The sequence below is a fragment of the Salegentibacter sp. T436 genome (assembly GCF_001932675.1).
GTDB classification, from domain to species: Bacteria; Bacteroidota; Bacteroidia; order Flavobacteriales; family Flavobacteriaceae; genus Salegentibacter; species Salegentibacter agarivorans.
This window is the reverse complement of record NZ_CP012872.1, coordinates 1,208,288-1,323,630: the sequence shown is the minus strand read 5'-3', so window position 1 is coordinate 1,323,630 and position 115,343 is coordinate 1,208,288. Positions and strand designations below refer to the sequence as shown.

The following is a 115,343-nucleotide window of genomic DNA, read 5'->3' as shown; positions in this document are numbered from 1 at the left end:
CTTCCTGGAAGCAGGTGCATCTTACGATAATTTTAGGGACTTTAATCCTTTCCAGGTGAATAGATCTGCCGGGGCAGGTTTAAGAATCTTTATGCCAGCCTTTGGTTTACTTGGTATTGACTTTGGTTACGGTTTTGATCCTATTGGAGGACAACCCGGGCCTAACGGTTGGGAAACGCATTTCATTATCGGACAGCAATTTTAATTTGGCACGATATTTTCTATATTCGATTTAAGTATGCTTAAAAGAACATTTTTATTCACACTTTTTATTTTTATTGGATTGGGGGCAAGCGCTCAAAAGCCAATAAATATAGGCTTTGTGGATATGGAATACATCCTTGAAAATGTTCCAGAATATCAGCAAGCTTCATCTCAATTAGACGAGCGAGTAAAAGAATGGCGAAACGAAATTGAGCAAAAGCGAAACGAAATTAGTGAAATGAAAACCAGGCTGCAAAATGAACGGGCGTTACTCACTCCCCAACTAATTGAAGAACGGGAAGAAGAGATCGCTTACCAGCAAGAGCAGGCTACAAATTACGAGCAGAAACGTTTTGGCCCGAAAGGTGATTACATGATTCAAAAGAGGCAATTAATAAAGCCAATCCAGGATCAGGTTTTTAACGCCCTGCAGGAAATAGGTGAAAACAGGGATTTCGATTTTATATTTGACCGTAATGCTGAATCGGGTATGTTATTTGCAAAAAAACGCTTTGATTTAAGTGACCAGGTTCTAAGAAGTATTAACAGAGCTTCTAACCGTAAACAAATTGAAACAAAACAGGAAGAACGAGAACTTGAGAGAGCTGAAGCGCGTACAGCAGAGGAAGATGAAGAATTAAGCCAACGCGAACAAGCTATTGAAGATCGTAAAAGCGAACGCGAAGCCTTAATAGAAGAACGCAGAAAAAAACAAGACTCTATTAAAGAAGCCAGACAAAAAGCTTTTGAAGAACGCCGGGAAAGAATTTTAAAGGAAAGAAAACAAAAAAGAGATTCTATAGAAGCGGCACGAAATAGAAAAGACACCATAAACTAAATAATTTTAAACCTTAATACTTAAACAATTAATATCAATTAAAATGAAACAATTCAGAACACTTTTTATAGCCCTTGCATTAACCATAGGAGCTACTGCATTTACAAACGCACAAAGCAAAGTTGCTCACATCGCAACCCAGGAGCTTGTAGAAACTATGCCTGCTTATAAAGATGCAATGTCTCAACTTGAGAAGTTAGAGAAAACTTACGATGCAGAGATTAAAGACATGCTTACTGAAGCTCAAAACACGATGCAACGTTACCAATCTGAAGCTGAAACAGTAACAGAAGAAGAAAATGCAAAAAGAGCAAGCGAACTTCAGGCAACTGAAAGAAGAATTCAGGAGCACAGCCAGAGAGCTCGTCAGGAACTTCAAAAGAAAGAAAACGATCTAATTAGACCGGTAATTGAAAAAGCTCGTGAAGCTATCCAAAAAGTAGCAAGAGAACAAGGATTTGATTATGTACTTGACTCTACTACAGGAACAGGAGTAATTCTTGCCGATGGTAAAGATCTTATGACAGATGTAAAAGCTGAATTGGGAATGTAATATTCACCCAATACATAAATAAAGATTAAAAACTGCGTCCTTTCCAGGCGCAGTTTTTATTTTTGTATCAATGAGCAATTTGCAACCCATAGGTATTTTTGATTCTGGTGTAGGGGGAACTTCCATTTGGAGAGAAATTCACGAGCTACTTCCCTTTGAAAAAACCATCTACCTCGCCGATAGTAAAAACGCTCCATACGGCGAAAAACCTATTGAAGATATTAAAAATTTAAGTCGAAAAAATACTGAAAAATTGCTGGAAATGGGCGCCAAAATTATTGTGGTTGCCTGCAACACCGCTACTACAAACGCCATTAAAGACCTTAGAAATGAATATGCATTTCCTTTTATAGGGATTGAACCGGCTATTAAACCCGCTGCACTAAATACCAAAACCAAAACTATAGGTATTTTGGCTACCCGTGGAACCTTAACCAGCACACTTTTCTCAAAAACATCAGATTTTTATGCCAGAAATATTAATGTGGTTGAAGTAGAAGGTCGCGGCCTGGTAGAACTTATTGAAGCAGGAGATTTAGATTCTCCCCAAATGAGAAGCCATTTACTCAGACTCCTGGAGCCGTTTTTAGTAAATAAAATAGATTACCTGGTGTTGGGTTGTAGTCACTATCCCTACCTTATTCCTATTTTAAAAGAATTAATGCCAAAAGATGTTATAATTATAGATTCGGGAGAAGCAGTGGCCAGACAAACAAAATCTATTCTTAACGAAAATAATTTATTAATAACGGAAGTGCCTTCTCAAAAACCTATCCCGGAATTTTTCAGCAATACCAATCCTAAAGTTCTGGAGAATTTAACTGAAGCTGAAAAAAATGGCTATAAAGTCTCTTACCTGGACTTTTAATTAATAGCGGGGCATTTACAATCCCAACGCCCTCTACTCTTTCCAAAATCGTAGCCAATGGTAATTTGATGAAAACCATTATTACTTAAAACCACCGAGTTAAACTGGTAGCTAAAAGTATAGCCAAACATAAAATTTTTGTAATCCAGGCCTACAAAAGGGGTAATATACCGCAGCTGCTGACTTTCAATTTCGTTACCATCCGTAGTATATTCGGCACCTTCAAAACTGTTTCTATAGGAAACCCCGCCCCATAGTTGCCCGAAATCAACTTCCCGATACACTTTCATATTTAAATCTATATTCATCTCGTTTGTAGCTTCCCGTAACTGATATAAAATTGAAGGCTCATAACTCCAATCATTATTATTATCAAAAACATAACCCGTAGAGAATAAATATTTACGCTGATTGCTGGGCACAGCATCAGAATAAAATAATTCACGTCTTACTGAAATTAAATTTTTTGCAGCCAGGTGTGCATAAAAATCTAAATAATAATAAGAGACTCCAATATCCATATTTCCGAAGATGTCAGAAACATTACTCCCACTTACAATAGGATCAAATTCGGTAAATCCACTTTGATCTAATCTATGCTGAACAATCCCGGCACTAATTCCAAAAGAAAGTTGATTCAGGTCCAGTTCACTTCTGGAAAAAAGTAAATGATAGGCTACGGTTCCATAAGCACCTATTTTAGAAAAATTCCCGTTTTGGTCGTTGAAAACAATTCCACCAATCCCAAGCTTATCTCCTACCCGGCCATTAACCGCAAGGGTTTGTAAGCTAGGTGCATTTTCTACGTCAAACCATTGCTGTCTGGCCGTAAGTCTAATTTGATTTCTATTAGCAGCACCGGCCATAGAAGGATGAAGAAGAAAAAGATTATCGGTTAAATAATCTGAGTATATAGGAATTACCTCCTGTGACTTCACCGACGAGCCGGTTAAAAAAACAAATAATATTAAGAAGATAAATTTAATAATTAAGCTAATTTGATTAGCTCTTAAAAAAACATTATAATCCCCACTAAATAAAGTTCTAATCCCCATAAGAAAGGTAAAGATATAGATTAACTAAGTTTTCTTTAGTACTTTTGCAAAAAAAATGATATGAGCAATTTCACCATAAATATACAAGCCACCAACAAACCGGGAATCATTAAATTTGAAACTAACAAATTTCTTACCCGGCACGAGAATCACGAGTTTAAAAATATTGATGAAGCATCCAAATCTCCTATAGCCCAGCAGTTATTTTATTTACCATTTGTAAAAACGGTTTATATCGCTCAAAATTTTATCGCGATAGAAAAATATGATATAGTGGAATGGGATGATGTACAGGAAGAAGTTGCCTCGCAAATAGAAGAATTTTTAAATAAAGGCGGTGTAGTTGTAAAAGAAGACACCAAGGACGCCAAGAATGTTCCGGTTACGGTTTATGCTGAAAGTACTCCCAACCCGGGCGTAATGAAGTTTGTAGCCAACAAAAAACTGGTTTTAAAAACTGCCGAGTTTAAAAATATTGATGAAGCTAAAGATGCGCCACTTGCGCAACAACTTTTTCATTTTCCATTTGTAAAAGCAGTATTTATAGATTCTAATTACGTTTCTATCCATAAGTATGATGTTGCACAATGGGAGGAAATCACCCTGGAGTTAAGAGAATTCATTACTAATTACCTACAGGATGGGAAAGAAGTTTTAAAAGCCGAAGCCTCGGTACCACAACAAACTGAAGCAGCGAGCCATCCGGCAAATCCAGAGGTAAGCCAGGAAATTAAAGATCTTGACGATACTTCTAAACAAGTTATCGCAATTCTTGATGAATATATTAAACCTGCGGTTGCCAGCGATGGTGGAAACATCCTTTTTGATTCTTATAATGCCGATAATAAAACCGTAAAAGTAATTCTTCAGGGAGCTTGTAGTGGTTGTCCTTCTTCTACAATGACGCTTAAAAGTGGAATTGAAACAATGCTAAGGGATATGCTACGCGGAAAAGTAGATTATGTAGAAGCAGTAAACGGATAATTCTTTAAACGTTAAAGCGTAGACTTCGCTTCCACATAAAATTCTCTGAATAACTGAATTAGATTAAGGGTAGACGAAATAAGGTCTTTAGACTCCAGTAAAAACCCAAAATAAAGTTTTGTGTTTTTAGGACTGCTTTCTGAAGTCCTTATTCGTGTGATCTGTTTCTCTATCATTTCTGAAACCATATCTAGCAACTGTTGCTTTTCAGCAAGAATATTGTCTAAGCGCTCAAAGTCGTGTTCATCAAAGGTGTATTTTATCTCTCCAAATAACTCCTGAAGTTTTCTATCAATCTTTTTCAAATCCCTAATCTGGTTAAATTTTAGGTTTTTGTGATTGTTATTTACGTGTTCAAAAGAGTTTCTGGTAATGTATCGGGTAGAGTTTACCATTTCCTGCAAATAATCCAGCAAATGAATATAAAATCGGCTTGCTTCAATTGAATCTTCGTCTAGCGATTTTATAAAGTAATAGATATTTCCTTTTAAATCATCTACTTCGCTTTCAAGCTCTCCAACTTTCTTATTATTCTTCTTTAGTTTTCCTAAATCGTGATAACCCAGGTTATCTACGGTTTTGGTATAGCGTTTACTAATCCCAGAAATTACCTGGGAGATATTTACAGAGCTTTCTGCAGTAATTTCGTTAATAGTAATTATATCGGTTCGTTTATACCTTTTCTGGCGCTTATCGGCTTTAGCTTTTTTAGCGTGAGAGAGTGTATTCTTAACGATAAAAAAAGCGGTTATAGAAACCAAGACGGCTATAGCAATTAAACCTCCATAATAAATTATTGCGGCAAAAATTGCAGCTCCTAAAAAAGCCACCAAAGCCGTAACAAACCAACCTCCAATTACATTTAAAACTCCCGCCACCCTGTAAACGGCACTTTCCTGGTTCCAGGCCCTATCGGCCAAAGAAGTACCCATGGCCACCATAAAGGTAACGTAAGTGGTAGAAAGCGGAAGTTGCCAATTAGTTCCCATGGAAATTAGAATACTGGCTACCACCAAATTCACCGAAGCCCTCACCAAATCGAATGCGGGTGGTGCTATTTCCCTGGGCTGATTTTTAGTCTTTGGAGTTTCAAACTGGTTATTTATCTGCTTTCTAACCTTCTGCGGAAGTACATCTGACACTGCAGCACCAAACATTATAGAATACCTAACAATGGTTCGGGATAAATAATTAGCTCCAAACGGTTCTGCCCCCTCATTTTGCCGGGAAAGCTTTACACCGGTATCTACCACGGCCCTTGCTTTTCCTGAAAACCACAAGGTAAGTACCATAACTCCCCCCGCAAAAATGAGGATTATCTCTGGTGTGGGAACGCTGCCGGCGAGATCACTCATTAATAATTGAGAAGCCGAAACTCCAGAAACGCTCCATATTTCGTAAGATTGCCAGGCTGCTATTGGCACCCCAATAAAATTCACCAAATCGTTTCCGGCGAAGGCCAGGGCCAGCGCAAACGTACCTACCATCACAATTATTTTAAGAATATTTACCCTAAAAAAACTAATAAGAATTTTAGAGAGCATAGTAAAACCAAGCAGACTAAAAATAATAATCTGTATTCGATTCTCATTTACATCGTCTACAAAGTGATCTGAAACAAAAGCCATACTGTTAAGGCCTTTTATGAGGATAAAATAGAAGATCGCGGCAAGAGAAACCCCTCCAAAAATAACCCCGGCAAACCTCAGTCTTTTTTCATATTTAAAAGAAAATACCAAACGTGAAAAATACTGCACTACAGCACCCGTAATAAAAGCAATAACTATGGCAATAAGAATTCCGAAAATAACTTCAGAAGCTTTTTCAACGTTTATAAAGTTTACCAGGTGCGAAATATCGTTAGTAGTGTTAAAAATTTTGATTAAGGCGACACTTACGGCTGCTCCTAATAATTCAAACATAATGGAAACCGTTGTAGATGTTGGCAAACCCATAGAATTGAAGAAATCCAACAGCAAAACATCAGTAATCATAACGGCCATAAATATGACCATGATCTCTTCAAAATAGAATTCTTGCGGAAGAAAAATTCCTTTTCTTGCTACCTCCATTAATCCACTGGAAAATATAGCGCCCACCGCCACACCAAGACTCGCAATAATAAGGATAGACCTAAGGGAAACCGCTTTAGAACCAATGGCAGAATTCAGGAAATTAATAGCATCGTTACTAACCCCAACCACCAAATCGGTGATGGCCAGAATAAATAAAATTCCCAGAATTATTAAATAAACATCCTGCATGCGAATAACTTCCTTTTAACCTGCAAAAATCAGTGATTTTTTCCTTATATCGTTTTTATGAAGGTTATTAAAACTTTAATTAATAATGTAAAGCTTAAATCATTCCGCAGAAATTTTAGAAGAAGTAGGCCCGTAATTTACTGGTAATAACCCCTATTTTTTAGTTTCAATTTAGTTTTCGAAGAAATTAAGGCTATCTTTAGTTAATTGAATACTAACATTTTAAAACCAATCTATTATGTCTATTGTAAAAGTTATTGAGATCCTGGCAAATTCTACCGAAAGCTGGGAAGATGCCACGAAGAAAGCAGTGAAGCACGCCGCGAAAACTGTGAAAAATATAAAATCGGTTTATGTTAAAGAGCAAAGCGCACTTGTGAATGGAGAAAACATTACCGAATTTAGGGTTAATGTAAAAATCTCTTTTGAAGTCAATTAATTTTAGCTCAAGAAATTAGCAAGGCTCTCTGGGATTCCAGGGAGCTTTTTCATTTTAAAAAATAACCATGACCACACCAAAATTCACCAATAGCCTAATAAACGAGACCAGTCCCTACCTTTTACAACACGCACATAATCCCGTAAACTGGGAGGCCTGGAATTCCCAAACTTTAAAAAAAGCGCGAGAAGAAGATAAATTATTGCTTATTAGCGTAGGCTATTCTGCCTGCCATTGGTGTCACGTGATGGAGCACGAAAGTTTTGAAGATGAAAGTGTAGCCGAAATTATGAACCAGCATTTTATAAATATAAAAGTTGACCGCGAAGAACGTCCAGATATAGACCAGGTTTATATGAATGCGGTACAGGTAATGACCGGTGCCGGCGGTTGGCCTATGAATATTGTTGCCCTCCCCGACGGCAGGCCAGTTTGGGGCGGAACGTATTTTAGAAAAGAGCAATGGAAAGACGCTTTAAAACAACTTTCAGGACTTTACCAAACCAAGCCGGGGGATATGAAAGCATATGCTTCACGGCTTGAAGAAGGGCTGCAACAATTGCAACTCATAGAAATTCCTGAAGAAGAAACGCCGTTCAGCAAAGATTTTCTAAATGAAATTCTTGAAAAATGGCAAAATGGCTTCGATAAAAAAAATGGTGGTTCCCGCGGGGCACCAAAATTTATGCTTCCGGTAAACCAGAAATTTTTATTGCGTAGCGGCGTGCAGTTAGAAAATAAAGCCGTTTTGGAACATACTCTTCACAGCCTTAATAAAATCTCTTATGGCGGCGTTTTTGACCACATAGGCGGTGGATTTTCGCGTTACTCGGTAGATGAGCGATGGCACGTACCTCATTTTGAAAAAATGCTCTATGATAATGCCCAACTGGTAAGTTTATATAGCAAAGCCTATTCATTCACTAAAGATAATTGGTATAAAGAAGTAGTTTTTAAAACCCTAAATTTTATAGAGGAAGAACTTACCGATACTACAGGCGCTTTTTACTCGGCTTTAGATGCCGATAGTGAAAATGAAAACGGAAATAAAACCGAAGGCGCTTATTACGTTTGGAAAAAAGAGAACTTACAGGAACTTTTAAAAGAAGATTTTCCAATTTTTGAAGCTTATTATAATATAAATTCTTCCGGAAAATGGGAGGAGAATAATTATGTTCTTATCAGGTCTAAAAATGATGAAACCATAGCTGATGAATTTGATCTCAGTTTATCTGAACTGGAATCTAAAAAAGAAAATTGGACTAAAATTTTAAAAAAAGAACGTGATAAAAGAACAAAACCGGGATTAGATGATAAAAGCCTAACGTCCTGGAACGCTTTAATGCTTACCGGCTACGTAGACGCTTACAAAGCTTTTGGTAACCAGGAATTCTTAGAAAAAGCTCTTAAAAATGCTGAGTTTCTTCAGGAATATCAGTTTAAAAAAGACTACAGGCTATGGCATAATTACAATAACGGAAAAAGTTCTATAAATGCTTATCTGGAAGATTATGTTTTTTGTACCGAGGCTTTTAAAAATTTATACGAAGTTACTTTTGATGAAAAATGGCTGGAAATTGCCGAAAAATTAACTGAGGTTTGTTTTGAAGATTTCCAAGATGAAAAAACCGGCTTATTCTATTTTACTTCTTCCAAAGATGAAGCGCTAATCACCAGAAATTATGAATTAAACGATAATGTAATGCCGGCTTCAAATTCCGTTATGGCTAAGAATTTATTTAAAATCTCTAAAATAACCGGAAACCGGGATTATTACAATTTAGCTGAAAAAATGCTTAAAACCGTTCAACCCCAAATAGAGACCCAGCCGCAATCCTACGCCAACTGGCTGAATTTAATGCTTAATTTCACTGGAAATTTTTATGAAGTCGCAATTACTAGCAAAAATGCACTGGGAATAAGAAAAGAACTTCAGGAAGAATACTTTCCGCATACTGTGTTTGCAGGAAGCCTCCGTGAATCAGAAGTAGAACTTTTAAAATCGAGATTTAAAAATAATAAAGATTTAATTTACATATGCAGTGATGGTAAATGCGATCTTCCTTTAAACTCCGTAGTAGAATCTATTAAAAAAATTAAACAATTTTAACAAAAATTAAACAATAAAGGTTCTGATAAATAAAATATTTATAGTCAATTTGTTGCTTGAAAAATAATTGATATAATGGATAAATTAAACGATTGGGGCGCCATCGCGAAAGAATACGCAGAAAAATTAATAGATTATCTGCCAACGTTATTAGGAGCACTTGCGCTGCTTATTATTGGGCTTTGGGTAATTGGTCTTATTGTTAAATACTTAGACAAATTATTTAAAAAGAAAAATTTTGATGAAACCTTAGAAATCTTCACTATAAATGCTGTAAAGTGGGGACTTCGCATCATTCTTTTTGTACTTTTTATTACCCAATTAGGTGTAGAAAGCGCATCTTTGGTTGCCGCAATTGGTGCGGCCGGTTTAGCCATTGGTCTTGCTATGCAGGGCTCGCTATCTAATCTCGCCGGCGGTGTACTTCTTATAATATTAAAACCCTTTAAAGTCGGTGACTGGATAGAAGTTCAAGGGGTTTCAGGTACTGTTGTAGAAATTTCCTTATTCTATACCAAATTAGACACTTTTGGAAATCAACGTGCAGTAATTCCAAACGGCGAATTAAGCAACGATAATATTATTAATTACAGTCATAATGGTACAAGAAGGGAAACCTTAAGTTTTGGAATTTCTTACGATGATGATTTGAAAAAGGCTAAGCAGGTACTTAGAGATCTTGTTGAAGAGCAGGAAGATGTGCTTAAAGACCCGCCACCACAAATTATTGTAGCTGAACTCGGTGCCGATTCTGTAAACTTTTCAGTTAGATATTTTGCCGAAAACAGTAAATTCTGGGATCTTCACTGGTATATGATTGAAGAAGGAAAAATTAGACTGGAAGAAGCCGGAATGACAATTCCTTATCCTCAGCGTGATGTTTACCTCTACGACCAAACTAAAATGAATGGTACGATAGAAAAGAAATCAGCACAAAAACAGGATAACAACAATTCGAATATCGCCGATTAGTTACCCGGCAATAAAGTCTTTTAAATAATAAGGTTCAAAATAAGCGACATCTTCGGTGTCGCTTATTTTGTATTTAGCTTCCGCCAAACTGCACATTTCCCGTGCAGAGGGTAATTTATCTGATATAAATTCAGCGTTAGCATGTTTACAAATCGCTTCAAACTTTTCTACACCGTTTCCTATAAATACCGTTTTATCTTTTTCGAGAAAATCAATAAAAGAATTTTCAGCTAAAACTTCAGCTTTGGTTTCTCTAATATTCTTCAAATTTTGATCAAAGACTGCTGAATAAACTTCCATTCTACGCGCATCTAACATCGGAATTATATATCCTTTCTCCAGTTTTACCTGCGCTGCTAAAGAAGCGAGCGTAGCGATAGAAATTAATGGAATATCTAATGAAAAACATAAGCCTTTGGCGGTAGAAACGCCAATTCTAAGTCCGGTGTAAGAACCCGGCCCTTTACTTACTGCTATGGCATCAAGATCTGTGACCGTTAAATTATTTTCTTTTAGAATTTCATCTATAAAAACGTGTAACTTCTCGGCGTGCGAATAATTGTTACTCATATCTTCTTTAAGCGCAAGTTGAACGCCATCTTTTGAAAGTGCCACAGAGCAGTTTGTAGTAGCGGTTTCTAAGCAAAGTATTAATGCCAAATCTTCAAATTTTTCTTATTCCTATTTATTAGTCACCTCAACATCATCACCTTCTTTCAGGCTTTTTGTCACGGTATTATAAGGGCCGGTTATTACCGTCTCCCCTTCCTCCAGGCCTTCGGTAATTTCGATATTACTATCGTCCTGGATTCCAGTGGTAACTTTTCTAAGTTCGGCTTTTTCTCCTTCTTTTAGAAAAACCGCCTCATATTTTTGATCTTGATTCTTACCTGCCGTGGTATCATTTTTAATCACGATAGCACTAATAGGCACTCCAATTATATTGTCTTTTCTATTGGTAATTATATCTACAGTAGCTGTCATCCCCGGTCTAAATGGAGAATAATTCTCATCTTTTCCCGCTAAAAGCTGTTTGTAAGATTGTTCTATTATACGAACTTTAACTTTAAAATTAGTTACCTGGTCTGTAGTAAGAGCAGCATCAGCCGAGTTAGAAATTTCAGTAACAATTCCGCTGAATTCTTTTCCTAAATAGGCATCAACTTCAACAATTGTAGAATCTCCTACCTGTACTTTTACAATATCATTCTCGTTTACATCTACTTCCACTTCCATATTGGTTAGATTGGCCACCCTAAGAATTTCGGTACCGGCCATTTGCTGGGTTCCAACAACTCTTTCACCAAGTTCGGCATCAAGTTTTGAAATGGTTCCGCTCATAGGCGCGTAAATATTGGTACGTCCAAGGTTATCTGTAGCTTCTTTTACCGTAGCCGCTGTACTTTGCATATTGTAATAAGCAGATTCTTTATTGGCCTGTGCTACTTCATATTCTGAAACGATCCTGTCCCATTCTGCTTTAGAAATTACACCCTTTTCAAACAAGCTTTTGTTTCGGTTATAGTTAGCTTCAGCTTGTTTTAAACTTGCCTGGGCTTGCGAATAATTTGCTCTTGAAGTTTCTAATCCTGCCTGGGCTCTATTTACGTTAGATTGGTAAATATCTGGATTTACCCTCACCAATAGATCACCTTTTTCTACCGCCTGACCTTCAACCACGGGAAGTTCTATTATTTCTCCTGAAACTTCTGAAGAAAGTTTTACTTCAATTTCCGGTTGAATTTTTCCCGTAGCCGAAACTGTTTCTATAATATCTATAGGTTCTATTTTGGTTATTTCTACTTCTTTAAAATTGCCAGATTTACCAAACCAACCGGCTTTTTTTCCTACTATAAGCAAGACAATAAGCGCGAGAGCAATTCCGATAATTATAAAAAGAGTCTTTTTCTTCATGGTTTAAAATTTAAGATCGGTCACCGGTACTCCAAAATATAATTCAAGTACTTTTAGTTTAAAAATGTAATCGTATTTAGTTCTTAGCACTTCACTTTGTGCATTTTCATATCTCAATTTTGCCTGGCTAAATTCAAAAGCATTAGAAATTCCCACATCAAAACGTTGTGTAGAATATTCAAAAGCCTGCTCTTGCGCGTTTGCTGCAACCAGGGCCGCTTCGTAAGCTTCAAAAGCTCCTTCGGCATCTACATAAGCCTGATAAACATTCGCTTCAAGATCTAATTCTGCCTGCTCCAATTCATATTCCGCACGCCTGGCATTTACCTGGCTTCTTCTTACCTGGTTCCTGGTGGCAAATCCGCTAAAAATTGGTACACTAACCTGAACCCCGTAAGTCATACCATCGTTGCGTTGTAATTGTTCAAAAAATGGCAGCGGGCTACCAATTGTAGTAAGCGTATTTGGTGCCACAACAATGTCACCGGTTTCTTCTACCACACCAATCTCGCGGGTAGGATCGTTAGGATCTATTTCTGCACCCACTATTCTTCCCTGTCCAGATTCCCTGGTATTATAGTTAAAGAAAGCTCCTACACTTGGGTAGTAAGCTCCTTTGGCAATCTCTACGTCTTTTTGAGCAAGTTCACGGTTTGCTTCAGCAATTTTAATTTCAGAACGTTCTTCTTTAGCCTGTTCTACTATATCCTCTACTGGATTATCTAGAATTTCGGTTCCAAAAATATTATAATCTCTTTCTACGATATCAAAATTCTCATAATCTTTAAAAAGCAGGGTTTGAGCTAAACTTATAAGAGAAATTCTAATATTGTTTTGGGCCACAATTATTCGCTGTCTTTCATCGGCATTGGTAGCTTCAATTTCCAAAAGATCTCCCTGCGGTAAAGAACCGGCTTCTACGAGTTCCCTGGTTCTTTCCATTTGTTCCTGGGTAACTTCATTTTGCATTCTAAGAATTTCCAGGTTTTGCTTGTTAAAAAGCACCTGTAAATAAGAATCTGCTACAAACAACGTAATATCATCTTTCATCCTGTCTAGCGCATACTGGCTGGCAAGTTCAGATATCTTTGAACGTTGCAATTGTTTAAAGTTTCTTAGCCCATCAAAAAGGTTTAGACTTGCAGTTACTCCTGCAGAAAAGTTTCTGGTGGTTTGCGTTTGTAAAACTCCAGTAGTTACGTTTTGGGTAAGACCCGTATTCCAGGAATTTGTTGCAGATGCATTTATATTAGGCAGAAAATTACCAATTGCGTCTCTTCTACCAAGATCTGTCAACTCCACATCGAGTTCGCTTTGTTTTACTGAAATATTATTTTCCAGGGCATAATTAACACACTCCTGGAGGGTCCACTTTTTGCCTTCCTGTGCTTTTACCACTAAAGCAGAAAATAAAAATATGATTAGTAAGCTGTATTTTTTCATAATAGGAATTGTAGTTGATGAGTCTATGAAATTCTAAACTTGTTACATTTTGAATTAAAAATCTAATTACCGGCAAACTCCGGACTAGGTTTTACAATATTCCAAACCTTAATTTTATCGTCTTTAGAAATGCCATTTATTACCTGAACCTGAATACCATCACTTATTCCTAATTCCAAATCCCGTCTTTCAAATTCCTGGTCTCCGGTTTGTACTTCTACAAAAGGCTTCTGGCTGTCTGGGTCAAATTGAACAAGTGCTTCTTTAATTGCTAAAACCTCGTCTGCCCGGTCTAAAATAATAGAGGCATTTGCACTTAAACCGGCACGAATAAAGGTAGTATCGGCTTTATCTAAAGTTCCTTTTATTTCAAACTGAATGGCTCCGTTTTCGTCTACACCTTTTGGTGCTATATAATCTAAAATGGCATTAAAAGTTTTATTTTCTATAGCACCCACAGTTACTTCAAGCGGTAAATCTTCTTTAATTTTCCCCACTTCACTTTCATCAACTTTTCCTTCAAAAATCATTTCGTTAACATCGGCAAGCGTGGCTAAGGTAGTACCATCGTTAAAGTTGTTACTTTCAATAACCTGGTTTCCTACTTTAACCGGAACATCCAGCACCATTCCATCTACAGTAGATCTTATAAGCGTGTTGGCTGCACTACCAATACCGCTTGTGGTACCGGTTTGAACAATTTCAAAATTCTGCTCGGCAGAGCGGAAGTTTTGCTGCATCCTTTTAAAATTAGCTTCAGCATTATCAAAATCGTTTTGAGAAATCACCCCTTTTTCAAACAAAGATTTCTGTCTTTCAAAGGTTTTCTTTTCATTTTCTAAATTGATCCTCGCTGTAGCTACGGCATCTTTCGCACTTTGTAATGAATTTACATTGGGGATCACCCTAATTTTGGCAATAAGGTCACCCGCCTTCACTTTCTCCCCGGCCTCAATATATATTTCATCTATAATTCCTGAAATATTCGGCTTTATTAGCACTTCTTCTTTCGGAACAATATTTCCCGTTGCCACCGTTTTCTTCACGATGGTTTCCATTGAAGCCTGCTCGGTTTCATAAACCGTAGGATCTTCCTGATTTTTTTGAAACAAATAGTATAACGCCCCTACAAAAACCACGGCGATCAATACTAAAATTGAGATGGTAACTGTTTTTTTCATTTTTTGATTGAATTTGTATTCTTTATTTTTTTCTAGTTATTCGGTTCTAAGAGCATCTACAGGCTTGATCTTAATTGCGTTTTGCGCCGGAATAAGCCCGGCCAGCAAGCCAGAGCAAATTAAAATCATTAAAGCAGTAAGTACCACTCCCAGATCTACACTTGGATTGGCAAACATCATTTCTGAAGTATCCATACCGCTTAAGGCATAATTTATTGCGGCAATAATTCCGGTGGCAAAAATAATCCCTGCCATTCCTGAAATTATGGTAAGAAAAATAGATTCCATTAAAATTTGCCCCCTAATAGACCAGGGTGTGGCGCCAAGTGCACGCCTAACCCCAATCTCGTTGGTTCTTTCTTTTACTACAATGAGCATAATATTGCTAATTCCAATTATCCCTGATAGCAGTACTAAAATCCCTACAAAATAAGCCACTGCTTTTAAGGCTATAAACAAACCGTTTATTTTGTTGAATTCTTCGTATAAATCAAAATTACCTACGGCTCTATCATCTTCAGGATGAATAGAATGCCTGCTCTTTATGAGATCTAAAACGCTGGATTTTAAGCTGGTAATAGAATTTTCATCTTCGGCAGTGATCGCCATCCAACCTACGGTATCTCCCATATTAAAAGCCTGGGAAAAAGCCGTAAAGGGCACATAAATTTCTTTCTGTGCTTCTTCTGAATTTCCACCTCCGCCACCTTTCTTTTTGTATGTGCCAATTACCATAAAATTTACACCATTAATTTTGAGATAAGTTCCCAGGACTTCTTCCTCCTTTTCGTACAATTCGCGCCTTACCCCTTCACCAATTATGGCAACTTTACGCTTTTCCTGAATATCCAGATAATTAATAAACCTTCCAGAAGTAACATCCATAGGCTCCTGCTGAATGATTTCGGGATAATCTCCATACACGTTAAAGGCACCGGTTTGTAAACCGCGAACCACATTGTTATTTCCACCAAAGCCCCCTAACTGGTTCCTGGGAGATATAAACCTAAGTCCAGGTACATTTTCCCGCAAGGCTTCAACATCAGAAGTTTTAAAATTATAGCGCCTGCCTTTGGGAAGGCCTTTATAAGGTTTAGAAGCCGTTTGTGTCCACATAAACATAGTATTGGTAGCTATACCTCCAAAACCTTGTTTTACGCCATTTTCAAACCCTTTACCGGCAGCCAGTAAAATAACCAGGATGAAAATTCCCCACATTACCCCAAAAGCCGTAAGTAAAGTTCTAAACCAGTTAGCACTTAAGGCTTCAATTATCTCGTTCCATTTATCCCTGCTAAACATATTATTCGTCTCTTAATGCTACAATAGGTCTAATTCTCGCGGCTCTCCAAGCAGGGAAAAATCCGGCGATTGCACCGGCCAAAACCAGGATAAAAACGGTAGTAAGGGCTACATTGAAATTAACCGAAGGATTGGAAATATACTGGGTTTCTATAAGCGGACCCACAAACTCCAATAGTAACAAACTGGCAATTAAACCTATAAACCCAGCAATTGCGGTTACAAAAATAGATTCGTGAAGTACCATTCCAACTATAGAAAGTGGCTCGGCGCCGAGTGCTTTTCTAATTCCAATTTCCCTGGTTCTTTCTTTTACAATTATGAGCATAATATTACTTACACCAACAATTCCGGCTATAATAGTACAAATACCAACTCCCCAGAAAAAGAATTTTATCATATCCATAAGATCGAAGAAACGCTTGGCATTTTCCAGAGAGTTATTAATGCTAATGGCACTTTCATCGTCTGGCGCTATGGTGTGGGTTTCTTTTAACTGATTTTCTATAGCTTCAGAAAAACGAGTAGAAGCGGCCAGGGCTGCTTCAAAGTTTTCTGCAGGCTCTAAGGTAAAAGCCATATTTGCAATATTATTACCGCCTCCAAAAACACGTTGTGCGGTAGAAAGTGGCATAAAAACCCTACTTTCTTCTCTTTCCCCACCCGGATCGGTAAAAACACCTATTACTTTAAAATTTACTCCTGAAATTTGAACATACTCACCAATGGGATCTTTTTTGTCTTTAAAAAGATCGTTGCGTACTTTATTACCAACAACTACAACTTTTTCGAAATTTTGATGGTCTTTAAAATTTACAAATCTTCCTTCCACCATCCCACTGTTTTCCAGAAACTGATAATCTGGATAAACACCTTCTACACGATAGGAACCAGATTCTTTTCCAAAATTCACTATTCCATTCCAAATTCTGTAGATAGAAGATCTATATTCTAAATCGTCCTGATATTTAACAGCAGTGTAATTGAAGTCTTCATTTTTCATCTGAATTCTTCTCCCGGGATTCAGGCCTTTATATTCTTTAGAAGTCACCCCGGTATAGACATACATTATATTGGCGGCATCTCTTTCAAACTCTTGCGCAATACCATTACGCATCCCTTCGCCAATTCCAAGAAGAACTACCAAAATAAAGATACCCGAAGCCACTGAAAGCCCGGTTAGAAACGTTCGTAATTTATTTTTACGAATTGTTTCAAAAATTTCTTCCCAACGTTCAAGATCAAACATTTTGTAGCGCTCTAACCTGGTTAACGGGGGTGTCCTGTATAATTCTACCGTCTTTTAAATTGACGATTCTTTTGGTCATTGCTGCAATATCGGGTTCGTGTGTTACAACAAGTATGGTGCGGCCTTCATCGTTAATTTCCTGAATTAAATTCATCACCTCGTAAGAGGTTTTTGAATCTAAGGCGCCCGTAGGTTCATCGGCTAAAAGTACTTTTGGATCGCTGGCAAGTGCTCGTGCAATTGCTACACGCTGCTTTTGCCCTCCAGAAAGTTCATTGGGTAAGTGCCCTGCCCAATCTGCAAGACCTACCTTTTCAAGGTAACTCATTGCCTTATCTATACGTTCACCACGTTTAATTCCCTGGTAATACAGCGGAAGCGCAACATTATCCAGAGCGTTTTTATAAGAAATAAGGTTGAAGGATTGAAATATGAAACCCAAAAATTTGTTACGGTACCGGGCCGCTATTTTTTCGTTTAGATTTTTTATAGGAACGCCATCTAAAGTGTAAGAGCCTCCATCGGCTTCATCTAGCATTCCTAAAATATTAAGTAAAGTAGATTTCCCAGACCCTGAAGATCCCATGATAGAAACGAGTTCCCCTTCAGCAACGCTAAAATTAATTCCTTTTAAAACGTGTAGTGAATTACTACCCATTTTATAGGATTTATGAAGATCTTTAATTTCTATCATCGTAGTGAAAAATTACAGGTTGTTAACTTTTAACTAAAAGTGTCACCCATAAGACTCTACGAAAAGGGAAATGTTACATATAATTGAAGAAAATATTTTAAAAGCTGCTTATGCCTTTCCAGACTTCTTAGCTTTTTTTCGGGAACGATATATAAAATATCCCAGGCCACCCACCAACAAATAAGGAAAAGCCATTAGGTAAAGAATCCCGTTATTAATACCTTCAGCAGCACTGGTATCGGTATCGCTTTCTAAAACTGCGCGGCACATAGAACATTGTGCTTCAGCTAATTCAGGAAGTAGCAGCAAAAAGAAAAAGATAAATAAAAACCTGATTTTCATAGCAGTAATTTCTAAATGCAAATTTAATAAATTTTACTATTAAGCTCTCTTTGCAGTTGTTAAGACTTAAACTACTTCAGAAGAAAAATTAATAATACGGAAACATAAAAATATAAACCAAAACCCCTGTAATTGCAACATAAGACCAGATTGGAAAGGTCCAGCGGGCAATTTTTGCGTGTTTATCATATTCGCCGGTTAAGCCGCGATACATGGTAAAAAGTACCAGGGGAACAATAATTGCTGAAAGTACTATATGCGTAATTAAAATAAAGAAATAAACAGGACGTAAAATTCCTTCTCCGCCATAAGGCACGGGATCGTTACTAATTTTAGAGATCACATAACTCACCAGAAATATGGCTGAAAGTACAAATGCGGTGATCATCACATTTCTATGCAGTTTATATTCCTTAATACTCATAAAGAAGTAGCCAAGCATTAGTAAAACAGCCGTAGAACCATTTAAAACCGCGTGAAAAAACGGGAAAGTTCCTGTTTGTGCGCCAAAAATATTATAACGCTCTGGGAGGTACATAAGAATAAGTACCAAAACCGGCACAAGTATTGATAATGCAATTATTACCGGCACCGCAATTTTATCGCTTTTTGTTAGTGCTTTTCTCACAGTAGTTTTTTAATATCTTCAATTAAAATATCAATTTGCGGTTCTTCTTCACCTTCTACAACCGATTTATTTCTTTCTACAGATCCTCGATAATAAATTATTGGGTTTCCAAAATTATCTAAACGTGATCTAATATAACCTTCTTTATCAACAAGCGCAAAAAGGCCCTGGTGAGCAAAACCACCGGGAACTTCACTATTTTCACCGGCATAAATATTATATCCGCCATTTGCCAGCCCGTAAATGGAATCTTTTTCTCCGGTTAATAGATTCCAGTTGGGATGATCTATTCCATAATTTTCAGCATAAGCATTTAAAACTTCTGGTGTATCATGTTTTGGATCTATTGAAAATGAAGCAATTCCAAAATCTTCTTCATTTTTAAATTCTTCCTGAACTTCTACCAGGTTTTGATTCATAATTGGGCAAATTGTAGGGCAGGTTGTAAAAAAGAATTCGGCTACATATACCTTCCCACGGTAATCTTTACTACTAACCGTGTCACCATCCTGGTTTATTAATTGAAATTCTGGGGCTTTTTTCTTTCTTCCGTTTATTTCGATATAAGAAAGTGCCTTATCGGTATTCAATTTTTTGTCGGCTCCTTTAATATTTAATCGGTCAGATTTTACTACTTCATCGCTACTAATCGTTTCAACTATTTTTGGAATAACAATTATTCCGAAAATTAAAATGATAAGCGAAAGCCCTATATAAGAATACTTTTTTTTCATGCTAATTGTTTTTTCTTTCGGCGTTGTTCTTTTTTAAAGCCAGCCTGTATTCAGCAAGAATAACTTTTACATCGTCGTTCATTTTATCACTCAATTCTGCCACCGAACGGGAGTCATACCCATAAACCTTTCCAAAATCTTCATCTTCATCACGCCCTCTTAAATTAAGGTCTTTATCTACAATAAAAACGTAAGGCGTATAAGTATTATTAAGCTGGTGTGGAGTGTTGAAACTTTCAAACACCTCTTCTACCTGTGCTGAAGTTCCAAAAATGAATTCCCATTTTTCAGTTTCAGAAATACCGCTAAATTCTTCTTTAAATTTTTCAGCTTCTTCCCTGGCTTCTTGTGGTAATACCACTACGAACTGAAAATCTTTGAATTCGTAATATTTTTCAAGTATTTTCTGGTCAAGATTAAATGTGTTTCCCTTTAGGTTATCGAGATCTTTCCCAAAAAAAGCTACAATGCTAATTTTATCTTCTAAACTAATAGGCTCCCCATCAAGACTTTCAAATTTAGAAACATCTTTAACTTCCGGAGTTAACACAGGTAATTTTGCGAAATTATTTTGACCTGAAGCAAAAAACATATAAGCAATAATAGGCAATGCAAAAAGCACTAAAAGCACTAAAAACTTTTTCATAATCGGGTCTATAGAAGTGAGTGCAAAAATAAAAAGACGGTATCACAAAACCGCCTTTCTCTAAACTTTTAACTTTTAAGCCAGATTAAAAATCCCAGGCTACGTGATTAGATTTAAACACCTCATAAATATAGTCACCTTCTGTTAGAAGAATAAAAATAAGGTAACTTATAAGAAAAACTGAGGTCCAAACAATTGCTCTTCGCAATCCTTTAGTTTCGCCTTCAAGGTGCATAAAAGACCAGGCAATATAATAAGCTTTATAAATTGTAAGAATTATAAATATCCAGTTAAGAAGAGACATACTTAAAAAAGAAGTTCTTGTAAGAAATTCTGGTTTAAAAATCCCTAAAACAACTTCTATAAGTGTAACGATAGATAGGATTACAAATACCGTCCAGATCTTCTTTGTATTAGATTCGTGATGATGTGCTGTACCGTGTGCCATTTTTAATATTTTCTAAAATTATACCAGGTAAAAGAATGTGAAAACAAATACCCAAACTAAATCTACAAAGTGCCAGTAAAGACCAACTTTCTCTACCATTTCGTAATTTTTTCTTCGCTCGTAAGTACCAAGAAGTACATTAAAGAAAATTACGATATTAATAAGTACCCCAGTAAAAACGTGAAAACCGTGGAAACCGGTAATAAAGAAGAAAAAATCTCCAAATAATGGCGGGCCGTATTCATTACGGGTAAGGTTAGCACCTTCTACCACTCCTGCGGCTTCATTATCTAATTTAGCAATAGATTCTTCACGAGAAAGGATGGTTTTTTCACCCTCTTCGGTCATTATTTGTGTTCTTATTAAAAGGTCTGGATTTGCAGCAAAACCAGCTTTTATTTCTTCTATAGAATAAGATGGCATAGCTTTTTCAGATTCAAACCATACTCCATTTTTAGATTCGTGCTCCACCCTATCTGAAGCTGCTGGGATAGCAATATCTGCCAGTGCTACCCTATGACCGTCGCCATCAATAAACTGAAGAACGTTACCTCCATTAGTGTAAACCGCGCCATAAGTTCCATTGATAAAATTTTTCCATTCCCAGGCTTGAGAACCAAGGAAAATAATTCCCCCAATAATAGTAAGGAACATATAAAAAGTAACTTTGGCTTTATTTAACTGGTGGCCGGCATCTACTGCCAACACCATGGTTACCGAAGAAAAAATAAGGATAAAAGTCATTAATGCCACATAATACATTGGCGCATCTACACCGTGTAAGAATGGAAAGTGATTAAAAACTTCGTCGGCAATTGGCCACGAATCCATAAATTTAAAGCGGGAAAACCCATAAGCTGCAAGAAAACCAGAGAAGGTAAGTGCATCGGAAACGATGAAAAACCACATCATCATTTTGCCATAACTGGACTTTAAAGGCTCATTACCACCACCCCAGGTTTTACCTTCGGTGCCTGTTCTAACAACAGTAGCTTCCATAGAAGAGTATTTAAATTTTAAGTATTGCGCAAAAATACGCAATTTTATTATCTAAAGAAATATAAAAACACAAACAGGTAAATCCACATAAGATCAACAAAATGCCAAAAAGTCGCACCTAACTCAATTCCAAGCATTTGACCTTTTTTATAACGTTGTTTAAAATGGTTATAAATTACTACCAAAAGCGTGATAATGCCCGCCAACAGGTGAGCCATATGCACTAGAACCAGTACGTAAATAAAGGAAGTTGTAATACTACTTTCACTACCGGTAAAGTAGTAACCTTCGGCTATAATTTCAGTAAATCCATTAAATTGAAGCGCCACAAATAAGACCGCAAGAACCAGTGTACCAATAAGTAAGGCGGAGGCGTTTCTTCGGTTTCCGGTTAAAATACTTTGTTTTGCTAACATAAACATGAGGCTGCTTAAAACTATAACAAGAGTACTCCACATGAATGCATTTGGAAGATCAAATTCTGTTAACCAGTCTGGCCTTGTTTTACTTACTACATAAGCACTGGTGAGCCCACCAAAGGTCATAATCATACTAATTATCCCAAACCAGAGCATCATCTTCTTTGCCCTATCGTATTTGTGCTTTTCGGCACCTTGAGTTAAATCCATTCTCTTATAAATTTATCAAAAACATATACTATTTGAAGTAGCGTAATATAAGATACGCTTGCAAACATCAATTTCTTAGCGGCCTGCGCCGTCTTTTCCTTATACAATTTTAAAGCATAATACAGCATTCCCAGGCCAAGTAGAAGAATGAGCCCGCCAGCTACCGGCGATAGAAAAAGTTTACCTGTAACTCCAAAAACAGGAATTAAAGAAACTAAAATGGTCCATACCGTATAAAGAATTACCTGTATGGCCGTTCCCTTATCGCGCTTTCCGGTAGGTAGCATAAAAAAACCTCCTTTTTTATAATCGTCAAACAACCACCAACCTATTGCCCAAAAATGAGGAAACTGCCAGAAAAATTGTATCATAAATAAAGTTCCGGGCTCTATACTAAAATCTCCTGTGGCCGCTACCCAACCTAACATAAAAGGAATTGCTCCCGGAATTGCACCTACAAAAACTGATAACGGGGTTTTAGTCTTAAGTGGAGTATAAACACTTACATATAAAAATATACTAATTGCCCCAAACATAGCCGTCTTGGGGTTTATAATGTATAAAACGATAAGCCCGGCGATGGTAAAAATACTTGCGATTAAAAACGCTGTACTTACCGACATTCTACCATCGGGAATAGGTCGGTTTTTGGTGCGATCCATAAGTGCATCAAGATCCCGCTCTATAATTTGGTTATAAGCATTTGAAGCGCCCACCATAAAGTAACCACCAATGGCAAGTAAAAAAACAGTAACAAAGTCTATGCTATCTGCACCCAAAAAATAACCTGCAACCGAAGAAAAAACCACGCTTACGGCAAGCCGCACCTTGGTAATTTCTTTAAAGTCTGTTAGGATAGAAGCCGAGGAAGTATGTACACCGGTGCTGCTCAAAAATAGGTTTTTTCAATTGGCGCAAAGATACTCCTTAATTGGGTTTTGGCAAGGGTGCAAAAATGTTAATTTTCAGCACTTAAGAAAATGAAAAAATATTGAATAAAACTACTTAAAATACTATAGTAATTTAGCAATTTATTTAATAATCGTAATACCAGTTAAAAATATCGGTACGTAAACCAAAATTTATCCAGGAAGTTGTATTCTCATAATTTTGATGCGTTTTTACATCGGGGTTAAAAGAGCGATAAATAAAACTACCGTAAAGCTTTAAATTTGTTGCCGGGTTTACAATATAACCTGCTTCAATATTCGAAAAGAAAGAAGTTGTAGTATTTCCCTGGCCAATTTTCACACCGACATCAAAAGGCCGCTGGCGCTCGCTGGTATAGATGTCTCCTCCATAGGCAGCCTGGTTTGTTGCCATATTATAATCAAAACCTCTATTGCCGTAAATTACTTTGGCACTTCCATACCATCTATCATTTTTATAGCGGGCAATAGCTAAAATCTCCCTGAAATTAGAGCCCCACAAGTGAGCCATAGACTGGTTATTATGCCCATAATTTAAAACCCCTGTGTTATGCGAATAAGTGTAAGGCCGTACCTGGTTATATTCTGCCTGTAGAAATAACCCGGGAATTTTAAAAGCATCAAAATATTTCACTCCCAATTGATACCCAAGTTTGTTTTTCCAGCTTTGATTCCCACCAAAAACATCAGAAGTAGAGAATTCATCTATAATCATTTGACCATAGATATTAATTTCATCTGAAAATTTATATTTTGAAGTAAGGCCAATAATTGCATTGCCGCCACGTGCCCCGGTAGAAAATTCTATAGCCCGATAAAAAATTACCGGGTTCAAATAATTTAAATCGAAGCCCCGGTTATTATCATTTTCCCAAACCACAGATTCAAATAAACCAATATTAAGCCTTTTGGTTACATTATAACTCAAGTAATGGTTGGCCATATATTTTGTTCTAAAGGAACCATTTTCTGTAACTGCCGGTCTCACATCACGCAAAGACATCCAGGTATTGGTATATTTTAACTTCCAAAACGTGGTGTTGAGTTTAAAATAAGGATATGGTGAAGCATTATCACTCATTAAAAGGGAGCGATAACCGTCTCCAATAAAGTTTTTGCCGTGGCCAAATTGAAGATTAAAAAACTTATTGGGTGTGTAAGACAAATACCCTTCAGCTACAGGATAATCATAACCTTCGTCCATAAAAGGTTTTGCAATTCCCCTGCCGGGTATTATAGCAGGATCGCCACCATCTGGCCTAATAGATTCGGCAAACCTATTGTAATAATCGACAAACCTGCCCTGATTTTCGTAAGCTACCGTATAAAAATTAAACTTTTTCCCTAAACCACCCTGAAAAATAAGAGCACGGGTGTTATTATACGTAAAATCGAAGTCTGTTTGCTGAAAATCTTTTCCTAACTGAAGATCTAAAGCAAAATCCAGGGTAAACCAATAATCTTTGGTTTGATATTGCACCAAATGCTCATTCCATAACTTTTTGCCAAACCAGGAATCTGCATCCCGCAGCATTTTATTTTCTTCAGCTTTAAAATTATAATATTTAGAAACTTCAGAAAAAAGCAAAGGCTTTGAAGCCGAGTGAGTATTCACTCCTATTTTATTGAATTCAGCATCAAAACGGCTGTAGTATTCATGCGATAAAGGAATATTTATCTGACTTTCATACCGAGGGCGCGTAAATTCTTCCGATTGAATTTGATCATATTCATTAGTCAGATCATCTTCTTGAGGTTGCTGAAAATTGATTTCTGAAATATCAGGTTCAACCTGGGAGGTAGTAGAAAAATCTTCAGTATTTAATTCCAACGGAATTTTTACAGGCATTTTAAACTGGACAAAAATTGGCCTGGAATTATAAGTAGCCGGCTTAATTTGAGGCAACAAATTAAAAACACGCTGCATTTCTTCCTTTAATTCTGCATAAGCTGCATCTGTATAAACAACATTAAAATTTCCGGTTTTATCAACTTCAAAAATAACAATGATTTCTCCCCTATAATTTTCTCGTATTACCTCTAAAGGAACTTCGTAATTATTCAGAACAAATTTGGTAAGGGTATTTTTAAAGCAGGTTTCTTTATTAGCAAAATCTACATTGGTACATTGAAGAAATTCAGGAAAACGCTGGCTATTATCCTGGGCCTGAGATTTTAAAATAATCGCACTTAGCAAGAAAAGAAGAAACAGGTAGTTCTTCATACTTAAAGTAGGGAAAGATTGGTTACACCTTCGAAATATACATTTTTTTAGATAGAGTAAACCAGCTTAAAATAAAAAATCCCGGGACAAGCCCGGGATTTAAATTTATACTAAATAAATGTCTTAGTCCTGAATTTGGAATACAATTGGTAAAGAGTACATAACCCCTACTGCCTTACCACGTTGTTTACCCGGTTGCATACTAGGCAATTTATTAATTACCCTTGCTGCTTCACGCTCTAACCTTGGGTGGGGCGCTCTGGATTGAACATTGGTAATATTTCCTTTTTCATCTATCTTAAACTGAACAATTACCCTGTTTACACCAGAAAGGCCAAGTTCTGCACCAAGATCTGTATCGAACTCACGGTTTACAAACTGACTAATCTTTTGGCTCATACATTGCTTACGCTCTTCGTTGTTATTTAGGTTTTCACAACCCGGGAAGATTGGCACATCTTCAATTACAGCGAAGGGAACATCTGCAACCTCTTCTTCTACGGGTGCTTCAACAACCTCTTCTACCTCAACAATTTCATCCATATTGGTTTCAGTAGACTCAATTTCGTCTTCTTCTACCTCTTCCTCATCCTCTACAACTTCAATAACCTCTGGTGCCGGAGGTGGAGGTGGAGGAGGTGGAGGTGTATTCTGCATCTCTGTAATTGGGATTTCTTCATCGTCTAAATCGTCCATATTTAACTGGCCGGTATCAATGGCTTCCTTGTCATAAGTCTTCCATTCAATTGCCCTCCAGGTAATTAATAGAACAACAATAAGCCCCAATTGCAGAAAAAATACACTTCTTCTGGTTAAATCGGCTTTTGGATTTTTCTTTGGTTCCATAATAGGTTATTGATTAATAAGGATTGCTAAATTAAATATTTTTTCTAAAAAATTAAATTAATCTTACTATTTAACCTTTTTAGACTCTTTTCAAAGAGAAGAAAGATAATAACAGCAAGCAAAATTCCAGCAGTATTCGCCAAAATATCATACCAATCTGGTTCTCTATAACTGGTAAGTACACCCTGTAAAACCTCAATTAACATACCAAACAGTATAGAGAGGCCGGCTATTTTAAATAGGTCACCTTTATAAGTAGCTTGAGGTCTATTTTTTTGCATAAAATATACCTTCCACAATGCTACAAGTCCAAAATAGGCCCCAAGATGTAAAAGTTTATCTGTAGGATTAAAACTCCCCACACTAATTTTACCGAGTTTCACTAAAGAAGAAACCGTTAGTAATATAGTATAAAGGCTCGCTACAAATAAAGTTATTTTAGCTACCAAGAACTTCTTTGTAGGCATCTGCACTTAAAAGATCTTCCAGCTGAGATTCATCAGAAAATTTAATTTTAATCATCCAACCTTCTCCGTAAGGATCTGAATTTACTTTTTCCGGCTCATCTTCAAGGCTCTCGTTAAATTTAATAATTTCGCCAGAAAGAGGCAAATAAAGGTCTGAAACTGTTTTTACAGCTTCAACTGTTCCAAAAACCTCTTCTCTTTCAAGGGTTTCGTCTACGGTTTCTACTTCTACATAAACGATATCACCTAATTCGCCCTGGGCAAAATCTGTAATACCAATTGTAGCCGTATCACCTTCTACCTTAATCCATTCGTGGTCTTTGGTGTACTTTAAATCTTGTGGAATATTCATTAGTTCTATTTTATATTAGAGCAAAGTTAATTTTTTAAAGCAATACTTCAAACAAGCCTCAATTAATTTCCAAAATTATATCTAAGTGTAATACCCGATCTTATGGTTGTTTGCGGAAATGCAGTAGATACTGCATATTCAGAGAAATTATGTTCGTAATAAAATATTGCCGTTAGATTACTGGAAATTGCATAATCTGTTGTAAAATTAATACGCCATATATCCTGGCCGGCAATTACCTGGCTGGTTTCTAAATCTAAATACCTTATAATACTCTTATTTCTTCTAAAGGAAACATCTGCTTTAAAATTAAGATCGCTGCTTAGAATACGATTGGTGCCTCCAAGGCCGGTGGCAATCCTTAAATCGCTAATTCTATAACCCGCACCTAAAATATATTCGTTTCCGGTGGTTTCAGTCAATAAATTATTATCAAAACTCAGGGAAAGCATTCGGTCTTTTCTTACTTCTGCTAAAAGCTGAATAGCATTTTTCGTTTCCAGGTCTAATCGGAAAAGCGGCGTAAATAATTCAGTTAAAACAATATTAGAATACAGCATTGGGTTTTTAAAATCCCCGGCTTGGTTGGTTTCAAATTCATTCTCGGGATCGTAATCCAGGTTTGTTTGAAATTGATTAATGGTATAGTTAGACTGGTAGCCATGATTGATGGAAATTCTTCTGAATTTATCTTTAAACCAACCAATTCGCATTAAACCGGTATACTTCATATTCCAGTTTGGCAAAGGCATATCTCTAAAAGCTCCCAGCTTAATATCTTCGGGATCTTTCCCTGCATAGGCCGAAACAAAAGCCGGTAATAAAACGGCCTGGTTTGTTTTTCCTATTCCTACCGGATAACCGTCTTCATCTACATTATTGGGATCTAAACCTCTCTCCTGAGCAATACGGCGAGCAATATTTAGGCGATTTTCCCTAAAGTTTTCAAAAGTTTCAGAAGATTGCTCATCTGACTGATTAAAGGCGGTTTTTATTAGAATAGTAGAAATATTAAAATTCCCATAATTATAAGGCGTCAAAGAAATATATTCCATGGTAGTAGGATTTACCCTATAATTCTCTGAGAAATTTTCTGAATAATTCCTATTTGCGCTAATATCTACAGTAAGATCTGGAACAATATCCAGCGAAGCCTGAACGTCTAATTGCTCGTTTTTAAGTGTAGAATACTGTTGGTTAAAATTTTGGAATAAGGTTAACCAACCTCTTCTGGCAGCGGTATACCTAACTTCATCCTGCCAACCAAAAGTAAAGGCTGTACTGGGCTGCAAGGTGCCCATAAACCCCACGCTGGGAGTATAACCGGGAAGAAAAGTCCCTTCATTTTCGCGATAGTTTACCTGCAGTCTACTTAAAATAGTTACAAAATCTACAAACGTATTAAAGCTCTTGCTAGTTTTCTCAACCACTTGGGTATTTTGGGTTCGCTCTGCATCTCGTGGACTTCCATCTAATGTAGGCACCCCGGCGCTTCGTTGCTTTATAGTTTGGCCTCCACGCCCTTCTTTCTTTTCCAGCCCCAGGTAAGAATACAGGCTCTCCATATCTAAACTTGCATTTATTTGGTGAGAACTTGAATTCTGAACACTATTTCCAATATCTGGAATTCCTTCCAGGTTTTCGTAAATCCTGGAACCGCGTTGCCATTGGAAATCGCCTGTATAAGAATACGTAGCATTTATAAATTCTAGCACAGGAATTTTATCAAAAGGAAGATCGTAATTAACCTGCAGATTTTGATAATGCAAATCTGGTGTGCCTATACTGAAAAAATTATCCCAAACCCCAATCGTATTGTTGGCAAAACCGTCTTCATCTATATAATTTCTTACTATTCGATTATTGGAAGCGTTGAAGCTGAAATTTAGAGAATTAGTAAGATTATAATTTACACCATATTCCCAGTTAAACATATAGTTTCGCTGGTAAAGTGTTGGAATTCCCAAATCATCGTCTGAGAGTTCCAGGGATCTAAATTTTTGTTCGTTGTATTGTCTTAAAATCGTAGAACTCGCATTTATATTAGAAGGCAGTAAATTCACATTAAAATCTCTTACCAGGGAATAATAATCGCTGCTATCTAAAGCCGAAATATTTTTGAAAGGTTCTACCTGTCTGGGTTCAAAATTAAACTCGTAGGTTGCCCCGGCTCTTACATTTTGGTTTAAAGACTCTTCAATTTCAAAATCCCGATGATCTACCTGATTATAAGAAGTTGTAAAAGCAAAATTCTCTATATCATAAGGCATGGGTTTTGCCTCGCCAGTGCGTTCCTTCCGCAAGCCTATAATATTTACACTTTGCCGTTTTGTATAAGACTGCGATTGTTTTTTTACCCTATCTCTTTCTACAGGATCTACAATATCGGCAAGTCTTGTTTCCAGTTCTAAATCAAGAAATTCCTGGTCGTATTTTGGTGTAATTAACTCCTCGCCCCTACTATAATTAAACGGAATTTTCACACCCCATTTTTCTGGAAGTAACTGGCCGGCATTTATATTGGTCACCACATCATATTGTTGTGAATTTTCCCGGCTCCGCTGATTTGGCCCCTGTTCTATTGTTCCAAACCCCACGGTACTTTTTCTACCGGTAGCGGCAACCGTAGCAAAATCAGAAAAATTGGTGTCCATATTAACTATTGTTGCCCAACCGCCTTCATTATCAAGATCTGAAAGTCTTAATTCGTTAAACCAAACCTCTCCACATAAATCCTGAACCCCATTGGTGGGAGTTCCATTTTTTAAACCTAACATTAATACTCTTACATTTCCAAAACTGGGGTTTCCTTTTATCCCAAGGCGTAATTGATCCATTTCATAGGAGTCTTCTTCGTCAATTAATTTCAGGTTTTCGGTAAAGAAATTTAATTCTCCAGAATTTAAAGAAGGATCTCCTAAAACACCCGTTTTTACGCGTTGAAGTAGTTCCAACGGAAGATTCATTCGGTTAACTTCCGGCCAGATATCTTCAGCAGTCATCGCGCCAAAAGCCGTGGGACTTAATGGAATTTCAATTTGATAATAATTATCGGTAAAATCGGTTCCCATTCTTACAAAAGCTACCAACTGTCCCTCTTTTAAAGGAGTTTGGTTGGGTAGCGATTCAGCGTGTAAAAACATTTCAAGGTTTTTATACTGCCGCATATCTATCTGGAAATTTTTGTAAACCGCCCTCGCATCCTGTGGTTCCAGATCACAAACCCTAAGAGAAAGTGATTGCTCGTTTTGCCTTATATTGGTATTATTTTCAAAAAGCTCTTCTCTAATTACGCCCGGAGGTAAAACATAAGGCACCGGTTGCCTATTTTCGTTTTCCTCAATATTTACTGCTGAAACTTCAAAAAGAGTGTTTTGATTTTCCGGAAGAATATTTCTATCTCTTAAACCGCGATTATACCTTCGGTAGTCGCCTCTCACCAATTCCATAGTTCCAAAGCGCAATAAAGTTTCTTCTTCAAAGCCACTAAGAAACATTCTCATAAAACGAATAGATCTATAATCGGCTATACCTCCTTTAGCATCTGTAGGCTCGTAAATTGGAATTTTAAACTGAAGCCAGCGCACCGGGAGTTCATTCCCATTTCTAAGCGTGGTGGTAAGTTCTTTCTCGTCCGTTATATATTGATTATTTTCTACGCCCATCCCAGGGAAGAAAGGTATTTTATATTCAAAATAACTATCTATAGTGTTCATTGTATTATCCCGGTTCACATCTTCAGTAGTTGGCAATGTGGTATTTCCCCTATTGGTATCGCCAACTTCTGGCGGCGAGTTGCCATCTGGCCCGTTATAATTCCGGTAGCGATTAACTATATCGCCATCGGTATTTAGAAAATAATCGTAATTATCTGCCGCAGGATCGGGTAAATTGCTGAATTCAGGAAATTTTAATGATTCTTGCGCATCTGATAGACCGTCATAACCCACATCCTGGTTGGTTCGCTCTTCCCCTTCAGAATCAAAAGCATAAATTAAGGATTGGTCTGCAGGGACTTTGGCAACCTGCGTTTCTATGGTATTTTCTGCGCCACCACTAGCGGGCAAACCGTTTTCATATTGTTTACGACCATCTTTCAGAACATCTTCAGAAATATTCCCTAAATTAAAATTGATAGTTCCCGCTGAATTTCCCCTATTTTCAGAATAAATATAAGGGTCCATTACCCAAAATTCTATAAACTCTACATTGCTTTGTTCAAAATTGGTAGTATTTATTCCGCGCATTATTCCTCCAAAACTTTCCGAAGGATTGGGCAGGGATCCATTTGTGGCTGCAGGGTTAAAATTATAAGGCCCACGTTCTTCAGGAAAATAAGCTACATCCATAGTGTACACCACCTGGGGCTGTCCTTGCACTACATCGGTATTCGGAAAAATTTCGCTCAAGGCAACTCTTCTTGTTGCGTAGGTAGAAATATCGTTATCTGTAATCCCATTGGGGCGGTTACTGCTATAAAAAATAGGATCTATAGTATACCAGGCCAATTTCGCCCTTTTATCACCCACCTTTATATCGCCATTGGCGCGTTCCCCACCATACCCAAGCGGAACACTACTTAATTCCCAACTTAATGGAGCACTAATATCTATTGTAGTTTGCGCTGCTTCAAAATCGTCTATATAGGTGGTTGCTTTTCCCTGAAAATCGTTAATTGCCGGTGCCCCAGGTTGTAAATAGGCAAATTCTCCAGTTACCGAAAAGTTAGAAGGTACATCGGTATCTATGTTGGGCAACTTATTTACCAGCCTTGTAAACAAAGGAACCTCGGTAGAATAATTCACATTAAAACCGAAAATTGAATTATTTATGGGCTCGTAACTGTAATTTGCTTTTTGGGTTAGCGGGCGTTCCTTGAGGTTTAGGAAAGTAGCACCAACCAGGAAATTTTCATTAAACTGATGTTCTACATTTATCCCTGTAAAACGTTTGGTTTGCTGCCCAAACAAGGCATTATTTTCGGTATTTACCTGGATTGGAATATCTGAAGCTAACAAAGCTTCGTCTATAATTTGAACTCTTCCCAATTCATAATTCACTACATAATCTACACCTTCCTGCAACAACCTACCCCCGGCAGTTACGGTAACAGATCCCGGCGGAAGGTTAAAGCCAATAGGAATCCCTTCAACTTCGCCCGATTTATATCTCCCTTTTAACTGAAATTTATTCTTATCGGCATCTTCCTGTTCTGCCTGTGTTCTCGTGGTTCGATATAAAGACCTAAAAACATATTTTTGTTGATTGGCATTCCAGGTTTCGGGATTATTATAATCTTCGGTTCCGGTATTGGGGGAGTTATCAAGTTTTTCAAATAAATGCCGCCCAAAGGGTTCTACCGAAGTAAAAATTATATTTCCATTTTGTGGATCTATTGTTAGACCAGGCACATAATCAAAGAAACCATCTCCACCATTTATAGGGTCGTTATTGTTATTTAATTTATCGAGGTTAAAAACCCTAAGCAATGGGGCTTCCCTAACATCTTCAGGCAATGGTACCGAGCCATCACCAGCAGGTTTTATATAATTTAGTGGCTGCGGATCTGTATATAAAATATTCATTCTAAAATCTTCCCGCTCTAATTGATAAGCGCCAAGACTATAAATATTTTTCATCATTAAATCCCAAACAGGCTCATCTACATTTGTAATAGTGCTTTTTAGCATTTTAACCACCAGGTTCTGGTTTATGCGCTGGTTTGTTACCGGCTCATTGGGATCTTGTGTTGGGTTTTGAGCAGGATTATTGTCTCCTGTTGCATTCACGCCATCGTTGGCGAATTCTCCAACCTGGTAAACTTCACCGTTTACCGTATACTGAAAGGCGATGGCTAAAATTTCATCATTGCTTAATCGCTGGTTTAAGGAAATATAACCAAGTTGGGTGTTCAAACTATATTCGTTGGGCTGCAATTGTCTTGCATTCTCCAATTTTACATAATCCAGCCCTTCTGAAACCTGAACTCCGCCAAAACCATTATCTACCGTTGCCACATCTCTAATTGCGGACGTAAGCACAGATTCTGCCGAACCATTTATACCAAATGGATTAAAATCGTTATTCTCGTTATCTGGAAAACTTCCTCCTGGCTGATTAAAAAACCCTGCTGGAATGTTATCTAAACCTATATTTCCCGGTAAATTAGTTTCTCCCAAATCCTGGATAGCGACAATATTCCTCGTATCGGTTAGGTTTTGAACATTATTGGTTCTATTGGTTACCCAAACCTGCACCCTTTTAATCTGAATATTGGTATTTATAAAAGGATAATTTTTAAGCGCCTCATCATAGTTGTCTCTAAAATAATGAGAAAGAAAAAAGTGACGATCCTGGTCGTAATCCAGTGCAAACTTTTCAAATTCTTCTACAGTAGATCCACCTTCCACATTTACCGTTCTTCGTTCTGATTTCTGTTCAGAAAACACACCGGTAATTCGGGTTTTTCCAAATTGTAATTCGGTTTTAAATCCGAACAAACTTTGTGCGCCCTGCATTAGCGCATTATTGAGCGGCATATTTACATTTCCTACTTCAATTTTTCTTACAATATCATCTTCGGTAGGCGTGTATTCTAACTTTAATTGATTTTGAAAATCAAATGTAGATTCTGTATCGTAATTGGCGGTGATTTGTAAGCGTTCCCCTATTTGCCCAAGCAGGCTTAAACTAATTCGCTGATCGAAATCGAAAGTGAGGTTTTGCCTGTTCCTTGGAGAAAAAGCCGGGTTATCCTGTTTGGTGTAAAGCAAACCCAAATCCATCTCTACCGTTCCCTGCGGAACAATATTAATTTCTGAGCCACCAAAAATGCTTTCAAAAAAACTATTATTTACGTAAAAATCTGGCAATAAATCTCGCTGAATTTCCGCTGCTCCTTCTTTTCGCCCGGCCTGCGCATCAATTTTCTGCTTAAAATAATTGCGCATTTCTTCATCTAAGACCAGGTTTTCGTATTCTTCAGGAGTTAAAATTAAAGGGATAGAAAGATCTAAATCTCCCAACTGCTCCCGATAAATATACCGGTCTAAAATAGGATCGTATTCGTAGAAAGAAGAGATTAATTCAGAATCAGGCAGCGTTATTTCACCCAAAGTATACCCGGTTTCGGTGGTATCCTGAGGGGTTTCCTGTGCAGTGGAACTCAATGAAATTATCAATGACAACAACAAGCTGAGCTTAACCGAAGTTGACAATTTCCAGTAATTGTGCCTCAATTCTTTACAAATTTTTAAGAGCCATTTTTATAATAGATTCTACGGTAGGGCTGTTAGAATCTTTCATTATCTTATCTACTACCCTTGTAGCCTGCTTTCTTGCGAAGCCGAGAGTCTCTAATGCAGATAACGCTTCTTCTTTTATAGTATTGTCCTGAGGAACAAAAACTTCGTCTTCCCCATAGACTTTCAATATTTTATCTTTTAGGTCCAAAATTACGCGCTGTGCGGTTTTAGCACCAATTCCTTTTACACTTTGTATGGTGGGAACATCGCCATTTGCAATAGCATCTTTAACCTGGTTGGGTTCTAAAGAAGATAACATTGTCCTGGCCGTACTGGTACCCACACCCGAAACCGAAATTAGCAGCCTAAAAATATCCCTTTCAGACTTTTGATAAAAACCATAAAGCGTATGGGAATCTTCCTTAACGTGTAAATGGGTATAAATACTTATATTTTCTGAATCTGGTATGAGAGAAAAAGTATGAAGAGAAATATTGACCATGTACCCCACGCCGTTGCAAGCGATTACTATGTAGGTAGGATTCTTCTCTATTAATTGCCCCTTAAGATGATGAATCATAAAATTTTAAACTTAACGAGCCAAATGTAGTAAATAAAAGTTAAGCCCGAAATCTTTGCTTCGGGCTTAACTACTGTATATGCAACTTATTTTACTCGATAAGCGAATTTAAAAATCCTTCGGACTTACCTCAAAATTGAAATAATTCAACTTATGTACAAATTTGTAAACTTACTTCTTTTGTTTTTTTTCTTTTTCCTGTGCATCAACTACAGTTACAGCAGTCATATTCACAATTTCTTCTACACTTGCGCCAAGCTGAAGAATATGAACTGGCCTACGCATTCCCATCATAATCGGGCCAATAGAATCTACCTTGTTAAGTTCTTTAATTAGCTTATAAGTACTGTTGGCTGAATCAAGATTAGGATAAATTAAAGTATTTACTTTTTTTCCCGCTAATTTTGAAAATGGGAACTTATTTTGAAGCATTTCACGGTTAAGCGCAAAATCGGCCTGCAACTCTCCATCTACATTTAATTCAGGATGATTACGGTGTAAATAAGAAACAGCTTCTTTCACTTTTGTAGCACGCGGATCTTTAGATGAACCAAAATTGGCATAAGACATCATAGCAACTACCGGTTCTAAACCAAATAATTGCACAGTTCTCGCCGTCATTTGGGCAATTTTAGCAAGATCTTTTGCCGGCGGATCTATATTAATAGAAGTATCACTTATAAAAAGAGGACCTCTAGACGTATTCATAAGGTTGGTGGCGGCTACACGGGTAACTCCCGGAGCCATACCAATAAGTTCCAGCATAGGTTTTACTACTGCCGGGTAGGCCCTGGAATATCCTGAAAGCAAGCCATCGGCATCACCTTCGTTAACCATCATGGCGGCAAAATAATTACGTTCCCGCATTAGTTTTTCGGCATCATAAAGCGTTACACCGCTACGGTTTCTCGTCTTCCAATAAACCTGCGCGTAAGCTTTTCTATGCTCTTCTTCCTCATCAGATTTTGGATCTATAATAGCAACTTCTTCGTGGAAGTCTATTTCTGCCATTAATTCTTCAATAAGCTTTCGGCGGCCCAGTAAAATTGGAATAGCGATTCCTTCATCGTGCACAATTTGTGCTGCTTTAAGCACATCAAGATGATCAGCTTCAGCAAAAACAATTCGTTTAGGATTCATTTTTGCACGGTTTAGCAACAACCTTGTGATCTTGTTATCACTGCCCATTCTTTCAAGCAGTTCTTCTTCATACCTATCCCAATCCTGAATAGGTTGTCTCGCCACACCGCTTTCCATTGCAGCTCTGGCCACTGCCGGTGGCACTTTAGCAATTAAACGCGGATCAAATGGCTTTGGAATAATATAATCTGAACCAAAATTTAAACGGGTTTCTCCATAAGCGATGTTCACCTGCTCGGGTACGGGTTCCTTGGCCATTTCGGCTAAAGCTTTTACCGCGGCCATTTTCATTTCCTCGTTAATCTTTGTGGCCCTAACATCTAAGGCTCCCCTGAAAATAAACGGAAATCCAAGTACATTATTCACCTGGTTGGGGTGGTCACTTCTTCCCGTAGCCATAATAATATCCTTACGGGTATCCATTGCCAGTTGATAATCAATCTCGGGATTTGGATTGGCCATGGCAAAAACGATAGGGCGTTTCGCCATACTTTTTAGCATCTCTGGAGAAACAATATCGGCGATAGAAAGGCCAACAAATACATCGGCATCTTTCATGGCTTCCTCCAGGGTATCTATTTTCCTGGAAGTAGCAAACTCTATTTTTTCTTCAGACAGGTTTGGACGATCTTTTCTAATTACGCCCTTGCTATCTGTCATTATAATATTTTCAGCTTTTGCTCCAAAAGCTTTATAAAGTTTAGTACATGAAACCGCTGCCGCACCGGCACCGCTTATCACGATCTTCACTTTTTCCATCTTTTTCTTAGCAAGCTCCAGTGCATTTAGTAAAGCCGCAGCCGAAATGATGGCTGTCCCGTGCTGGTCGTCATGCATTACGGGAATATCCAGCTCAGCTTTTAATCGCTTTTCTATCTCAAAAGCTTCGGGAGCTTTAATATCTTCAAGGTTAATTCCGCCAAAAGTTGGAGCGATATTTTTAACCGTTTCAATGAATTTATCTACATCTTTAGTATCTACTTCAATATCAAAAACATCAATATCGGCAAAAATCTTAAAGAGCAAACCTTTACCCTCCATAACCGGCTTAGAGGCTTCTGGACCAATGTCTCCAAGACCTAAAACAGCGGTTCCATTAGAGATAACGGCAACAAGGTTTCCTTTGGTAGTATATTTATAAGCGTTTTCTTTATCTTTTTCTATCTCCAGGCAAGGTTCTGCCACCCCAGGGGAATATGCCAGGGAAAGATCTCTTTGTGTTGCATACTTTTTTTGTAGGTACTACCTCTATTTTCCCGGGCTTGGGTTTGGCATGGTAAACCAGTGCTTCTCTTCTTTTTCTAGGATTATTGCTCATAATTTAATTTTTCTACTTACTACAAAGGTAGCAAGCTTGGTTTCAATATTGAACTCTAGCGGAAAAAAGAAAACTTAAAATTCAGAAAATTGACGGATTATTTTATCTCCCGTATTTTAATGAAAATTTAATAAAAGAGGAGCTGTTTTAGCCTGAAAAGCTTATAAATTTTAATGATTCTTGCAGTTTACTGAGGTTAAAACTTTAATATTATTTGCTTATAAATTCAATATTTCGCTTTAACCCTTCAAATTTTGTTCTTTTCACAGCCGATTTTCTAAAGATCTCATTAAAAGTTTCTTTGGTAAGTTCTTCCCAGCCCTGTTTATCTTTTTCTAATAATTCTGGATGCGGATTAAGCAATGGTTCGTTGTGAGGTTTTGAAAAACGGTTCCACGGGCAAACATCCTGGCAAATATCGCAGCCAAACATCCAGTCTTCAAACTGGTTTTTATAGGAGTTAGGCAGTTCATCTTTTAGCTCTATCGTGAAATACGAGATACATTTACTCCCATCTACTTTGTAAGGTTCAACAATAGCATCGGTTGGGCAGGCGTCTATGCAGGCGGTACAGCTTCCGCAGTGATCGGTAACCGGAGTATCGTATTCCAACTCGAGATCTACAATCAATTCAGCTATAAAATAGAAAGAACCGGTTTGTTTGGAAAGTAAATTGGAGTGTTTTCCAATCCAGCCGAGTCCGCTTTTAGCAGCCCAAACTTTATCCATAACCGGCGCTGAATCTACAAAAGCCCGCCCATCAATCTCTCCAATTTCATCTTGCATAAACTGCAATAGTTGCTTCAGTTTATCTTTAATTACAAAATGATAATCCCGGCCATATGCGTATTTGCTAATTTTATAAGAATCGTTCCTCTGGGTTTCTTCAGGATAATAATTCAGCAAAAGTGAAATCACACTTTTAGAACCCTCTACGAGTTTTGTAGGATCCAAACGCTTATCAAAGTTATTCTCCATCCAGCGCATTTCGCCGTGACGATTTTTCTTGAGAAATTCTTCAAGGCGCGGCGCTTCCTTTTCAAGGAATTCTGCTTTAGAAATTCCACAAGATAAAAATCCGAGGCGTTCGGCTTCGGATTTTATCAACTTTGTGTAAGCTTCCTTCAGAGTATCCTTCATAGTTTTACAAAGATGCGATTTTTAAAACATTTGAAGGATTTAAAAACCAAGAGCTCTGGAAACAATAATATATCCTGGCTCTGAAAAAAATATGGAATATTTGCCTATGGTGTGTTTTCGGCTAGAGGAGCCATATGCTCATGGGTAATTTTCCAGCCATCACTGGTTTTAATAAAAAGTAAAGTTCCCTGCATCTTAAAATCATAAGCTTCTTCGCCCCTTTCAAATTTGAAATTGGCATGGAAAGTTACATTAGCTACGTCACCACCATATATATGGATTTCCAGATCTTCCCAATCCCACTTTTCAACTGCAGTAATGGTTCCAAGAAAATTTCGTTCGAATTCATCATTTTCTTCAGGCCCCTGTCTTTTTCCGCCATCCTGGAATTCGGTAAATTTTGGCCCGTAGGCGTGCATCGAGACTAATTTGTCAGTATCATTATTTCGTATGCTTTGCTCTATCTCCTCAAGAGCATACTTCACTTCCTCCTTTTCTTGCGCATATTCCTTACTCAGATCAGTTTGGCAGTAAGCCGAGCTGCATCCAAAAAGTAAGGCAATTAGAATAAACATTTTAGCTTTCATGACACTTAGTTTTAAGGTTACATTTTTTTCAAACACATTGATACTTAATGTACAACCATTTGATTTACAAAATAATAAGGGTTTACAGGGGTTTTTAAGATGTTTCCCGAGAGATCTCTCGGAACAATAGTTTTTTAGAAAACTTAAGGGCGCTCAGTAAGAATTAAAAGGAAATAATGATTGTTTATTGATCTAAAGTCAGGTCAATAATAAAGTAGATGGTTTTAGCGGAATATAAAATCAGGATCTTGATTGAAATTTTAGAATAGCATTTTTTGGTTTGAGCGTTATAAGTGGCTTAATATCGATCTCATCAAAACCAGGAACTATTTTATACTGGCTTACTAATTCGGTAACTGCAATGATCATCTCGAACATGGCAAAGTTATTACCTATACATTTCCTGGGGCCGGCGCCAAACGGGAAATACTGAGATGAATATTTTCTTCCTCCCTCAGCGAAGCGTTCCGGCTTAAAAGCATCGGGATCTTCCCATAAGTCAGGATGACGATGAACCTCATGAATGGAAAACAATAAATTAGATCCAGGCTGAAAATATTTTCCCTCGAATTCATCTTCTTCCAGGTTAACCCGATCTATAAAATATGCCGGCGGATATAGTCTCATAGACTCTTCAATCACCTGTTGGGTAATCTGGCATTTGATCACATAACTCATTAAGTCCAGATCCTGTTCCTTTAAAGAAGAAATTTCTTCATAGATCTTCTCCTGCCATTCCGGATTTAACGCCAGCAATTGAGCCGTAAAGGTTAGTGAGTTGGAAGTAGTCTCATGACCGGCAGTAAAAAGTATTAGAATCTCATCAATAAGTTGCTCCTCATCCATAAAATTCCCGTCATCATACTTTGCTTCCAGCAGCATATCTAGAAGATCATCATATTTTTCATTTGACTCTCTTCTTTCCTGAACAATCTTTCTTAGAATGTTCCGGGCTTCGGCAGTAAGTTTAAGATAACTATCAATCTTCCCGCTTGCTTTAAACCACCATCCCAAATAGGGCTGGCGTAGTTCCTTAACAAGCATTTTCTGGGTCTCTTCTGTAATATATTGCAACCTATTGATCTCTTCCTGATTCGCAGCACTGCTAAACAAAGATTTAACCACGGTTTGAAAAGCAAGATCATTATAAATAGGAAAAATATCCAGTTCTTCATTTACTGTAATCTTTTTATATTCCAATAATATTGCCTGCTTTATGGAATCAAGCAGATTAGCAAGTTGTTTTTTATGAAATGCAGGCTGAATTAGCTTTCGTTGTTTTTTCCAGTGTTCGCCTTCTGAAGTAAGCAATCCTTTTCCAACATATTTAACCAGATCTTTAGTCTGGATCTCAGACTTCACGAAGTTCTTCTGATTCTTTTGAAGTACATATTCCACCAGTCCCGCATCCCTGGAAAATATTACTGATTTATTAAATCCAATATTTAACCGAAATGTATCTCCTTTCTTCTGAAAATTATTATGGTGAAAAGGCAGAGGATTCTTTAAAATATTGGCGGAATGCTTTAGGAATTTCAGTAAAGATACTTCAGGTATTTTGCCATCTTCAGTCATAAATTACTGATTAAAAAGTCCGCCCTGAATATCTCCTTTTACCCTGCCCAAATGTTTGTAAGCAGCTTCGGTAACTTCCCTCCCTCTTGGGGTTCTATAAATAAATCCCTGTTGGATAAGAAAAGGTTCGTAAACCTCTTCAATAGTTTCAGCACTTTCGCTTACCGCGGTAGATAAAGTAGTTAAACCAACCGGGCCACCTTTAAATTTATCAATAATGGTTTCCAGGATCTTATTATCCATTTCATCCAGACCGTGGGCATCTACATTTAAAGCTTTTAGACCGTATTTAGCGATTTCCATATCAATCTTTCCATTGCCTTTAATTTGGGCAAAATCCCGAACACGACGAAGTAATGCATTCGCAATTCGAGGTGTTCCGCGGCTTCTCCCTGCAATCTCTATAGCAGCATCAAGGCAAATAGGCACACGAAGAATTTCTGAACTACGTTGAACAATATCTGAAAGCAATTCTGTTGAATAATATTGTAAGCGACTGGAAATACCAAAACGCGCCCGCATAGGCGCTGTTAGCAAGCCAGAGCGTGTGGTGGCTCCTATTAGGGTAAATGGGTTTAGATTAATTTGAACCGTCCTGGCGTTAGGTCCAGATTCAATCATAATATCTATTCGGTAATCTTCCATTGCTGAATAAAGATATTCTTCAACAACCGGACTTAACCTATGAATTTCGTCTATAAAAAGAATATCGCGTTCTTCAAGGTTTGTGAGTAATCCCGCAAGGTCACCCGGTTTATCCAAAACGGGACCTGAAGTAACTTTAATTCCTACCTCCAATTCATTAGCCAAAATATGCGCTAAAGTAGTTTTCCCCAAGCCGGGAGGACCGTGAAAAAGGGTATGGTCTAAAGCTTCACCGCGTTGGTTTGCAGCTTCCACAAAAACCTTAAGGTTATCCAGAACCTGATCCTGGCCGGCAAAATCATCAAAACTTAAGGGGCGCAATGCCCTTTCGATATCAAATTCTTCAGGAGAAAAATTCTCTCCGCTGGGATCCAGGTTTTCATTCATAAATCAGCAAAATTAAAGATAAGCTAGTTTAACAAAGATAAGTAAAATAGCGCGGGCCAAATTTAAAAGAACTTAAGTTATAAATTCAATTAAAATGTATTTACAAAACCTATAAAAAGTAAAAAACCTCTCCGTTGACGAAGAGGTTTTAAAATTTATTTTATTCAGTTTTAATGATTCAATTCTTCTTCGTGATCCTGAAGCGGAACATTCTGCGGAACAAAATCCTGACCAGGAAGTACGTAATCTGTACCCTCAAGATTCATCTTACTATAATCGTAAGACCAACGGTATACTGAAGGAATTGCACCAGGCCAATTTCCGTGAATATGCTCTACCGGAGTAGTCCATTCTAAAGTAGTTGAATTCCAAGGGTTCTGAGTAGCTTTTTGTCCGAAGAAAATTGAACTAAAGAAGTTATATAGGAATACAACCTGAACACCCGCTGTAATAAGGGCGAAAACAGTGATAATCACGTTAACATCGGCAAGGTCATCAAAGTATGGAAATGCCGTGTTTGTATAATATCGTCTTGGTAAACCTGCAAGACCTATAAAGTGCATTGGGAAAAATACCCCGTAAGCACCCACTGCGGTTATCCAGAAGTGAACATAACCAAGGTTCTTGTTCATCATGCGGCCAAACATCTTAGGGAACCAGTGGTAAACCCCGGCTAAAAGACCGTAGATGGCAGAGATACCCATTACCAGGTGGAAGTGGGCAATTACAAAATATGTATCGTGAACGTTAATATCTAATGTTGAATCTCCAAGGATAATTCCTGTAAGACCACCGGTGATGAATGTTGAAACAAAACCGATTGAAAACAGCATCGCCGGGTTCATTTGCAGGTTACCTTTCCAGAGCGTAGTGATCCAGTTAAAGGCTTTTACTGCAGAAGGAATTGCGATTAATAAGGTTGTAAATGTAAATACAGAACCTAAGAATGGATTCATCCCTGAAACGAACATATGGTGACCCCATACGATTGTAGAAAGGAATGCAATTGCTAAAATTGAAGCAACCATCGCACGATAACCAAAAATTGGTTTACGAGAGTTTGTTGCTAAAACTTCTGAAACAATACCCATTGCAGGTAGAATTACAATATAAACTTCGGGGTGACCTAAGAACCAGAACAAGTGTTCAAATAAAACCGGAGAACCTCCCTGGTGGCTTAACACTTCTCCTTCAAGATAAATATCACTAAGGAAGAAGGAAGTTCCAAAACTTCTATCCATTATAAGTAATAGTGCTGCCGAAAGTAATACCGGGAAGGAAACCACACCAATAATAGCGGTAACAAAAAATGCCCAAATGGTAAGTGGAAGTCTCATCATAGACATTCCTTTGGTTCTAAGATTAAGAACAGTAACAATATAGTTAAGAGAACCTAAAAGTGATGATGCAATAAAGATAGCCATAGAAATTAACCAAAGAGTCATTCCCATTCCTGAACCTCCAATAGCCTGAGGTAGTGCACTAAGCGGCGGATAAATTGTCCACCCGGCAGATGCAGGACCAGATTCTATAAATAATGAACTAAGCATAATCACACAAGAGATAAAAAACAACCAGTATGAAAGCATGTTCATAAAGCCAGAGGCCATATCCCGTGCGCCAATTTGAAGCGGAATTAATAAGTTACTAAACGTACCACTTAAACCGGCAGTTAGTACAAAGAATACCATAATAGTACCGTGAATGGTTACCAAAGCAAGGTAAATAGAAGGAGTCATTACTCCGTCTGGAGCCCATTTATCTCCCAGTAGCCATTCAAAAAGCATAAAAGATTCTTCTGGCCAGGCTAATTGCATACGGAAAAGTACGGACATCATAATCCCTACAATTCCCATTAATATACCTGTAATAAGATATTGCTTGGCAATCATCTTATGATCTGTACTAAATATATATTTAGTAATAAAAGTTTGTTTATGATGATGTCCGTGATCGTCGTGGTGATCGTGAGCCGGTGCTGTTGCTATTGCTGACATATCTAAATTATATTCTTTTTAGTTCTGTTATTCTTGTGATTCCAAAGTTGAAGCAAACGTATCCTGTTTACTCAACCATTCGTTATAATCTTTCTCGCTTTCAACAATAATCTTCATCTGCATATTGTAGTGCGCGTCACCACAAATCTTGTTACAAAGCAGGAAGTAATCAAATTCGTAGGAATCTAATGGCGCTTCTCCTTCTGCCATTAAAGCCTCGCTGTTATCTTTTCTAATTTCATTAATGGTTTTTACTTTATCTACCATATACTCTGAATTCCTCATTTCTTCAGTAGTAATATCTGGAGTAAAAGCAAACTGGGTAACCATACCGGGTACTACGTTCATTTGAGCTCTAAAGTGAGGAAAATAAGCAGAGTGTAATACATCCTGAGATCTAAATTTAAACAATACTTCCTTTCCTACTGGGAGGTGAAGCTCTGTTGTAATCTTATCATCATCTGCATAAGGATCATTCTCATTTAATCCTACAGTGTTTATCCCTTCAATAAAACGCACGTTAGCTTCCCCTAAAGTATTATCTTCTCCAGCGTACCGGGCTTGCCAGCTAAACTGCTTGGCATAGATTTCAACAACAATGGGATCATTATCTTCACTAATATTCATAATATCACTCCAGGTAAATAATCCATAGATTATTAAACCTGCAAGAGTAATTACCGGAATAATAGTCCAGATAAATTCAAGTTTATCGTTATCGGCGAAAAAGAGTGCTCTTTTCCCTTTTTTCCCCTGATATTTATAAGCGAACCAGTGTAGCAAGGCCTGGGTAATAACCTGCACCACCATAATAAGTCCGATGGAAATAAACATTAAAGTATCTACCTGGTTTCCATGTTCTGAAGCAGCTTCTGGAAGGTATAATTTACTCCAATGCCAAAAGCTATAAGCCATACCTACATAGATAAAGATCATAAACCAAAGCATTAGTTTGGCTTGTTGTCTATTATCGTTGTCGTTAGCTATTTCAGAACTCTCGGCTCCCGGCCCCTGAGACATCTGAAAAATCTTAGACATTTGCCAACCGGTAACGGCCAAAAGGGCTAATACTATTATTACTAAAAATACGGTCATTTTATAAGTTCTTCTTTAAACAATCAAATCTTTTATTAATAGTGGAAATGTTCACTTTCCTTTATAAATGGGTTGCGCTTAGCAAGTAACGGAGCTTTAGTTAGCGCGCTAAAGACCACAAAAGTAAACAATCCTCCAAAGAAAAGTACTGCACTTATCTCAGGAATTCCAATAAACCATGATTCTCCCACAGTTGCCGGCATTACCATATTAAATACATCAAGATAATGACCTATAAGTATAACGATACCCGTCATTACCACAAACCAGTTTACTCTCTTATAATCACTATTCATTAATACAAGCAATGGGAATAGGAAGTTTAACACTACCATACCAAAGAATGGTAACCCATAATTTTCAATTCTACTAATAAAGTAAACTACTTCTTCTGGAATATTTGAATACCAAATAAGCATAAATTGTGAGAACCAAAGGTAAGTCCAGAAAATACTTATACCGAACATATATTTGGCCAAATCGTGTATATGGCTATTATTAACAAATGGTAAATAACCTCTTGATTTTAGATAAATACTTACTAAAGCAATTACAGTAATACCTGAAACAAACATACTTGAGAATACATACCATCCAAATAAAGTACTAAACCAGTGCGGATCTAAACTCATAATCCAGTCCCAGCTCATAATAGATTCTGAAATAAGGAAGAATACTAAAAATCCTGCTGCAAGTTTAAAGTTCTTTTTAAAGTAATAGTTATCTGTTGCCTCATCCAATCTTCTTGAGTTTCTTACTAAGAAATGTCTAAATAGGAACCAACCGGCTAAAAATATGGCTGCTCTTATTAAGAAGAACGGTACATTTAAATATGCTGTTTTATTTTGAATAATCTCATCGTGCGCTACAACTTCAGGATCCATCCATACAAATAAATGGTTCAAATGAAAACCGGAAAGCGCTAAAAGTACAAACATGATGATCCCGCCGGGAACAATGTAAGCCGAAATGGCTTCCATAACCCTAAATAAAACCGGAGACCAACCTGACTGCGAAGCATATTGTAAAGCATAAAAAGCTAAAACACCTAAAGAGATCATAAAGAAAAAGAATGCTGCTACATAAATTGCCGCCCAGGGCTTATTCTGCAACTGGTGTAATTTATGCTCAAGATGTTCGGTATCATGAGCGCCTGCTTCTGCAGCGTGATCACCCTCTGCATTTCTACCAGGCTCATCATCTAATAACATCCCGTGTTCTGCTTCAGCGAAGTTAGCTTCCCCTTCTTCAGCATGAGATGTTTCACCGTGATGCTCTTCTGCAGCCATCATTTCCCTAACATCATCCAAATTTGATGGCGCCTGTAAAAACCCAATCACGAGCCCAATGGCACCAACAATCATAAAAATAATTGCTGTTAATTTTAATTTACTGGATAGCGTGTACATATTTATAGATCTAAATGCTTTATTCTTAATTATTGTTTTGCTCGTCAGCGCCGGTTACAGCTCCTTCTCCCTGTACCTCTTCAGCATTTTCCTGAGCTCTTTCTACTTCTACTGGGTTTGCTTCGGCAATAGAGGCTTCTTTTACTTCTTCAAAAGGAATTTCTTCACCACCTTCTAACTCGTTTTTAAGATTCATCACATAATGCGTAATCTTCCAACGTTCTTCTTCACTGGTTTGCGCGGCATAAGAACCCATGGTATTTAATCCGTAGTAGATTACGTGGTAAACACTACCTTCGGTAATAGCTCGCCCGGCATCATCGTAAGCTGGAACCCCAAGTATTTTCTCCCTTTCGGCAAGAATACCCTGGCCATCACCGTTGTCACCGTGACAAACTGCACAATATATGGTATATAATTGTTTTCCTTCATTGAGGTTATCTTCTGTATAAGGTAACGGATTATTAAGGTTGGCTTTGGCATTTGCCATTCCATCTGGGGTATTTTCATAATCGTAAGGCATCCATCCTCTAGGAATAGAACCTTCTACAGGAAGTTTTGCCTCCTGTCCATTTTGAAAAATATCATATTCTCCATACGCCTCATAACCTATAGGCTCATACATATCTGGCATAAACTGGTAATTAGGCTTGTCGCTATCTGCACAAGACATTACAAAGCCCCCAACCAGGAACAATATTATCGCTTTATAGAACAAATTTCTCATTCTGGCTATTTATTATCTATTAATTTAATTTCAGCGGCACCGGTATCGTAAAGGAATTTGGTTAACTCATCTACGTTATGATTTGCTGCATCTATTTCCATCAAGAACATATCATCGGTTGTTCTAACGTCGGGATTTTCAGCTTGTTTAAATGGCCACAATTTACTTCTCATATAAAAAGTAATTACCATAAGGTGAGCTGCAAAAAACACGGTAAGCTCAAACATAATTGGCACAAAGGCCGGCATATTTTCAATAAAACTGAAACTTGGCTTCCCTCCAATATCCTGGGGCCAGTCTTCAATCATTATAAAATTCATCATTGCAACTGCAACTACAAACCCTACTACACCGTATAGAAAAGATGTTATAGCAAGTCTTGTTGGCGCAAGGCCCATAGCTTTATCCAAACCGTGAACAGGCATTGGAGTATAAATTTCACCAATATGATAACGGGCCTCTCTTACCTGCTTTACAGCTTGCAAAAGCAGGTCGTCATCATTATAAATAGCGTGTATAACTTTTGATGCCATCTTAATTACTTATTTTTTAGTTCAGTTGCCTGTGCTACCCAATCTTCACGTTGTGCTGAATTAGGGAAGTTCTCTATTACTTCATCAAGCAATTCAAAATCATCCTGGGTAAGTTTACTTACCTGAACATAGGTATAAAGACCTACCTGATGTAAACGCTGTTCAAGGAAAGGACCTACTGCCTTAAGTTTTTGTAGTTCGTCTGCCGTTTGATTCTCAGGATTAAATGAACCTGTTCTTTCTAACATTTCGTCTATTCTATCCTTCTGAACTTCAGACAGCGTTAATGCATCTGCATTTACCGTTTCATTATGCCCATCATTATCGCCTTCTTTATAAGCATCTTCATCATCCATTTTTTTATCAACCTTATTAGCGATATTCTGTTTAGGCTCACCTACATTTACAGGAGTATAATGTTTAACATCATCTCCATGCTCGGCTCTAAGCTTTTTGTATTTAGATCCAGATGATTTAAGTATAGTTTTTACTTCCGCTTGCGCAATTACAGGGAACGATCTCGCATATAAAAGGAACAATACAAAGAAGAATCCTAAGGTTCCAATAAAAATACCAATATCTACAAAGGTTGGCGAAAACATTGACCAGGAAGATGGAAGGTAATCACGGTGAAGTGAAGTTACAATAATCACAAAACGCTCAAACCACATCCCGATGTTTACCACGATAGAGATAAAGAACGAGAACATAATACTGGTACGTAGTTTCTTAAACCACATAAACTGTGGCGAAAATACGTTGCACGTCATCATTGCCCAATAAGCCCAGGCATAAGGTCCTGTTGCCCGGTTAAGGAACGCATATTGTTCATACTCCACTCCAGAGTACCACGCAATAACAAGCTCGGTAATATAAGCAACACCAACAATAGAACCGGTGATCATAATTACTATGTTCATCAATTCAATATGCTGTATGGTAATATAATGCTCAAGATTAGAAACCTTTCTCATAATAATAAGAAGGGTGTTTACCATTGCAAAACCAGAAAATACCGCTCCTGCAACAAAGTAAGGAGGGAAAATTGTGGTGTGCCATCCCGGAATAACCGATGTAGCAAAGTCAAAAGATACAATAGTGTGTACTGAAAGTACTAATGGAGTTGCCAATCCGGCAAGTACCAAAGAAACTTCCTCAAAACGTTGCCAGTCTTTTGCACGCCCACTCCAACCGAAACTTAAAATTCCGTAGATCTTTTTATTAAAAGGAGTAATTGCCCGGTCACGAATCATCGCAAAATCTGGAAGTAAACCTGTCCACCAGAACACAAGCGAAACCGAAAGATAAGTTGAAATAGCAAATACATCCCAAAGGAGTGGCGAGTTAAAGTTAACCCATAACGAACCAAATTGGTTAGGAATAGGAAGTACCCAATAAGCCAACCAGGGACGACCCATGTGAATTAAAGGAAACAAACCAGCCTGCATTACAGAGAAAATTGTCATCGCCTCTGCAGAGCGGTTAATTGCCATTCTCCATTTTTGCCTGAATAATAAAAGTACAGCCGAAATTAGCGTCCCGGCGTGACCAATACCTACCCACCAAACGAAGTTGGTAATATCCCAGGCCCAGCCTACAGTTTTATTAAGCCCCCAGGTACCAATACCTGTGGAAATAGTGTAAATTATACAACCTACACCCCAAAGAAAGGCAACAAGGGCAATTGAAAAGACAATCCACCAGGATTTATTCGCCCTTCCTTCTACCGGCGCAGCAACATCCACGGTAACGTCGTGGTAGCTTTTATCCCCGGTAACTAAAGGCTTTCGTATAGGTGCTTCGTAATGAGACATATCCTTTTTTAATTGATTTCTTTATTAATTTATTAAGCTTCTGTTGTATTCCTAACTTTTGTTTGGTACATCACATTAGGTTTAGTACCCACATATTCCAATAAGTGATACATTCTATCATCTTCTTTTCTATCGCGAATTACTGCTCCTTCTTTGTTAATATCACCAAAGGTCATAGCGCCTTTATCACAAGCAGCAGAACAAGCAGTTTGGAATTCACCATCTTCAATTTCTCTTCCTTCACGCTTGGCATCAAGAATTGTTTTCTGTGTTTTTTGAATACACATAGAACATTTTTCCATAACCCCTCTAGAACGTACTGTTACATCAGGATTAATAACCATTCTTCCAAGGTCATTATTCATATGGTAATCAAACTCTTCGTTTTGAGCGTAATTAAACCAGTTGAAACGACGTACTTTATAAGGACAGTTGTTTGCACAATATCTTGTACCTACACAACGGTTATAGATCATTTGGTTTTGTCCCTGTCTTCCGTGAGAAGTTGCAGCAACAGGACACACAGTCTCACAAGGAGCGTGGTTACAGTGTTGACACATTACAGGTTGGAATACTACCTGCGGATTATCTGCCGGCTCTTCCAATTCCCCAAATTCAGAAAGAGAACTTCCTAAACCAGAGATATTTTCTTTTTTATCAAGATCGTTTATAAAAGTATCTTCAGAAGAATAATACCTGTCAATACGCAACCAGTGCATATCACGAGATCTTCTAACTTCACTTTTACCTACAACCGGAACATTATTTTCGGCGTGGCAGGCAATAACACAGGCACCACAACCGGTACAGGCATTAAGATCTATTGAAAGATTAAAATGATGACCAATACTACGATCAAAACCATCCCACATATCAACCTCAGGAGAAGTTACCGGTTTTTCAACGTGATCTAAAGAAACATTTGGAACAGAATTCCATTCGCTAACATTTCTTGTATTGAAAATTTCCAGGGTGGTTTCTTTTATAATATCTCCACGTCCCATTAAAGTATTGTGAAGCTGCACACAGGCAAATTCGTGCATTCCGGAAACTTTTTCAATAGTTACCGACTGCACAGCATTTAAATTCTTATATAGAGGATAAGCGTTTACACCTACCTGCATTTCTTTTTGCAATCCTTCTTTCTTACCGTAACCAAGCGCAAGTCCTACTGAACCTTTAGCCTGTCCAGGTTGAATAATTACAGGAACATTATTAACGGTTGTGCCATCTACAGTTACGTTAACATAGCTTCCGTTTAAACCTCCATTAGAATCATTATCATTTTCTAAACCTAAAGCTTCAGCATCAGATTTAGAAACCGTTAGATAATTATCCCAGGATGCCCTGGTTAGAGGGTCTGGCATTTCCTGCAACCACGGGTTGTTAGCCTGTTGACCATCACCCATAGATGGTTTTGTATAAAGCGTTAACTCCATACCTTCACCTTCTGCAGAACGTGCCAATTCACTGGCTGCCGTGGTCACATTTACAGACCCGGAACCTTCAGCAGTTCCCACATTTACAGGCGAATTTGCTTCAAAAACACCATCGTGAAGGGCAGTATTCCATGAAGAAATATTACCACTCCAGGTTTCTTTTATATAATCGTGATAAGATTGATTATTATCTGTCCACTTCAACAAACAATCCTGAAATTGCCTGGTATCAAACAATGGTCTAATTGCAGGTTGCATTAAACTAAAGTTTGAAGTAGTATATTGAATATCACCCCAACTCTCTAAATAATGAGGAGTCGCAGCTACATATTTACAAAGTTTAGCAGTTTCATCTGGGCTCATACTAAAGGCAAGAGAAACTTCTACATTTGCAAGAGCTTCAGCGAATTCTTTTCCGTTTGGCAACGAATAAGCAGGATTTATCCCGGCCATTAAAACTGCACCAACAGATCCAGATTTCATATCTTCCACAGCTTGCATTACTGCCTGAGAATTACCCTGGCGAATCATTCTTGCATTAGCGGTATCCATAACACCACTCACAAGAGCTTCATTAATAGCAAGTACTAAAGCCTGTGCATTATCATCAGGAATTCCAGAAACCACAACAGCTCCACTTCCAGCCTTTCTTAATTGGCGAGCCGCTTTCACAACCACATCGTCAATTTTAGCAGGTAAATTGCTGGTAGAAGATCCACCTGCAACATATCCATAAAGCGCAGCTAAAACAGCTTTTTGCTGAGATGGTGTTACAGGAATACGTTTATCAGCGTTTGCACCACTTAAGCTCATATTAGATTCAAACTGAATATGACGTGACATTTTACCTTCTTTCGGCACACGGCCTTTAGCATAGCCCGCATCATAACCACCACCTTGCCAGTCCCCAAGAAAATCGGCTCCAACAGAAACTATGGTTTCAGCTTTAGAAAAGTCGTAATTTGGTAACGCACGTTGCCCAAATTTAGACTGGAATGCATTTAAAGCAGCATCTTCAGAAACCGTATCGTAAACAACGTGACGAACATTTGGATACTTTTCTGAAAACTCATTGATCAATTTTGTAGTTGAAGGGCTGGCAAAAGTTTGTGTCATTAAAACAATATCACCAGAAACATTATTAAGGGCATTTCCAACCTCACGGTCAAACTCTTCCCAGGAAACATTTCTTCCTTCAATCATTGGGCGTTTCACCCTATTAGCGTCATACATTGACAATACCGAAGCATGAACACGAGAGTTAACCCCGCTTTTAGACTTCGACAATTCATTATTTTCAATCTTAATAGGTCTTCCTTCCCTGGTTTTTACCAGTACACTGGCAAAATCAAAACCATCGGCAATTGTAGAGGCATAGTAGTTAGCCACCCCGGGAACAATACGCTCTGGCTGTACCACGTAAGGAATAGACTTAATCACAGGACCTTCACAGGCAGCCAATGAGGCCGCTGCTGTACTAAACCCAACATATTTTAAGAAATCCCTTCTTGAAGTTTTTGAACTTTCAAGAGAATCTTTATCCCCAAGAAATTCATTAACCGGAATCTCTTCAGCAAATTCTTTTTGTTGGAGCGTCTCAACAACAGAGCTGTTTTCATTTAGCTCTTCAACACTTTTCCAGTATTTTTTGTTTGATGACATATATATCTAGATATTAACTTCTTTATTAACCCCGAACACCCGGGAAAAAATTTTTAGTAATGGCATTTGGCACATTCAAGACCACCCATTTGAGCTACTGTAAGCTCTTCTACACCATACTTTTTAGACAATTCTTCGTGAATTTTCTCATAGTATTCATTTCCTTCCATTCTAACTTTGGTATCACGGTGGCAATTAATACACCATCCCATAGTTAAAGGAGCGTCTTGATAAACCACTTCCATCTCTTCGATTGGGCCGTGACATTTTTGACATTGCACCCCAGCAACCGATACGTGTTGAGAGTGATTAAAGTATGCGAAATCTGGAAGATTATGAATACGAACCCATTTTACAGGTTTTTCCTCACCAGTATAATCCTGTTCTGCCGGATCCCAACCTACAGCATCATAAAGTTTTGCAATTTCACCGTCATAAAATTCTTTTGAATATTCAGCTGTAGCAGTTTCTGGAGCTACTTCTGAAATTGATTTGTGACAATTCATACATACATTAAGCGATGGGATACCCGCCTGCTTAGATGTTCTGGCTGAAGAGTGACAGTATTTACAATCTATCTGGTTATCACCAGCGTGAATTCTATGTGAATAATGTATTGGCTGAATTGGTTCATAACCCTGATCTACCCCAACCTGCATAAAGAAGCCGTAGGCAAACCAACCAATTACCAGCAAGCCAAAAACAGCACTTACTAAAACAAGGAATTGATTTTCAACGAAAGATTTCCAAATTGGTTTTCTTTTAGGTTTTTCAGGAACTACAACACCACTTGCCTGAGCAAAATTTCTAAGTGTTTTGTTTACAAGGAATAATACCGCAAGCAGCATTACCAGAACGAACACCAGAATTGCCAGAATAACATTTACCGATACACCCCCGCCAGAAGAATCTCCTCCACCTGCCTGCCCACCGGTTTGCGCCGCTTGAGGTTCTGGTTTTGGTTGTTCTACATAAGCAAGAATATCATCAATATCAGCATCTGATAATTGAGGAAAAGCCGGCATTGCGGTTTGATTATACTCTTCGTAGATCGCAACGGCCTGGTCATCTCCAGACGAAATTAAATCCTGGCTGTTTTTAATCCAGCGGTACAACCAATCCATATCTCTCTTCTCGGTAACGCCGTGAAGAGCAGGACCAATACCCGCAGAATATGGTTTGTGACAGGCAGCACAAAGTGAATTAAACAGAGATTTTCCATTCGCAGGATCCCCGAGATCTGACGCAGCAGCTGCATCAGCTTCTGAAGATTCACCCGATGATTCATCGGTTTGCTCCTGGCCTTCCCCTGCGGCATCCTGAGAGGCCTCCTCCTGTGCAATTCCCAAAACGCTAAATGAGATAAAAAATGCTACACTTAAGAGCAATAGTCGCGAAGTTGAGTGGCGGTATTTCACCTTTTTCATATTATAAGTTGAATTAACGTCTTAACTTTGGTACGGTTTTTAAAGCCTTAAGCCTTAGTAATATTAACACTTTGTACCCTTAAATTCGGCAACAAAAGTAATACTTATAGTCGATTTTAGGAATGTTAGATAAGTGTTAATCGGTAATTTATATCAGTTCTAAATAATAAAACCAGGCTTGTTTAAGTTATTAAATTATACTTTTGCCTTAAATAAATAACTATGAGAAAATTAAGCATAAACAAAATACTCTTAAGTTGTTTTCTTTCAGGATTTTCTTTACTGAATTTAACAGCTCAGGAAGGCCAGATAAATATAAGTGAAGACGATAAGCTCTCTAAACTTTTGGAGTTAAAATCTGAAATGAGCGAGAATAATGAAATTGGAGACCGCTATAAGATTCAACTTTTCTACGGAAATAATGGAGAAGCAAACGAGGTAATAAAAGATTACCGAAGCAAATTTGAATACCCTTCACTAATCGCTTACGAAGCGCCTAATTATAAGGTTTGGGTTGGTAACTTCAGGAATCGTTTGGAAGCCGACAGGGCGCTTTTAAAAATAAAAGAAAGCTTCCCTTCTGCTTTTATTCCAAAACCCAGACGCAGATAATTCTTCAGCAAAAAATTAATTTAAATAGACTTTTAATTTATTTTAAATAAAACCATAAAAAAAGCGGCCCTATAGCCGCTTTTTTCTATTTAAGAGTAAACTTAATTATTTAAGTTTCTTTTTCACTTCTACTTCACGGAATGATTCTATAACATCCCCTTCTTTAATATCGTTGTAATTCTTAACCTGGATACCACAATCGTAACCTTTGGCTACTTCTTTAACATCGTCTTTAAAACGTTTTAAAGAAGCAAGTTCGCCGGTATACACCACTACTCCTTCACGAATTAAACGTATTCCAGAACTTCTGTAGATTTTACCGGAAGTAACCATACAACCTGCAATAGTTCCTACTTTAGAAATCTTAAAGGTTTCTCTAATCTCTGCAGTACCAGTGATCTCTTCTTTAAGCTCTGGAGAAAGCATTCCTTCCATCGCATCTTTAAGATCGTTGATTGCATCGTATATAATCGAGTAAGTTCTGATATCAATTTCTTCTTTATCGGCTACCTGTCTTGCATTTCCAGCAGGACGTACGTTAAATCCAATAATTACCGCATCTGACGCCGAGGCAAGTAACACATCACTTTCGGTAATAGCACCTACTCCTTTATGAATAATATTTACCTGAATTTCTTCAGTAGATAATTTAAGGAAGCTATCGGTTAAGGCTTCTACAGAACCATCCACATCACCTTTAAGGATAATATTAAGCTCTTTAAAGTCACCTAAAGCAATTCTACGTCCAATTTCATCAAGGGTAATATGACGCTGAGTTCTAACACTCTGCTCACGTTGCAACTGAGTTCGTTTAGCAGCGATATCTTTAGCTTCACGCTCATCTGTCATCACTTTAAACTTATCACCCGCTTGCGGCGCACCATCAAGTCCAAGAATAGAAACCGGCGTTGCTGGTCCTGCTTCTTTAACCTCGTGTCCACGTTCATCGTGCATCGCTTTCACCTTACCGCTATGGCGACCTGCTAATACATAGTCTCCAATTTTTAAGGTTCCCGCCTGCACAATAATGGTAGCTACATAACCTCTACCTTTATCAAGGAAAGCCTCTACTACGGTACCTGTTGCAGTTTTAGACGGATTAGCTTTTAATTCAAGAATTTCAGATTCCAGCAAAACTTTCTCAAGAAGTTCTTCAACTCCCATTCCTGTTTTAGCTGATATATCGTGCGACTGAACCTTACCACCCCAGTCTTCAACAAGCAAGTTCATCCCTGCCAGTTTTTCTTTAATTTTCTCTGGATTCGCCGTTGGCAAATCAGATTTATTGATAGCAAAGACGATAGGAACACCGGCAGCCTGGGCGTGAGAAATAGCCTCTTTGGTTTGCGGCATTACATCATCATCTGCAGCGATTACAATAATCGCGATATCTGTTATCTGTGCACCACGGGCACGCATCGCCGTAAAGGCTTCGTGACCAGGAGTATCCAGGAAGGTCATTTTTTGACCGTTTTTAAGCTCTACACCGTAGGCTCCAATATGCTGTGTAATACCCCCGCTTTCCCCGGCAATAACATTTTCTTTACGAATATAATCCAGCAAAGAAGTTTTACCGTGGTCTACGTGACCCATTACAGTTACAATTGGCGCTCTTTCTTCAAGATCTTCAGGATTTTCAGGAACTTCTTCTACTGTTTCCTCAATATCTGCAGTTACAAAGTCTACTTCGTACCCAAATTCATCTGCAACAATAGAAAGTGTTTCAGCATCTAAACGCTGATTCATCGTTACCATCATTCCAAGAGACATACAGGCCGAAATTACTTTCGTTACCGGCACATCCATCATCGTAGCAACTTCACTTACGGTTACAAACTCTGTAACCTTAAGGATTTTACTATCTGTTTCCTGCTGTGCAAGATCGTCTTCTGAACGTTGACGGTGTTGATCTCTTTTATCTCTTCTATATTTAGCTCCTTTACCTTTACCAGATTTACCCTGAAGTTTTTCAAGGGTTTCTCTAACCTGCTTTTGAACTTCTTCTTCGCTAGGCTCTTCTTTAGTAATAGGTTTAGCTCTTTTTCTAGGGGCTCCTTTCTTACCACCACCCTGATTTGAAGCTCCAGGCTTCACATCTTTACTAATTCTACGACGACGCTTTTTACGCTTTTCTTTCTCCTTCTTCTCCTCGGCAGCTTTCTTTTCGTCTTTCTTCTTTTCCGGTTTTTTAAATTGAGAAAGGTCAATTTTCTTTCCGGTAAAGTTAGGGCCGTTAAGTTTGGTATAATTAGTTTTATGAGTCATTGACTCAGCCTCTTTAGGCTCTTCTTCTTTTTCTGAATGAGTTTCCTCTTTTTTAGAAACTTCTTCGGGCTTTTTCTCCTCTTTAGAAGGTGCTTCTTCTATAGGTTTTTGAGGTTCAGGCTTTTCTATTTCGGCTTCAGGCTTTTTAGCTTCCTCTGGCTGCTTAGATTCGGCTGGCGCTGGTTTCTCCTCTTCTTTTTCGGCTTTTTTCTCTGGTTTTTTATCCAGGTCTATTTTACCTACTTTTTTAGGACCGGCTAATTTAGCTCTGGCAGTAACTGCCTCTTCTTTGCGCTTCTCGTCCTCTTTCTTCTCCTCGGCTTTGCGCTTTTCTTCGAGCTCTCTTTCTCTTGCTAAACGCAATTCTTCCTTCTCCTTTCTTTTTTCCTCACCAACTTCTTTAGACTCGACTTTCTTAGACTTATCGGTCTCAAATTCATCAGAAAGCACCTGATAAACTTCGGATGAGATTTTGGTAGTAGGACGCGCCTCAATATCGTGACCCTTAGAATTTAAAAATTCTACAGCCCGGTCTAACGAAATATTGAATTCACGTAATACTTTGTTTAGTCGCATTGTTTTTGCTTCAGCCATAAATTGCCCTCTAAATTAACCTCTTTTAATTATTATATATTCAATGAGTTTTTTACTACTCTTCAAATTCTTCTCTTAAAACCTTCACTACTTCGCGAATGGTTTCTTCTTCTAAATCGGTAAGTCTAATAAGGTCTTCCAATTCCTGTTCCAAAACACTTTTTGCAGTGTCCAGCCCAACTCTTGAAAATTCCTTAATTACCCAATCTTCAATTTCATCAGAGAATTCCTTCAATTCTACATCTTCTTCAACTCCTTCTCTGAAAACGTCTATTTCGTAACCGGTTAACTGCCCGGCAAGCCTAATATTATGACCTCCACGGCCAATGGCTTTAGAAACTTCTTCCGGCTTCAGCATAACCTCGGCCGTTTTATTTTCTTCATCTAATTTAATAGATGTAATTTTTGCAGGACTCAGGGCCCTGGTAATATATAACTGGTCGTTATTGGTGAAATTGATCACATCTATATTCTCATTCCCCAATTCGCGTACAATACTATGAATTCTGGAACCTTTCATACCTACACAGGCACCAACAGGATCAATTCTATCATCATAAGTATCTACCGCTACTTTAGCCTTTTCACCAGGAACACGAACCACATTTTGAATGGTAATTAATCCATCAAAAACTTCAGGAATCTCCTGTTCAAATAGTTTTTCAAGGAATACCGGAGCCGTACGTGAAAGTATAATTGTGGGCTTATTGCCTTTAAGCTCTACACTTTCTATAATTCCTTTTACGTTATCTCCTTTTCTGAAAAAATCTGAAGGAATCTGGCGATCTTTTGGTAATACGATCTCATTTCCTTCGTCGTCTAACAAAATAATGGCTCTATGCCTAATATGATGAACTTCTGCGGTGTAAATTTCGCCTTCAAGCTCTTTAAAGTGCTTGAAAATATTGGTGTTATCGTGTTCGTGAATTTTTGAAATAAGATTTTGTCTTAAAGCTAAAATTGCACGGCGCCCCAAATCTACAAGTTTTACTTCTTCTGATACATCTTCACCCACTTCAAAATCGGGCTCAATTTTCCTGGCTTCAGTAAGGGAAATTTCCTGGTTAGGATCTTCTACCTCACCATCGGCCACTACAACCCGGTTTCTCCAAATCTCTAAATCCCCTTTATCTGGGTTTACAATAATATCAAAATTATCGTCTTCACCATATTTCTTCTTTAACGCACTTCTAAACACATCTTCAAGGATGGCCATAAGCGTTACACGATCTATCAATTTGTCATCTTTAAACTCTGAAAATGACTCAATCAAGGCGATATTTTCCATATCAATTTGAGGTTAAAATGTTATCATAACTTTAGCGTCTGTAATCTCAGAATATGGCAATACCGCTTCTTTTTCTACGGTATGCTTTCCTTTTCCTACCGGTTTTGGCTCCCTGGCTTTCCAGTTAAGCTTAATCCCGTCCTGATCTACATGGGTTAAAGTTGCTTCAATTTTTTCGTTATTGGTAGTCACCTGTAGTTTTCTACCCAGGTTTTTCCTGTATTGCCGTTCCAGGTGTAAAGGCTCAGAAACTCCAGCCGAACTAACTTCCAAAGAAAAATCTTCTTCTTCCCTGTCTAGATTGTGTTCAATCTTGCGACTTACCGCAATACAATCGTTAACAGAAACCCCATTATCACCATCTATCACAACAGATATCTTGTTGTCGTTGGTAATGTTTAGGTCTATTAAAAATAGTGAATTATTTTCCTGGAAAGCTTCCTTCAACAAATTTTCTACTTTATCCTGCAACATAGCTTATAAAAAGAGGGGACTTTATGTCCCCTCGCTGTACTTTTTTAGTTTCAACGCTGCAAATATAATAATAATTTCAGAGAAAGAAAACCAGACTTTAAATGAAATTTTATTCTTAACTTTAATAAAGCAATCATTATTAATCTTTTAGAGGAATTAATGAAAAAGATACTCGTTCCTACCGACTTTTCTGATACCGCCGAACACGCACTAAAAATTGCGGCGCAATTAGCCAAAAAACATAATAGTGAGATCTATCTTCTACATATGTTAGAGCTCCCCATGCAGCTTATAGATCCTGTGGCCGGCGGCAATAGCCAAAATTTACCGGAATCTATTTTCTTTATGAAACTGGCTCACCAGCGGTTTGCAAAACTTATGCAAAGACCTTTTTTAAAAGATATTAAAGTTCACGAAACCGTAATGTTTCACCAGGCTTTTGACGGAATTATGGAAGTTAGCGAGGATTATGATTGTGATATAATTATTATGGGTTCTCACGGCGCAAGCGGTTTTAAAGAAATGTTTATTGGTAGTAATACCGAAAAAGTGGTGCGTTCTTCCAATATACCGGTACTTGTAATTAAAAATGAACACGGGAATTTTGAAGTTGAAAATTTTATTTTTGCCACAGATGCCGATGGCAGCAACAAACATACGCTAGAGAAAGCTTACAACTTTGCGCAATTAATAGAAGCAAAATTCCATTTACTTTTTATAAACACCCCTAATAACTTTATTACCAGCACCGAAGTACGGGAGCGTATAGAAAATTTTGTCTCAGGTTTTAATATACACGATTACAAAATGCATATTTACAATGATGTGAGTGTAGAAAAGGGAATTTTAAATTTCGCTATGAAACAGAAAAAAGCTTTAATTGGCATTAGCACCCATGGACGCAAAGGTCTGGCTCATTTTTTTAACGGTAGTATTAGTGAAGATTTAGTAAATCACGCCAACATGCCGGTTGTTACCTTTAAAATTTAAAGAAAGGATTTTAAAGCACCGTTTCTAACATTTTTCCAGAGGTAATTCCAGAAAGATTTATTTTGGGTTCGTTGGGTTTTTATGCCTTCCTGCTCTTTTTCTTCTGAAGTGGCATCGTTATTTACAATTAGATTGGCTAATGCCGAAAGAAACTTATTCTCTTCTTCCCCGTCATTTTGCAGCACTTCTACTTTAAAATCTCTGTACACCAGTTTCATATCTCCGGTAGAATTCTGATTGTTCCCCGTAAAATTAAATTGTATATCTCTAATTCCACCTTCAGCTTTCACGTTTAAGGCCGGCTCCATAAACTGGTTAATCCCTTCGCTGGAAATCCTATCCATTTGCCCGGAAATTGAGAATACATCAGCTCTATTTGAGATATCAAAATTCCAGTTTACATTTAATTTGGCCTCCCCCTGAAACTGAGTTTGCACATCAATATCTGTTCTGGGGAAATCTTCAGCATCCATATTTACATTACTAATATTATAAATACTGGCATTAAGATTTTTAAAGGTTACTTTCCCGGGCCCTCTCTTTGGATTCACCAACTCCTGGTACTGTATTGCCAGGTTATTAACCTTAAGCGTATCTAGTTTTAGCTTAAAAGGCAGTTCTCTAATCATTTTACTATACATAGGCTTTTGCCGGGGATCGTCTTTCACTTGCTTATCCCGGTATATCTTAATATCGCCATTTGTTATTGTAGTAGTACTACTTTCCAGGCTAAGGGAATCGTTCTTAAAACTCCAGTTAAAAGATTCTAAAGTTAATTCTCCCAGGATCAAATTAAACCTGTCTTTTTCATAAGGAATATGTTTCTGAAATTCCTGCTTATCATATAAAGGTTTCATTTCAATATTGCTGAAAATAAGAGAGTTTTCATTCATTTCCATCTTTTCAACATACATATCATGCAAATCGTTGAGATTGAAAAATAAACTATCTGAAATCATTTCGAGATCCTCGTAATTAGAAGGTAGTGCACTTTTTAAAGATTCCCGATTTACACTTACTTGTTTTAAATTTAGGGAAGGGATATTTGCAAAAAGTTGCTTTTTAACCGAATCGTTTTTAGCCATTTTAAAATTGCCATCAACCACCTCAACCGATTTGATTAAAAGGTCTATTTCAGCCGAATTTCCTTTTTCTGAAGTGTCTTTTTCTTTTTCAGCTTCAGTATATATTGTCACTTCAGGTTTAGTAAATTTTAAGGTATTTATTTCAATATTTTTATTGTTTATATATTCCAAAATATCAATCCCGTCTATCTTAATTTCTTCCGCATTAATTTGCATTCCGTTCTTATTATAAACGGGATTACTTATTGATGCACTTCTGCCAAGGAGGCTTGCATTAAGATCTTCATATTTAAATTCGGCCTTTTTAAGATTTTCTTCCAGGGCGGTTTCCATTTTATTTTCAATAAAAATATTGCCTCCAATTATAGCAATAGCCAAAACAATAAGAATAACAATAAAACTCAGGAATAATTTAGATTTTTTCTTCAAACTCGCATTTTTTATGACCGAAATTTACAATTTCAAAACACTTAGCCTCACTGTTTAAGAGTTTTTAACTTAAAAATTTAACCCCAAAGTTTTCTTTGCGTTAAATTTTAGCAAAAGCCTATAAGTATCAAATTTTCAATGGTTTTTGATTGTATATTTGCCCCGTAACCTAATAGAAATTATGATTTTTAAGCTTAGTATAAAAATAGTATTTATTGCCGTAGAAATTTTTCTTGCGGTGTATAGTTTTGCGCTAAGCGACAGCCTTCTTATTAAGTTTCTATTTTTTGCAGTTACTGCAGTAATTGTGGCATTTTCTGTAACTAAAATAACTAATAAATTACTACCTATAGATAAAGACTATATTTCTTCGGAAGAAGAATCTGAAGAAAATTAAGAGTCAAAGTTTTAAAAGAGTAAAATCCGGAAGATTCATTCTTTCGGATTTTTTTATATTTTGCCCTTACGTATGAAGTTAATTTGCATTTCAGACACTCATAATAAGCACGAACAAATTCCTATTCCCGGGGGAGATATTTTAATTCACGCGGGAGATATTACCGAAGGAGGGACTAAAAGGGAAGTGGTAGATTTTCTAAAATGGTTTTCTTCACAGCCACATGAACACAAAATTTTTATTGCCGGCAATCACGATTTCTTTTTCGAAAAATCCAGCAAAGAAGAAATTCAGGAAATTATCCCTGAAAACGTTCATTATTTAAAGGAAAGTGAAATTACAATTAACAGTATTAAATTTTGGGGCTCCCCGGTAACCCCCGGTGATGGCACCTGGGCTTTTAACCAACCACAATCCCAGGAAATAGATGCTCACTGGGAAAAAATTCCTGCAGATACTAACGTACTAATATCTCACACCCCACCATATAAAATTAAAGACGTTTTAAATAATGGAAGGTCTATTGGTTGCGCTTCGCTATTTAAAACCATAGAAAATCGAAAAATTAAGTTTCATATTTTTGGCCACGTGCACGATTCTTATGGAATTACTACTGTAGGAGGAACAAAATATGTAAATGCGTCCTGTTTAGATAATAAATACCGATATCTTCACCCGCCACTAGAAATAGCGATTAATTAGATACAAAAAACTTCGTTTCATCGCTATAAGGGAAACCCCTTAAACTTACTGTAGTACTTTTCTCTCACATAAATGGCTTCTAAGTTTAAAAAAAATACAAAAAGTTTATTTAGTCGTTAAATATTTGCTAATCATAGGATTATTAGAACTTTTTTAACAGAGAAAAGGAAATCATGGTGTAATTTAGCGAACGCTAACACCTAATACCAACACCTATGAATAATAATACTAACCCAAATACCACATTAGATGAGGTAAAAAACCTGATTTCTTACAGTATTTATAATTTTGATTCTGAAGAGAATTCAAATTATAATCTTATGCATCGTGCTATTATCAAAAAATATTTTGATGCAAAAAATGTAAAAATTAATTACAAGGAACAAACGGTAGATTTAAAAATACCGGTTGGAAAACGTAAGTACACAGGAATTACTTTTGAATGCCAGGACTTAGAACGTTTTCTAAAATCCTGTCTAAAAAAAGACGAAAAAAGCATGGATTTCTATCAGGAAATCCTGAACCACTACAACATTTACCACGCTGCTTAAAATTTTAAGCCCTTTAAGACTAAAGCCATACGCCCTACCGTATGGCTTTTTTATTATTTTATTTTTAATTATTTCAATACTACTGTTTCAACATAAATTAGTTAATTTTGAAGCTTTAACCCTGGAATTAAAAATACACGCTTTATACCTTATCGCTTACTATGAGTAAAAAACAGCAACCCACAGATCATAAAAAATACTTCATTTTTGAAAAGAAGAATTACCAGTTTATGTTTATAGGGCTGGCGGTAATAGCTTTAGGTTTTATTCTAATGGCCGGTGGTGGCAGTGAGGATCCCAATTCTTTTAATCCAGATATTTATAATTTTCAGCGTATTCGTCTTGCTCCAACTTTAGTACTTCTTGGTTTCGCAATAGAAGTTTATGCCATTTTATTAAATCCCAAAAAGTAACCTACATTGAACGAATTAGATGCTGCCATTCTGGGGATAATCCAGGGGTTAACCGAATTTTTACCTGTTTCTTCCAGTGGCCACCTGGAACTTGGCAAAGCCCTGCTGGGCGATAATAGCATACCCAGTGAATCCCTACTTTTTACAGTTATTCTCCACGCTGCAACGGCATTGAGTACCATTGTGGTTTTTAGAAAAGATGTAGCAGAAATTTTTAAAGGCCTGTTTCAATTTAAATGGAACGATGAATTTAAATTTTCATTCAAGATTATTCTTTCCATGATTCCTGCTGCGATTATTGGGGTTTTCTTCGAAGAGCAATTAGAAAGTCTGTTTGGCGGCAATATTATTTTTGTAGGCTTTATGCTTATTGTTACTGCCTTACTATTGTGGTTGGCCGATAAAGCCAAAAATACCGATAAACCTGTAAGTTACAGCAATGCTTTTGTTATTGGAGTAGCCCAGGCAATCGCAATTTTACCCGGAATTTCCCGTAGTGGCGCTACAATCTCTACTTCGGTATTATTGGGAAACGATAAAACCAAAGCGGCAAGATTTTCATTTTTAATGGTTGTTCCTTTAATTTTAGGAAAAATAGCCAAAGATCTTTTAGATGGCAACTTAATGGAAAGCACAACATCTTTCTCTATTTTAGCCATTGGTTTTATTGCCTCTTTTCTTGCCGGGCTCGCAGCTTGTACCTGGATGATTAGTATTGTAAAGAAGAGTAAGCTCTCTTATTTTGCCATATACTGTTTTATCGCAGGAATTGTTTCTATAGCGGTTGCTTATTATAATTAAATAAATTTTTCTTGGAATTACTTTTCTAAGGAGAAACCAAATAAACCTTTATGACCACAGAAATTGAAAAATTCACTCCGGAAGATTTTAAAACCGGCCAGATCCTGGTTTTTGATAAGCCATTGGAGTGGACATCATTTCAGTTGGTTAACAAGGTGCGTTGGTTAATTAGAAAAAGCTGCGGAATAAAAAAGATAAAAGTAGGCCACGCCGGTACTTTAGACCCCTTGGCTACCGGAGTTTTGGTAATATGCACTGGGAAATTCACCAAAAAGATTCCCGAGCTGCAAGGAACCGAAAAAGAATATACTGGAACTTTTACCCTGGGTGCCACAACCCCTTCTTACGATATGGAAACTGAAGTAGATAAAACCTACGACACTGCACATATTGCTGATGAAGATTTAGATGGCGCCGCGCTTCAGCTTACAGGAGAAATTGAACAAACCCCGCCGGTATTTTCTGCTTTAAAAAAAGATGGGAAACGCCTTTATGAATACGCCAGGAAAGGAGAAGACGTGAAATTAGAGAGCAGGCCGGTTACCATCCACAAATTTGAAGTAGATGCCCCACGGTTTCCCGAAGTAGATTTTAGAATAGTTTGCAGTAAAGGCACCTATATAAGAAGTATGGCTAACGATTTTGGAATTGCGCTTGGTTCTGGTGCCTACCTCTCTTCTCTTAAACGAACGCGTGTAGGAGAATTCACTATAGAAGAAGCTTTAGACCTTCAATCTTTTGAAAAATTATTACCTTCAGCATAAAATAGAACATTACACGTTTTATTTTATAGCATGGATTTTTTCGATAAACATAAAGCCCTTATAATAACCGTACTTTTTTGTTCGGTTTTAATTCTTGGCCTTTATAATTTTAACCTTTCCCAAAAACAAAAGTACCAACAAGAAATGTTGGTAGATCTAGAAGAATATACACAAACTGAGGAGGAAGAAGAAATTCCGGAAGAAGAAGCAGAACCGCAAAATTCTAATAATTCTCCCGAAACACATAGAGCTTTTAATGAAAACCAGGAAGCGCGGGAAGAAAATTTCAACAGAGAATTAGATGAAATCTTAGAACAGAATAGTGCGCAACAGGAAAAAAGTTCAGAAAACGAAACGGAAAGTTCTACTAAGGGTACTTTCGCTACCGGAAGTAAATCTGAAACAAAAAAACGATCTGATGGCGATGCTTCTTCCAAAGATATTTCTACCCAATCGGGAAGTTTAAGAAATAGTTCCATCTCATTTTCGCTGCGCGGAAGAAATGCAATCTCTATTCCTAATCCCATTTATACCTGCGACAGGGCCGGAAAAATTGTAGTGAATATCACTGTAAACGCTGAAGGTCGTGTAATTGATACCGGAATTAATAAAGCAAGTTCAACTTCAGATAACGAATGCCTGATAGAAAACGCATTAGAATATGCCGCCAATGCCGTATTCTCCCAATTGGTGGGAAGAAACGAACAACCCGGCACTATTACCTACAATTTTAAACCTTAATTAAAATGACGAAATTACAACGCTGTGGCTGGTGTGAAGGCGATGCACTTTACGAAGCATACCACGATAATGAATGGGGCGTTCCTGTTTATGATGATGAAACCATCTTTGAATTTCTAATCCTGGAAACATTTCAAGCCGGTTTAAGCTGGATTACCGTGTTGCGAAAACGAGAAAATTTCAGAAAAGCTTTTGATGATTTTGACTACAAAAAAATCGCTAAATATTCTGAAAAAAAAATTCAGGAATTATTGGAAAATCCGGGGATTATCAGGAATAAATTAAAAGTGAGAGCTACAGTAACCAACGCTCAAAATTTTATAAAAATTCAGGAAGAATATGGGAGTTTCAGCAAGTATATCTGGAGTTTTGTAGAGGGTGAACCAATTCAGAACGCAATAGAAGATTACAAAAAAGCTCCTGCAACTACCGCTATTAGTGATAAATTAAGCAAAGATTTAAAGAAAAAGGGATTTAAGTTTGTAGGTTCTACCGTAATGTATGCTCATATGCAGGCTACCGGTATGGTAAATGATCACGAAGTAACTTGTTTTAGGTATAAAGAAGTTAAAAAACTCTCTTGAGATTAATCTTCAAGAGGAATTTCTAAATATTTAAGAAATCTCTTTCTCGGGATTTCTTCAGCGCCAAGGCTTTCTAAGTGTTTGGTGTAAACCTGACAATCTATGAGTTTAACACCTTCATCTTTTAACTGATTAACCAGGGTTATAAAACCGTATTTAGAAGCATTACTAACCCTGGCAAACATACTTTCACCGCAAAACACCTGTTGTTCTTTAAGATAAATTCCGTAAAGTCCGCCCACCAATTCATCACCCTGCCAAACCTCTACAGAGCGGGCAAGATTAAATTCATGTAATTCTCTATAACTTTTAATTATCTCGGGAGTTATCCAGGTTCCATGTTGGCCTTCCCTCCTGATCTCTGCGCAAGCTTCTATAACTCGTTCAAAATCTTGGTCAAAAGTTACTTTAAAAGCTTCTTTTTTAAATAGTTTCTTCATACTCTTAGAAACTCTTAATTTCTCGGGAAAAAGCACCATCCTGGGGTCGGGACTCCACCAAAGTAGAGGTTGTGAATCGTCATACCAGGGAAAAATTCCGTGGTTATATGCATAAATTAAACGTGGAATACTCAAATCTCCCCCAATAGCCAATAGTCCCTGTTCATCGGCTTCAGAAATAGGAGGAAATTTTTCGTTATGTTGTAAATAATGCAATTATCAGGGATTTTAGATGAATAAGAAAAGTACAAAAAGAAAAAGCTTAGCCCTCTTAATAGGATGCTAAGCTTTTTATAATATGAAACGAAATTATTTCTAAATCCCGCAAAAGAATTTTTTAGAAAGGAAGATCGTCGTAATCTTCTTCGTTTAAGTTGTTGGCAGGTTCAAAATTATCTGGTGGCGGAACATTTTGCCCACCTGCCGGCTGGTCTGCCTGTAGATTTTCTATTCTCCAACCCTGGATAGAGTTAAAATATTTGGTTTCTCCCTGCGGACTTACCCATTCTCTACCTCTAAGGTTAATTCCAATTTTTACCGGTTGGCCTACCTGAAAGTTATTAAGCAAATCTGTTTTATCCTGAACAAATTCTATCATAATATGTTGTGGATATTGCTCCTCTGTAGTCACCACTACTTCTCTCTTTCTAAACCCATTATTTCCAAAGGTCTTGGTTTCACCAATTAACTTAATCTTGCCTTGTACTTCCATTTTAATCTGTTTTTGCTAATAATAATTTCCAGGCAGCATCGGTATTGTTCTTCTCTAAAAACAATTGTGCCCGGGTATGAATATCTGTTTTGTTATTTAGTTTTACTAATTCAGCTAAATCTTTATTTTTAGCTATAAAACCTGCAACTTCTTCATCTTTTGGCAGCGCTTCAACATTCCCCAATTTACCAAGATCATTACCGGTTAAAGTTTTACTTTTCCTAATTTCTTCAGGAATGGCATCTATACCAATTCCTAAGCTTGAAAGCGGCTTTGGCACCTCGAACATTCCCATATTGGCACGGGTATACCAATTACCGCCCATTCTGGCCACCTGGTCTATTTTATGTTGATCTATAAATCCGTCATCATCTAAAATGCTTTCATTAATATGCATTTTAAGGACTTCGCAAATCACAAGATTCCCGGCACCGCCTTCCTGGCCGGTTTCAATAACCTGCTTCACTTTACATTCAAATTGTACCGGAGATTCCGCTACCCGAAATGGTTTTACAAGATCAGATTTTAGCATTGTAAAGCCTGCTTTTTCAAACTCATTTACACCTTCGGCATATTCGGTACTGGAAAGTGACATTTGCTGAACAATATCGTAGTTTACAATATTGATAACCACCTCATCAATATTCTTAACATTGGTGTAGGTATGCTTTACCGTATTATCCCTGCCTCTTCTCGCCGGGGAGAAAATTAAGGTAGGAGGATTAGATCCAAAAACATTAAAAAAGCTGAAAGGCGATAAATTTGATCGGCCTTTAGTATCTATTGTACTGGCAAAAGCGATAGGCCTGGGACCAATAGCACCAAGCAAATAGCGATGAAGCTTGCCTGTGCTCACCTCTTTAGGATCTATTGTAAGCATACTTGTTTTTTGGCAAAGGTAACGAAACCAATAGGGAATGAAAAGCCGGGACACGCAATAAAATTCGTTTAAAAACGCTTATCTTTAAATCCTTTAAAGCTCAGAAGCCTGTATGAACTTCACAGACGAACGCACTTTTAATCGCTGGTTTATTATTATCTCGTGTTTTATAGTAGTAGGCCTGGTTTTATGGAATACTACCATCTTTTTTCAGCGTTTAAAACAAGATGAACGAGCTAAAATGAATATTTGGGCGAAAGCGCAGGAAGCTTTAGACCGGGACCCGCCACCGGCCGATGCCGATCTTGATCTTATTCTTGAAATTTTAAATAACAATACCACAATTCCCATAATCCATACCGATACCGATGGAGATATTGCCTACACTACTAATATTGATCCCGATAAATTAGAAAATGAGAAACAAGCGCAACGACTTCTTGAAAATTTAAAGGAAGAAAATGCTCCTATTATTATAAACCTGGGAAATGGAGAGCAACAGTATATTTACTACGGCAATTCCCCGGTTTTAAACAGTCTTAAGTATTATCCTGTTGGGCTGGTTCTTATAGGTTTTCTTTTTATTGGGGTAGTTTATTTTTTCTATACCACAACGAAAAACAGCGAACAGAATAAGCTCTGGGCCGGGATGGCGAAAGAAACTGCACATCAAATTGGCACTCCCTTATCTTCGCTTATTGGCTGGACCGAAATCCTGAAACAGGAAAATGTAAAAGAATCCTACATTATTGAAATGGAAAAAGACATTGACCGTCTTGAAACCATCACTGAACGTTTTTCTAAAATAGGTTCGTCTCCAATTCTGGAAAAAACAAATATAATTGAAGCAACTCAAAACAGCTTCGATTATTTAAAAACAAGAAGCTCACGGCTTATTGAATTCTCCATTGACGTCCCTAAAGGATATATCCCGGTAATGTTAAATTCCCAACTTTACAGCTGGACCATAGAAAACCTGGTTAAAAATGCCATAGATGCAATGCGCGGAAAAGGGAAATTGCATATTCAAATTAAAGAGGAACAGAAATGGGCGCATATCTTTATAAAAGATACGGGAAAAGGGCTTGATAAAAATAAATTTAAACTCGTTTTTGAACCCGGGCATACCACAAAAAAAAGAGGCTGGGGCCTTGGCTTATCTTTAGCAAAACGAATTATTGAAGGCTATCACCACGGGAGAATAAAAGTAGAAGAAAGCGAAATAAACAAAGGCACAACTTTTAAAATTTCCCTCAGGAAAGTTTAGAATTTAGAAAGTTGTGTTCTTAAATCTTCAGGAATTCGGAAGGTATTATCTTTTTCAAAATCATAGCAAACCACTACATCTTTACCTTCAGCGCAAACTTCATTAATGTCATTTAGAATAAGATGTTTTAAACCGAAACTGGAATTTTTTATAAAATCTATCCTGGTTTTTACTATAGCTTTCCCGGGGTAATACAGCGACTTTTTAAAATCGCAATGTGTAGAAACCAACATAGTTCCCATATTGGTATTCTCATACATCTCGTAAATACCTGAAGCTTCCCAAAAATTTATTCGACCCGACTGCATATAGCGCATAAACGAGATATTATTTACGTGCTTATACATATCTAAATCGCTCCAATCTATTCTAAGCTCGAGTTTTAAATTATACGTTTCGCTTTCCATTAAAGATTAACGTGAATAGATTCTGCCAGTTTTTTAAATTCCTCTTCTTCCATTTTTACGCTTTTAGAAAAATCCATATCGCTCATAGAATTTAACGGGATAAGATGTACGTGAACATGCGGAACTTCAAGCCCAACAACGGCCATTCCCACGCGCTTGCACTCTACCGTTTTCTCTAAAGCGATGGCTACTTTGCGGGAAAAACGCATTAATTCCTGGTACATCTCTTCTTCCAAATCAAAGATCTTATTCACTTCTTTCTTCGGAATACATAAAGTATGTCCCTTTGCATTTGGATTAACATCTAGAAAAGCTAAAAACTGACTATCTTCTGCGATTTTGAAAGCAGGCACTTCTCCCCTTACTATTTTAGTGAATAAACTGGCCATAATATTTTTGAATTGGTTAGTATATAAATATAAAATCCTTTTCACAGAACCTTAGTTAAAGGTATTGGAAAAGGATTTCACAAACTGTTAAATACCGGAAACTTATTCTCTCCAGATCTCTAAAATTTCAAATTTCATCTTACCGCTGGGTACATCTATTTCCGCTGTATCCCCCACTTCTTTACCGAGTAATCCCTTTCCTATAGGAGAATCTACCGAGATCTTACCCGTTTTTAAATCGGCTTCACTCTGTGCTACCAGCTTATATTTTACTTCGGCCCCACTTGTTTGGTTTTTTATTTTCACGTGGGAATGTACCAACACTTTAGAAGTATCTAATTGAGATTCATCTATAACTCTTGCATTGGCCACCACTTCTTCTAATTTTGAGATCTTCATTTCTAAGAGACCCTGAGCCTCTTTGGCAGCATCATATTCTGCATTCTCACTTAAATCTCCTTTATCACGGGCTTCGGCAATAGCTTCTGAAGCTTTAGGCCGTTCTACATCACGTAGCTGATTAAGTTCATCCCTCAACTTTTTTAATCCCTCTTCAGTATAATAAGATACTTTGCTCATAACTTCATCGTTTATATAAATAGAAAAAATCCCATAGCACGACGGGATTTGTTTAACAAATATAATAAATTTACGCCTTGAAAACAATAATAATATTTAGCGAAAAAATTGCCGATATCATGAAAAAACCTCTTTTTTTCCTTCTATTTTCAGTAATTTTTAGCGCTTGCTCCACCAATGATGACAATGACTTTAATAACCCGAACCTAATAGATTTGAATTTTAGACTTCAACTAAACCTGGATTTTCCTGAATATAATGATCTTCAATTTCCTGGGAATAGCTTTACTACCTACAACGAAGGCATAAAGGGTGTGGTGGTTTATAATATAAATAATTCACAATACACTGCTTTTGAATTAAGCGACCCCAATCATCCGCCGAATAATTGTTCTGCAATGACGGTTGAAGGGATTATTGCTACCTGTAACTGTGAAGATGCAAATTCTTATAATATAATTACTGGTGAATTAATGGAAGGCGAAGGAGAATACTCTATGAAACCTTACCGAATTGAGCGCCGTAGTAATACTATTGAGGTTTATAATTAAAAACCTCCCCCCTCCTGGGAATAGGACGAGAGAGGCGACAAACAAATTAAAATTTCAAAGTAATTCCGGCTAAAAAGTTTGTGGTGGCCTGCGGATAATAGCCCGCACCATCTAAGGTTTGTAAACCTGTAGTAGTATCTGGATTTTCTACATTAAAAGTGTAATAGTAACCGTTGGATACATATTCTTCTCCCAAGATATTATTTACCAAACCTGTAAAAACAACTTCTTTAAAGAAAGGTGCATTTCGCCAGGTATACTGAATATTAAAATCGTTCACAAAATAAGCGTCCAGCTTAGAGTTTTCGGCTTCAATATTACTCATATATTGCTCTCCTACATATTTTGAAAGCATGCTCAATTCTAATCCTTCTGCGGGTAAGTAAGTAATTCGGTTTCCTCCTACTATAGAAGGAGAGAAGGAAATTTCTGTATTTCCAAAATCAACTAATTCTCCATTCCAGGTAGAAACAAAATCTATATTTTTATTTCGGCTTAAAGCCAGGTTGGGTCTAATAAATATTTTATCTGAAAGCCTAATAACGGCATCTATTTCCAAACCTAAACGATAACTATTTCCGCTATTTTCACGAATAAAAGCGCCAACATCATCAATACCACCAGTAAGTACTAATTGGTTTTGATAATCCATATAATAAAGGTTGGTGTTTAGTTGAACCGATGGTGTATTATGGCGCCACCCTAATTCAAAATCGTTTAATTCTTCGTGTTCAGGTTCGCCGTTTTCGTAGTCGCTGCGGCGTGGTTCCCTATTAGCACGGGCATAAGAAAAATAGAACTGATTTTGATCATTTAAAGCATAGGTTAATCCGGCTTTAGGATTAAAGAAGTTAAATGAATCATCTACCAGAAATTCAGTTCCTTCAGATAACATTCCTACGGTTTCATAATCTATCGTTCTTACCTGAAGGTCTAAATAAGCCGCCAGTTTTTCTGAAACTGCATAAGTTGCTTTTCCGTAGAGATTAAAATCGGTTTTAGTTCCTGTATTTTCGTAATAAGGCTCATAGGGATCGTTATTCCTGGCAAATCGCGTGTAAATCACATCTCCAAAATGATCTCCAATATATCGGTTCCAGCCACCTCCAACAATCACATCCCAATCCTGATCCTGATAATTCAAGCTGAAAACGCTTCCGTAGAAATGATTATCCAGCCATTTGGTTCCAACAAGATCTGAGGTGGTTACTTCTTCACCATCAGCCTGGAAATTCTCCAGCCCAAATTCATTTAAAGTAGCGTCTTCTTTATATTCTTCATAATAACCGCGCCCGTAAGTATAATGAAAAGCAAGGTTAGAAGACCAGTTCTTGTTATACTCCTGATTCCACAATAACTGATAATGATCCTGCTTGTAATTATCGGTTTGATTATCGTAAAATTTAGTATTTCCTTCATCATCGGTATAAACCCCGGCGGGATTGTATGTTCTATCATTTTCGAGAGTTTCAGCATCAATTCCGTACCAGGCCTGGTAAGTTCTTTCACTTCCGCCAAAAGTAATGGCTTTTACTAAGGTGTTTTCGTCTACATAAGTTCCTTGCAGAAAATAAGACTTTAAATCACTACTGGCGCGATCTATATAGCCGTCACTTTTTATTTGAGAAGCTCGACCTGCAAATTCCCAATGATCGTCTATAAGCCCTGTACTGAATTTCACGGTGTGCTTGTGCGTATTAAAAGAACCGTAACTATTGGCAATTTCTGCATTTGCTTCTTCGCTATAACCATCGGTTAAAATATTAAGGCTGGCACCAAAAGCTCCTGCGCCATTTGTAGAAGTACCTACACCACGTTGCAGTTGCAGATTTTCTACAGAAGAGGCAAAGTCTCCAAGGTTTACCCAAAAAGTTCCAAGACTTTCGGCATCATTATAGGGAATTCCATTTATAGTAACATTTGTACTGGTGGGGCCGCTACCTCTAACCCTAATCCCGGTATAACCAACGCCTGCTCCCGCATCACTAGTAGTAACCACGTTTGGCATATAATTCATTAACACCGGAATATCCTGACCCAGGTTTCTATCTTCAATTTCTTCGTTAGTAAGATTACTGTAGGTAATTGGCGATTTCGCACTTACCCGCACCGAAGAAAGAAAAACTTCGTCCAAAACTTCCTGTACATCGCTAAGATCTACATCCAGGGTTTTATCCTGATCCAGTTTTACTTTTAAGGTTTTTTGGTTTCCATAGGAAAATACCAGGTTATACTCACCTTCTTCAAGCTCAAGGCTGTACCTGCCATTCTCATCGGTAGTGGTGCCATCGCCTGGTTCTACGGCATAAACTGCGACTCCTTCAACCGGAGTTTCGCCACGGGTAACTGTTCCCTGTAAAGTGTGAGTTTGAGCAACGGCTTGCAATGAAATTAAGCAGAGGCCGGTAAAAAATAATAAAGATTTCATTCGTAATAAATTATTTACGAATAAAAGGGGCTATTATTCTTTGGTTAAAATTAGATAAAAAAAAATCCTGAAATTGCCCACCGGTGTTATGGCATTTTCAGGAGTAACATACGTTTGCGCTACTTGCGCGTATCCCTTGGCAGCATTACCTGCCCAGGTTCTTTGGGTATGATCTCAGCCACACTTAAGTGGCACCCCTTTGAGATTTGCGGCAAATGTATAAAGCTTTTATGGAATTCCCATAATTTTGGAGCCAATAATTCAGCCCTATAAACCATTAGCTTAGCAAAGGACTTCAAATTTAAACAGGTACGAAAATTATAAGATCCAGGATTATGCTATTTTCATTTCGTTTAAATGGTGTAATTTTGGTTGTAACAGTTCTATGCGAAACACAAAGCAGTCAATAACTTATAAAGTGATTGGCGGATATCTTTTGATAGCCGCACTGGCAGCCCTTGCCGTATGGTTTGTATGGAAACAGGTGGTTGCTTTTAGTGAAGTTTCAGAAAATAACAGCAACAATAATGAGCAATTATTTCTGCTAAGTGATATTACTACCAGTCTTTTTGAAACCGAAAATTTAAGCAGGCAGCTTATTCAAACCGGAAATGAAGCCGATTTGGAAAAGTATCAACTTCAAATAGACAGTATTCAACTTGATATCCAAAATTTAAAAAACAGCTATGCTGATAATTCTATGAAAAATGAATTAGACAGTATTGCTGAATTGCTTTCAGACAAAACCTCCAACCTCCAGGAACTTTACAAATTAAGGGAGCAGCAACGTAACCAAAATTATTATTCGCAGGTTTTAAATGAACTTAGAAAAGTAGACCCTTCTTTTAACGATTACAATTACAGGCAACGTTTCTCCAACCTGGAACCGCACCAACGCAGGTTATTAATTAGGTTGCTGGAATATTCCCGAGAAGATAACGCTGAACAACTCACCAACCGCACCGCCGATTCTATTATTGGTTCGGTTAGAAATGTACTAAGCCAACTGGAGATTGCCAATAGGAGGTTTCAAAACACGGTAGACGAAAAGGAACAGCAATTCCTTGAAAACGATATGATTATTAACCAGCAGCTAAGACGTTTGCTGGGAAAAATTGAGCAGGAAGAACGGGAAGCATCTATACAACGCGCCAAAATCTCTCAAAATATGATTGAAGAAAGTTCGCAAATCTTCCTTATAGCAGGAATTGTGAGTTTCTTAATTATTTTACTGTCACTTATTTTTATAATTCAGGATATTACTAAAAGTCAGCAATACCGAAGAGAATTAGAAGAAGCCAAAGATTTTGCTGAAAGTTTGCTAAAGAAACGTGAGCAATTTATGGCTGCAATTACCCACGATTTACGCTCTCCACTAAACACACTTATTGGCTACACAGATCTAATTGAAAAATCTTCGCTAAATAGCAAGCAGTCGCATTATATGGATCAGGTGAAGAAATCCTCTAATTTTATTCTGCATTTAGTAAACGATTTATTGGATCTTTCTAAGCTGGAAGCAGGTAAAATGACTGTGGAAAAACTTCCTTTTAACCCCGCAAAACTTATAAGAGACACCGTTTATAACTCTTTACCGGCCACAAAGAATGAAAAGGTGGAGGTGATTTTTGAAGCTTCAGAAGAAACCGATACACAGGTGCTTAGTGATCCCTTTAGAATAAAACAAATTATCGCCAACCTCATCACTAATGCCTGTAAATTTACCCACGAAGGAGAAATAAGAGTAGGTATTCATCTTAAAAAAGAAATTGAAGATAGCTATTGTCTGATTATTTCGGTAAAAGACACCGGGATAGGAATTTCCAAAGAAAAACAGGATGAGATTTTTGAAGAATTTTCACAGGAAAATACGAAAATTGAAAAAGCATATGGCGGTACCGGCCTGGGACTTACTATCACAAAAAGTCTTACCGAATTACTAAAAGGCGATCTAAAGCTTGAAAGTGAGCAGGGACAAGGTAGTGAATTTACAGTTTTTATTCCGGTTAGAAAACTTCCTGGCGAGGCAACAACAACCGCAGAAGTATCAACAATTGTAGAAATGCCAGACCTGAGCGGTAAAACTGCCCTTATTGTTGATGATGAACCATCGCAGCTTTCTTTAACGCGGGAATTGCTAAAATCTATGGGAATGCAATGCGACAGTGCCCTAAACGGAAATGACGCACTGAAAAAACTGGAAAATAAAAACTATTCTTTGGTTTTAACCGATATTCAAATGCCAGAAATGGATGGTTTTGATCTTATTAAAAATATCAGGAAAAAATATAAAGTAAGTGAATTACCGGTGATAGCTTTATCTGGCAGGACCGATATTGATGCTGAAACTTATAAACTTGCCGGATTTAATAAAAGCCTTTTAAAACCTTATAAACCCGGAAAATTACAACAAAGTATTGCCGAAATTTTTAAACTTAACCTGAAGCAAAAAGTAAATAATAACCTCCAGAATTCTACGAAAAATACTTATGATTTGCAGGATATTTATGATTTTTCGGCTGGAGATCAAAAAGCAGTACAAACCATTTTAGAAGCTTTCATAGAAAGTTCCAGATCGCAAATTGAACTTATTGCCATTGCCAGGAAGAAAAATGATGCTAAAGAGGTAGCGCGCCTGGCGCATAAAATGGTGCCTATGTTAAAACAAATAAATGCCAGGCAGCAGGCAGGGCAATTTGAAAGACTGGAACAACAAGAAGTTTTTTCTGATGAAGAATTTCTACAGCTAAAAGCTAACATTTTAAATTTAATGGAAGAACTGGAGCAGGAGATTAAAGTTTAATATCGTATTGCTTTAGCTTATTATAAAGGGTTTTACGATCTATAGAAAGCAATCTTGCCGCCTTACTTTTATTACCACCAGCTTTCTCCAAAGCGTCTAAAATAAGCTGTTCTTCGTTCTTATTTTTAAATAAACCGTATTCAGTTTCTGTATTAGATTGGGAAGCAGTGGCTATTTCATGAGGCAATACTTTAAGAGGAATCATATCATCTTGCGTTAGCAGTACCGCACGTTTTACCATATTCTTTAACTCCCTTAGGTTTCCCGGCCAGTTATAGTTTTTAAAAGCTTCAATAGCACTTTCGGTAAAACCAATCACATTTTTTTCCAATTCAGCATTTGCTTCTTCCAAAAAATATTCAGCAAAAAGCATTAAATCTTCTTTGCGCTCTTTTAAAGCAGGAACTTTAATAGAGAATTCATTAAGACGGTGATAAAGATCTTCCCTAAACTCCCCTTCTTTCACCGCTTGCGCAAGATCTTCGTTAGTGGCCGTGATTACCCTTATATCTACCTGAATTTCATTATTACTTCCTACCGGTTTTATTTTTCTTTCCTGTAAAGCTCGTAGTAATTGCACCTGGAGTTCATAACTTAGGTTTCCAATTTCATCAAGAAAAAGAGTACCACCGTTTGCCGCTTCAAAATGCCCGGTTTTATCGTTTATAGCACCGGTAAAAGATCCTTTTAAATGACCAAAAAATTCACTGGACGCCAGTTCTCTAGGAATAGCACCACAATCTACAGCGATAAAAGGAGCATCAGCACGTTTACTTTGTTTATGGATACTTTTTGCAACCTGTTCTTTTCCGGTTCCACTTTCTCCCATAATTAAAACCGACATATTGGTTGGAGCAACTAATTCTATATAATCACTTAGTTTTAAAGCAGCTTCACTAACACCTTTCACAAAACTCGTCCCTTGCAAAGAATCTGTTCTTTGTGTTTTCTCAGGTCTTTTTTCAACAGTGGGTTGTACTTCTGTATGGGTTAAAGCATTTTTAATTGTTTGTAAAATAGATTCTGGTCTAAATGGTTTGGAAACATAATCGAAAGCACCATTTTTCATAGCTTCTACAGCCATGCTAATTTCAGCATAACTGGTCATAATAATAACCTGCGTACCGGCATTTTCTAACTTTACCTGTTTTAAGATATCAAGACCACTAGTGTCTGGCAATCTTACATCTGAAAGGATAAGGTTAAAAAAATTAGCTTTAAGTTTCTTAAAAGCTTCTAAGCCAGAAAAAACCAATTCAACCTCATAGTCGCGCTTGATTAAAAATGTTTTCAACATAGTCCCAAAAGGAACATCATCTTCAACTATAAGGATTTTTGTCATTGATCTCAATTTAAATCGTCTTGCAAATTTAACAATCTAAAATTCATTGGGTTTAAAATAAGCATAAAAAAAGAGACCTCGTTAAAGGTCTCTATCAATGACAATCTAAATTTTTATTAAAAAGTGTCATTGGGTGGTATCCATTTTCCAGACTACATTAAGTAAATCGTCATAAATCTTTCAGCTTAACTTAAACGGCTAAAAGTGTTAGTTAGCAGGTCCCAATGGTCCTAAAACCGTTCAAGTTTACATTCTACCCTAAATATACAGAATTTTCTACTTACTTTATGTTATTTTCTGGTGCCGAAGGAGTTGGTTTCTCTTAAATTCCAGCTAAAATTTCTTAAAAAAATTTCCGTTGGAAGTTTGTAGGGTAAATATATCCAACGGAAATTTAAGGTTAGTTAGCAAGTAGTTAATCTATTTCTCTTCTTTTTTGATCCAATTTCCCTCAGCATCGATGTAAGCTTTTTTCTTTTCACCATCTACATTAAGTGATAGTTTATATACTTTCTTACCCTCTTTTTCTTTTACCCAGGCTTCTTCAGCTACGGCTCCATTCATATCGGTCATTACCGCATCTTTAATTGCTTGCGGAAGAGCCAATACATCAACTTCTTTATAATCGTCTTTTGTTTCCTGAGCTTCTTCTACGCTCTCAATTTGTTCCATTTCTTCTGGCTCTTCTACCTGCGCTTGTGCATTTTGACTGAATAAGAACATTCCGGCTGCAGCCATTAAAGTTAATACTAGCTTTTTCATAATAATAAGGTTTTAAGTTTGTGGTTTAAATATGATAGGTATAAAGGAAGAATTATACCAAAGTCTTATAATATTAACTAACTATCTAACAATAAGCTTTTTACAAAATACGCAATAAATTAATTGGGAATTTGTTATGTAGAAAGCTGGGGTTTTTAAGAGAACATTATGTAGAAATGTAGAATTACTAATTTTATGAAACAAAAAAAGAGACCCTAAGGCCTCTTTTTCTCCGAAAATCTAAATTATACAACAGTATCTTAAGCTGCTATATTTAATATTAATTTAGCAATAATTACATATAAAAAATTGTACCAGTAAAATCCTACAATTTTAATCTATTGAAAATTAACATTTTAAAATTTTATTGTTTTTAGGTTTTCACAAAACCAGGGATATTCTTGTAGATTTTTTCTACACTTATGTAGAAAAAGGCCTCACTTATTTTAAAGGATCGTTTCTTCTAGCTTTCTTTTCAGCATTAATCTTTTTCGCTTTTAGGCGTTTTAACTTTGCAGCTTTGCTGGGTTTAGTTTTCTTTCTTGGTTTTGGTTTTTTAATATTCTCCCGAAGTAATTCAAAGAATTTTGCAATTACCAGCTCTTTGTTTTTATGCTGACTTCTACTTTCTTCACTATTGAGAATTAAAAGGTTCTCTTTGGTTAATCGAGTAGCCAGTTTTTTAATTAATCGCGCTTTCTCTTCTTCTAAAAGTCCTTCTGAAGCTTCTAAATCAAAATAAAGTTCAACTTTAGAAGAAGTTTTATTAACGTGCTGCCCGCCGGCACCAGAACTGCGCACGGCTTTAAAACTAAGTTCCCGTATTATTTGTTGCTCGTCCAAAACAAATTATTTGGCCTGATGAGAGGGTTTTAAAAGATCGGCTACTGTTTTTACCGGGTTAAAGGTCTCTACCGGAACTTCTACAAAAACCGTATTCCAGTAAGCCATACCGCCATTCCATAAGCCAGGGCGCTCCAGGGCTTTTAGAGGTTTGCCATCTTTGGTTTTATCTGCAATAAAACTCATATTTTCATCTACATAATTATTAAGATCAAAACTTTCTCCTTTATGGTTTTTAAGGCTACACGCTATATCTACCGGATTAAAATGTGTAGAATTATTTAGAATCTCTAATTGCTCTGAATTATTTTTATCTATTTGCGCACCTTCAATAATTTGAAGCGAGATCTCTCCATCTTCATTTTTAACTAAGAAAGGTCCGCCGCCGGGTTCACCTTCGTTTTTCACCATTCCGCAAACTCTTAATGGACGGTCTAATTTTTTACACAAATATTGCGTTTTTTCTTCCCCCGTAAATTTGTTAAAAGATGAAGTTACCTTTACAAACAGTTCATTCTCCAAAAATTCAGCAATCTCGTCTAATTTAGCTTCAGAATTATTCCCACCGTCAAGGTTTTGCATATATTCAAAAACCTGGTTTTGCAGCGCTATTAATTTACCACCCAGCATTTTTTTCATTTCTACCACTTTTGGCAAATTGGTATTAACGACCACGTTATCTATATTTTTAACAAAAATAAGATCGGCTTCTTGTTTATTCAGATTTTCTATTAATGCACCATGCCCGCCGGGTCTAAAGAAAATCCTGTTATCTTCATCTCTAAAGGGATTATTTTCTTTATCCACCGCAATCGTATCCGTTTTTGGATCCTGGTTAGAATAAGAAATTTCAAATTTAGTGTGATTAGCCTCTTCTACTCTTTCTTTAATGTTTTCAAATTCTTCTTCAAACTTCTCTTTATCACCTTCAGCTACAGTAAAATGTAGTTTTGTCACGCCGTTTACTGAAAGATATTTCGCTGCACTATGCAAATGCTCTTCAAAAGCCGTAGCGGTATAATCGTTATATTGGTGGAAAGGAACCAAACCTTTTGGCAAGTCGCTTAACCCAAGTCCATTTTCATACAACATGGTTTTCACCAAAATCAGATGTCGTTTGTCATTAGATTTTTCTGAAAAATCTGGGTGATTTTCTTTGGCTTTTTTGGAAGCGACTTTATAAAATGGAAGTTTATCCATTTTCTCAAAAAACAACTGAAGGTTTTTATCATCTTTACTGTCTAAATAATCTCGTAAGCTTGTTTTTTCAGGATCAAATTCATCTGCAAAATTGTGAAATGCCTTAAACATTCGTGTTGCCGCGCCAGAAGCGGGTACAAATTTTAAAAGGTCTAAATGCTCCTTTTTATCTTCAAATGTTTGAATATATTTTTTTTGATCTTCTACTGAATAGACAAAAATGCCATTTCCTACGGTCGCCGCCTGTTGAATATCTACTTTTATATTTCCTCTTTCAAATATCTGGATTTGTCTTTCAACCTCCTGGGTTGATAATCCTTTTTCCTCAATTTGCAAAATGTCTATTTCGCTAAACTCCACGTCTATTTATTTTTTAAAAGTTCGTCTATTTTCTTTACCGCAGTTTTAAAACGTTCCTCTAAATCTCCTTTTAGAATCACGTAAGGTTTTTTACTGTTTTTAAGAGCAGCTTCAAACCTTTTAAACATCCCAATACGGTCTTCTGGTTTATCCCGAAGGTCATCGGGCGTCCACGGTACGTCAATATACGTTAAAAAGTAGAGATCGTAAATGTTGTTTAACGCATGTTTAAGAAGTTGAGGATCGCAAAACCCTTCGTAATAGGCTTCAGAATAAACCTTTAGCTCTAAAAGATCGGTATCGCTAATTAGGAGTTTATTAGCCTTTTTAGTGAGTGTATTTTCACGATTCATTTGGCCTTCAGCAATGGGAATCATATCTTTTGGTTCGCAAACTCTTTGCTCATTATCCCATTTTTCCTGAAGATAATCCCGCATAAATTCTTCTACCCAAAGCGTGTTATAATGTTTTGCCAGCATCTCTGCCAGGGTGGTTTTTCCCGTAGATTCTGGTCCAAAAAGAACCACTTTTAAGACGGACGAAGGTCGTTGCGCAAGTTTTTCTGCCATGCTTTATAGCCGTATATAGCGATTATAGTAAAAACAAAATATTGAAGTGCCGTTAAAGTAAAACCTTTATAAAAATAGAGTGGTACAGAAATAACATCACCAATAATCCAGAAAATCCAGTTTTCAATCTTTCTATTGGCCATTTGCCACATTCCCACGAAAAAAATAGCGGTTGTAAACGTGTCTACATAGGCCGTCCAGTTGTTCCATTTATCAAAATACTCGTAAACAGCGAATACAAAAAGCAAGGTCGCAATAAAAATAAACAGACTTTGCCAATTCTCCTTTCTGGTAGTATTGGTTATGGGTGTATAATGTTCTTTATCTACTTTTCTTGTCCAAATATACCAACCATAAATGCTCATAGAAAAATAATAGGCGTTAATCATCATATCTCCCAGCAATTCCCATTGCCAGAGCAAATAAACAAATATCATGGTACTTATAATCCCAGTGGGATAAACCAGAATGTTATTTTGCTTGGAATAAATGACCGAAAGAAAGCCGAAAATTACCGCAATTACTTCCAGGATAATAAATAAAGTAGAATACCCGTAATACTGGTCAAAGAAAAAATCAAAAATCGGCTGCATAGTCGCTAAGATCAGATTTTACAATTTTTATATAGATAAGTCCGTTATCAATGGTTTCAAAAACATTTTTGATTTCTGAATTCAATAAATTCATCACCTCATCATACTCTCCATAAACCTGGGTACTTAACGGGTTTTCTTTTATTGCTAATCCTGAAGCCCTTAATTTTTTAATAAAAGCAATGATTTTTGGTTCAAAATCGTCCTGCAACGGACTTAAGGTTAATTCTACTGAAATTTTCATGATTGAAATTTTACCCACGAATATTTTACTGGACTTTCTGTGGAAGCCAAATTTAAAGATTTGAAATTAGTATTGTTGTGCCTTAAACTAACAATTTGTGAAGCTTTATTTTTTTGGACTACCACAAATTAGATTCTGAATAAATTCAGACTGACGTCTACTAATTTTCAAATTGTGTTCCCATAACGATCATATCAGCTCCAGCTTTATAGGCCTTTTTCTGTTGTTCTAAACTTCGAATTCCGCCACCTACTATCAAAGGAATATTTATTGCTTTATTTACTTCAGTAATAATTTCTTCGGAAACCGGAAAATCGGCACCACTTCCTGCTTCCAGGTAAATAAGATTTTTTCCTAGAAATTGACCGGCAAGTGCGGTATTTACAACTGAAGTAACTTCAGATTGCGGAATAGGCTTTGTACAGCTTACTCGCTGCACAGCGCATTCTTTCCCACCCTCAATTAGAATATAAGCCGTCGGAATAATTTCCAGTTTGCTATTCTTTAATTTTTCTACAGATTTTACCTGTTGCTCTATTAAGTACTCAGGGTTTCTTCCGGAAAGAAGGCTTAAAAAAAGCAATGCATCTGCTGTTTCTGTAATTTGTGAATAATCTCCTGGAAACAGAATAACCGGAAAATCGGTTTCAGCTTTAATCGCTTTTACGGTTTTTTCGGTTTTAAAATTTTCCACCGTACTACCGCCTACAAAAATATGTGTAGTTTGTTTTGGTAATTTTTCCAGGTATAATTTTGTTTCCGCTTCTATAAATTTATCGGGATCTATTAAAATGGCGAGTAGTTTTTTTCCATTAGTCGCAGCCTGGAAAATTTCAGCATAAAAATTCCGCATTAACTTTGGACTTTTTTCGAGCCTTCCCAACCATACACACAGGTAAAACCTTCAAATTCCAAAAAATTCATCTCGTAAAAAGACTCTTTTCCTTTAAAGTTCACTTTCGCGGTTGTTTCGGCGTCATCAAAATCAAAATCGGTCACATTTATGTGCTGTAAAAACCCTAGACCCGGTTCGGCATACATTTTATAAATAGATTCTTTAGCACCCCAAACAATAGTGAGTTTTCTTATTAAAGCCTCTTCGTTTGCAACGGTATGATATTCACTAAGCGGGGTGAATTTATTGGCAATTTTGAGAATTTTATCGCGGCGTTTTTCAATATCTATTCCCACCTTTTCATCACTTAAAATAATAGCCGTAAAATTAAAAGAATGGGTAATGGAGATATTCTTACCATTTTTTAAATGGGGTTTCCCTAAATCGTCATAAAATAAATCGTGATCTACATAGCCCGCTTCGGCCATTAAATGGCGAATACTCATAAAACCACGACGGTGAATTTCAGATTTCATTCCCTTTACGCGATTTTGGCAATGTTCGGTTAATTCTATCCCTTCGCTAAGTTCTTCAAAAGGTTCTTCTACCTTCCAAATGAAGACTTTAGTATGCGGGTTTACTGTTATTGTTTTGTAAAGTGGCATGTAGGTTTGTTATAGATTCCTTATTTTTGCGAGACAAAAAATTGCTAATATTCAAATATAATAATATGTCGACTAAAACAGTGCCGTATACCGCTTATAAAGTTAAGGATATTTCCCTGGCGGATTGGGGAAGAAAAGAGATAGAACTCGCCGAAGCTGAAATGCCGGGATTAATGTCCCTGCGTGAAGAATATAAAAATGAACAACCATTAAAGGGAGCCAGAATTGCCGGATGTCTTCACATGACCGTGCAAACTGCAGTACTTATTGAAACACTTATTTCTTTAGGGGCCGATGTAACCTGGAGCTCTTGTAATATTTTTTCTACACAAGATCACGCTGCAGCTGCAATTGCTGCCGCAGGAATTCCCGTTTACGCCTGGAAAGGAATGACCGAGGAAGAATTTAACTGGTGTATAGAACAAACCCTGTTTTTTGGTGAAGAGCGCGAGCCGTTGAATATGATCCTTGATGATGGTGGCGATCTTACCAATATGGTTTTTGATAAGTACCCGGAGCTTGCTGAGGGAATCCGCGGACTTTCAGAAGAAACCACTACAGGAGTTCACAGACTTTACGAAAGAATGAAAAACGGAACTTTGGTAATGCCGGCTATTAACGTGAACGATTCGGTTACCAAATCTAAGTTTGACAATAAATATGGATGTCGCGAAAGTGCTGTTGATGCTATTCGCCGGGCTACTGATGTAATGCTTGCCGGAAAACGCGTTGTAGTTTGTGGTTATGGAGATGTTGGTAAAGGTACTGCCGCTTCGTTTAAAGGTGCGGGATCCATTGTTACCGTTACGGAAATTGACCCAATTTGTGCGCTACAAGCTGCGATGGACGGGTTTGAAGTGAAAAAACTGGAAACTGTACTTCCTAAGGCTGATATTGTAATTACAACTACAGGAAATAAAGATATAGTTCGCGGAGAGCATTTTGAAGCGATGAAAGACAAAACCATCGTTTGTAACATCGGGCATTTTGATAATGAAATCGATGTTGCCTGGTTGAATAACAATCACGGGGATTCAAAAGACACTATAAAGCCTCAGGTAGATAAATATACTATCGCCGGGAAAGACATTATTCTTTTAGCGGAAGGGCGATTGGTGAATCTTGGTTGTGCTACAGGCCACCCAAGCTTTGTGATGAGTAACTCATTTACCAACCAAACTTTGGCACAAATTGAACTTTGGAAAAATTCTGATAAATACGAAAATGAAGTTTATATGCTACCTAAGCATTTAGACGAAAAGGTTGCCAAACTTCACCTTGAAAAAATTGGAGTAGAATTAACCGAACTTAAAGATTACCAGGCTAAATATATTGGCGTGGAAGTGCAAGGCCCATATAAGCCCGAGTATTATAGATATTAATTTAGTCATTTCCGCAAAGGCGGAAATCTATTTAAATTTATTTGAAAATTTTAGACCTCACAGATTTCCAAAATCTGTGAGGTCTTTTTATTTATTATACGTCATCCTGAACATGTTTCAGGATCTAAAAAATCATTTCTAATTACCACTCATAAACCATACAAAGAAAATAATAGCAATAAGCACCACAAGTGCAGCTAGCAAGACAAATACCCATTTCCCTACTTGAGGTTTTGTTCTTTTGGGTTTTGAAATATTATGAGACTGGCCCAAAAAACCACTTCTTTTAATGATTTCTGTAGCTTTTTCTCTATCGCTTTCCGCCACTTCAATTCTAAGTCCGTCGTCGCCAAGTGCACCAATATTGGTCGCATTATCGGTAGCTTCTCCGTAAGACCGGTAATCTAATTGTTCATCATCAAAAAGATTTTTAATAATAGAATGTTCATTTCGGTCAGAGGTGCGAAAAACGTCTATATATTTCATAACATATAACTTAAAGTCTAAATTAAAGATACAAAAAAACCCCTTCTGAATTTCAGAAGGGGTTTCGATATAATTCTAAGAATAAAATTCTTTATCTCCAATAAGAGTGTAAGACTTATGCTTCAAACGGTTCTATAGAAACGTAAGATTTATTATTCTTTGTTTTAGAAAACTTTACTACGCCGTCTACTTTAGCGTGTAATGTATGGTCTTTTCCTGCATATACATTCTCACCTGGATTATGTGCAGTACCTCTTTGTCTAACAATAATATTTCCGGCTACGGCTGCCTGACCGCCAAAAATTTTCACGCCTAAACGTTTCGATTCTGACTCTCTACCGTTCTTGGAACTACCGACTCCTTTTTTGTGTGCCATTTTACTTTAGTTTTAAGTAGATTAATATTTAACTTAAAGCTTCAATTAATTCAGCTTTCTTCATAGAAGAGTAGCCTTCAAGACCTTTCTCCTTCGCCATCTCTTTCAATTCAGCTACGGTGTATTGATTTAAATCTTCCGATTTACTATCAGTTTTGGCTTCTTTCTTAGGTGCTTCTTCTTTTTTAGTTGAAGCAGCTTTACTTCCACCTTTTACATCGATGCTTTCAATTACGATTTCGGTTAAAGATTGACGGTGACCGTTTTTCTTTTTGTAACCTTTACGTCTTTTCTTTTTGAAAACAATTACTTTGTCTCCTTTAAGGTGACGGGTGATTTTTGCTCCTACTAGAGCACCATCTATAGCCGGGGCGCCAAGGTTTATGCTGTCACCATCTCCGGTAAGAAGAACTTTGTCAAAAGAAACGCTGTCTCCTTCTTCTCCGCTTAGACGGTTAACAAACACCTTCTGGTCTTTTGCAACTTTAAATTGCTGCCCTGCTATCTCTACAATTGCATACATAGTGTTGTGATTAATTAATTTATGCTAAAAATTTACGCTTACTTTTTTCGCAAGCGGGTGCAAATATACTTCTAATTAATTAATTCACAAAGCCTAAAAAACTTTAATAAGTATGTTCCTGTCCTTCTTTAGTATTCCAGGAATCTTTAAATAACTGCATATAGGCTAAAGTAAGCACCAGGCTGGTTGCAAACCCCATAACCGCCACTACAAAAAGCACTATACCAATATCGGTTCCATAATCGGTGCGCCACATATTAATAAGGTTATTTAAAAAATCTGGGTTTAACTCTGTGGCATATAATGCAAAGAAGATAGTAAATAAAATAGTGGCATTAAAACCGGTAAGCAGGCTCGCCATAAAACCTTTTTGATATTTAAATTTTGAACCTTTGGAGCTTCTATATGCCTTTAAAGCCAGCCACATTCCGCCAGCCATAATTACCCCGTTAAATAAACTGAATAAAGGATAAATGTGTAAATTAAAGAGCGATAGGATTAAAAAATAGACAATAAGTCCTACTGCAATTATGAGACTGTATTTAATTGGAACACTAAAATTCTTCATAGCTTTTGGTTGGTGTTTTATTTATTAAACGAATTGCAGACCGGGGAACTTTTAACCCATTTACTAATTACAAGTTTGAAAAATGTTAGTCCCGGGCCCTGAAACCGCTTTACTTTAAAAGTAAATTTCTAAAAAAAGTGCCGGTTTTTAGCTTAATAGCTTGTTAATTTTGACACTATTCGCACAAATACATTAATTTCTTCATTATTCTGAAATTATGCTGTAACAAAATACGATATTCAAACACTAATACAATGCATTAATGAAAAATCTATTAAAAAATGATTAAAAACTTAAAGATGGCTGCCTTTGCATTAGTTTGTAGCGCAGCAGGAATTGCCCAGGAGGTAGAATTTACCGAGTACGACCTGGACAACGGATTACACGTAATTTTACATCAGGACAACACGGCTCCCGTGGCGACCGTTGGAGTAATGTACCACGTAGGTGCTAAGGACGAAGAAGAAGGCCGTTCTGGCTTTGCTCACTTTTTTGAACACCTTTTATTTGAAGGTACCGAGAATATTGAGCGTGGAAAATGGTTTGATATTGTAGCTGCAAATGGCGGTAGCAATAATGCCAACACCACGCAAGATCGTACTTATTATTACGAGACGTTCCCTTCTAACAACCTTGAATTAGGTTTATGGATGGAGTCTGAAAGAATGTTTCACCCGGTTATTAACGAGGTAGGCGTAGAAACTCAAAACGAGGTTGTAAAAGAAGAAAAGCGCTCTCGTATTGATAACGCTCCTTATGGAAAGATTATTTATTCCACAGGTATCAATAAATATGTTTTTGATAAGCACCCTTACAAAAACTCGGTTATTGGCACCATGGAAGATCTTGACGCAGCCGAGCTAGACGAATTTAAAGCTTTCTTCGATAAATATTATGGGCCAAACAACGCTACTTTAGTTGTTGCCGGTGATATAGAAATTGATGAAACTAAAGAAATGATCGAGAAGTATTTTGCTGAAATTCCTGAAGGAAAGGAAGTAGAAAGAGTTTCTGTTAAAGAAGAACCAATTACTGAAACTATTACAGCAACAGAATACGATAGTAACATTCAAATTCCGGCCAAATTATTTGTTTACCGCACGCCTTCTATGAAAGAAAAAGATGCTTATATACTTGATATGATCTCTTCAATTCTTACTGATGGGAGAAGCTCAAGAATGTACAAGAAAATGGTAGACGAAGAAAAAACCGCGCTACAGGTATTAGCATTCCCAAGATCTCAGGAAGATTACGGAACTTACGTTATGGGTGCTCTTGCTTTAGGAGAAACTCCACTAGATACTTTAGCTGCTTCTATGGATGAAGAAATCGATAAACTTCAAAACGAATTGATTTCAGAAAAAGAATATCAAAAACTTCAAAATAAATTTGAGAACCGTTTTGTAAATTCTAACAGTAGCATCCAGGGAATCGCTTCTTCATTGGCAACGTACAATGTACTTTATGGGGATACAGATCTTATTAACGAAGAGATTGAAATCTACAGAGACATCACCAGAGAAGATATTAAAAGAGTAGCTAACGAATATCTTAACGAAAACCAACGTTTAGAGTTAGATTACCTTCCAGAAAGCGAAAAGGAATAACATTAAAAAAATATAGAATGAAATTTAATATACTCACATTATTTATAGCTTGCTTTTTGACCACAGCGGCAATTGCGCAGGTAGACCGTTCTAAACAACCGGAACCGGGACCGGCCCCAAAGATTAACCTTGGGCAGCCAGATGAATTTACATTAGATAACGGATTAAAAGTTTTGGTAGTAGAAAACCACAAACTTCCAAGAGTTTCTGCGTCCTTAATTATAGACAATAAACCTCACGCCGAAGAAAAACCTGCTACTGCTGCTTTGGTTTCTTCTTTACTGGGTACGGGAACCGAGAATATGTCTAAAGACGATTTTAACGAAGAAATAGACTTTTTAGGAGCCAATGTTAATTTTGGATCAGAAAGCGTTTATGCTAGTTCGCTTTCTAAGTTTTTCCCAAGAGTTATGGAACTTATGGCTGAAGGAGCTTTAAAACCAAAATTCACCCCGGAAGAATTTGAAGCTGAAAAGAATAAACAAATTGAAAGCTTAAAATCTATTAATAAAGATGTAGGTTCTATCGCCAGCCGTGTAAGTGCTGCTTTAGCCTATGGAGCTAACCACCCTTACGGTGAGTTTGCCACGGTAGAAAACACTGAAAAAGTTTCTCTCGAAGACGTAAAAGGTTTTTACAATAATTACTTCAAACCTGCCAATGCTTACCTTGTTATAGTTGGTGATGTAAAGACTTCTGAAGTAAAAAAACTTGCCAAGAAAAATTTTGGAGACTGGAAAGCCGGTGCTCCAAAAGAGCAAGACTTACCTAAAGTAGCTAACGTGAATGAAACACAAATCAACTTGGTTGATATGCCAAACGCGGTACAGAGTGAGTTAAGACTTCAAAATACCATAGATTTAAAAATGGCAGATGAAGATTACTTCCCTGTATTGGTAGCAAACCAAATTCTTGGTGGTAGTTTTGGAAGTTACTTAAATATGAACCTTCGTGAAGACAAAGGTTATACTTACGGAGCCAGAACAAGCACAGGTGCAGACAAGTATGCTTCAAGATTTGTTGCACAGGCAAGCGTTAGAAACGCGGTAACCGATAGCGCAATTGTAGAATCTTTAAAAGAGATTAAAAGAATTAGAACCGAGCCTGTAGATGCTGAAATGTTGGAAAACGCTAAAAGCAAATTCGCCGGTGATTTCGTATTAAGATTAGAACAACCGTCTACCATCGCTAATTACGCGCTTAACATCAAGACAAACGATCTTTCAGATGATTTTTATGAAACTTTTCTTGAGAAAATAAATGCAGTTACTGCAGATGATATTCAACGTGTAGCTAACAAATATTATCAAACCGATAATATGAGAATTGTAGTTGCAGGTAAAGCTTCAGAAATTGCTGAAAACCTTGAAAAAGTTGAATTTAACGGAAAAACAATTCCGGTTAAATATTACAACAAACTTGGTGAGGAAGTTGAAAAACCACAAGCTAAAAAAGTTGACGCTTCAGTAACCGTAGAAAAAGTTTACGAAAATTATATTGAAGCTGTTGGCGGACGTGATGCTGTTGAAGAAGTAGAAAGTGTAGTTATGAAAGCTGAAGCTAGCGTACAGGGAATGGCGCTAAACCTAACCATGAAAAGAACTATGGATGGTAAACTAAACCAGGAAGTTTCTGTTGGCGGTAACGTTATGAGCAAACAGATTTTTGATGGTGAAGCTGGATTTGTAATGGCGCAAGGTCAAAAGATCCCTTACAACGAAGACCAAATTAAAACTGCTAAAATAGATGCTAATCCATTTCCGGAATTAAAGGTGGGTGACGCAACTTTAGAAGGAATTGAAACTGTTGAAGGTGTAGATGCTTATGTTGTTGCACTTAGCGACAATTACAAAGCTTACTACAACGTAGATAGTGGCTTAAAAATGCAAACTGTACAAACTGTATCTCAGGCTGGGCAAACAATGTCTATCCCTACAGGGTACAGCGATTATCAGGAAGTTGAAGGAGTAAAATTTCCTTTTAAAATGACTCAGGCTGCAGGCCCACAAACATTTGAATTTGATGTTACTGAGATCCTTGTTAACGAAGGTGTTTCAGCTGAAGATTTTGAAGAATAGTGATTTTTTATTAATGTTAGAGAGAACCGGCCAGCAATGGTCGGTTCTTTTATTTTAAAACCAAATCTATATTTTATGGAATTTGAAACCAACAAACATCTTTTACCATCTTATTTTAAGATTATCTCTTTTGTAATTGCCGGCTTAGCATTAATTTCTGCGATAATTAGTTTTAATGAAAACCTAGACCCCAACATATTGTTACCGCTTGGGAAATACTTGTTCCTGTTAGCGCTGGCATTTTTCTCATTTTCAAAAGAAAAAAATGAGAAAAAATCTTTTAATCAACTTAGGTTAAAATGTCTGATCCCGGCAATAATTTTCGCTAACATCTTCTTTCTTTTCGAAACTTTTATGGAGTTATTTAAATCGGTTGAGCATCGTGAATTTATGTCTGCCTTTGAGGTTTTATTGATCTTCCATGTCTATTATTTAGTTTCCTTTTACTATTACAAAAACAAGCAGAAGAAAGCACAAAAAACTGTTCAGGTTTAGATCAGGTAGCCTGTTTTCTATACTTAGAAAACACTTTTTTAGATCGGTTTACAATAAATACCCCTATTAAGATCACAAAAGCTGAAATTAACTGCCAGGTACTAAAAACCTCACCATCTAAAATTCCCCAACCTAAGGCTACTACTGGAATAGTATAGGTTACAGAAGTAGTAAAAACCGGGTCTGAGATCTGTACCAGCTTATTAAAAATTATCATGGCTACACCCGTCCCAATTATTCCTAAAATAGCAACATACCCTATAGATTCCTGAAGCACGATATTGGAAAGGTCTTTTTCAAAAAATCCTGAGAAATATAAAATTATCAGTGTTGGAATTAGCAGGACGGTAAAACTACCCGTCGCAATACCCACCGGACTAATACCGCTCATATGGGTTTTAAGAATATTTACATTCATTGCGTAACAGGAAGCCGCTATTATAACTAAAAGCGAATAAAGGTAATTCTGGTCTGGGTTAATACTGGCACCGCTTAAAATAAGTCCGGCAGTACCCAGGAGACCAATAGCCACCCCAATTATTTTATTTTGATTAAATACCGCTTTAAAAAACACTGCGCCAAAAATAAGCGTCATTAAAGGTGTTGTAGCATTCAGGATAGAAGCTACTGCGCTGTCAATTTCAGTTTCAGCGAAAGAAAAGAGATAAACCGGAAAGAAATTTCCCAGGAACCCCACCAGTAGTATCCATTTCCACTGGCTTTTTTTAATCTTCATTATAGATTTAAAACCAATAAGAATTAGAAAAACAGCGGCAAATATTATTCGGAAGGATCCAACTTCTATAGCCGATAATCCTACCAGCCCTTTTTTTATAAGAATAAAGGAACTTCCCCAAACAATAGATAACATAATGAGGTAGACCCATTTTAATTTCTCTAATGGCATAAATTCTCGATTTTAAGCTGCAAAAATCGTTATTCCTTTAGAGTTGAAAAGAAAAGAAGGGATTAATTTTCGTAGATTTTTTTAACCTGCCTGTTGCGCAGTGATTACTCTTCCCAGCGAAAAGTTTCAATCATATGCTTCATATCTTTTTTAAGATAATCTGCAGCGGGAATAATAGAGTCGTAATTTGGCCTTGTTCTAAAGTAAGCGGAAGCGGTTACAAAATGATTCACACTATCGGTAAGGTAAAATTGTGCCTGGGAAGCCGCATCGCCTGAAACTTCATAGAACATCCCGTAAACCTCCTGAATCTCATTAGTATATACATCACCTTCAATAGCATCAGCTTTTATAGTATGTTGTAGCGGTAACTTTTGCGCATCTGCCAGCAGCGAATCCAGGTTATTATTAATTTGCTGGTAAGTGATAAAAATGGTTCCGTTTAAATCTTTATATTCCAAATCTATCAAACACGGAATATTATTTCTGGAAGCCTTAATTTCTGCCAGGGTATTAATTTCAAAATTATAGGGACAATTAAGGTTTGCGGTTTCGTATTTAGCTTCAGGATAATTAAGCGCAAGAAATGCACGAGGCTTGGGTGTAGTGTCTTCTTCCCCGCAGCTAATAAAAGTTAAAACCAAAACAATTATCAAAAAACTCTTCATACCACACTTTATCTTCAACTAACCGGAGAAATATTCACTTTAATTTGTTTAAGGCGTTTATTGTCTAAAACTTCTACCGTAAAGCTATAATTAAGAAAATAAATTACATCATTTTTCTTCGGAAAACCACCTGAAATTTCCAGTAAAAAGCCCGCCAGGGTATCTGCCTCGCCTTTCCGCTCTTCAAAAGCCACAGGATCTTCAATTTTTATAATTCTATAGAAATCTTTCAGCGGCGTTTTACCTTCAAAAACATAGGTGTTTTCATCAAGTTTGGAATAGACCAAATCTTCGTCATCGAATTCATCGCTAATATCACCAACTATCTCTTCAATAATATCTTCCAAAGAGATAAGTCCGCTGGTACCTCCATATTCGTCTACTACAATCGCCAAATGATTCTTTTTGGTTTTAAAATCGTTCAGCAAATCGTCCAGCTTTTTATTTTCGGGAACAAAATAAGGCTCGCGCAACAAACTGGTCCATTCAAAAGAATTTTTATCAATATAGGGCAATAAATCTTTTACGTATAAAATACCTATTACATTATCTATATTCTCGCGATAAACCGGAATCCTGGAATAACCCCTGTCTATAATTTCGGGGATAATTTCTTTATAAGTCTGGCTTTCATTTAAGGCAAAAATATCCATCCGGGGGCGCATCACCTGTTTGGTATCGGTATTTCCAAAAGACACAATTCCCTGCAGGATTTTTTGTTCTTCCTGCGTGGTATCTTCTTCACTGGTAAGCTCCAGAGCCTGCGATAATTGATCTATACTTATAAAAGATCGTTGCTTGCCGAGACGGCTATGCATAAAAATAGTTACCGCGCGCATTGGCCCGCTTAAAGGGGTGAAAATAGTATCAAGAAAACTTAAGGGGCGTGCCATAAAATTTGAAAACAACACGTTATTTCTACTTGCATAAACTTTAGGCAGAATTTCACCAAAGAGGAGAATAATAAAAGTTATTACTCCAACCTCAATTAGAAACTTGAAATTAATGCCGTAAAGTACTGTATTCATCTCGCCAAAAAGCCTGTCTGCAATACTATCAAACAACAATACAATGGCTATATTTATAAAATTATTGGCAACCAGGATAGTAGCCAGCAACTTTTTGGGTTTATCTAAAAGATTAACCACAATTTGTTGAGATTTGCTGCGCTTCCCGTCTTCGGTAATTACATCGGCGGGTGTTAAGGAAAAGAAAGCAACTTCGGCACCAGAAATTAAGGCAGAACAAAGTAAAAGCAGCAATAAAACTACATAGCTAATTAGCTGCGTAAAATCAAAAGTGGCCCAAAACAAAAGTAAACTGGGAGGTTCTGAATCCAAATGACAGGGTTTTAATTAAACTTAAAAAGGCAAATCGTCTTCCTCTTCTTCTTTCGCCATAGATTGATTGGCAAAATTATCATTTTTAGGCGTGTTTTGTTGATTTTGAGACGGGGAATTTTGCTGTTGCATATTTCCGCCTCCTTCGCTCTCTCCCTTTGGAGTTAAAAAGGTAAATTCTGTACACTGTATTTCGGTAGTGTAACGGTCATTTCCCTGGTCGTCCTGCCATTTACGGGTTTTAATTCTACCTTCAATAAAAACTTTATCGCCTTTTTTAAGGTATTTCTCACAAATTTCGGCTGCTTTATTACGCACCACAATGTTGTGCCATTCGGTACTAGTAACGCGCTCGTTGGTTGTGCGGTTGGTATAAGTCTCGTTGGTAGCCAGCGGAAATCGCCCTATAGCGCCACCGCCTTCAAAATAATGCATTTTCACGTCGTCCCCCGTATGCCCAATTAGCATTACTTTGTTTAATGTACCTGTCATCTCTATTAATTATTTTTTGAGCCCAAAAAGGCTATTAATTTACACCCTAAAATACTGAAAAATTTATTGCTAAATAAAGCTAAACTCTATAAAACTTTAAACAATTTATAAGGAATAGGTTTCCAGTGCCGTTTCTTCAAGGAAATTAGCAATTAAAACCGGCACCGGATAATCTTTTACATTTTTTACAGGAATTCCCTCTTTCCCAACTTTTTCAGCCTTAACCCACCAAAAATGAGTATAAATATGTTGATGGGAAAGTTTATGAACCACCGGTTTTTTGTTGTGAAGTTCTAGTGATAATTTTTGTTCCCCAAGAATGTCTTGAATACTTTCCTCGGAAGGAAAATCGCCTTCGCTTACCGGTTCTTCAGTTTCTATTAAAGGAAATTCATACAAACCATTCCAAATTCCCTTTCCTGTTCTTTGCTGAAGTAGCGTTTTATTTTCTTCAGAAAAAACTACTAAATAATTAAAGTAGCGCTTCTTTACTTTGGCTTTTTTCAGTTTAACCGGTAATTCCTGAATTTTATTTTTCTCCACCGCCAAACAACCCGAAATTAAAGGACATGTTTCACAAAGCGGGTTTCTTGGTTTACATTGAAGCGCCCCGAATTCCATTAAAGCCTGGTTAAAACTGGAAGGATTTTTTTCATCTAACAATTCAGAAGCCAGGGCTTTAAATTCCTTAATTCCTGCCGAGGAATTTATAGGAGTTTCAATATCAAAAAAACGAGCTAAAACCCTGTAAACATTGCCATCTACCACCGCAACCGGTTCATTATAACAAATTGAAGCAATGGCAGCGGCGGTATAGTCACCTACACCCTTTAGTTTTTTGAGATCTTTATAAGAATCGGGAAACACACCATTTAGTTCTTCAGCAACATATTTAGCGGTTTCGTGAAGATTCCTTGCCCGGGAATAATATCCCAAACCTTGCCAGAGTTTCAGTACTTTTTCTTGCGGCGCTGCAGCAAGATCCAAAACACTGGGAAACGCGCTTTTAAAACGCTTATAATATGGTAAACCCTGCTCTATTCGCGTTTGTTGTAACATAATTTCACTGAGCCAAATATGATACGGATCGCTAGTTTTGCGCCAGGGCAATTCGCGCTTGTTTTTTAAATACCAATCAATCAACACTTTAGAAAATACCATATATAAAATAGACTTGGTGCAATATTAAAAGTTTATTCCGTTATTATTTAATGAATTAGGCTTGAAATATTGTAGATTTAATTCTTATATTTGCGCCCTTGAAAAAACAGAAATCCCAATTTATAATATTAAATAGCACGAAAATGACGAAAGCAGATATTGTAGCGAACATCTCAGAAAAATTAGGAATGGAAAAAGGTGATGTTCAGGCTACTATTGAAACCTTCATGGATGAGGTTAAAACTTCATTAGAAAGTGGAGACAACGTATATTTAAGAGGCTTTGGAAGCTTTGTTGTAAAAACAAGAGCCGAAAAAACCGGAAGAAATATCTCTAAAAACACTACTATTAAGATTCCCGCCCACAACATCCCGGCTTTTAAACCTGCCAAGATTTTTGTTGAAGGAGTTAAAACTAACGTTGAAGTTAAGTAAATTGAAACTGAAGCCCAGTTTCTTTATAAAATAAATTATTAATTAAAAAGTAACACTATGCCAAGTGGTAAAAAAAGAAAAAGACATAAGGTAGCTACGCACAAGCGTAAAAAAAGAAACAGAGCTAACCGCCACAAGAAAAAGTAGTTTTCATACTACTTTTTTTGTTTAAAACGTTCATTGAAATTGAAACCCTGCTTATTACCTAACGAGTTTTAGGGTTTCTTCAGGATTAAAAAACCTGTGATAAAATAATGTTTAATCCATCCCGACTTATTCGGGACAAAAATCTAATAGAGTGGACAAAGAATTAATTATACGGTCCGGAACCTCTGCTGTAGATTTTGCCTTACAAAAAGATGGAAAACTTATTGAACTCAACAAGGAAGAAGACAGCAACAAATTTAATGTTGGTGATATTTTTATTGCCAAAATTAGAAAAGCTGTACCAGGGTTAAATGCCGCATTTGTAAATGTTGGTTACGAGAAAGATGGATTTTTACACTATCACGATCTTGGTCCCCAGGTATCTTCCATGCTTAAGTTCATAAAACGTGTAAGCACAGGTAAATTAAAAGATTATTCCTTAAAGAATTTTACATTCGAAAAGGATATTGACAAAGACGGCGTTATTACAGACGTCTTAAAGTCAAATCAGTCGCTACTGGTTCAGGTTGTAAAAGAACCTATTTCTACCAAAGGCCCCAGAATAAGCTCAGAGCTTTCTATTGCGGGTCGTTATATTGTACTGGTCCCATTTTCTAATCGTATTTCAGTTTCACAAAAAATTGAAAGTAAAGAAGAAAAAGACCGGTTAAAAAGATTGGTAAAAAGCATTAAACCCAAAGGTTTTGGAATAATTGTAAGAACCGTAGCCGAAGGCAAAAAAGTAGCAGAACTGGATAGGGACCTTCAAAATTTGATGGATCGCTGGACAGGAATGTGCAAAAAGATGTATAAGCCACATCATCCCTCTAAAGTACTGGGAGAATTAAACAGGGCATCTTCCCTGTTAAGAGACATTTTTAATGACTCTTTTACTTCTATTACTGTAGACGACGAGACGCTTTACACACAAATTAAAGACTATGTGGGCGAAATCGCCCCAAGTAAAGAATCGATTGTTAAGTTATATCAATCTAATGTTCCAATTTTTGAAAAATACGGTATCGAAAGACAAATAAAAACTTCATTTGGGCGCACCGTCTCTATGAGCAAAGGCGCCTACCTGGTAATAGAACACACAGAAGCTATGCACGTTATAGACGTAAATAGTGGTAACCGTTCTAACAAATCCAGAAACCAGGAAGATACTGCATTAGAGGTGAACATGATTAGCGCCACAGAAATAGCCCGGCAATTAAGATTGCGTGATATGGGTGGCATAATCGTGGTAGACTTCATAGACATGGGAAAAGCCGAAAACCGCAAAACCCTGTTTGATCACCTTAGGAACGAAATGAGTGACGACCGTGCAAAACATAAAATTTTGCCACCGAGTAAATTCGGGTTGATACAAATTACAAGACAACGCGTAAGGCCGGAAATGAATATTAAAACCCGCGAGGAAAACCCTAACGGAACTGGTGAAATTGAAGCACCAATACTTTTAATAAACAAAATAAAAACCGACCTGGAAAAACTCATTAAGAAAGATCATAAAAAGATCACTTTGAGTGCGCATCCATTTATTGCAGCCTTTTTAACAAAAGGCTTTCCATCTCCCCGCTCGCAATGGTTTTTAGACCATAAGCGATGGGTGAAAATTTTACCAAGAGACGCTTACACGTATATGGAATATCATTTTCACGATAAAGAAGGAAATGAAATCCTTTAAAAAAAACGCCTTTCGTTAATTCGGAAGGCGTTTTTTTATGCCCAATCCTGAAATTTACATTTTGATATTTCCTACCTGAAAAAGTTTTAATTTTGAATCTTAATTCCCGAATTTTTAACTCTTGAAAGAATCTCAACAATCTTATACCGTAAAAGAAGCAACTATAAAACTGATGCAGTTCTGCGCATACCGAGACCGTTGCCATAAAGAAGTAGAAGAAAAACTGAGAGAAATGAATATGATTCCCGCCGCACAGGAGCAGATCATTATGGAATTAATGCAGGAAAACTTCTTAAATGAAGAAAGATTCGCCAGAAGTTTTGTGCGAGGGAAATTCAGGATAAAAAAATGGGGAAAAATAAAGATCAAACAAGAATTGAAGTTCAGGGAAATTTCTGCCCCAATAATTAAAATAGCACTTACCGAAATAGATGAGCAGAAATATATCGCTACGATTTACGAAGTGGCCGAAAAGAAATTAAAACTACTTAAAGAACCCGATAAATTTAAAAAGAAGCGCAAATTAGCCGATTTCCTGCTTCGAAAAGGCTACGAAAGTAATTTGGCCTATGAAGTGGTAAATGAGCACTTAGAATAGTTCTTATAGACCTCACTGGTGTTGAAAACCTGTGAGGTCTCAACTTACTTAAACCTTATTCTTCTTATGCGTGCGCTCAACTGCCTGTACATTTTTATAATCTATCCACTTTTGGCCTTTTAGCTTACGCATATAGTTATCAAAATTACGCATCACCACCAGGTTATAAACGGCTTTAGAAAAATTGGTAAGCGTTCTTGGCGTAGCCCTTAAACTCATAGAAAAACCTGGAGTTAAGTAGGTCATTTGGTGCCAGTAGCCTTCAGGCATATATAATGCTTCCCCATGTTTTAATTCGGTTACATAACCTTTCGCATTTTTTAATACCGGGAATTTTTCAAAATCGGGATTATTAAAATCAATATCTTCACGGGAAATAAGAGCGTGAGGCACTTTATATAGATATTTGGTCTGGGAAGGTGGATAAATTATACAACGTTTTTTTCCGTGGAAATGAAAATGAAGGATATTAGCAAAATCAATATCGTAATGCATAAAGACTTTAGAATTCTCTCCTCCAAAAAATAAAGTTGGCAACTGTTTTATAAATCTAAGCCCCAGATCTGGAAACCTGAAATCTTTGTGTAAAACCGGCACCTCCTTTAATAAATGATAAAGAAAAATACGGTAATTTGTAGGTTTTGATTTTAGCAGCTCTATATAATCTGCCATTTTCATTTCGGTATGTGGCTCGTTAAATTTTTGCTCAGACGTTATAGGACGATCGTCGTAAAGCGGAACCACTTTTTCACCAGCAACCTCGCTAATATAATCTAAATTCCATTTTTGGGTAGCCGGCCAATCGTCTACCAAATGTTCTATAACCACAGGTTTTTGTGGCCGTACATAATTTTCTAAAAATTCCTTTTTAGAAATAGTCTTAAGCCTTGGTATGGGTTCTAAATGTAAGCTTTCTTCTTTCTCCATCATTCAATTCCAGCACTTCTGTGCGTATTTTCAATCGCTTTTCTATTCTTATAATCTATCCAATCCTGGCCCTTAATCTTACGCATTAAATTATCGTAATTTCGGGTAATAATCAAATTTTTGAGTACTTCGGCAATTCGCCCCGGTTTTTGCGGCAAAGACCTTAACGTCATTGATAAGCTGGCAGTCTCATACTTTATAAAATGCCACCATTTACTGGGAATATATAAAGCCTCCCCGTGCTTTAGGGTTGTTTCAAAACCTTTTGCTTTGGCCAGTGCCGGATATTTCTCAAAATCTGGATTAGCCATATTTATTATCTCCATACTCACTATGGAGTGTGGTACATGATACAAAAATTTAGTTTCTGAAGGCGGATAAAGAATCACTCTTTTTTCGCCTACAAAATTGAAATGAAAATTATTAGCAAGATCCATATCATAATGCATCACCACACTACTGCCCTCACCCCCAACAAATAAAACTGGTAACTTTTTAAAGAATTTTACACCAAGATTGGGATACTTAAAATCATCTATTAACTCCGGACAATTTTGCAGTAGGTTAAAGAAAAACATCCTGAGGTCTGTAGGTCCTTTTTCAAGAATATCTATGTATTCCCGCATAGGAATTTTCTTTGCCGGGCCGTGAGAATTTTGTCTTCCTTTTGCCGGTTTCCCATCATAAAGCGGCACTACAACATCCCCGGCTTTTTCCCTAAAATAATCAAAATCCCATTTTTTTGTGGCTGGCCAGTCGGCAGAAAGCTCTTCAAAAACAACCGGTTTTTCGGGTATAAAATAGTCCTTCAAAAATTCTTCTTTTGAAAGCTTTTTAACCCGCGGTATGTCTTGCAGATTCAATTTCAAATCGAATTCTTTTTTAAGCCTTGGCTTTCGATTTTTGTTGCGCTTCTAAATTACGCTCAATCTTATGCCCAGGTCTAGACCATTTTGGTTTTTCACCTAAATTCTGATATTGAGATTCTTCAGCTGAAACACTTTTAGGCTGCTCCTTTTTCTCAAATGCTTTTTGCGGATTCAAACCTAAAGATCTAAATAATTCCATATCCTCATTTACATCAGGATTTGGTGTAGTAAGTAGTTTATCCCCGGCAAAGATCGAGTTTGCACCGGCAAAGAAACACATCGCCTGCCCTTCTCTACTCATTTGAGTTCTTCCGGCAGAAAGTCTTACCTGGGTTTCAGGCATTACAATTCTGGCGGTTGCGACCATTCTTACCATTTCCCAGATAGAAACCGGCTCCTGCTCTTCCATCGGCGTTCCTTCAACAGGCACCAAAGCATTAATTGGTACAGATTCCGGCTGCGGACTTAATGTAGATAAAGCTACAAGCATTCCTGCTCTGTCATCTACACTTTCTCCCATTCCTATAATTCCGCCGCTACAAACCGTAACATTGGTTTTTCTCACGTTACCGATGGTATCCAGTCTATCCTGGTAACCGCGGGTAGAAATTACCTCTTTATAATATTCTTCTGATGAATCTAAATTATGGTTATAAGCATACAAACCTGCTTCTGCAAGTCGCTGCGCCTGGTTTTCGGTAATCATTCCCAGGGTGCAACATACTTCCATATCAAGTTTATTAATGGTTCTCACCATTTCTAAAACCGAATCGAACTCTTTACCGTCTTTTACGTTTCTCCAGGCTGCACCCATACAAACCCGCGAACTTCCCGACTCTTTAGCACGTAGCGCCTGGGCTTTAACCTGGTTCACGCTCATAAGGTCGTTTCCTTCAACGTTGGTATGATAACGTGCCGCCTGTGGGCAATACCCACAATCTTCAGGGCAACCGCCGGTTTTAATAGAAAGTAAAGTTGAAACCTGAACGGTGTTAGGATCGTGATTTTTCCTATGCACAGTGGCCGCTTCGTAAAGCAACTCCATCAAAGGTTTATTATATATCTCGAGAATTTCTTCTTTTGTCCAGTTATGTCTTGTGGCCATAAAAAATAGATTTGAAATCAAAAATAAATAAAACTGCGCTTTAATAAGCCTTCAGCGAAGAAAGTTTTCAAAGCTTTCTTTAAAGTTATGATTTCCGACTTATTAATATAGAAACTGCGTTCCCGCCAAAACCTACAGCGTTTACCAATATATTTTCAAGTTTTGAAGGTGATTTACTAATTTCTGAAAAAGGCACCTCAATAAAATCCTGATGCTGAAGCATTAAAATCGCAAGTTCTAAATTTAAAATTCCCGAAGCTGCAAACGTATGTCCCAGTTTCCATTTATTACTAGTCATTGCGGGAGCATTTTTACCAAAAAGTGTTTTTATTGCGTTTACTTCAGAAAGATCTCCTTTTAAAGTTCCGGGCGCGTGCATCACTACCGCGTCAATTTCTGAAAGTTCTTTCTCGCCAATGGCCATTTTCATCGCCTTCTGTAAAGATTCCCCTTTTCCAGAAATTGAAACACTGTGCTTTAAGGTTTCTGTTGCGTAGCCAAATCCTGTAATTTTAGCAATTGCTTTTTCTGAATTTTCCTTCTGAAGCGCCAATATTCCTGAAGCTTCTCCAAGAATCATTGAATTTCTTTTTTTCTGCATATCCAAAGCGCGACACGGAAAATCAAGATCTTCTGAAGCATAAATTTTCATGGCTTTCATTTGGGCGATTGTAAAAGGGGTTAATGCAGCTTCACTCCCACCGGCAAGGAACTTATCGGCAAAACCGGCCTGCATCCAGGCAATAGCATTTACAACCGAGTGTAAACCGGTTGAGCAGGTTACACTATGAGAAAATTCCGGTCCCTCTGTTTGAAGATCTTGCGAAACCCAGGAAGAAATATTTCCTAAAGTGGTAGAAGGCGAAGCCTGCGTAGCGGCTTTTCCGGTTTCTATAAATTCTTTATGATATTTTTCAAACAATCCGGTAGCACCACGTGAGCTCCCAATATTGATACCAATATTTTTCTCGCTTTTCCACCCGGCTTCTTTTATAGCTTTTCTGGCTGAAAAAATTGCAAATAAAACCGAATCATCCAGTTTTCTATAATTGGGGTTTTCACTTTTAAGTGCTTCAATTTCAGCTTTGAGATTTTCTGGCAAAAAAGCCGCAAAAGCTTCGGTTTCATCAAACCGATGTTTGGAAATAAAATGTTTCGGATTTTTATAATTTTTCCATATTTCCGCAGGAGATTGACCAAGCGCAGAAACAGAACCAAGTGAAGATATAAATACCGGTGATTTCAAAAGCGATTAATTTTCAGCAAAAATAAGGTCTGTTGTTCCAACCACTAAATATTTTCAATAAAAAAAATGAATCAGAAATCCTGCAAGGTTTGAATAACCTTGTAGGTATATTATTATTTTTCAAACTTACGAGGTATAAAAAAACCTCGCAGGAAGGATAGTGGGATAAACCAGTTTAACGCTGATAATAAAGATTTAAAATAGAATCCATCTTTTTTTCGCCTAATAGGATCTTTTGTAATTCTAACTGAATTCCTTCAGAAACAAGATCTATAAGTGGCTGATAAACCTTTTCTACTTTTTGAATTGATTTTTGCAAAATCCCGTCCCATTCTTTGTGATAATTTACCAAATCGTCTGGATAAACCTTGGTTCTGGATGTATTTTCCTGAAAAGGTTTAAAAGCTTCATCAAGATTCAAGTATCCGTAATCGTCGGTCAGCTCTTCCCCAATGGCAATATCTCTAACCGCAATTTCAAATCCGTAGGCTGTAGAAAAGCAGTTAGAATTAAAACTATGGTTTACATATTTCGCCAAATCCCAACAAAGAACCAAATCGCCAAACCGATTGCGAAAAGCATATTTTTCCAGCATTTGCGCACTTTTAGGATGCAGTTTTTCTACGTGGGAATTATAAAAAACGTGATCTAAATCGTCCTGAACCCAGGTAATAGTGCCTTCGGGAATTTTTTTGGTAGCCACCACGCCATATCCCACCTGCTCATTTATAAAGCGCAGTTCTGTATCTGGATGCATCATAATCGCTAAATTTTAATTCTAATGTAAACAATTAAAGCTTTGCTTTTAAGACACTTATAAAAGTTTATTTCTAAAACTTTTCCAGAAGATCTTCGATAACAGAATAGATTTTATTCAATTCTAATTGAGTAATTGTAAACGGCGCCAAAATATAAATAGTATTTCCAAGCGGTCTTAGAAATACGCCATTATCCATAAAATGTTTAAAAAGCTGGTTTCTAAGGTTACCGTAGCGCTCCATTTTCACATTAAGATCAAAAGCATAAATAACGCCCAACTGCCGGCGATTGGTAACTTTTGGATGGTCTTTTATCTTTTCATCAAAAGCCTGATGTGATTTAATAACCGATTTGATTTGCCCTTGAATTTCTTCGGAAACCAATAATTCTATTCCAGCAATGGCCGCAGTACAAGCCGGTGGATTGGCAGAATACGTATGCCCGTGGAATAGGCCTTTAGAAATATCTTCGTCATAAAAAGCATCGTAGATTTTTTGCGAACAGGTGGTTAAACCCATTGGCAACAAGCCTGCGGTTAATGCCTTAGAAAGACACATTACATCGGGTTTGGTTTCCATATAATCTGAAGCAAAATATTTACCGGTTTTCCCAAATCCGGTCATTACTTCATCGGCCACGCAAACAATGTCATGCTCTTTGCAAACTTTCAGGATTTCATTCAAGCCAGCAGCATCGTGCATTTTCATTGCCGCCGCACCCTGCACTAAGGGCTCATATATAAATCCAGCAATATTGTTTTCTGAAATTAGTTCTTTCAGCCCCGAAATAACTTCTTCATTATTTTCTCCTAACGGAACCGGGATTCGTAAAACTTCAATAAAATGCTCTTCGAAAGCACCATTATAAACTGAAAGCCCCGAAACCGACATCGCGCCAAAGGTATCGCCGTGAAAACCTTCGTCAAAAGCCAGCATCACATTACGATTATTGCCCTGGTTATGATGATACTGCAAAGCCATTTTAATCCCAATCTCCGTGGCCGTAGAACCATTGTCATTAAAGAACAATTTCTGCTGATTTCCCGGCAAAATCTTTATTAGTTCTTCAGAAAGTTTTACCGCAGGTTCGTGGGTAAATCCGCTAAACACTACCTGATCTAAATTTTGCATTTGGGCCGCAACTTTTCCGGTAATATATTCATTGCAGTGCCCATACATTGCCGTGTACCAGGAAGCGATACCGTCTATATATTCACTGCCATCTTCGGCGTAAAGAATACTGCCCTTTGCTTTTACAATAGGTAAAGCTTCCGGGGAAATTTTATGCTGGGTTAAAGGGTGCCAAAGGTGTTTTTGATCTCGGGTAACTAAGTTCAAGCCCCTCCCCTCGGTCCCCTCCCCAAAAGGGAGGGGAAGGGAATCTTTATCTTTTTTAAAATCTGACATGTTATAATAGTAAAACCTCACAGATTTTAAAAACCTATGAGGTTTAATTTATTTCAATTTTTCTCTAAATAATTCAGCGTATTCTTTAATCACATTTTGATCAAAGTAAGGTTCCTGTTCTATTCTTCCCAGAACCTTTATACCGCCCATTTTTTCAATTATCGATTCAGTAGATTTATTTTCTTCGCCCGAAAAAATTATTCCGAAGCAATTTAAGTCGCGAGATTCTAAAGCTTCTATAGTTAATAAAGTATGATTGATACTTCCAAGATAATGACGAGAAACCAGGATAATGCGATCTTCCGGCTGCATTAAATCGGCTATAGTTTCTTTATCGCTAATTGGGACTAATAAACCTCCGGCGCCTTCAATAACCAAACTATTTTCGCCCTTTGGACGTTTTATTTTTTTTGAAGTAATTTTTACTTGATCAATTTCAGCCGCTGCATGCGGACTCATGGGTGTTTTTAGTGCAAAGCGATTTTTATGAAAAACAGTTTTATCGTTAGAAATTAGTCTTTCTACTTTATGGCTATCAGAATTATCAAGATCGCCGGCCTGGATAGGTTTCCAATAATCGGCTTCTAAGGCTTCTGTTAAGATTGCTGAAGCTACTGTTTTTCCAACTTCGGTCCCAATACCGGTAACAAAATAAGTATGTTTCATTTATTTATAAATTCTTCAATGCTGGTCATTTTAAAGTAAATTTCTCTTCACAATTTTCACAATGATAATCGTATTTGTAGTGAATTGGCAGGGCGAAGGTGAGAAATGAAAACAAAAAAGCAAAGAAAGAACGCACATCTTTAATATGCGTGTAAACTTTTACGCGAGTGCTGTCACAGTTGGGACAAACTACTCTTTCACCTTTGTCATCAAGGGAATAATCGTGAATTTCACTTAAAATCGCCCGGGCTCGTTCCTCATCGTCAGCATACACGTTCAATTTTATACCACCAATCGCCTGGCTTACCAGAGGATCGGTATCAATAAGAACCTGGTCTGCCAGGAATACCTCTATGCCTTCAGATTGTAATTTCCCTTTTACAATTTGTGCTTCAGAAGAATACTGAAACCTGGCTATGTTTACAAAAGTGCTCATATGCTTATATATTTTATCCCAAACCGGCAATTAATCACTGGCTTACCTAATCCTGTTACAGCCAATTTCTGGGTTCAGCATCATTCGGGCTTCATGGCAGTAATTTAGTGAGTTTTTTTAAAACCTCCCTGATTTCATTTTCAGAATTAAAGGAATGTAAACAAAACCGAAGGCGTTCACTCCCTTTTGGAACAGTAGGCGATAAAATGGGTTTTACTTCAAAACCTTCTTGTTTCAAAATTTTTGCTATATTTTTCACTTTTTCATTCCCCGGAATTATACAACTTTGAATTGCTGAAATACTCGGAATAAAATGTTTTTTAATCTCTAATTCCTCAATTTGATTCCTGAAAAAATGAATATTATTTTTTAGTTGCTGAATTTCTGAAATTTCGTTTATGAATTCCTGGTAAACCGAGAGAATTGTAGCAACCGAATGAGGCGGCAAAGCCGTTGTATAAATTAGGCTTCGGGAAAAATTTACCAGATAATTTTTTAAACCTTTACTTCCTAAAATAACCGCGCCGTGGCAACCGGGTGCTTTTCCAAAAGTATTTAAACGCGCGAAAACTTTATCCTGAATTCCTTCTTCCTGAACCAAACCTTCTCCATTTTCACCAAAAATACCCGTAGCGTGGGCTTCATCTACCACCAAAAAGGCTTTAAAATCTTCTGAAATTGCTGCTAACTCTCGTAGCGGCGCCAGATCTCCATCCATTGAAAACACAGATTCAGTTACAATATAAATTTCTGAATTTTCAGGTTGTGAAAGTTTATTCAGCCTGATTTTGAGATCTTCAATATTATTATGGCGGAATTTATAAGCTTTTGCATTACTCATTGAAATTCCATCTCTTATAGAAGCGTGAACTAGTTTATCATAAAAAATAAAATCCCCACGTTTAGGCACTGAACTGAAAAATCCAATATTAGCATCGTAGCCGGAATTAAAAATTAAAGCGGCTTCAGTTTTATGAAATTCGGCAAGGAAATTTTCGGCTAAATCATAAATTTTATGATTCCCAGAAAGCAACCTGGAACCGGTGGCTCCATTTCTTAAAAGATTATTCTGCTCTAAAATTTGATGCGCCCCATTATAGACTTTTGCAGAGGAAGCTAATCCTAAATAATCGTTTGAGGAAAAATCTATTAATTGAGCGTTCCTTTTTAAAGACCGCAAAGCATTTTCATCCTTTCTCTTCTCTAAACTTTTCGCTAATTTTAAAGGTAATTGCATAGTTCAAAATTACAACTTTAACGAACTAAAAAATATGGAACTGGCAGAATTTAGTCTTAGTATTGGTTTGGCAGCTGTGGCCGGACTTTTTATAGGTATAGAAAGGGAATTTACCGGCAAAAGCGCAGGTTTAAAAACCAATGCTCTTGTGGCCCTGGGTGCTTGTGTTTTTATTTTACTTTCTCTACAATTTCAGGGAGAAGAATTTGTAGATATTACCAGGGTTATTGGCCAGGTGGTCACCGGTATTGGTTTTATTGGTGCAGGAACCATTCTTCAGCACGGGAAAAATGTAAAGGGTTTAACTACTGCTGCTACTATTTGGTGTAGTGCCGCCGCTGGTGGGCTCGCTGCTTTACAAATGTATGCCGAACTACTTATAATTTGTATAACAATTGTTGTTATAAATCTAGTTTTTGGGTTTCTGGAAAAGAAACTTATAAGGGGAAAAAGAAAACATGATAATACTGAACACTAAACTACTTTACAATATCATCTTCGTTTCTTGTGTGATCTATGTTATTTTGCGGTGTATCGTCAATTTCACTTTTTAATACGTGAGAATTTCTCTGATATTTTCCTCTAAGATCGTCCATAACGGAGCCTTTCCAGAGTTTTACTCCCATAAAATAGGATGCCCTTCCAATTAAATGTGCACTTACGGGGGCGGTTAGAAATACAAAAAGAATAATTACAAGTGCACGGGAAGTGGTAGAAAGATCGTTAAAGAAAACGGCCGTTCCCACTAAAATAAGACCAACACCAAGCGTGGCCGCTTTAGTATTTACCGAAATCCTCATATAAGTATCGGGCATTCTTACGAGTCCTATTGCAGAAAGCAGTACGAACAAGGTTCCTAAAGTGATTAATATTACTATAATTATTGAACTCATTTCTTTCGGTTTCTTTTTTCCAGGTAATATGAGAAAGCCACGGTACTTAAAAAAGCAATTAAAGCCAGGATCATTGCAGTATCTAAAAATGTAGATCTTCCGTGAATAATACTGTAAACTCCAATAATTCCAATACCGGTAGTGATAAGCACATCCAGGGCAATAATTTTATCGGCAATACTGGGACCTTTAATAAATCGGTAAACTATTAGCAGCACCGAAAAGGCCAGGATTGGCAGAATAATATAATATAAATAATCTGTTAGCGTCATCTCAATATTTCCAAAATACGTTTTTCAAATCCGTTTTTAATACTATCGATAAATTCCTCTTTATCGGTTACATACATCGCATGTACATAAAGCACTTTTTTATCGTTAGAGACATCCAGGCTAAGGGTTCCTGGTGTAAGCGAGATCATATTCGCCAAAAATGTAATCCCCAGGTTGCTTTGTATGGTAAGCGGTACTTTTACAATTCCCGGTTTCATTCCATATTTTGGGGTTACAACTTCGTAAGCTACCTGTAGGTTTGCTTTAAATAATTCCCACAGGAAGAAGAAAAAGAAGGCTATCAATTTAGGAATAATAGTAAAATACCGGGCATCACTATTCCCTCTTGTTATCACCCACAGAATAAAGAAATTAAGAACAAAGCCAAAGATATAGTTCTGGAAAGTAAAATCTCCGGTTAGGGCTACCCATACAAAAGTGAGTAATAAATTAGATACAAACCTGCTCTTCATTATTCGGGTGTTTGTGTATTAAGTACTGCGTCTATATATTGTTGATTATCCATTAATTCTGATGCAATTCTAGCTGAAAGCGTTTGAATATGTTCTGCTCCAAAACCTACATATAAGGATACCAGACTTAAAAAAACTATAGGTACTATTATCTGAACTCTCTTTATATTTTTAATTGCATGAAAATACCTGAATTTTGGTCTAACAGGAATCTCTTGTGCCTCTTTCCAAAAAACTTCAGCCCAAAGTTTCGCGATTACAACCAAGGTAATAAAACTTGCAAAGATAATTGCGGCCAGGCTCCAATAACTTCCAGATTCAAAACTGGCAGTAATTAAAGATATTTTAGGCCAAAACCCCGATAAAGGCGGAATCCCAACCAATGAAAATAACGGGATAAACATCAATAAACTCAACTTGGGGTAATTGGCATAAAAACCACCTAAAGCTCGCATACTATTAGAACCTTTTATTCGGTATATAAGACCACTAATCATAAAAAGATTCGTTTTTACCACAATATCATGCACCAGGTAAAAAATTGCACCTGCAATAGCCACTTCGGTAAACATTCCCAAACCAATAATCATATAACCAATATGACAAATAATTAAATAGGAGAATACCTTCCTTATATTATTCTGAACCAGTGCGCCCAATGCCCCACTAAACAGAGTGAAAATAGCAAGCACCAATAGAATTTGATCTAAGAAAACATCATCTACAAAAATTAAGGTAAACACCCTAATTAAAGCATACACCCCAACTTTAGTAAGCAAGCCTCCAAAAATAGCTGAAACTGCTGAGGGCGGCGTATGATAGGAAGCCGGTAACCAAAAATATAAAGGAAAAATAGCCGATTTAATTCCGAAGCCAATTAGAAATAAAATAGCAGTTATTTCTACAAGAGCCCGGTTTTCTACTGCAGCCACTTTATTGGCAAGATCGGCCATATTTAAGCTTCCGGTTAAACCGTATAGCACCGCAATTGCCGTTAAAAAGATCATGGAAGCGAGGAAATTCAGCGTAAAATATTTTACCGCACCCTCTAATTGAGCTTTTTCCCCACCAATAGTAATTAAAACAAAAGAGCTTATAATAATAATTTCAAACCAAACATAAAGGTTAAAGATATCACCGGTTAAAAAAGCGCCGGTAAGTCCTAAAAGTAAGAAATGGAAAATGGGAAAATACCCAAATCTCAATCTATCACCAATAACTGAACCCGAGGAAAATATAGATACAGCCAAACCTGCAATGGAGGTAAGTAGCACCATAGTGGCAGAGAAAGTATCTGCAATAAAGGTAATTCCAAAAGGAGCTTCCCAACTCCCGGCCTGTACTGTTTGGGTACCATTATTCCAGATATATGCAAAAACAGTAATACTAACAGCAAGGTGCACAAGGCTTCCAAACATACTAATTATTCGCTGTGCATTTATCTTCCTCCAGAAAAACATGAGGATGATAGCCAATAGCATTTGCAGCAGTAAAGGATATAATATTATTTGTTGTGTCATGAATCTTCGTCTGTTGCGTTCATTTCGTCCAGATCATCGGTTTTCACTACTTTGTGTGCTCTTTTCACAAGAATAATTGCAAAAGATTGTAAACCGAAACTAATTACGATAGCGGTTAATATTAATGCCTGCGGAACAGGATCTGCATAGGCTTCTAAAAAAACCTTGGAATCTTCAGGAATAATTGGCGGTGCACCTTCTGTAATTCTTCCCAGCAGGAAAATTAGCAGGTTTGCCCCATTTCCTAACAAAATAATTCCGATAATGAGTTTTACCAAACTCCTGCGCAGAATCATATAAATACCTGCGGCATACAGAACCCCTATAATTATCGCTAAAAGAATTTCCATAAATTAAGCTGATTCTGAAATTGTAAATATTATTGTGAGGGTGACTCCAATTACCACCAGGTAAACTCCTATATCAAAAAATAAAGCTGAACCTACGTTCCCAATTACCGGGAAGGGCTCTGGGAACCAAAGTCCCGTCATAAAAGGATCGTCTAAACCAATTACCGGTGCCAAACCGCTTAAAAAAGCAAGACCCAAACCAACAGGCATTAAAAACCCGGGATGAAATCTTAAAAGACCTTTTGTATTATCAAGCCCGTTGGCAAAAGCGTGCAAAACAAAAGCAATCGCAGCTATAAGTCCGCCCACAAAACCACCGCCGGGCAAATAATGCCCACGTAATAAGATAAAAACAGAGAACACCAGCAGTAATGGCAAAAGATAATCGGAAGCTGTTCTTAATATTAAGGTTTTCATTTATATATATTTTAGAAAAAGACGGATTTTACCCCGACTTTAATGTTCTTTTATTGCGACCTGTCTGTACTTTTCAATCTCAATTTTAGCAATCCAAATACTCCAATAGCTGAGATAGACAATACCGCAATTTCCATAAGCGTATCTGTTCCCCTAAAATCTACCAGAATAACATTTACTACGTTCTTACCGTGAGCCAGGATATAGGCATTTTTCGCATAGAAATCACCAACTTCAGTATTTGTAGGTTCAGCAAGTACTTGCAACGCAAGTAAACATATTACCGTTCCTAAGGCCAGGGAGAGGATTCCGTCCCTAATTCGCATTTTATAATCTGAAAGTGTAAGGTATTTTGGCAATCTGTAAAGTACCAGCACAAACAATATAACTGTTAAGGTATCAATAGAAAATTGCGTCATCGCCAAATCTGGTGCACTGTAGAAAACAAAAATCAAACAAATAGCCAAACCAACAACTCCCATTGCAGCAACTGCAGCAAGTCGGGATTTTGTGAAAACGGTATAGAAAACTCCGGCAATTAATATAATTACCACCGCCAACTCGTAAGCGGTAACTTTAGAAAGCTGGGTATGATCTATCATTACCCTTGGGTTTCCAAACATAACGTAGCCTACTAAAACTACAAGAAACAACACAATGGTCGTTACATAATTTCTTAAATATCCATTTTGAAAAACATTAGTCCAGAATGCTGAAAATACACTGAAATAATGAGTTCCTTTTTCCATGATGCTTTTAGGAGAAATAAATTCAAATTTTCCAATTCTGGTTTCCAGTTTTGCGGAAGGTTTCAGGAAGAAATATAGCAAAACTCCAACAGCAATAGTAATTGCACTTAATAGCAAAACAGTATTGAAACCGTGCCATAGCGCAAGGTGATATTCTGAAGCATCTGCCCCTAAAGATGAAACCACCGGTTTTACCAGGGCCGATTCAATAAGCATAGGGAATATCCCAAAAACAATTCCTAGCACAGCAAGGATAATTGCCGGAGCCCACATTAGGAAATCAGGCGCTTTTACATCTTTATGCGCCTCGGGAAGTTTACCTACAAAAGGTTTAATTCCCGCAACAAAACCTGCCCAAAGCAATAATATTTTTGTTAGAACAATTGCAATTACGATTATTATTGTAAAAGTTTCAGCATGGGTACTGGCTTCGTAAGTAAGTTCTTTTCCCAGGAAACCTACCGATGGCGGAATTCCCGCACTGGAAATTGCTGCAAGAATACCGGCAATCGCTACCGGCATCATAATTTTTCTTAATCCACTTAATTTAGTAACATCCCGTGTACCGGTTTGGTGGTCTATTATTCCTGTAACCAGGAATAATGTAGCTTTATAAAGCGCGTGAACAATAATAAATACAGCAGCAGCAAGAAAAGCTGATTTTGTTCCTAAACCGATTAAGAATACCAAAATCCCCAGGGCCGAAATAGTAGAATATGCCAAAACACCTTTAAGATCGGTTCTAAAAAGTGCGTGAATTGCAGAGTAAACCATTGTAATTCCACCAACAATAATCAATGTTGTATTCCAGAATTCTGAATCTCCCAAAACCGGTGTAAAACGCATAAGAAGGTAAATGCCCGCTTTTACCATCGTGGCAGAGTGTAAATAAGTAGAAACCGGAGTTGGTGCTTTCATCGCACCGGGCAACCAGAAATGAAAAGGAAATTGCGCCGACTTGGTAAATGCAGCGACAAAAATAAAGATCACCGCCAGGATGTAATATTCACTGCCAGCAATAGCTTCTTTCATACTTAGCATTTCAGAAATGCTGTAAGTGCCGGTAATACTACCCAGCAACAAAGCTCCTGCTAATAAGAAAAACCCTCCAAAACCGGTAATTCCCAAAGCGGTTAAAGCTGATTTTCGGGAAGCCGGGTTGGTATTATTAAACCCGATTAAGAAAAATGAACTTATACTGGTTAATTCCCAAAAAACAAAAAGTGAGATAAGATTGTCTGAAAGCACCAAACCGAGCATGGCTGCCATAAACAAGCTCAGATATCCGTAGAAACGGTCAAGATATTTATGTCCTCTAAGGTACGATGCGGTATATGCAAAAACCAGGAAACCAATCCCGGTGATCATTAATGAAAACAGAAGGGAAAGCCCATCGAGCTTAAAACTAAGGTCTACTCCAAAAGCCGGAACCCACTGGTAAGTTTTAGAAATTATTTCTCCAGAACTTATCTGCGGAATAAAACTTGCAAAATATGCAAAAAGTCCACCCGGAATAAGTGCGGAAAGAACGGCTAATTTCCCCCTGAAGAACTTTCCTGCGAAAACCAGGAATATTGCGAATAAAAAACCTAAAAGTATTGCTGTTAGCATATATTTCCTCTCAAAAAGTCCGTTCCCCGCAAATATAAGAGATATTATTTAAGTTTTACAGTCAAAGCGGCGTTTAACCTCTATAAGGATTCCGATTTAATAGCTTCTTATTTTAAATCATTATAAAAACCCTGTTTCTCAGCAAATTTCTTAAAATGCTGAAATTAATTTATCATTTTTAATTTATAAAATTATTGTTTTTCGATAATTTAATGTAGGTTTGTTATTGTTAAACGATAATTGCAGAGGAATGAAATCTTCAGAATGGCTTAAAAACATTTTTAGTGTTGCTTATTATTTAATGATTATAGGTTGGATACTTTTATTTGGCTTTTTACTTTATGCAATCTTTATTAGTCCAGGCGATATCCTGGAAATATTACACGATGCTGAAGAATTTAAAATCAAATCTAAAAATGCACTATACTCCTCTTTAACATATGAATTATTATCAAGTGCAGTTTGGATCTATATTCTATATTTATTCAAGAATTTAATGAAAGAACTAATTTCCGGGCCATTATTCACGAAGCTTCAAATTGCAAGTTTTAAATTAATTGGGCAATTAATCATCTTAATAACTATTGTTGACGCAATATCAATATTTGTTTTCAAAGTAATATTTAATGGCCGTTTGGAGTTAAATTTTGATCTTTTCGATTTCTGGTTTGTAATAGGCATAGGCTTATTTCTAATATTCCTATCCCAAATTTTTAATCAAGCCAGAGTTATGAAAGAAGAAAACGAGTTAACCGTTTAGTTATGCCTATTATTATAAACCTGGATAAAATTCTGGAAGAACGCGGTATGAAAAGCAATGAACTTGCTGAAAAAATAGGGATTACCACCGCAAATCTATCTAT

The 115,343-nt window shown here is 37.1% G+C and carries 111 protein-coding genes and 1 pseudogene (2 of these 112 running past the window's edge); 31 read left to right on the top strand and 81 right to left on the bottom strand.

The features are described from left to right. The 4 genes from bamA to murI form a co-directional block, all read left to right on the top strand. Nucleotides 1-205 carry the 3' portion of an outer membrane protein assembly factor BamA gene (gene bamA / locus AO058_RS05865; RefSeq protein ID WP_177195695.1) on the top strand. Its footprint begins 2,414 nt before the window's first position, so 205 of the gene's 2,619 nt are visible here — the last part of the coding sequence; its start codon lies beyond the left edge, outside the window; its stop codon occupies nucleotides 203-205. Between the two features lie 33 nt (nucleotides 206-238). Next, nucleotides 239-1,042: an OmpH family outer membrane protein gene (locus AO058_RS05860; protein ID WP_075325680.1), complete on the top strand. Its 804-nt coding sequence runs from the start codon at nucleotides 239-241 to the stop codon at nucleotides 1,040-1,042. Between the two features lie 43 nt (nucleotides 1,043-1,085). Continuing rightward, nucleotides 1,086-1,595 (top strand): OmpH family outer membrane protein, encoded by a 510-nt coding sequence (locus AO058_RS05855; RefSeq protein WP_075325679.1) that lies wholly within the window; start codon nucleotides 1,086-1,088, stop codon nucleotides 1,593-1,595. A 70-nt stretch (nucleotides 1,596-1,665) separates the two neighbouring features. Beyond that, a complete protein-coding gene (gene murI, locus AO058_RS05850) occupies nucleotides 1,666-2,463 on the top strand; it encodes a glutamate racemase (RefSeq protein ID WP_075325678.1) in 798 nt (265 codons plus the stop codon). On the opposite strand, the gene AO058_RS05845 is transcribed toward murI, so the two are convergent. After that, the gene (locus tag AO058_RS05845; RefSeq protein ID WP_232228894.1) at nucleotides 2,460-3,401 is read right to left on the bottom strand and encodes a PorP/SprF family type IX secretion system membrane protein; all 942 of its coding nucleotides are present in this window, start codon (nucleotides 3,399-3,401) and stop codon (nucleotides 2,460-2,462) included. The two genes, murI and AO058_RS05845, sit on opposite strands and share 4 nt — an antisense overlap. A gap of 177 nt (nucleotides 3,402-3,578) precedes the next feature. Between AO058_RS05845 and AO058_RS05840 the strand changes: the two genes are divergently transcribed. Next, nucleotides 3,579-4,502 carry a NifU family protein gene (locus AO058_RS05840; RefSeq protein ID WP_075325677.1) on the top strand — a complete coding sequence of 308 codons (924 nt, stop codon included), beginning with the start codon at nucleotides 3,579-3,581 and terminating at the stop codon, nucleotides 4,500-4,502. An 11-nt stretch (nucleotides 4,503-4,513) separates the two neighbouring features. Here the strand turns inward: AO058_RS05840 and AO058_RS05835 are convergent, their stop codons facing one another. Further along, entirely contained in the window at nucleotides 4,514-6,766 is a 2,253-nt protein-coding gene (locus AO058_RS05835) for an inorganic phosphate transporter (protein WP_075325676.1), read from the bottom strand. 238 nt (nucleotides 6,767-7,004) lie between these two features. Here AO058_RS05835 and AO058_RS05830 point away from each other — a divergent pair, with 238 nt between their 5' ends. The 3 genes from AO058_RS05830 (at nucleotide 7,005) to AO058_RS05820 (ending at nucleotide 10,287) form a co-directional block, all read left to right on the top strand. Further along, on the top strand, nucleotides 7,005-7,205 hold the full coding sequence (locus AO058_RS05830; RefSeq protein ID WP_075325675.1) for a dodecin family protein: 201 nt from the start codon (nucleotides 7,005-7,007) through the stop codon (nucleotides 7,203-7,205). A 67-nt stretch (nucleotides 7,206-7,272) separates the two neighbouring features. After that, complete coding sequence (locus AO058_RS05825) at nucleotides 7,273-9,315, top strand: thioredoxin domain-containing protein (protein ID WP_075325674.1); 2,043 nt, start codon at nucleotides 7,273-7,275, stop codon at nucleotides 9,313-9,315. A 75-nt stretch (nucleotides 9,316-9,390) separates the two neighbouring features. Further along, a complete protein-coding gene (locus tag AO058_RS05820) occupies nucleotides 9,391-10,287 on the top strand; it encodes a mechanosensitive ion channel family protein (protein WP_075325673.1) in 897 nt (298 codons plus the stop codon). On the opposite strand, the gene tsaB is transcribed toward AO058_RS05820, so the two are convergent. From tsaB to AO058_RS05650, 34 genes and pseudogenes are all read right to left on the bottom strand, one after another. Next, nucleotides 10,288-10,947: a tRNA (adenosine(37)-N6)-threonylcarbamoyltransferase complex dimerization subunit type 1 TsaB gene (gene tsaB / locus AO058_RS05815; protein ID WP_075325672.1), complete on the bottom strand. Its 660-nt coding sequence runs from the start codon at nucleotides 10,945-10,947 to the stop codon at nucleotides 10,288-10,290. A gap of 21 nt (nucleotides 10,948-10,968) precedes the next feature. Next, entirely contained in the window at nucleotides 10,969-12,201 is a 1,233-nt protein-coding gene (locus AO058_RS05810; RefSeq protein WP_075325671.1) for an efflux RND transporter periplasmic adaptor subunit, read from the bottom strand. Nucleotides 12,202-12,204: 3 nt separating this feature from the next. After that, the gene (locus tag AO058_RS05805) at nucleotides 12,205-13,644 is read right to left on the bottom strand and encodes a TolC family protein (RefSeq protein ID WP_075325670.1); all 1,440 of its coding nucleotides are present in this window, start codon (nucleotides 13,642-13,644) and stop codon (nucleotides 12,205-12,207) included. Nucleotides 13,645-13,706: 62 nt separating this feature from the next. Beyond that, complete coding sequence (locus AO058_RS05800) at nucleotides 13,707-14,825, bottom strand: efflux RND transporter periplasmic adaptor subunit (RefSeq protein ID WP_075325669.1); 1,119 nt, start codon at nucleotides 14,823-14,825, stop codon at nucleotides 13,707-13,709. Between the two features lie 36 nt (nucleotides 14,826-14,861). Then, entirely contained in the window at nucleotides 14,862-16,127 is a 1,266-nt protein-coding gene (locus AO058_RS05795; protein ID WP_075325668.1) for an ABC transporter permease, read from the bottom strand. Between the two features lies 1 nt (nucleotide 16,128). Next, a complete protein-coding gene (locus tag AO058_RS05790; protein ID WP_075325667.1) occupies nucleotides 16,129-17,376 on the bottom strand; it encodes an ABC transporter permease in 1,248 nt (415 codons plus the stop codon). Beyond that, nucleotides 17,369-18,070: an ABC transporter ATP-binding protein gene (locus tag AO058_RS05785; protein ID WP_075325666.1), complete on the bottom strand. Its 702-nt coding sequence runs from the start codon at nucleotides 18,068-18,070 to the stop codon at nucleotides 17,369-17,371. The genes AO058_RS05790 and AO058_RS05785 overlap by 8 nt, the downstream gene beginning before the upstream one ends. 108 nt (nucleotides 18,071-18,178) lie before the next feature. Beyond that, on the bottom strand, nucleotides 18,179-18,412 hold the full coding sequence (locus tag AO058_RS05780) for a hypothetical protein (protein ID WP_075325665.1): 234 nt from the start codon (nucleotides 18,410-18,412) through the stop codon (nucleotides 18,179-18,181). Nucleotides 18,413-18,500: 88 nt separating this feature from the next. Further along, nucleotides 18,501-19,040 carry a DUF420 domain-containing protein gene (locus AO058_RS05775; RefSeq protein ID WP_075325664.1) on the bottom strand — a complete coding sequence of 180 codons (540 nt, stop codon included), beginning with the start codon at nucleotides 19,038-19,040 and terminating at the stop codon, nucleotides 18,501-18,503. Continuing rightward, nucleotides 19,037-19,774 carry an SCO family protein gene (locus AO058_RS05770; RefSeq protein WP_075325663.1) on the bottom strand — a complete coding sequence of 246 codons (738 nt, stop codon included), beginning with the start codon at nucleotides 19,772-19,774 and terminating at the stop codon, nucleotides 19,037-19,039. The genes AO058_RS05775 and AO058_RS05770 overlap by 4 nt, the downstream gene beginning before the upstream one ends. Before the next feature lies 1 nt (nucleotide 19,775). Further along, nucleotides 19,776-20,420 carry a hypothetical protein gene (locus AO058_RS05765; RefSeq protein ID WP_075325662.1) on the bottom strand — a complete coding sequence of 215 codons (645 nt, stop codon included), beginning with the start codon at nucleotides 20,418-20,420 and terminating at the stop codon, nucleotides 19,776-19,778. Between the two features lie 85 nt (nucleotides 20,421-20,505). After that, a complete protein-coding gene (locus tag AO058_RS05760) occupies nucleotides 20,506-20,868 on the bottom strand; it encodes a cytochrome C oxidase subunit IV family protein (protein WP_075325661.1) in 363 nt (120 codons plus the stop codon). An 18-nt stretch (nucleotides 20,869-20,886) separates the two neighbouring features. Beyond that, on the bottom strand, nucleotides 20,887-21,867 hold the full coding sequence (locus tag AO058_RS05755) for a cytochrome c oxidase subunit 3 (RefSeq protein ID WP_075325660.1): 981 nt from the start codon (nucleotides 21,865-21,867) through the stop codon (nucleotides 20,887-20,889). A 47-nt stretch (nucleotides 21,868-21,914) separates the two neighbouring features. Further along, nucleotides 21,915-22,496 carry a cytochrome c oxidase subunit 3 gene (locus AO058_RS05750; protein WP_075325659.1) on the bottom strand — a complete coding sequence of 194 codons (582 nt, stop codon included), beginning with the start codon at nucleotides 22,494-22,496 and terminating at the stop codon, nucleotides 21,915-21,917. Further along, the gene (gene cyoE / locus AO058_RS05745) at nucleotides 22,487-23,389 is read right to left on the bottom strand and encodes a heme o synthase (RefSeq protein WP_075325658.1); all 903 of its coding nucleotides are present in this window, start codon (nucleotides 23,387-23,389) and stop codon (nucleotides 22,487-22,489) included. The genes AO058_RS05750 and cyoE overlap by 10 nt, the downstream gene beginning before the upstream one ends. Before the next feature lie 142 nt (nucleotides 23,390-23,531). Then, the gene (locus tag AO058_RS05740; RefSeq protein WP_075325657.1) at nucleotides 23,532-25,649 is read right to left on the bottom strand and encodes a gliding motility protein RemB; all 2,118 of its coding nucleotides are present in this window, start codon (nucleotides 25,647-25,649) and stop codon (nucleotides 23,532-23,534) included. A gap of 123 nt (nucleotides 25,650-25,772) precedes the next feature. Further along, on the bottom strand, nucleotides 25,773-26,495 hold the full coding sequence (locus tag AO058_RS05735; protein WP_075325656.1) for an energy transducer TonB: 723 nt from the start codon (nucleotides 26,493-26,495) through the stop codon (nucleotides 25,773-25,775). Between the two features lie 44 nt (nucleotides 26,496-26,539). Continuing rightward, nucleotides 26,540-26,962, bottom strand: coding sequence for a VanZ family protein (locus tag AO058_RS05730; protein ID WP_198036138.1), 423 nt, complete (start codon nucleotides 26,960-26,962; stop codon nucleotides 26,540-26,542). Beyond that, nucleotides 26,934-27,314, bottom strand: coding sequence for a glycine cleavage system protein GcvH (gene gcvH / locus AO058_RS05725; RefSeq protein ID WP_075325655.1), 381 nt, complete (start codon nucleotides 27,312-27,314; stop codon nucleotides 26,934-26,936). Before gcvH ends, AO058_RS05730 begins: the two co-directional genes overlap by 29 nt. 62 nt (nucleotides 27,315-27,376) lie before the next feature. After that, nucleotides 27,377-34,492 carry a T9SS outer membrane translocon Sov/SprA gene (gene sprA / locus AO058_RS05720; RefSeq protein WP_232228912.1) on the bottom strand — a complete coding sequence of 2,372 codons (7,116 nt, stop codon included), beginning with the start codon at nucleotides 34,490-34,492 and terminating at the stop codon, nucleotides 27,377-27,379. Between the two features lie 64 nt (nucleotides 34,493-34,556). Continuing rightward, on the bottom strand, nucleotides 34,557-35,138 hold the full coding sequence (ruvA, locus tag AO058_RS05715) for a Holliday junction branch migration protein RuvA (RefSeq protein ID WP_075325653.1): 582 nt from the start codon (nucleotides 35,136-35,138) through the stop codon (nucleotides 34,557-34,559). 171 nt (nucleotides 35,139-35,309) lie between these two features. Continuing rightward, nucleotides 35,310-37,596: pseudogene (locus AO058_RS05710) on the bottom strand (NADP-dependent malic enzyme). A 210-nt stretch (nucleotides 37,597-37,806) separates the two neighbouring features. Beyond that, a complete protein-coding gene (queG, locus tag AO058_RS05705; RefSeq protein WP_075325652.1) occupies nucleotides 37,807-38,736 on the bottom strand; it encodes a tRNA epoxyqueuosine(34) reductase QueG in 930 nt (309 codons plus the stop codon). Between the two features lie 104 nt (nucleotides 38,737-38,840). Then, nucleotides 38,841-39,323, bottom strand: coding sequence for a nuclear transport factor 2 family protein (locus tag AO058_RS05700; protein WP_075325651.1), 483 nt, complete (start codon nucleotides 39,321-39,323; stop codon nucleotides 38,841-38,843). A 240-nt stretch (nucleotides 39,324-39,563) separates the two neighbouring features. Then, nucleotides 39,564-40,898: a cytochrome P450 gene (locus AO058_RS05695; protein ID WP_075325650.1), complete on the bottom strand. Its 1,335-nt coding sequence runs from the start codon at nucleotides 40,896-40,898 to the stop codon at nucleotides 39,564-39,566. A gap of 3 nt (nucleotides 40,899-40,901) precedes the next feature. Next, complete coding sequence (ruvB, locus tag AO058_RS05690; RefSeq protein WP_075325649.1) at nucleotides 40,902-41,930, bottom strand: Holliday junction branch migration DNA helicase RuvB; 1,029 nt, start codon at nucleotides 41,928-41,930, stop codon at nucleotides 40,902-40,904. 170 nt (nucleotides 41,931-42,100) lie between these two features. Continuing rightward, the gene (locus tag AO058_RS05685; RefSeq protein WP_075325648.1) at nucleotides 42,101-43,927 is read right to left on the bottom strand and encodes a cytochrome c oxidase subunit I; all 1,827 of its coding nucleotides are present in this window, start codon (nucleotides 43,925-43,927) and stop codon (nucleotides 42,101-42,103) included. Nucleotides 43,928-43,954: 27 nt separating this feature from the next. Continuing rightward, nucleotides 43,955-45,022 (bottom strand): cytochrome c oxidase subunit II, encoded by a 1,068-nt coding sequence (locus AO058_RS05680; protein ID WP_075325647.1) that lies wholly within the window; start codon nucleotides 45,020-45,022, stop codon nucleotides 43,955-43,957. A 35-nt stretch (nucleotides 45,023-45,057) separates the two neighbouring features. Continuing rightward, nucleotides 45,058-46,431, bottom strand: coding sequence for a quinol:cytochrome C oxidoreductase (locus AO058_RS05675; protein WP_075325646.1), 1,374 nt, complete (start codon nucleotides 46,429-46,431; stop codon nucleotides 45,058-45,060). Between the two features lie 25 nt (nucleotides 46,432-46,456). Continuing rightward, nucleotides 46,457-47,158 carry a c-type cytochrome gene (locus AO058_RS05670; RefSeq protein ID WP_075325645.1) on the bottom strand — a complete coding sequence of 234 codons (702 nt, stop codon included), beginning with the start codon at nucleotides 47,156-47,158 and terminating at the stop codon, nucleotides 46,457-46,459. Between the two features lie 5 nt (nucleotides 47,159-47,163). Beyond that, nucleotides 47,164-47,691, bottom strand: a complete 528-nt coding sequence (locus tag AO058_RS05665) for a DUF3341 domain-containing protein (RefSeq protein ID WP_075325644.1) — start codon at nucleotides 47,689-47,691, stop codon at nucleotides 47,164-47,166. 5 nt (nucleotides 47,692-47,696) lie between these two features. After that, complete coding sequence (gene nrfD, locus AO058_RS05660; RefSeq protein ID WP_075325643.1) at nucleotides 47,697-49,505, bottom strand: NrfD/PsrC family molybdoenzyme membrane anchor subunit; 1,809 nt, start codon at nucleotides 49,503-49,505, stop codon at nucleotides 47,697-47,699. A gap of 32 nt (nucleotides 49,506-49,537) precedes the next feature. Next, nucleotides 49,538-52,606: a TAT-variant-translocated molybdopterin oxidoreductase gene (locus AO058_RS05655; protein WP_075325642.1), complete on the bottom strand. Its 3,069-nt coding sequence runs from the start codon at nucleotides 52,604-52,606 to the stop codon at nucleotides 49,538-49,540. 53 nt (nucleotides 52,607-52,659) lie between these two features. Continuing rightward, nucleotides 52,660-54,033 carry a c-type cytochrome gene (locus AO058_RS05650; RefSeq protein WP_075325641.1) on the bottom strand — a complete coding sequence of 458 codons (1,374 nt, stop codon included), beginning with the start codon at nucleotides 54,031-54,033 and terminating at the stop codon, nucleotides 52,660-52,662. Between the two features lie 222 nt (nucleotides 54,034-54,255). Here AO058_RS05650 and AO058_RS05645 point away from each other — a divergent pair, with 222 nt between their 5' ends. After that, nucleotides 54,256-54,645: an SPOR domain-containing protein gene (locus tag AO058_RS05645; protein WP_075325640.1), complete on the top strand. Its 390-nt coding sequence runs from the start codon at nucleotides 54,256-54,258 to the stop codon at nucleotides 54,643-54,645. A 105-nt stretch (nucleotides 54,646-54,750) separates the two neighbouring features. On the opposite strand, the gene infB is transcribed toward AO058_RS05645, so the two are convergent. Genes infB through rimP form a run of 3 tightly spaced genes read right to left on the bottom strand, consistent with a single transcriptional unit; the run spans nucleotide 54,751 to nucleotide 59,266 of the window. Beyond that, the gene (gene infB, locus AO058_RS05640) at nucleotides 54,751-57,504 is read right to left on the bottom strand and encodes a translation initiation factor IF-2 (RefSeq protein ID WP_075325639.1); all 2,754 of its coding nucleotides are present in this window, start codon (nucleotides 57,502-57,504) and stop codon (nucleotides 54,751-54,753) included. A 55-nt stretch (nucleotides 57,505-57,559) separates the two neighbouring features. After that, a complete protein-coding gene (gene nusA / locus AO058_RS05635; protein WP_075325638.1) occupies nucleotides 57,560-58,792 on the bottom strand; it encodes a transcription termination factor NusA in 1,233 nt (410 codons plus the stop codon). A 12-nt stretch (nucleotides 58,793-58,804) separates the two neighbouring features. Further along, the gene (gene rimP, locus AO058_RS05630; protein WP_075325637.1) at nucleotides 58,805-59,266 is read right to left on the bottom strand and encodes a ribosome assembly cofactor RimP; all 462 of its coding nucleotides are present in this window, start codon (nucleotides 59,264-59,266) and stop codon (nucleotides 58,805-58,807) included. A gap of 159 nt (nucleotides 59,267-59,425) precedes the next feature. Between rimP and AO058_RS05625 the strand changes: the two genes are divergently transcribed. Next, nucleotides 59,426-60,256, top strand: coding sequence for a universal stress protein (locus AO058_RS05625; protein ID WP_075325636.1), 831 nt, complete (start codon nucleotides 59,426-59,428; stop codon nucleotides 60,254-60,256). Here the strand turns inward: AO058_RS05625 and AO058_RS05620 are convergent. Further along, a complete protein-coding gene (locus AO058_RS05620) occupies nucleotides 60,253-61,770 on the bottom strand; it encodes a hypothetical protein (RefSeq protein WP_075325635.1) in 1,518 nt (505 codons plus the stop codon). The two genes, AO058_RS05625 and AO058_RS05620, sit on opposite strands and share 4 nt — an antisense overlap. 181 nt (nucleotides 61,771-61,951) lie before the next feature. Here AO058_RS05620 and AO058_RS05615 point away from each other — a divergent pair, with 181 nt between their 5' ends. From AO058_RS05615 to AO058_RS05580, 8 genes are all read left to right on the top strand, one after another. Further along, nucleotides 61,952-62,167, top strand: a complete 216-nt coding sequence (locus AO058_RS05615; RefSeq protein ID WP_075325634.1) for a hypothetical protein — start codon at nucleotides 61,952-61,954, stop codon at nucleotides 62,165-62,167. Between the two features lie 72 nt (nucleotides 62,168-62,239). Next, entirely contained in the window at nucleotides 62,240-62,869 is a 630-nt protein-coding gene (locus tag AO058_RS05610; protein ID WP_075325633.1) for a metallophosphatase domain-containing protein, read from the top strand. Nucleotides 62,870-63,084: 215 nt separating this feature from the next. After that, complete coding sequence (locus tag AO058_RS05605; protein WP_075325632.1) at nucleotides 63,085-63,420, top strand: hypothetical protein; 336 nt, start codon at nucleotides 63,085-63,087, stop codon at nucleotides 63,418-63,420. Nucleotides 63,421-63,581: 161 nt separating this feature from the next. After that, nucleotides 63,582-63,833: a DUF3098 domain-containing protein gene (locus tag AO058_RS05600; protein WP_075325631.1), complete on the top strand. Its 252-nt coding sequence runs from the start codon at nucleotides 63,582-63,584 to the stop codon at nucleotides 63,831-63,833. A gap of 6 nt (nucleotides 63,834-63,839) precedes the next feature. Then, nucleotides 63,840-64,634 (top strand): undecaprenyl-diphosphate phosphatase, encoded by a 795-nt coding sequence (locus tag AO058_RS05595; protein ID WP_075325630.1) that lies wholly within the window; start codon nucleotides 63,840-63,842, stop codon nucleotides 64,632-64,634. 50 nt (nucleotides 64,635-64,684) lie between these two features. Beyond that, the gene (gene truB, locus AO058_RS05590) at nucleotides 64,685-65,398 is read left to right on the top strand and encodes a tRNA pseudouridine(55) synthase TruB (RefSeq protein ID WP_075325629.1); all 714 of its coding nucleotides are present in this window, start codon (nucleotides 64,685-64,687) and stop codon (nucleotides 65,396-65,398) included. Nucleotides 65,399-65,428: 30 nt separating this feature from the next. Further along, entirely contained in the window at nucleotides 65,429-66,139 is a 711-nt protein-coding gene (locus AO058_RS05585; RefSeq protein WP_075325628.1) for a hypothetical protein, read from the top strand. Nucleotides 66,140-66,144: 5 nt separating this feature from the next. Further along, nucleotides 66,145-66,723 (top strand): DNA-3-methyladenine glycosylase I, encoded by a 579-nt coding sequence (locus AO058_RS05580; protein WP_075325627.1) that lies wholly within the window; start codon nucleotides 66,145-66,147, stop codon nucleotides 66,721-66,723. A 2-nt stretch (nucleotides 66,724-66,725) separates the two neighbouring features. On the opposite strand, the gene aat is transcribed toward AO058_RS05580, so the two are convergent. From aat to AO058_RS05565, 3 genes are all read right to left on the bottom strand, one after another. Then, complete coding sequence (gene aat, locus AO058_RS05575) at nucleotides 66,726-67,379, bottom strand: leucyl/phenylalanyl-tRNA--protein transferase (protein WP_075325626.1); 654 nt, start codon at nucleotides 67,377-67,379, stop codon at nucleotides 66,726-66,728. 121 nt (nucleotides 67,380-67,500) lie between these two features. Next, nucleotides 67,501-67,875, bottom strand: a complete 375-nt coding sequence (locus tag AO058_RS05570; protein WP_075325625.1) for a DUF3127 domain-containing protein — start codon at nucleotides 67,873-67,875, stop codon at nucleotides 67,501-67,503. Nucleotide 67,876: 1 nt separating this feature from the next. Continuing rightward, a complete protein-coding gene (locus AO058_RS05565) occupies nucleotides 67,877-68,755 on the bottom strand; it encodes a flavin reductase family protein (RefSeq protein WP_075325624.1) in 879 nt (292 codons plus the stop codon). 112 nt (nucleotides 68,756-68,867) lie between these two features. Here AO058_RS05565 and AO058_RS05560 point away from each other — a divergent pair, with 112 nt between their 5' ends. Beyond that, entirely contained in the window at nucleotides 68,868-70,022 is a 1,155-nt protein-coding gene (locus AO058_RS05560) for a sensor histidine kinase (RefSeq protein WP_075325623.1), read from the top strand. Here the strand turns inward: AO058_RS05560 and AO058_RS05555 are convergent. From AO058_RS05555 to greA, 3 genes are all read right to left on the bottom strand, one after another. Then, entirely contained in the window at nucleotides 70,019-70,429 is a 411-nt protein-coding gene (locus tag AO058_RS05555; RefSeq protein ID WP_075325622.1) for an acyl-CoA thioesterase, read from the bottom strand. The two genes, AO058_RS05560 and AO058_RS05555, sit on opposite strands and share 4 nt — an antisense overlap. Next, nucleotides 70,429-70,818, bottom strand: coding sequence for an HIT family protein (locus AO058_RS05550; protein WP_075325621.1), 390 nt, complete (start codon nucleotides 70,816-70,818; stop codon nucleotides 70,429-70,431). Before AO058_RS05550 ends, AO058_RS05555 begins: the two co-directional genes overlap by 1 nt. A gap of 102 nt (nucleotides 70,819-70,920) precedes the next feature. After that, entirely contained in the window at nucleotides 70,921-71,397 is a 477-nt protein-coding gene (gene greA / locus AO058_RS05545) for a transcription elongation factor GreA (protein ID WP_075325620.1), read from the bottom strand. 119 nt (nucleotides 71,398-71,516) lie between these two features. Between greA and AO058_RS05540 the strand changes: the two genes are divergently transcribed. Beyond that, on the top strand, nucleotides 71,517-71,948 hold the full coding sequence (locus AO058_RS05540; RefSeq protein WP_075327891.1) for a hypothetical protein: 432 nt from the start codon (nucleotides 71,517-71,519) through the stop codon (nucleotides 71,946-71,948). Nucleotides 71,949-71,994: 46 nt separating this feature from the next. Here the strand turns inward: AO058_RS05540 and AO058_RS05535 are convergent, their stop codons facing one another. Further along, nucleotides 71,995-74,376 (bottom strand): TonB-dependent receptor, encoded by a 2,382-nt coding sequence (locus tag AO058_RS05535; protein ID WP_075325619.1) that lies wholly within the window; start codon nucleotides 74,374-74,376, stop codon nucleotides 71,995-71,997. Between the two features lie 385 nt (nucleotides 74,377-74,761). Between AO058_RS05535 and AO058_RS05530 the strand changes: the two genes are divergently transcribed. After that, complete coding sequence (locus AO058_RS05530) at nucleotides 74,762-77,179, top strand: hybrid sensor histidine kinase/response regulator (protein WP_075325618.1); 2,418 nt, start codon at nucleotides 74,762-74,764, stop codon at nucleotides 77,177-77,179. On the opposite strand, the gene AO058_RS05525 is transcribed toward AO058_RS05530, so the two are convergent. From AO058_RS05525 to AO058_RS05485, 9 genes are all read right to left on the bottom strand, one after another. After that, a complete protein-coding gene (locus AO058_RS05525; RefSeq protein ID WP_075325617.1) occupies nucleotides 77,169-78,521 on the bottom strand; it encodes a sigma-54-dependent transcriptional regulator in 1,353 nt (450 codons plus the stop codon). The genes AO058_RS05530 and AO058_RS05525 overlap by 11 nt on opposite strands. A 420-nt stretch (nucleotides 78,522-78,941) precedes the next feature. Continuing rightward, nucleotides 78,942-79,283, bottom strand: coding sequence for a hypothetical protein (locus AO058_RS05520; protein ID WP_075325616.1), 342 nt, complete (start codon nucleotides 79,281-79,283; stop codon nucleotides 78,942-78,944). Nucleotides 79,284-79,724: 441 nt separating this feature from the next. Next, nucleotides 79,725-80,126: an alternative ribosome rescue aminoacyl-tRNA hydrolase ArfB gene (arfB, locus tag AO058_RS05515; protein WP_075325615.1), complete on the bottom strand. Its 402-nt coding sequence runs from the start codon at nucleotides 80,124-80,126 to the stop codon at nucleotides 79,725-79,727. Nucleotides 80,127-80,132: 6 nt separating this feature from the next. Continuing rightward, nucleotides 80,133-81,686 (bottom strand): DUF4301 family protein, encoded by a 1,554-nt coding sequence (locus AO058_RS05510; RefSeq protein ID WP_075325614.1) that lies wholly within the window; start codon nucleotides 81,684-81,686, stop codon nucleotides 80,133-80,135. A 2-nt stretch (nucleotides 81,687-81,688) separates the two neighbouring features. Then, a complete protein-coding gene (locus AO058_RS05505; RefSeq protein WP_075325613.1) occupies nucleotides 81,689-82,255 on the bottom strand; it encodes an AAA family ATPase in 567 nt (188 codons plus the stop codon). Then, a complete protein-coding gene (gene pnuC / locus AO058_RS05500) occupies nucleotides 82,216-82,848 on the bottom strand; it encodes a nicotinamide riboside transporter PnuC (RefSeq protein ID WP_075325612.1) in 633 nt (210 codons plus the stop codon). Before pnuC ends, AO058_RS05505 begins: the two co-directional genes overlap by 40 nt. Further along, nucleotides 82,832-83,092, bottom strand: a complete 261-nt coding sequence (locus tag AO058_RS05495; RefSeq protein ID WP_075325611.1) for a thiamine-binding protein — start codon at nucleotides 83,090-83,092, stop codon at nucleotides 82,832-82,834. The genes pnuC and AO058_RS05495 overlap by 17 nt, the downstream gene beginning before the upstream one ends. A gap of 160 nt (nucleotides 83,093-83,252) precedes the next feature. Beyond that, nucleotides 83,253-83,945 carry a geranylgeranylglyceryl/heptaprenylglyceryl phosphate synthase gene (locus AO058_RS05490; protein ID WP_075327890.1) on the bottom strand — a complete coding sequence of 231 codons (693 nt, stop codon included), beginning with the start codon at nucleotides 83,943-83,945 and terminating at the stop codon, nucleotides 83,253-83,255. Further along, nucleotides 83,945-84,592 (bottom strand): 4'-phosphopantetheinyl transferase family protein, encoded by a 648-nt coding sequence (locus AO058_RS05485; RefSeq protein ID WP_075325610.1) that lies wholly within the window; start codon nucleotides 84,590-84,592, stop codon nucleotides 83,945-83,947. Before AO058_RS05485 ends, AO058_RS05490 begins: the two co-directional genes overlap by 1 nt. Before the next feature lie 65 nt (nucleotides 84,593-84,657). On the opposite strand from AO058_RS05485, the gene ahcY reads away from it, so the two are divergent. After that, on the top strand, nucleotides 84,658-85,974 hold the full coding sequence (ahcY, locus tag AO058_RS05480) for an adenosylhomocysteinase (protein WP_075325609.1): 1,317 nt from the start codon (nucleotides 84,658-84,660) through the stop codon (nucleotides 85,972-85,974). Nucleotides 85,975-86,112: 138 nt separating this feature from the next. On the opposite strand, the gene AO058_RS05475 is transcribed toward ahcY, so the two are convergent. The 4 genes from AO058_RS05475 to AO058_RS05460 all read right to left on the bottom strand — a co-directional run bounded on the left by AO058_RS05475 (nucleotide 86,113) and on the right by AO058_RS05460 (nucleotide 87,927). Then, the gene (locus AO058_RS05475) at nucleotides 86,113-86,460 is read right to left on the bottom strand and encodes a putative signal transducing protein (RefSeq protein ID WP_075325608.1); all 348 of its coding nucleotides are present in this window, start codon (nucleotides 86,458-86,460) and stop codon (nucleotides 86,113-86,115) included. A gap of 115 nt (nucleotides 86,461-86,575) precedes the next feature. After that, nucleotides 86,576-86,836: a 50S ribosomal protein L27 gene (rpmA, locus tag AO058_RS05470; protein ID WP_075325607.1), complete on the bottom strand. Its 261-nt coding sequence runs from the start codon at nucleotides 86,834-86,836 to the stop codon at nucleotides 86,576-86,578. Between the two features lie 28 nt (nucleotides 86,837-86,864). Further along, on the bottom strand, nucleotides 86,865-87,359 hold the full coding sequence (rplU, locus tag AO058_RS05465) for a 50S ribosomal protein L21 (protein WP_075325606.1): 495 nt from the start codon (nucleotides 87,357-87,359) through the stop codon (nucleotides 86,865-86,867). Between the two features lie 103 nt (nucleotides 87,360-87,462). Then, nucleotides 87,463-87,927 (bottom strand): DUF4199 domain-containing protein, encoded by a 465-nt coding sequence (locus tag AO058_RS05460; RefSeq protein WP_075325605.1) that lies wholly within the window; start codon nucleotides 87,925-87,927, stop codon nucleotides 87,463-87,465. Between the two features lie 281 nt (nucleotides 87,928-88,208). On the opposite strand from AO058_RS05460, the gene AO058_RS05455 reads away from it, so the two are divergent. The 3 genes from AO058_RS05455 (at nucleotide 88,209) to AO058_RS05445 (ending at nucleotide 92,107) form a co-directional block, all read left to right on the top strand. Next, on the top strand, nucleotides 88,209-89,534 hold the full coding sequence (locus AO058_RS05455) for a M16 family metallopeptidase (protein ID WP_177195721.1): 1,326 nt from the start codon (nucleotides 88,209-88,211) through the stop codon (nucleotides 89,532-89,534). 17 nt (nucleotides 89,535-89,551) lie between these two features. After that, nucleotides 89,552-91,612, top strand: coding sequence for a M16 family metallopeptidase (locus AO058_RS05450; RefSeq protein ID WP_075325604.1), 2,061 nt, complete (start codon nucleotides 89,552-89,554; stop codon nucleotides 91,610-91,612). A gap of 75 nt (nucleotides 91,613-91,687) precedes the next feature. Then, nucleotides 91,688-92,107 carry a hypothetical protein gene (locus AO058_RS05445; protein ID WP_143083672.1) on the top strand — a complete coding sequence of 140 codons (420 nt, stop codon included), beginning with the start codon at nucleotides 91,688-91,690 and terminating at the stop codon, nucleotides 92,105-92,107. 1 nt (nucleotide 92,108) lies between these two features. Here the strand turns inward: AO058_RS05445 and AO058_RS05440 are convergent, their stop codons facing one another. The 5 genes from AO058_RS05440 to mutY form a co-directional block, all read right to left on the bottom strand. Continuing rightward, the gene (locus AO058_RS05440; RefSeq protein ID WP_075325602.1) at nucleotides 92,109-93,014 is read right to left on the bottom strand and encodes a DMT family transporter; all 906 of its coding nucleotides are present in this window, start codon (nucleotides 93,012-93,014) and stop codon (nucleotides 92,109-92,111) included. A 104-nt stretch (nucleotides 93,015-93,118) separates the two neighbouring features. Beyond that, nucleotides 93,119-93,682, bottom strand: coding sequence for a gliding motility lipoprotein GldD (gldD, locus tag AO058_RS05435; RefSeq protein ID WP_075325601.1), 564 nt, complete (start codon nucleotides 93,680-93,682; stop codon nucleotides 93,119-93,121). Between the two features lie 14 nt (nucleotides 93,683-93,696). Beyond that, nucleotides 93,697-95,022, bottom strand: coding sequence for a gliding motility-associated protein GldE (locus AO058_RS05430; protein WP_075325600.1), 1,326 nt, complete (start codon nucleotides 95,020-95,022; stop codon nucleotides 93,697-93,699). 21 nt (nucleotides 95,023-95,043) lie between these two features. Then, on the bottom strand, nucleotides 95,044-95,514 hold the full coding sequence (locus AO058_RS05425; protein WP_075325599.1) for a single-stranded DNA-binding protein: 471 nt from the start codon (nucleotides 95,512-95,514) through the stop codon (nucleotides 95,044-95,046). 105 nt (nucleotides 95,515-95,619) lie between these two features. Continuing rightward, a complete protein-coding gene (gene mutY, locus AO058_RS05420) occupies nucleotides 95,620-96,675 on the bottom strand; it encodes an A/G-specific adenine glycosylase (protein ID WP_075325598.1) in 1,056 nt (351 codons plus the stop codon). A gap of 143 nt (nucleotides 96,676-96,818) precedes the next feature. On the opposite strand from mutY, the gene AO058_RS05415 reads away from it, so the two are divergent. The 3 genes from AO058_RS05415 (at nucleotide 96,819) to AO058_RS05405 (ending at nucleotide 99,544) form a co-directional block, all read left to right on the top strand. Beyond that, on the top strand, nucleotides 96,819-97,109 hold the full coding sequence (locus AO058_RS05415) for an HU family DNA-binding protein (protein WP_037317642.1): 291 nt from the start codon (nucleotides 96,819-96,821) through the stop codon (nucleotides 97,107-97,109). 298 nt (nucleotides 97,110-97,407) lie between these two features. Beyond that, entirely contained in the window at nucleotides 97,408-98,946 is a 1,539-nt protein-coding gene (locus tag AO058_RS05410; RefSeq protein ID WP_075325597.1) for an Rne/Rng family ribonuclease, read from the top strand. 172 nt (nucleotides 98,947-99,118) lie between these two features. Next, a complete protein-coding gene (locus tag AO058_RS05405; RefSeq protein ID WP_075327888.1) occupies nucleotides 99,119-99,544 on the top strand; it encodes a regulatory protein RecX in 426 nt (141 codons plus the stop codon). Nucleotides 99,545-99,592: 48 nt separating this feature from the next. Here AO058_RS05405 and AO058_RS05400 read toward each other — a convergent pair whose 3' ends face one another. From AO058_RS05400 to AO058_RS05360, 9 genes are all read right to left on the bottom strand, one after another. Beyond that, nucleotides 99,593-100,474, bottom strand: coding sequence for a cupin-like domain-containing protein (locus AO058_RS05400; protein ID WP_075325596.1), 882 nt, complete (start codon nucleotides 100,472-100,474; stop codon nucleotides 99,593-99,595). Continuing rightward, nucleotides 100,471-101,340 (bottom strand): cupin-like domain-containing protein, encoded by an 870-nt coding sequence (locus tag AO058_RS05395; RefSeq protein ID WP_075325595.1) that lies wholly within the window; start codon nucleotides 101,338-101,340, stop codon nucleotides 100,471-100,473. Before AO058_RS05395 ends, AO058_RS05400 begins: the two co-directional genes overlap by 4 nt. 13 nt (nucleotides 101,341-101,353) lie before the next feature. Beyond that, nucleotides 101,354-102,445 (bottom strand): biotin synthase BioB, encoded by a 1,092-nt coding sequence (bioB, locus tag AO058_RS05390; protein ID WP_075325594.1) that lies wholly within the window; start codon nucleotides 102,443-102,445, stop codon nucleotides 101,354-101,356. A gap of 85 nt (nucleotides 102,446-102,530) precedes the next feature. Next, entirely contained in the window at nucleotides 102,531-103,691 is a 1,161-nt protein-coding gene (locus AO058_RS05385; protein ID WP_075325593.1) for a beta-ketoacyl synthase N-terminal-like domain-containing protein, read from the bottom strand. 175 nt (nucleotides 103,692-103,866) lie between these two features. Further along, complete coding sequence (locus AO058_RS05380; RefSeq protein WP_075325592.1) at nucleotides 103,867-104,451, bottom strand: SET domain-containing protein; 585 nt, start codon at nucleotides 104,449-104,451, stop codon at nucleotides 103,867-103,869. A 70-nt stretch (nucleotides 104,452-104,521) separates the two neighbouring features. After that, nucleotides 104,522-105,787: an adenosylmethionine--8-amino-7-oxononanoate transaminase gene (gene bioA, locus AO058_RS05375; protein ID WP_075327887.1), complete on the bottom strand. Its 1,266-nt coding sequence runs from the start codon at nucleotides 105,785-105,787 to the stop codon at nucleotides 104,522-104,524. Nucleotides 105,788-105,904: 117 nt separating this feature from the next. Continuing rightward, nucleotides 105,905-106,522, bottom strand: coding sequence for a dethiobiotin synthase (gene bioD / locus AO058_RS05370; RefSeq protein WP_075325591.1), 618 nt, complete (start codon nucleotides 106,520-106,522; stop codon nucleotides 105,905-105,907). Between the two features lie 25 nt (nucleotides 106,523-106,547). Next, nucleotides 106,548-106,958: a putative signal transducing protein gene (locus AO058_RS05365; RefSeq protein WP_037317669.1), complete on the bottom strand. Its 411-nt coding sequence runs from the start codon at nucleotides 106,956-106,958 to the stop codon at nucleotides 106,548-106,550. Nucleotides 106,959-107,049: 91 nt separating this feature from the next. Further along, a complete protein-coding gene (locus AO058_RS05360) occupies nucleotides 107,050-108,195 on the bottom strand; it encodes an aminotransferase class I/II-fold pyridoxal phosphate-dependent enzyme (protein ID WP_075325590.1) in 1,146 nt (381 codons plus the stop codon). A 34-nt stretch (nucleotides 108,196-108,229) separates the two neighbouring features. On the opposite strand from AO058_RS05360, the gene AO058_RS05355 reads away from it, so the two are divergent. After that, nucleotides 108,230-108,673: an MgtC/SapB family protein gene (locus tag AO058_RS05355; protein ID WP_075325589.1), complete on the top strand. Its 444-nt coding sequence runs from the start codon at nucleotides 108,230-108,232 to the stop codon at nucleotides 108,671-108,673. A gap of 1 nt (nucleotide 108,674) precedes the next feature. On the opposite strand, the gene mnhG is transcribed toward AO058_RS05355, so the two are convergent. The 7 genes from mnhG to AO058_RS05320 are packed head-to-tail and all read right to left on the bottom strand — an operon-like array spanning nucleotide 108,675 to nucleotide 114,480. Further along, complete coding sequence (gene mnhG / locus AO058_RS05350) at nucleotides 108,675-109,088, bottom strand: monovalent cation/H(+) antiporter subunit G (RefSeq protein ID WP_075325588.1); 414 nt, start codon at nucleotides 109,086-109,088, stop codon at nucleotides 108,675-108,677. Beyond that, nucleotides 109,085-109,360: a cation:proton antiporter gene (locus AO058_RS05345; RefSeq protein ID WP_075325587.1), complete on the bottom strand. Its 276-nt coding sequence runs from the start codon at nucleotides 109,358-109,360 to the stop codon at nucleotides 109,085-109,087. Before AO058_RS05345 ends, mnhG begins: the two co-directional genes overlap by 4 nt. Next, the gene (locus AO058_RS05340) at nucleotides 109,357-109,833 is read right to left on the bottom strand and encodes a Na+/H+ antiporter subunit E (RefSeq protein WP_075325586.1); all 477 of its coding nucleotides are present in this window, start codon (nucleotides 109,831-109,833) and stop codon (nucleotides 109,357-109,359) included. The genes AO058_RS05345 and AO058_RS05340 overlap by 4 nt, the downstream gene beginning before the upstream one ends. Next, on the bottom strand, nucleotides 109,833-111,353 hold the full coding sequence (locus tag AO058_RS05335; protein ID WP_075325585.1) for a proton-conducting transporter transmembrane domain-containing protein: 1,521 nt from the start codon (nucleotides 111,351-111,353) through the stop codon (nucleotides 109,833-109,835). The genes AO058_RS05340 and AO058_RS05335 overlap by 1 nt, the downstream gene beginning before the upstream one ends. Next, nucleotides 111,350-111,703 carry a Na+/H+ antiporter subunit C gene (locus AO058_RS05330; protein ID WP_075325584.1) on the bottom strand — a complete coding sequence of 118 codons (354 nt, stop codon included), beginning with the start codon at nucleotides 111,701-111,703 and terminating at the stop codon, nucleotides 111,350-111,352. The genes AO058_RS05335 and AO058_RS05330 overlap by 4 nt, the downstream gene beginning before the upstream one ends. Before the next feature lie 3 nt (nucleotides 111,704-111,706). Further along, complete coding sequence (locus AO058_RS05325) at nucleotides 111,707-112,120, bottom strand: Na+/H+ antiporter subunit B (RefSeq protein ID WP_075325583.1); 414 nt, start codon at nucleotides 112,118-112,120, stop codon at nucleotides 111,707-111,709. A gap of 50 nt (nucleotides 112,121-112,170) precedes the next feature. Beyond that, nucleotides 112,171-114,480, bottom strand: a complete 2,310-nt coding sequence (locus tag AO058_RS05320; RefSeq protein WP_075325582.1) for a putative monovalent cation/H+ antiporter subunit A — start codon at nucleotides 114,478-114,480, stop codon at nucleotides 112,171-112,173. 250 nt (nucleotides 114,481-114,730) lie between these two features. Between AO058_RS05320 and AO058_RS05315 the strand changes: the two genes are divergently transcribed. Then, nucleotides 114,731-115,240: a DUF2975 domain-containing protein gene (locus tag AO058_RS05315; RefSeq protein WP_075325581.1), complete on the top strand. Its 510-nt coding sequence runs from the start codon at nucleotides 114,731-114,733 to the stop codon at nucleotides 115,238-115,240. Nucleotides 115,241-115,242: 2 nt separating this feature from the next. Beyond that, nucleotides 115,243-115,343, top strand: the beginning of a protein-coding gene (locus AO058_RS05310; RefSeq protein ID WP_075325580.1) for a helix-turn-helix domain-containing protein. The gene runs 106 nt beyond the window's last position; 101 of the gene's 207 nt are visible here — the first part of the coding sequence; the start codon lies at nucleotides 115,243-115,245; its stop codon lies off the right edge, out of view.

Coding starts and splice junctions, on each gene's coding strand:
- AO058_RS05860 (WP_075325680.1), top strand. CDS start 239: ATGCTTAAAAGAACATTTTTATTCACACTTTTTATTTTTATTGGATTG.
- AO058_RS05855 (WP_075325679.1), top strand. CDS start 1,086: ATGAAACAATTCAGAACACTTTTTATAGCCCTTGCATTAACCATAGGA.
- murI (WP_075325678.1), top strand. CDS start 1,666: ATGAGCAATTTGCAACCCATAGGTATTTTTGATTCTGGTGTAGGGGGA.
- AO058_RS05840 (WP_075325677.1), top strand. CDS start 3,579: ATGAGCAATTTCACCATAAATATACAAGCCACCAACAAACCGGGAATC.
- AO058_RS05835 (WP_075325676.1), bottom strand. CDS start 6,766: ATGCAGGATGTTTATTTAATAATTCTGGGAATTTTATTTATTCTGGCC.
- AO058_RS05830 (WP_075325675.1), top strand. CDS start 7,005: ATGTCTATTGTAAAAGTTATTGAGATCCTGGCAAATTCTACCGAAAGC.
- AO058_RS05825 (WP_075325674.1), top strand. CDS start 7,273: ATGACCACACCAAAATTCACCAATAGCCTAATAAACGAGACCAGTCCC.
- AO058_RS05820 (WP_075325673.1), top strand. CDS start 9,391: ATGGATAAATTAAACGATTGGGGCGCCATCGCGAAAGAATACGCAGAA.
- AO058_RS05810 (WP_075325671.1), bottom strand. CDS start 12,201: ATGAAGAAAAAGACTCTTTTTATAATTATCGGAATTGCTCTCGCGCTT.
- AO058_RS05805 (WP_075325670.1), bottom strand. CDS start 13,644: ATGAAAAAATACAGCTTACTAATCATATTTTTATTTTCTGCTTTAGTG.
- AO058_RS05800 (WP_075325669.1), bottom strand. CDS start 14,825: ATGAAAAAAACAGTTACCATCTCAATTTTAGTATTGATCGCCGTGGTT.
- AO058_RS05795 (WP_075325668.1), bottom strand. CDS start 16,127: ATGTTTAGCAGGGATAAATGGAACGAGATAATTGAAGCCTTAAGTGCT.
- AO058_RS05790 (WP_075325667.1), bottom strand. CDS start 17,376: ATGTTTGATCTTGAACGTTGGGAAGAAATTTTTGAAACAATTCGTAAA.
- AO058_RS05785 (WP_075325666.1), bottom strand. CDS start 18,070: ATGATAGAAATTAAAGATCTTCATAAATCCTATAAAATGGGTAGTAAT.
- AO058_RS05780 (WP_075325665.1), bottom strand. CDS start 18,412: ATGAAAATCAGGTTTTTATTTATCTTTTTCTTTTTGCTGCTACTTCCT.
- AO058_RS05770 (WP_075325663.1), bottom strand. CDS start 19,774: ATGAAAAAAAAGTATTCTTATATAGGGCTTTCGCTTATCATTTTAATT.
- AO058_RS05765 (WP_075325662.1), bottom strand. CDS start 20,420: ATGAAAAAGTTTTTAGTGCTTTTAGTGCTTTTTGCATTGCCTATTATT.
- AO058_RS05760 (WP_075325661.1), bottom strand. CDS start 20,868: ATGGCACACGGTACAGCACATCATCACGAATCTAATACAAAGAAGATC.
- AO058_RS05755 (WP_075325660.1), bottom strand. CDS start 21,867: ATGGAAGCTACTGTTGTTAGAACAGGCACCGAAGGTAAAACCTGGGGT.
- AO058_RS05750 (WP_075325659.1), bottom strand. CDS start 22,496: ATGGATTTAACTCAAGGTGCCGAAAAGCACAAATACGATAGGGCAAAG.
- AO058_RS05740 (WP_075325657.1), bottom strand. CDS start 25,649: ATGAAGAACTACCTGTTTCTTCTTTTCTTGCTAAGTGCGATTATTTTA.
- AO058_RS05735 (WP_075325656.1), bottom strand. CDS start 26,495: ATGGAACCAAAGAAAAATCCAAAAGCCGATTTAACCAGAAGAAGTGTA.
- AO058_RS05730 (WP_198036138.1), bottom strand. CDS start 26,962: ATGCCTACAAAGAAGTTCTTGGTAGCTAAAATAACTTTATTTGTAGCG.
- gcvH (WP_075325655.1), bottom strand. CDS start 27,314: ATGAATATTCCACAAGATTTAAAGTACACCAAAGACCACGAATGGATT.
- ruvA (WP_075325653.1), bottom strand. CDS start 35,138: ATGATTCATCATCTTAAGGGGCAATTAATAGAGAAGAATCCTACCTAC.
- queG (WP_075325652.1), bottom strand. CDS start 38,736: ATGAAGGATACTCTGAAGGAAGCTTACACAAAGTTGATAAAATCCGAA.
- AO058_RS05700 (WP_075325651.1), bottom strand. CDS start 39,323: ATGAAAGCTAAAATGTTTATTCTAATTGCCTTACTTTTTGGATGCAGC.
- AO058_RS05695 (WP_075325650.1), bottom strand. CDS start 40,898: ATGACTGAAGATGGCAAAATACCTGAAGTATCTTTACTGAAATTCCTA.
- ruvB (WP_075325649.1), bottom strand. CDS start 41,930: ATGAATGAAAACCTGGATCCCAGCGGAGAGAATTTTTCTCCTGAAGAA.
- AO058_RS05685 (WP_075325648.1), bottom strand. CDS start 43,927: ATGTCAGCAATAGCAACAGCACCGGCTCACGATCACCACGACGATCAC.
- AO058_RS05680 (WP_075325647.1), bottom strand. CDS start 45,022: ATGACCGTATTTTTAGTAATAATAGTATTAGCCCTTTTGGCCGTTACC.
- AO058_RS05675 (WP_075325646.1), bottom strand. CDS start 46,431: ATGTACACGCTATCCAGTAAATTAAAATTAACAGCAATTATTTTTATG.
- AO058_RS05670 (WP_075325645.1), bottom strand. CDS start 47,158: ATGAGAAATTTGTTCTATAAAGCGATAATATTGTTCCTGGTTGGGGGC.
- AO058_RS05665 (WP_075325644.1), bottom strand. CDS start 47,691: ATGGCATCAAAAGTTATACACGCTATTTATAATGATGACGACCTGCTT.
- nrfD (WP_075325643.1), bottom strand. CDS start 49,505: ATGTCTCATTACGAAGCACCTATACGAAAGCCTTTAGTTACCGGGGAT.
- AO058_RS05655 (WP_075325642.1), bottom strand. CDS start 52,606: ATGTCATCAAACAAAAAATACTGGAAAAGTGTTGAAGAGCTAAATGAA.
- AO058_RS05650 (WP_075325641.1), bottom strand. CDS start 54,033: ATGAAAAAGGTGAAATACCGCCACTCAACTTCGCGACTATTGCTCTTA.
- AO058_RS05645 (WP_075325640.1), top strand. CDS start 54,256: ATGAGAAAATTAAGCATAAACAAAATACTCTTAAGTTGTTTTCTTTCA.
- infB (WP_075325639.1), bottom strand. CDS start 57,504: ATGGCTGAAGCAAAAACAATGCGACTAAACAAAGTATTACGTGAATTC.
- nusA (WP_075325638.1), bottom strand. CDS start 58,792: ATGGAAAATATCGCCTTGATTGAGTCATTTTCAGAGTTTAAAGATGAC.
- rimP (WP_075325637.1), bottom strand. CDS start 59,266: ATGTTGCAGGATAAAGTAGAAAATTTGTTGAAGGAAGCTTTCCAGGAA.
- AO058_RS05625 (WP_075325636.1), top strand. CDS start 59,426: ATGAAAAAGATACTCGTTCCTACCGACTTTTCTGATACCGCCGAACAC.
- AO058_RS05615 (WP_075325634.1), top strand. CDS start 61,952: ATGATTTTTAAGCTTAGTATAAAAATAGTATTTATTGCCGTAGAAATT.
- AO058_RS05610 (WP_075325633.1), top strand. CDS start 62,240: ATGAAGTTAATTTGCATTTCAGACACTCATAATAAGCACGAACAAATT.
- AO058_RS05605 (WP_075325632.1), top strand. CDS start 63,085: ATGAATAATAATACTAACCCAAATACCACATTAGATGAGGTAAAAAAC.
- AO058_RS05600 (WP_075325631.1), top strand. CDS start 63,582: ATGAGTAAAAAACAGCAACCCACAGATCATAAAAAATACTTCATTTTT.
- truB (WP_075325629.1), top strand. CDS start 64,685: ATGACCACAGAAATTGAAAAATTCACTCCGGAAGATTTTAAAACCGGC.
- AO058_RS05585 (WP_075325628.1), top strand. CDS start 65,429: ATGGATTTTTTCGATAAACATAAAGCCCTTATAATAACCGTACTTTTT.
- AO058_RS05580 (WP_075325627.1), top strand. CDS start 66,145: ATGACGAAATTACAACGCTGTGGCTGGTGTGAAGGCGATGCACTTTAC.
- AO058_RS05570 (WP_075325625.1), bottom strand. CDS start 67,875: ATGGAAGTACAAGGCAAGATTAAGTTAATTGGTGAAACCAAGACCTTT.
- AO058_RS05565 (WP_075325624.1), bottom strand. CDS start 68,755: ATGCTTACAATAGATCCTAAAGAGGTGAGCACAGGCAAGCTTCATCGC.
- AO058_RS05560 (WP_075325623.1), top strand. CDS start 68,868: ATGAACTTCACAGACGAACGCACTTTTAATCGCTGGTTTATTATTATC.
- AO058_RS05555 (WP_075325622.1), bottom strand. CDS start 70,429: ATGGAAAGCGAAACGTATAATTTAAAACTCGAGCTTAGAATAGATTGG.
- AO058_RS05550 (WP_075325621.1), bottom strand. CDS start 70,818: ATGGCCAGTTTATTCACTAAAATAGTAAGGGGAGAAGTGCCTGCTTTC.
- greA (WP_075325620.1), bottom strand. CDS start 71,397: ATGAGCAAAGTATCTTATTATACTGAAGAGGGATTAAAAAAGTTGAGG.
- AO058_RS05540 (WP_075327891.1), top strand. CDS start 71,517: ATGAAAAAACCTCTTTTTTTCCTTCTATTTTCAGTAATTTTTAGCGCT.
- AO058_RS05535 (WP_075325619.1), bottom strand. CDS start 74,376: ATGAAATCTTTATTATTTTTTACCGGCCTCTGCTTAATTTCATTGCAA.
- AO058_RS05530 (WP_075325618.1), top strand. CDS start 74,762: ATGCGAAACACAAAGCAGTCAATAACTTATAAAGTGATTGGCGGATAT.
- AO058_RS05525 (WP_075325617.1), bottom strand. CDS start 78,521: ATGACAAAAATCCTTATAGTTGAAGATGATGTTCCTTTTGGGACTATG.
- AO058_RS05520 (WP_075325616.1), bottom strand. CDS start 79,283: ATGAAAAAGCTAGTATTAACTTTAATGGCTGCAGCCGGAATGTTCTTA.
- AO058_RS05505 (WP_075325613.1), bottom strand. CDS start 82,255: ATGGCAGAAAAACTTGCGCAACGACCTTCGTCCGTCTTAAAAGTGGTT.
- pnuC (WP_075325612.1), bottom strand. CDS start 82,848: ATGCAGCCGATTTTTGATTTTTTCTTTGACCAGTATTACGGGTATTCT.
- AO058_RS05495 (WP_075325611.1), bottom strand. CDS start 83,092: ATGAAAATTTCAGTAGAATTAACCTTAAGTCCGTTGCAGGACGATTTT.
- AO058_RS05490 (WP_075327890.1), bottom strand. CDS start 83,945: ATGCGGAATTTTTATGCTGAAATTTTCCAGGCTGCGACTAATGGAAAA.
- AO058_RS05485 (WP_075325610.1), bottom strand. CDS start 84,592: ATGCCACTTTACAAAACAATAACAGTAAACCCGCATACTAAAGTCTTC.
- ahcY (WP_075325609.1), top strand. CDS start 84,658: ATGTCGACTAAAACAGTGCCGTATACCGCTTATAAAGTTAAGGATATT.
- AO058_RS05475 (WP_075325608.1), bottom strand. CDS start 86,460: ATGAAATATATAGACGTTTTTCGCACCTCTGACCGAAATGAACATTCT.
- rpmA (WP_075325607.1), bottom strand. CDS start 86,836: ATGGCACACAAAAAAGGAGTCGGTAGTTCCAAGAACGGTAGAGAGTCA.
- rplU (WP_075325606.1), bottom strand. CDS start 87,359: ATGTATGCAATTGTAGAGATAGCAGGGCAGCAATTTAAAGTTGCAAAA.
- AO058_RS05460 (WP_075325605.1), bottom strand. CDS start 87,927: ATGAAGAATTTTAGTGTTCCAATTAAATACAGTCTCATAATTGCAGTA.
- AO058_RS05455 (WP_177195721.1), top strand. CDS start 88,209: ATGATTAAAAACTTAAAGATGGCTGCCTTTGCATTAGTTTGTAGCGCA.
- AO058_RS05450 (WP_075325604.1), top strand. CDS start 89,552: ATGAAATTTAATATACTCACATTATTTATAGCTTGCTTTTTGACCACA.
- AO058_RS05445 (WP_143083672.1), top strand. CDS start 91,688: ATGGAATTTGAAACCAACAAACATCTTTTACCATCTTATTTTAAGATT.
- AO058_RS05440 (WP_075325602.1), bottom strand. CDS start 93,014: ATGCCATTAGAGAAATTAAAATGGGTCTACCTCATTATGTTATCTATT.
- gldD (WP_075325601.1), bottom strand. CDS start 93,682: ATGAAGAGTTTTTTGATAATTGTTTTGGTTTTAACTTTTATTAGCTGC.
- AO058_RS05425 (WP_075325599.1), bottom strand. CDS start 95,514: ATGACAGGTACATTAAACAAAGTAATGCTAATTGGGCATACGGGGGAC.
- mutY (WP_075325598.1), bottom strand. CDS start 96,675: ATGGTATTTTCTAAAGTGTTGATTGATTGGTATTTAAAAAACAAGCGC.
- AO058_RS05415 (WP_037317642.1), top strand. CDS start 96,819: ATGACGAAAGCAGATATTGTAGCGAACATCTCAGAAAAATTAGGAATG.
- AO058_RS05405 (WP_075327888.1), top strand. CDS start 99,119: ATGCAGTTCTGCGCATACCGAGACCGTTGCCATAAAGAAGTAGAAGAA.
- AO058_RS05400 (WP_075325596.1), bottom strand. CDS start 100,474: ATGATGGAGAAAGAAGAAAGCTTACATTTAGAACCCATACCAAGGCTT.
- bioB (WP_075325594.1), bottom strand. CDS start 102,445: ATGGCCACAAGACATAACTGGACAAAAGAAGAAATTCTCGAGATATAT.
- AO058_RS05380 (WP_075325592.1), bottom strand. CDS start 104,451: ATGATGCATCCAGATACAGAACTGCGCTTTATAAATGAGCAGGTGGGA.
- bioD (WP_075325591.1), bottom strand. CDS start 106,522: ATGAAACATACTTATTTTGTTACCGGTATTGGGACCGAAGTTGGAAAA.
- AO058_RS05365 (WP_037317669.1), bottom strand. CDS start 106,958: ATGAGCACTTTTGTAAACATAGCCAGGTTTCAGTATTCTTCTGAAGCA.
- AO058_RS05360 (WP_075325590.1), bottom strand. CDS start 108,195: ATGCAATTACCTTTAAAATTAGCGAAAAGTTTAGAGAAGAGAAAGGAT.
- AO058_RS05355 (WP_075325589.1), top strand. CDS start 108,230: ATGGAACTGGCAGAATTTAGTCTTAGTATTGGTTTGGCAGCTGTGGCC.
- mnhG (WP_075325588.1), bottom strand. CDS start 109,088: ATGAGTTCAATAATTATAGTAATATTAATCACTTTAGGAACCTTGTTC.
- AO058_RS05345 (WP_075325587.1), bottom strand. CDS start 109,360: ATGACGCTAACAGATTATTTATATTATATTATTCTGCCAATCCTGGCC.
- AO058_RS05340 (WP_075325586.1), bottom strand. CDS start 109,833: ATGAAGAGCAGGTTTGTATCTAATTTATTACTCACTTTTGTATGGGTA.
- AO058_RS05335 (WP_075325585.1), bottom strand. CDS start 111,353: ATGACACAACAAATAATATTATATCCTTTACTGCTGCAAATGCTATTG.
- AO058_RS05330 (WP_075325584.1), bottom strand. CDS start 111,703: ATGGAAATTCTTTTAGCGATAATTATAGGGGTTCTGTATGCCGCAGGT.
- AO058_RS05325 (WP_075325583.1), bottom strand. CDS start 112,120: ATGAAAACCTTAATATTAAGAACAGCTTCCGATTATCTTTTGCCATTA.
- AO058_RS05320 (WP_075325582.1), bottom strand. CDS start 114,480: ATGCTAACAGCAATACTTTTAGGTTTTTTATTCGCAATATTCCTGGTT.
- AO058_RS05315 (WP_075325581.1), top strand. CDS start 114,731: ATGAAATCTTCAGAATGGCTTAAAAACATTTTTAGTGTTGCTTATTAT.